The sequence below is a fragment of the Streptomyces sindenensis genome (genome assembly GCF_014649035.1).
In the GTDB taxonomy this organism is placed as follows: Bacteria; Actinomycetota; Actinomycetes; order Streptomycetales; family Streptomycetaceae; genus Streptomyces; species Streptomyces sindenensis.
Map to the genome: position 1 here is coordinate 1 of NZ_BMSG01000033.1, position 83,315 is coordinate 83,315.

Genomic DNA, 83,315 nt, shown 5'->3' on the forward strand with positions numbered 1-83,315 from the left:
GCTACCAAGGTTCACCTCCCGTCACAGCAGCGGCTTGACATCACGATTGGGAAGTCCTTTCTGGGGGGTGGCCGCATGCGAGGGGTTGTCCGGCGTGCCCTGGCCGCGCCCGAAGCGGGTGTTCAGCGCCTCTTCGATCTGCTCGGGGTCGCGGCCCTTGGTCTCGGGCAGGTAGCGGCTGACGAAGAAGAACGCGGCCACGCAGATCGCGGCGAAGATCCAGAAGGTCTCGCCCTGGCCGAGGGCGGAGGCCACGGGGAGGAAGGCGAGGCTGACGATGAAGTTGGAGATCCAGTTGACCGCCGTGGCGACGCTGGACCCTTCCGCCCGGACGGACGGCGGGAAGATCTCGCCCAGCAGTGTCCAGAACACCGGTCCGAGGCCGCCGGCGTAGGCGGCGATGTAGATGACCATGAACAGCAGCGTCAGCACCGAGTTCATGCCGACCACGAAGGCGAGTCCGAGCATGAAGATCGAGACCGCCATGAGGGCCAGGGAGACGAGCACCATGACGCGGCGGCCGGCCCGGTCGACCAGCCGGATCGCGACGAGTGTCATGACCAGGTTGATCAGGCCGATGAACACGGAGTAGAAGATGGAGTTCGACGCGTTCAGGCCGGTCTGCTGGATGATGGTCGGCGCGTAGTAGATGATCGTGTTGATGCCGCCGAACTGCTGTACGGCGGCAAGGGTGAGGCCGACGACGAGGGCCGGGCGCAGGTCGGGCGTGAGGAGCCTTCTGGCCGTGCGGCCGGAGGACTCGGCGTTCCGCTTCTGCTGCTCGCGGTCCTCGGCGACCCGGTGTCGGGCCCGTGCGACCAGTTCGTCCGCCGTGGCCTCGTCGGAGACCGATGCAATTCCCTTGCGCGCCCTCTCCGCTTGGCCGTGCGTGATGAGCCACTGTGGTGACTCGGGAAGGAACCACAGGGTCGCCGCCACCATGAGGGCGGCCGGGACCGCGCCGACGGCGAACATGGCCCGCCACATCTCGCTGCTGGAGAAGGCGAGGTTGACCAGGTAGGCGATCAGGATGCCGAGGGTGATCATCAGCTGGTTCATCGTGAGCAGCCGGCCACGGATTTTCGTCGGTGAGATCTCGGAGAGGTAGACCGGCACCGTCGCCGATGCCGCACCGACCGCGAGGCCGAGGATGATACGGCCCACCATGAGGACGGGGTATCCGTTCGCGGTGCTCGCGATCGCCGTGCCGATGATGAACACCACGCCGATCAGGCCGAGCGCTTTCCTCCGGCCGAGGCCGTCGGAGAGCCGGCCGGCCGAGGTGGCGCCGATCACCGCGCCGATGAGCAGGACACTGAGCGCCGATGAGCAGGACACTGACCACGCTGCCCTGCTCGAAGGAGTTCAGGTCGAAGTCCTGCTTGATGTACAGCAGGGCTCCGGACACAACCCCGGTGTCGAAGCCGAAGAGGAAGCCGCCCAGAGCGATCGCGGCTGCTCAGCGGGTGATCTTCCGTTGCCCTTCGGGGGGAATGTTGGTCAGCGGCCCGTGGGTGCCCGGTTCCTTGGAAAAGCCCTGGACCATGTCGCTGTCCTCCGTCGTGAGCGTGCTCGACCTGGCCACATCACCACCTTTCCGGACAAAAAGATGGCGGTGCGAAGCAATCGGGTGGCTTGAAGGCACAAGAACTGGACACTCTGGCGGCCGCGGCGGGCCGGCGCTCGCCCGCAATGGCTGCTTTGGCAGGTGGTAGTGCTCCGTCCGGCCGGGCGGCCGAGGATGGCGCTGGTGCGGCCGTCGCGCAGTTTCCGGGCCGGATCAGCCGTTGAGGACGCCCCAGCCGCCCGCGTACGACTCGCCCGGGGCTAGCCGGATCAGGCCGGTACCGCTGCCCAGGGCATTCGGCGGTCCCGTCATCGGCTCGACGCCGATGCCCCGGCGGTGCGAGGCGGGCGGCACCTGGTCCGCCGTGTAGATCTCCAGCCATGGCTGGGACTCGTCCAGCCAGAATCGGGTGGCGCGCCGCGAGCCTTCCAGGCGGACCCAGGCGCGCCCGTCGGCGTCGCGGTCGAGACCGGTGAAGGCGACGTCGATGGCCTGCGTCCCGATACGGCGCGGGGTGGTGAAGTCGTACTCCGTGCCCGAGACGTCGACCGTCGGGCCGGAGGGGAGCATCCGCGCGTCGACCGGCTGGTAGCGGTGGCCGGGCAGGGTCAGCACGCAGTCGTCGAGCGGTTCGCCGGCCGTCAGGTAGGGGTGGGTGCCGTGAGCGTACGGGGCGGGGCGCGTGCCGGCGTTGCGGGTCACGAGCCGGACGGTGAGGCCCGTACCGGCGTCCAGGGTGTAGGTGACCTCCAGGTCGAGACGGAAGGGGTAGCCCGTCGACCCGTGCAGGCTGTAGACGAGGGTGACGGCGTGCGGTTCCTGCCGGACCGGCCGCCAGGTCGTCCACCGGACGAGTCCGTGGATCGCGCAGTCCAGCCCGGGTTCGGAGACGTCGAGCTGGTACTGCGTGCCGTCGAAGGTGTAGCGGCCGCGGTCGACCCGGTTGGGCCAGGGCACCAGCAGTTGGCCGAAGGCCGCCGGGGCCGGTTCGTCGGGGCTGTACGGGAGCAGGAGCGGTTCGCCCCGGTGGCTCAGCTCGCGCAGGCCCGCCCCCGTCTCGGTGACGGTCGCCGCGTAGTCGCCGGCCGTCAGGCGGTACTGCTCACCCGTGGTGTTCTCGCTCATGGACGGATGGCTGTCCCCCGGGGGGCGGAGTGCTACCGGTCGGGTCCCGGTGTCGGCCGATCGGGCGGGTTTCCTGCTCCGTACGGCTCCGTTCCGGTATCGGCCCGGAAGTCTCTCAGCCTGTCTCCTCGTGGCCTGGCCTCCGCCGGCGGGACGCGGGTGTCTCACGGGTGATGACCAGGCGGTCGTCGCCGCGAATCCCGCCTCGATCTCGACCACTACCTGGAAGCCCTGATCCGCAAGCCCGGCGCCTTGCCCGGCGGCAGTCCTGGACCAGGCCGGGGCTGCCGGCCGGTTCACCCCGGTCCACGAGGCTTGGTGGGACGCCGCGGTCAAAGCACACGGCGAACGCGACGGCCCCCGAGCCCTGATCGAAGTCCTCCTGCTCAGCTGCCACCTGCCCCGCGAACAACTCGTGGCGGGTCTCGCAGCGGCCTTGAAGAGCGGTGCCCTGACCGCGGACGCCGTCGCCCTGGAAGCACGCAAGGCGGCAGACGCCGACAACGAGCCCAGCAGGCTCCGCCGTCACCAGGGCCCGGCAGCCAGACCGGCAGGGCCCCACTGCCGGCAGCCGTCAGGGCCCATCTGCCGCCGGACAAGCGGCCTCTCCCGTCTGTCGCCCACGATGTCCAGCTTCTACGACTCCGCCCACCCGACTGCCCCCCGTCATGGAGGAGATCACCGTGTCCCTTCCCCGCCGGCGAGGGCTCACCGCGCACGCCGCCACCACCGGTGTCGACCGGGCATGCCGCATGCTCCGCCTGCCTGCCATCCGGTCCCCGTTCTCCGAGGTGGCCGAGACCGCTGAACGCGAGCAGATGTCCTGTCTCGGCTTCCTCGCCGAGTTCCTCCTGGCCGAGTGCGACGATTGGGCCCGCCGCCGCTCGGAGCGCCGTATCAAGGCCGCCGGGTTCCCCCGGGTGCTGACTCTCACTTCCCCGCCGTAGGAGATTCTCATTCCAATGTCATTTGAGATGGCGCAATTTAGAAGTCATCTCATTTGGATGACTCGGTAAAGTGTTGGCCATGGTGGGGATCGTTGAGCGGTTGGTGCCGGACGAGTTGTGGGAGTTGTTCCAGCGGGTGGTGCCGGAGGCGCCGTCGCGGCCGCAGGGTGGTGGTCGGCGTCGGCATGGCGACCGGGAGGTGCTGGCCGCGATCGTGTTCGTGGCCACGTCCGGTTGTACCTGGCAGCAGCTGCCGTCGGCGTCGTTCGGCCCGTCCGGAGCAACTGCCCACCGACGGTTCTCGGAGTGGTCGAAGGCCAGGGTGTGGGCCAAGCTCCACCGCCTGGTCCTCGACGAACTCGGTGCCCGCGGCGAGCTGGACTGGTCGCGGTGCGCGATCGACTCGGTGAACATGCGGGCCCTGAAAAGGGGGACCTGACAGGTCCGAATCCTGTCGACCGGGGCAAGTACGGCTCGAAGATCCACCTGATCACGGAGCGGTCGGGTCTGCCCATATCCGTCGGTATTTCCGGGGCCAACCTGCACGACAGCCAGGCCCTCATCCCGCTCGTGAAGGGCATCCCGCCGATCCGCTCGCGCCGCGGCCGGCGACGGCGCAAGCCCGGCAAACTCCACGCCGACAAGGGCTACGACTACACCCACCTGCGGCGATGGTTACGCGGACGCGGCATCACCCACCGCATCGCCCGCAAGGGAGTCGAGTCCTCGCAACGACTGGGCCGCCACCGATGGACCGTCGAACGCACCATGGCCTGGCTCGCCGGCTGCCGCCGCCTCCACCGACGCTACGAACGCAAGGCCGACCACTTCCTCGCCTTCACCAGCATCGCCTGCACCCTCATCTGCTACCGCAGACTCGCCAAATGAGATGACTTCTTAGCTACCAGCGCAGGGGAGATGTCAGGTCGCGGCAGACATGCCGTGAGAACTGTTGATGCAGGTGCATGAGAATCGCCTGTTCGTTCCGCTGAGAGTTGCAATACGAAGACGTCCTTGACCTGCCACTTTGTGCTGAGGTGGCCTCTCCTCGGCTTGATCCCGCAGGAAGTCCGGGTAACTCCCGCTCGTGCGGGCTGCATCGGTAGGTTGGTGGGGTATCGGTGGGCGAGGCCGGGGCACTCCCGCTCACGCGGGCTGCATACCCGTCGCAGGGCGGGTGGGGCCCTTTCGATCGAGTCACCCCCGCTCGCGCGGGCTCCACCTCGAAGCCTCCGCCCCAGGCGTGGGATGTGTCGGTTCACCCCCGCGCGCGGGCTCTACGTGGCCAGGCCCGGGATCGACCGCTTCAGGTCCGGCTCATTCCCGCTCGCGCAGGCTCTACCTGATCTGGGAGGCCGACACTGGCACGGGCACCGGGTCACTTCCGTTCGCACGGTATCCAACTTCTCCCCCGATCAAGCGACGTGCTCCCACCCGGTCACCCCTACTTGCGCGGGCTCTGGCGTGCCCGGACTTTGGTCCACGATTTGCTGGCCGAGCCATTCGCGCTCGGGCGGGCACACTCCGAGGCTATCGTCGTGGACAGGGGCAGGGTCGGATCACTTCCGCTCTCGCGGACTCTATGCGAGCCCGGTGTGCGCTGGGGTGCGGGCCCTACGCGGACGGGGTCTTCCTGGCCACGTACGCTGCCGAGCTGCTCTCGCTGGCGTGAGCTCTGCTACGCCCCTGGACCGCGAGTTGCTGGCCGAGTTATTCCTCCTCGTGCGGGTTCTACCGCTTGGTCGTCGGCCTCAGCGCACCGGACCACGGGTCACTCATGCTCGCGCGGGCTCTGCTACGCGGCGGTCACCGTCCTGGACAGGAAGTCTGGGGCACTCCCGCTTGTGCGGGCTGCAGCCAACGAGGCCGAAGCGATGGGTGTGGAAGAGCGCGTCATTCCCGCTCGCGCGGGCTCTACAGCTGCACCCCGCTTCACGCGTAGTCCGACGGCGGGTCATTCCCGCTCGCGCGGGCTTTACGGCGGCGGCTGCGGTGCGGATGCTCTTGAGTCCGGTTCACTCCCGCGCGGGCGCTGCCTGCACCCCGACTCCGAGGTCTGGCTCACCGGCGGGTCACTCCCGCTCGGGCGGGCTCTACTTGAACAGGTGCATCACGTCAGGGATTGCCCGCGGTCCACTCCCGCTCGCGCGGGCTCTACGGCTCGGTGGAGATCCACAGAGGGCGACCGCTCGAGTCAGCCCCGCTCGCGCGGGCTCCGCACCGCGCCCCCTTCGCCCAGTGCCGTCGGGGGGATGGTTCACTACCGCTCAGGCGGGCTCTACGACCGGAACAACGTCACGGCCCCCAGCGGCTACGAGAAACCCTCGCTCACGCCTGCTCCACGGGGCGCAGGGTTTTGACCGCGACGGTGACGGCGAGTCATTCCCGTTTGAGCGGGCCGTACCGGTAGATCACCGGTCATAGCCCGAATGCGCGCGGGTCTCTCCCGGTGCAGCAGGCACGTGTTGAGGACGAGGGCCGAGACAGTCCCGCTCGCGCGGGCTCTACGCGGCGCCGTCCAGCAGGAAGATCTCATTGGCCGGATCATTCCCGCTCGCGCGGGCTCTACGACCGGCGGTACACCGGCCATGAACACCGGCGGGACACCTCCACTCGCGCGGACCCTACGGCGCCGGGATGGGTGACCACCGGGCCGGCGGGTCACTCCCGCTCGCGCGGGCTCTACGTCCACCACAACCCCCACAACGCCCGCCAGATCGAGTGACTCCCGTTCGTGCGGGCTCTGCTACGCCCCTGGACCACGAGCCGCTGGCCGAGTCATTTCCCGCTCGCGCGGGCTCTTCCCGACCGGATACAGTCCCGTGAACACCGCGTGCGGGTCACTCCCGCTCGCGCGGGCCCTACCGTGGTCGACACCCTCCATCCGCTCGGGGCGGTGAGTCACTCCTGCTCACGCGGGCCGCATGCTCCGGTGATGTCTCCTCCGGTGTCGCCGTCCGAGCCGCTCCCGCTTGCGCGGCTCTACTTCCTCTGATGGAACAACTCCTCGCTCAGATCCGGGTCAGCCCCGCTCGCGCGGGCTCTACGTCTGGCCCTGGCCGAGCTGTTTGGTGATGGTCGGTTCAATCTTGCTCGCGTAGGCGCTCCACCTTCCACAGCCGAACCCTGGACGCGATTGGCGGAGCACTCCCGCTCGCGCAGGCTTTACTTTCACAGGTGCATCACGTCAGGGAGTGTCCGCGGGCCGTTCCGCTCGCGCGGGCTCCACTGGCAGAGGTCGGCCAGCCAGTAGCCGGGAGTCGGGTCACTCCCGCTTGCGCGGGTTGTTCCTCTCCTGAATGTCTCTGCTGTCATCCCTGCCAAGTCCATCGTCTCTACGAGCCCGCCCCTGTCGTCGAGTTGAACTTCGAGTACATCGCCGAGGCACTGCCGCTCGCGCAGGCACGTGTTAACGGCGAGGGCCGAGTCAGTCCCACTCGCGCAGGCCCTACACCGCGCCGGTCGGCACAACCGACGACGGACGCGAGTCAGCCCCGCTCGCGCGGGCTCTACGTCGGGGTGCTTTCTCCCACTCTGCCAGGCCGAGCCGGCTCAACTTGAGCGAGCATTACACAGCGGCACCGTTGCGCGCGAGGTTCAGGCCCGGGTCACTCCCGCTCGTGCAGGCTCAACTGGGACGACCGGCACACTGACATGGCGGTGATCGAATTAGCCCCGCTCGCGCGGGCTCTACCTCCCCGCCCTGTTCGCCGCGACGTTCGTCTCCGGCGTCGTTTACGACGCGCCTCGCCCCGTGGAATCATCTCCGCTCGCGCGGGCTCAACGCGGCCGGTACGTCCGGGCAGAGCTGCCCGGCCGAGTCAGCCCCGCTCGCGCGGGCTCTGCATCACGTCGAGCTTGAGCTTCGCGGTTCCGTCCGAGTCACCCCCGCTCGCGCGGACTCCGGCATACCTCCCCATCCGCAAAGCGATTATCGGGCGGACGGTGTCGTTTCTGTTCGCGCAGGTTCTACGACAGGATCAAAGCGCGACGGATGTACGAGAACGAGGCACTCCCGCTCGCGCGGGCTCTACTGGGACGACCGGCACACCGACATGGCGGTGATTGAATCAGCTCCGCTCGCGCGGGCTCTACTGGGGTGTGGCGAGGAGCGCGGCGGCGGCGATCGAGTCATTCCCGCTCGCACGGGCTCCACTGGGAGAGGTTGGCCAACCAGCAGCCGGGGGTCGAGTCACTCACGCTCGCGCAGGCTTTGCTGCGCCCCGACTCCGAGGTCTGGCTCACCGGCGGGGCACTCTCTCGAAAGGGCTCTACCTCGAGACAATTGTCGTCGACCGGGGCAAGATCGAGTCATTCCCGCTCGCGCGGGCTCAGTAGGAGATGCCTCCTGGAAGTCGAGGTGGCGGGGTTCACCTCCCACTTGATTCGGCGCTAGACCCGTGCCCATGGCTCAAATCTCCGCGGCTACACCCGCTCGCGCGGGCTCCACATGCAGTCCTCGTATCGAGGAGCCCCCGCTCGCGCGGGCTCTAGCCCACGCTGGACAACAAGACCTACTCACAGCGCGCGGCACCCCCGCTCGCGCGGGCTCTATGTCTCCCATAGGCGGCGCTCGGTGCGCCGGTTCGAATCAGTCCCGCTCGCGCAGGCTTTCACGCGGTCAGCAAGGACATCGTCCGCTACCGGGTCGCGTCATTCCCGCTCGCCTGAGCTTGACTCGACGCAGGGTAGGCAGCTCGCTGGCACTCTCTGATTGTGCGGGCTCTACGACGAGGAGACGTAGTCCCGCCTGCCCATCACCGAGCACTCCTGCTCGTGCTCGCGCGGGCTCCACGGCAGCAGCCATGTCGGGGGTGCGGATGCCGACGGGGCATCCCCGCTCGCGCAGGCTTTACAGGCGCCAGTCGGCACAACCAACGAAGGACGCGAGTCAGTCCCGCTCGCACGGGCTCTACGTGATCTCGCGCGCCCAGTAGTGGGTACCGTTCGAGTCAGCCCCGCTCGCGCGGGCTCTACCTTTTGACCTGGGCTTTCTGAAGTGTTTTGCCAATCACTCGCTCGTGCTGGCTGGTTGAATGATGCCACACGGGCTGGCCGCCAGGCTGGGTTCTCCGTTCTTTCGACGGTCGTGATCTGGGGAGGCTGGCGGGGTGGCAGCGTGGAGGGATGGGAGTTCTCGAGGATGTCCGGTACGAGGGTGTTGATCTTCGTCCGTGGGGGAAGTTCGATCGTGCGACGCGGATGGTGTATTCGCTGCTGTTCCACTTGATCGATGTGGGTGCGGTGGCTGGGGTGCTGTGGGACCGGTTCCTGACTCCGAGCCAGCGCGAGGTCATCAGCACAGGACTCAGCATGTCGCAGGAACGGGCGCGTTCGCTGGTGCTGTTTCTGGCTGCCATGCATGACATCGGAAAGCTGATCCCGTACTTCCAGTCTCTCGAACCTGCGGCGCAGATGCGGCTGGGGGAGGACCTGCTGGCGGACACGGGCCGTCTGGTTGAGGTTCCGCACGCTCGCGCGTCAATGCATGCGGGGCTGCATCTGCTGGGCGAGCTGGGATTCGAGCTCGGTGGCAACGACAGCCCCGCCGTACGCGCTGCTCAGTGTCTGGGCGGCCACCACGGCCGGTTTCTGCAGCTCGACGTGGACGGAGCAGCCTCCGCCCACCGGGTCCAGGCCATCTTGGGCGGGCCCGTGTGGCAGGATCTGCGCCGCCGCTACACCCGCCTGCTCTGGCACCTGTTCGGAGTCGGTGAGGCCCCGGGACGGGTGTCGGTCGAGGCTGCGGTGCTGATCACGGGGCTGACGATGGTCGCTGACCGGGTCGCGAGCCAGCGCCGGTACTGGGTGCCCAATGCGCACACTCCGTCTTTCGGCGCCGCCGAGCACCACAGTCACGCCCGCTGGCAGGCGGAGGAGGAAGTCGAGCGGATCGGCCTTGCCCGCTTCCCGCTGGACCGCGTCCCGTTCAATGCCGCCCACCCGGGTCTCGTGGAACCGAACGCTCTGCAGGCTTCCGTGATGGAGGAGCTGCCGCACCTGGTCGCCGGGCGGGGGAGTGGCATCGCTGTGGTCACCGACGCGATGGGGGCGGGCAAGAGTGTGACCGCCCTGGAGATGGTGCGGATCTTCAACGAGCACTGCGGTACCCAGGGGGTGATGTGGCTGCTGCCGTCCACGGCTGCCGCCGACCAGGTCTACGAGGTCCTGGACCAGTACGTGCGCGCACACCGGCCCGAGTACGCACCGGTGACACTGGTGCACCACCACAGCGACCTCAACGAGGCCTACACCCACCGGCGTCTGTCCCCGGAGGACGCATCCGTCCTGGACGGGCCGCCCGACGGCCCGTTCGCCGACGATCAGGACGGCCTGTTCGCCGGCGACGAGAGGGAGTGCGGTCCGGGGGCCGCAGGCCCGGACCGGTGGCTGCGCGGACGGGACAACGCGCTCCTGGCCCAGTACACCGTCTCCACCACCGACCAGGCGCAGATGGCCGCCCTCCCCGTCCGCCACAGCGCGTTGCGCATGCTGGCCCTCTCGGGCAAGACCGTCGTGGTCGACGAAGCCCACGCACTCGACCCGTTCAGCCAGCTCCAGCTGCTGCGCCTGCTGAACTGGCTGGGAGCCCTGAACAGCCCGGTCGTCCTGCTGTCGGCGACGATGCCCGCCTCCACGACCACCGAGCTGGTGCGGGCCTACCTGTCCGGTGCCGGCCGGACCGGACTCCACAGTGTTTCGTTCGCCCCCGGCTATCCCGGGTGGCTGTTCGCGGACGCGGCCACTGCCACCGCACACCGCATGCCCGAGCCGGCCCAGGACCGGCAGCGGGCCGCTCAGCGCAGGACCGCCCGCATCCGCATCCGGCCCATCACCTACCGGCGCCTCGGACAGGCCGACCGCAACATCGAGGCGGGGGAGCGCCTGGCCGTGATCGCCGACACCCTCCAGCCGGTGATCCGCGACGGCGGATGCGCCGCGGTGGTCTGCGCGACCGTCGCCGACACGCAGGACACCTACGCGTACCTGCACCGCATATGGACCGGCCCGCCCCACGACCTGGTCCTCGTCCATTCCAGGGTGGGGGAGCGGCGGCGGCATGACGCTCTGGGAGAGCTTCGCCGCGAACTGGGGCCTACCGGTCCGCGCCCGGCCCGACGCGTCTTCGTCACCACCAGCCTCCTCGACACGAGCCTGGACATCGACGTCGACCTGATGGTCAGCGATCTCGCTTCCCTGGCACGGCTGCTGCAGCGTTTGGGCCGTCTGGCTCGCTTCGCCAGCCGGTGGACCGGGACGGACCGCCGGCCAGCCTGGTGGGACCGTGACAACAGCCCGACACTGACAGTGCTGCACCCGGTCAACTCCCGCGGCGAGACCGCCCTGCCGCCCGGGTGGGGCACGGTCGAGCCCCCTGTCACCCTCCACGAGACCGCCCGGCTCCTCCCGGACCTGGAGAAGGAACCTCTCGTCGTGCCCGACGATGTACAGGCTCTCGTCGAACAGGTCCACGGCGTCACTTCCGGATTCGCGGCGGAGACAGCGCGCCTGCGGCAGATGGCCGCCGCACACCAGAACCGCACCAGCCGTCAGCAGCAGCTCAGCGCACTGCATCTGGTGCCACCGCCGAAACGCATCTCTTCTTTGGCCGACCTGCACCGCCAGCACCTCACCACCGCCCAGGCGGCAACCAGGCCCGGTGTCCTGCCCCGCCGCCTACTGCCCTGCTACCGCGGCCGCGACGGCACTTTGACCCTCGACGCAGCAGGTCTCCTCCCACTCCCGGACCAGGAACACCTCAGCACCCGCCACCTGCGCAGCATCCTGGAACACACCCTGCCTGTCCCGGCCGCCTGGGTCACCCGCGCTTCCGCCCGGCACCAGCCGCCCGCCAGCTGGAAGCAGCACCCTCTTCTCGCCGACACCCTGCTGCTACCCACCGATTCCACCACCCGTGAGAGTGAACAGTGTTTCGGCCAGCACCGGCTCCGCATGGACGAACAGCTCGGCCTTCTACACCGCAAGCAGCAGTGATCACCATGAGTGAAGACCACTATCGAAAGTATTACGCCACTACTTGATCGTCGTACTTTCTCACCGGTCGGGAGATGGTGCGGCGGCATGATTCGCTGTGCTGGCGCACCACCGAACACTTGGGCGCACATCGCACACCATGACGCCTCACAAAGGCACGGCGATGCCCCCTGCGCAGCACCGATCAAGCCTGCCTCCTTGGCCACCACGCTGCCGCACCGCAGCGAACCACTTCAGACCACGCCTTAGCCCCCCCGGCTGTCTACCGCCCGGGGCCGGGCCGCCGCACGCTCCCGCCCTCTCCGAAAAGACACGCTCTTGCCCGCGTTACCCCAACCCGACGTCACGTTCAGCGCAGCCGACCATCCGTGGATCAACGTCCGCACCGGCCCCCAGTACGACCAAGTGGGCCTGCGGGACCTGTTCCTGGACGCCCACACCATCGACGACCTCGCCCTGCCTCACCCTCCGGCAGCCTCAGCGCTCTTGCGGATCGCGGTCGCGATCACGGCCCGGATCACCGGCCTGGACGATCCCGAACTCACCGCCTCCCAGTGGAACGCCCTGCGCCGTACCTGCCTGAAGCAGGGCCGGTTCACCCCGGACGCCGTCCACGCCTACTTCGACCGTCACGCCTGGGACGTCTTCGACTTGGTGCGGCCCTGGCTGCAGGAGCCCGCGCTGCGTACCCAGTGCGACCACAGCAGCGGTATCAACGCCTTCGTGCCCGGGCGCCCGGCCGGGAACAACTTGGCGTGGTTCAGCCCGCACGGCCATCACACCGCCGAGCCCGTGCCCACCGCCGAGGCACTGCAGATCCTGCTCATTCACCACTACTACGGCCGCTCAGGCCAGTGCACCCCCCGCACCGTGGACGGGGTCACCACCGGAAGCCAGAACAGCGGGCCCCTGCGCTCCACCGTTTCCTTCCACCCTCTGGGCCGCACCCTGCACGAAACGCTTCTGGCCGGTGTGCCGGCCTTCACCGGCGACGAACAACTCCCAGGCGCCGACGCCTGCCCCTGGGAAGAGACAGCCCCCAGCACGCAGAACCCGTCAACTCTGGTGACCTGGCCCGGCCGGCTACTGACCGGACAGAGCCAGCACGCGATCCTCCTCGTGCCCGGCCCCGGCGGGAGCACCGTCACCGACGCCTACCTCACCTGGGCCACAAAAGAGCCCGAGGAAGCCGAGGAGCCCAAAGAGCCCGAGATCAGCACTGATCCCTACCTCTCCTACCGATTCATCACCGAACGCAAGAGCGTCACCCGGCGCCGCACCAAGAACCGCGCTGATGCGTCCCGGGCGTGGTGGCGGGAACTGGACACACTGGTCCTGGCCCCAGACGAACACGGCACATACGTCCGGCCGGCCGTCTTCGACACCCTCAACGACCTTCCTGAGGACCTGCGGCGCAGTCTGCGGATCCGCGTCCACGGATTCGATCAGGACGGCAAGGTCATCGACCGCCAGTGGTACACCGCGATCACCCCGCCGCTGCTGAACTGGACCCAGGAACACGACCCGGCCAAAGCCCAGCGCATCGCCGAATGCTGCCGGGAAGCCCAACAGACCGCCCAACGGCTTGCGACCGTCGCAAAGAAGGCCTGGAAGACCGCCACCCACAGCGGAGCCTCCAAGACCACGTGGGCGAACAAGGCCCTGGCCCGGTACTGGCCGAAGGCCGAGACAGTGTTCTGGCGGCTGCTGGACGAGCCCGAGACCAACGCACCCGCCGCTTTCGCGGCCGCGGCCGCGGCCGCTCTGCGGGAAGTCACCGAAGCCGCCCGGATCCGCCACAACTCCGCAGCCCACGCCGTCGCCCATGCCGTCAAGGGCCTCCACCGCCGGCGGCGGCCCTCAGCACCCCGAAAGACCGCATGATGCCCACCACCGCCGAACACCGCGCCTCCTGCGACGAGTTCGTCGCCCACATCCACGACCTGTGCGCCGAACCCGGTACCCGCGTCCGCCTCAGCCGGGGGAGAGGCAGACCTGTAGAGGAATGTGCTCCCATGGACCGCTATCTGGCCCGACGTACCGCGCGCCGGGCCGGGCGTCGCGCCTACTACACCGTCGCCAGCCTCATCGCGACAGCAGGCCCCCAGACCCACACCCCAGGGGTGCGCCCCGAACCTGAAGACCCTGCCGCCCTCATGACCACAGGAGAAGACGCCACCGGCACCCTGGGCGGCCCTCTCGTGGCCCCCACGAAACCAGCCCCCGCTCCGTCGGCGCCCGACCCCGCAGCATGGTTCGCCCGGCCGAACCTCGGCGCCACCCTCGCCGTAGCAGTCCGCACAGCCGGGCACAGCGCCGGGCGCACCGAAGACACCCTGAGTGTCCTCACCCGTCTCAGCGACGACCAACTGCACCGCCGCCTGCCCTCCACCGTCACACGCCTCCTGAAGGACAACGTCACCCCCGACTGGGGGGTCCTCCTCTACGACCTGGTGCAGCGCCCCTACCAACGTGACCAGGTCGGACTGCGCTGGCGCGACGCCTTCTACCTCGCCACCCCCGAACCCCGGCGCTCCTGAACCTCCCGGCCGCGAGCAGCCCCGCTGCTGCCTGCCGGTACTCACCGGCCAGACACCCCTGGCACAGGCCACCGGGCGGTTCACGCTCCCGACGTCCGTCCGCCCCCGGGCCACCTCCGCCCAAGCTCACCACCTTCGCCCAGGCCCACCCACAGCACCGACAGGCCTCGACCCCTTCCTGCAGCCCACGACTCCGTACTCCGCGGAGCGTCCCCGCGGCATGCCCGCCACCTCACCGAAAGAGCTCTCCATGCACGAGCCGGCCCGCTTTCTCGACCTGCACATCCTGCACCCCGTGACCGCGGCGAACCTCAACCGAGACGCCGACAACGACCCCAAAACCCTCTCCTACGGGAACGCGACGAGGGCCCTCGTCTCCCCTCAGGCGTGGAAGCGCCCCATCCGTCTCAACGTCGAGCAGGAACTGGGGGAGCACGCCGTTCGCACCCGCATGGTGCCGCCCCTCGTTGCCCGGAAGCTGCGAGAAGCCCAGTGGCCCGAGGACCTTGCCGCGTTCGCCTCCGCGCAGATCGTCCACTCCGCCAAGGACGGAGGTCTCAAGCACAACGCCAAGGACGGCAACCGCACCCAGGCCATGCTCTACCTCCCCGCCGGCGTCATCGACGACCTCGTCGCCCTGTGCGAAAAGCACCGCACGGAACTGGAGGAAGCTCTCGCCGCCCAAAACCCCAAAGACGACATCAGCCCGGTCCTGCCCACCAAAGACCTCGCCGCGCACCTGACCAGCCGCACCGCGAGCATCAACCTCTTCGGACGGATGCTCGCCGAACTGCCCGCCGGCCACGTCGAAGCGGCCGTCCAGATGGCCCCCGCCTTCTCCGTCCACCGCAGCGACCCGCAACCGGACTTCTTCACCGCCGTCGAGGACCTGCCCATGGGAGGCGACAGGGGCAGCGCCCATCTGGAGACCGCGTTCCTCACCACCAGCCTCTTCTACCGATTCGCGACCATCAACATCACCGACCTCCACCACAACCTCGGACCAAGCACCTCCACCGACACCGTCACCAGCCTTGTCGAGCTCTTCGTCCGCCACTTCATCCTCAGCATGCCCGGCGGCAAGAAGACCTCCACCGCCCCCCACACCCTCCCCGACCTCGTCCACTACACCGTCCGCGACCGCCGCTCCGTTTCCTACGGCGCCGCCTTCGAACAGCCCGTCAAAGCCGCCCCCCAGGGCGGCTACACCATCCCCGCCCGCCAGGCGCTCACCGACTACGCCACCACCGTCAGCCGCCTGCTCGGCACCCGCCACCTCATCGCCCACGGCCACACCAGCACCACCAACAAGCCCATCAAGACCCTCGGCACCCAGCACACCTCCTTCGACGACCTCGCCGCCGCCTGCGCCACCGCAGCAACCACCACCCCTGCGGGTCGGCCGTGACCGGGCTCATCCTGCGCCTGGCCGGCCTGCTCCAGTCCTCCGGCGAACGCGGCGTCTTCCACTACCGCGACACCTGCGCCTTCCCCACCCGCTCCCAGCTCATCGGCATGTTCGCCGCCGCCCAGGGCCGCCGTCGCGAACACGCCCTCGACCCCTACCCCCACCTGCAGTCACCCGGTGACACCACCGCCCCCAGCCACCGCGACCTCACCATCACCATCCGCATCGACCAGCCCGGCACCCTCTACCGCGACTTCCACACCGTCGGCGGCGGCTATCCCCGCGAAGAAGGCATCCTCACCGGCAACGGAAAGCGCCGCAAACAATCCACCGCCACTCTGGTGTCCCACCGCGACTACCTCACCGGCGCCGTCTTCACCATCGCCGTCCAAGGACCCGCCGCGCTCACCGACCACATCGCCGACACCCTCCAGCGCCCCCGCTTCGGACTGTTCCTCGGCCGCCGCGCCTGCCTCCCCGACGAACCCCTGGTCCTCAACCCCCAAAGCCCCGACCCCATCACCGAACTTCTCACCCGCACCCCCCTCACCCGCACCCAGGCACCACCACCCACCGCCACACACCTCCCCACCACCTTCGTCTGGGAACACCCGCCCCCGGGCGCCGACCCCACCACCCCGCCCGACCGGGAAAGCAACAGCGAACCCGTCAACCTCACCAGCCACGCACAGCGCCACCTGCCCCGCCGCTTGTGGATGACCACCGAACACCTCCCCGCCCACCTCCACGCCGGACCCCGGCCGCTCGACACCCTCACCGCGTACATGCACGGAGAACCCGCATGACCAGCCTCACCCGCATCGCCCTCAACCCGCACAACCGGGCAGTCAGAGCCGACCTCGCCGACGTCGACAGCCTCCACAAGACCCTCATGCGCCTGGCCCCCGACCACAACAGCCCCACCCCCCGTGCCGCCGCAGGCCTGCTGTTCCGCACCGAGTCCGGGCCGGACCCCAACCTCCTCGTCCAGACGGCCCACACGCCCGACCTCAGCGCCCTGCCCGCCGACTACGGCACCGCCCGTACCGTCGACCTGACCCCCCTGCTGAACTCCCTCACCCCAGGGCGCACCGTCCGCTACCGCATCACCGCCGCCCCCACCGTCGCCCGCTCCGCCGGCAACCCCCACCGCCACCCCGTCACCGGGAAACGCCGCGGCAAGATCACCCACCTCACCGGAGACGACGCCATCACCTGGTGGCAGACCCGTGCCCAAGCCGTCGGAATAGAGCCCGTCACTGTCTCCGGCCTCCCCAGGCCCTTCCCCCGCACCCGCCCCACCCGCACCTCCCCCCACTTCGTCCTCACCCAGTTCGACGGCATCGCCCGCATCACCGACACCACCCTGCTCACCCACGCCCTGACAACCGGCATCGGCAGAGCCAAAAGCTACGGAGCCGGCCTCCTCTCCCTCGCCCTCACCTGACCCCAGCCAGAAACCACGCCCAGTCATGCCACCTACCCCTGACCTCAACTCCCTGCGCGCGGCCGCCATCCACCGCCTCTACACCCTTGAGCAGTCAGAACAGCTCACCCGCACCCGGATCATCGGCGTCGCCGACGCCTTCGGCGTCGACCCCCGCACCGTCGACCGCTGGCTCACCAACGTCCGCGCCAACAACGGCACCTACCAACCTCCAGGCCGCACCAGCTTCACCCTCACCCCGCACATGCTCGACGCGATCGCCCGCTGGCGCGGCAACGCCACCGCCGCGTGGAAGGAACTACGTGCCGAAAACCACCCCGTCCCCTCCCTGCCCACCTTCCACCGCGCCACGAACAGAGCCCTCACCCCCGGCATGCGCGCCGGCCTCCGCGGCGGCGAGAAAGCACGGCGACGCTTCGACGTCGCCGGCGAACGCGACCGCCACCACCGCAACTACGCCTGGGAAACCGACCACGTCGAAGCCAGCGTCAAAATCCGCGTCGAAGGCCACATCCGCAAACCCTGGATCACCTTCTTCATCGACTGCGCGACCTCAGCCATCTGCGGCCTCGCCATCACACCGCAACGCCCCAGCCGCGAAGCCGTCCTCGTCGCCATCCGCGACGCCGTCCTCATCGACGAACACCACGGACCCTTCGGCGGCATCCCCACCTACCTGCGCGTCGACGGCGGCAAAGAATTCCTCTGCGCCACCGTCAAGGAAGCCCTCGGCGCCCTGGGCACCGAAATCATCGAACTGCCCCCCTTCACCCCCGAAGGCAAACCCAACGTCGAAGCCGTCAACGGCGCCATCAAGAAAACCCTGTTCGCTGGCATGCCCGGCTACACCCACGCCCCCACCCTCCGCGGCGGCAAACCCGTCGACCCCGACCAACCCCTGCTCCCCTTCGAAGAGTTCGTCCGCCTGGTCCTCGAATGGGTCCAGCGCTGGAACCACGAGAACACCCTCAGAGGCCTGAACGGCCAGACCCCCCGGGAAGCATGGGACGCCGACCCCACGCTCATCGACACCGTCACCACCGAAGCTCTCCACACCTACACCCTGGAGCGCCACGGCCGACCCCTGACCATCAACAACGGCGGGGTCCGCTGGCGCAAACGCAACTACATCGCCGACTGGATGCACGGCCGCGTCGGCGAAAAGGTCCACCTGCGCTACCTCCCGCACCACGACCACCGCATCGAGCTCTACGACCCCCAGACAGGCCGCCACCTCGGCCACGCCGTCATGGCCCAGCAAGCCACCCCCGAGCAGGGCCTCAGCCTCAAGCGCGCCCGAGCCCGCCAAGCCGACCGCCTGCGCACCCAGCTCCAGAAAGCCGAGAAGAACCGCAACACTCGCTACGCAGCCGCAACCCGCCCCGGGCCCCCCACACCTCTGGACGCCATGCCCGAAGAAGAAGCACTCGAACACCTGCGGAACCTCGACGGATTCGACCCCGCCGCAGAAGCACTCCCCGACCTCATCCAGCTCCCCGAACCCGATGCCGGCCTGACCCTGCCCATCAACCCCAACACCCCGCCACCGACCGACCCCAAGGACCAACCGTGAGTACACCCGCCACCCCACCCCGCCCCACCCAGCTACCCCCACCCAGCCAGGACCACTTCGCCGGACTCACCGGAGCCAACGCCATGGCCACCCGAGGCATGGCCGAGACCGAAACCCGCATCCTCAAAGCCATCAAACACAACGCCATCGTCTGCATCCACGGACACGTCGGCCTCGGCAAAACCTTCGCCGTCCACACGATCCTGCGCCGCCGCGCACCCGAAACCACCATCCGGCTGCGCTACAACACCGGCGCAAACATGAACGAAATCCGCACCCACCTCTGGAGCCGCCTCGGCCTACCAGGAGAACCACCGCAGGCCGTCGGCCCCTGCGACCAGCAGATCCGCGACGCACTCGAAGCAGAACCCCGCATCCTCCTCATCGACGAAGCACAAGGACTCGGAACAAAACCACTGGAGTACTTCCGCAGCCTCTGGGGCGACGACGCCCGCCGCGCCGCCATCATCCTCGTCGGCAGCGGCAACACCCGCCAGAAGATCCTCAACAACCCCGCCCTGCACTCCCGGATCCTCGACTGGTACCAGTTCAGCCCACTCACACCGACCGAGGTCCAGGCCACCATCCCCGCATACCAGAAGATCTGGTCCGCTGCACCATCCGAACTGATCCTGTACGCCGACGACATGGTGGGCCACGGATCATTCCGGAACTGGGCAAGGATCACGCTGCACCTCCACGACGCCCTGGAGGAAAACCCGAAACTCTCCCTCAACAAGGACCTCATCCGCTGGGTACTGAGCCGCATCGACCCCACCACCCGCCATACGCAACAACGCAACTGACCGCGTCAGCGCCCGCAGAGTGACCATGCCGCAGCTGCACCCAATCAAGTCTGTCGACCGGGATACGGCGAGCCGTTGCCACCCGGACGTACAGTATTGATTCGAAACGGTTCGGGTTCTGGGTCGTTGTGGTGCTGTGAGCGATCTGGTGGGGGACGCGCGGCATCTGTCGCCGTCGGCGCAGGAGGCCCTGCGGCTGCGGGCGGTGGCCGCGTTGGTGGCGGGGCGGGACCGTGAGGACGTGGCGGCGGTGTTTGGGGTGTCGCTGAAGGCGGTCGACATCTGGTGGGCGAAGTGGCGGGCCGGTGGACGGGATGCGCTGGTCATGTAGCCGCGGGGCAAGCCGGTCGGGGTACACCAGGTCCTCGGCGAGGCCGAGCAGGCCGCCGTGCGGCAGGCCGTCCTCGACCACCGGCCCTGTGACGTGGGCTTGGGCGGGCAGTTGTGGACGCGGCGGATGGTGGGCGAGCTGATCGCGAAGCTGTACCGGGTGCGACTGACCGAGCCCGGGGTGGGCAAGTACCTGAGGCGTTGGGGGCTGTCCTTCCAGCGTCCGGACAAGCGGGCCGTGGAACAGGACCCGCAGGCCGTGCGCCGCTGGCACGAGGAGACCTGGTCCGCGATCCGGACGAAGGCGTAGAAGGACGGCGGCGAGATCCTCTTCGCCGACCAGGTCGGCATCCGCTCCGACCAGGTCACCGGCCGCACCTGGGGCGAGAAGGGGAAGACACCCGTGGTGCGGCGGAGCGGGAACCGGTTCTCCGTGAACGCCATGTCTGCGATCAGCACCAAGGGCCGGATGCACTTCATGGTCTTCACCGAGAGCTTCACCGCCGAGGTGATGTGCCGCTTCCTGGACCGGCTCGCCGGCCACTTCGACCACAAGATCCATCTCGTGGTCGACGGGCACTCCGCCCACCGCTCCAAGAAGGTCCGCGACTGGCTCACCGCCCACCCCGACGACGTCGAGCTGCACTTCCTGCCCCCGTACTCGCCCGAGCTCAACCCTGACGAGCTGGTCAACGCCGACCTCAAGCACAGCCTGCCCAAACAGCACCGAGCCCGCGATCAGACCGAACTCGCCGCGGAGACCCGCCGCTTCTTCCGCAGACGCCAGCGCCAGCCGCACGTCGTCCGCGGCTACTTCGGCGGCCCGCACGTCCGCTACGTCCTGGCCGAGAACCCCATGAGTTTCTGATCAATGAGCCCTTTCCAATCTGATGGCGGCGCCATCGAGGGGCTGTTGTACAACACGAAGAAGCTCCTGGTAGACGGGTTCTCGACCAAGATCACCCGTGTCCGCCAGGAGCTTCGCGTGCTTGTCTACCCGTCGTCGATCGATCTGTCCAGCCACACCCTGCGCTATCTGACGGGACAGCTCCGTGCCCGGCAGCGCGAGATCGGAACGCGATGGCGACGGCTGCCGGTAGGCCGGCAGGCCCTGCTCGCTCTGGCGCACTTGAGATGCGGTGACACCTACGCCCAGCTCGCGGCCGGGTTCCGTATCGGTGTCGCGACGGCCTACCGCTACATACGCGAGGCCGTCGACGTCCTGGCCGCCCTCGCCCCGACCCTGGCCGAAGCGATGAAGACCGTGCGGACGAAGGCGTTCGTGATCCTGGACGGCACCCTGCTGCCAATCGACCGGATCGCCGCCGACAGCCCGTACTACTCGGGGAAGCACAAACGCCACGGCATGAACGTCCAGGTCCTCACCGACCCGTTCGGACGCCTGCTGTGGGCCTCGCCCGCACTACCGGGTTCGACCCACGACCTGACCGCCGCACGGGCTCACGGCATCATCGATGCCCTCGCCGACGAGGACGTGAAGTGCTGGGCGGACAAGGCATACCAAGGCGCCGGCCGACCGGTCCGAGTCCCGTTCCGAGGCCGACGGCTCAAGCGGTGGAAGCGACGGCACAACAGCACCCACGCCAGGATCCGCTGCCTCGGTGAGCAAGCCATGGCCACCCTGAAGGGCTGGCGCCTCCTGCGGAAACTCCGCTGCAGCACCAACCGGATCACCGACATCGTGAAGGCCATCGTCGCCCTTCACCACGCCTCAACCTGAGGTTGGAAAAAGCTCACTCACCCGAAGTTCAGCCGCGTCCTCCATGACGGCTCACCCCGACCTCCGCAAGGCAGCCTGAGCCGCAGCGAGCCGAGGGGGCACGGAGGCTGTTGTGAGCGTGTTCGGCGAGAAGCCTGGACACATGAAGCCCTACTTCATGCTTCAGCCGCTTTCGAGCGAACCGCAGGGTACTGCTCACAGCCCCCAGAAACACGATCGCTACGCTCGTGATCAACACCGGATCCACCCTTGCGCTCCCGCCTCTTCGAGCATGGGCGGCGCCCGGGCGGGCACCACGTTAACTAGTGCTGGCGGCCGGTTGTCGGCGTACTCGCCTATGTGCAGAGCCGCGTACGGATGAACGTGCAGAGCAAGGAGACCTGTGAAGCGCGGGCATCGTGGTTCGAGATGATGGAGCGGTGTCTCTTCGCTATTTCAATCAGACTGGCTGGACCGCGATCTTCAATGGCACCGACACCGAGGTCGGCCGCATGGTGCGTGTGGAGGGCTGGGACCAGGCGACCGGGACGGCCCTGGTCGTCGATCCCAAGCGTGGTGCCCTGCGTGCGGTGACTGACTACGAGGACTTCTCCCACTTGGAGCGAGCCGACCAAGTCGTGGCCGCGGTGCCTGGCGGAGGGTGGCGGGTGCACTGGAAGGACGAGGGCCCGGGTGGAACGCCGCTGACGGAACAGGTGCTGGCCTGGCTCATCACGTCGCAGGGGCGGGCGACGGCCATCACGGTCGATGCCCAGGGGCATGTCGAGGATGCCGATGGCGCCGACGTCTTCATCCCGCCGGGCCAGGACCTGGGGTCCTGATCGCAGCTGGTCAGGCCACGTCGTTCTCTCGCTCGATGGCCTGGAGGCGGTTCTTCAGCCGGTAGCTGGGGCCGTTGATGGAGATCACTTCGCAGTGGTGGAGGAGCCGGTCGAGGATCGCGGTGGCCAGGACCTCGTCGCCGAACACTTGGCCCCATTCGCTGAAGGTCTTGTTCGAGGTCAGGATGATCGAGCCCTTCTCGTAGCGCTTGGAGATGACCTGGAAGACCAGATTCGCTTCCGCTCGTTCGAGGGGCTGGTAGCCGACCTCGTCGACCACGAGGACGCCGGGCCGCAGGTAGGTGCCGAGCTTGTTCGTCAGGCGCCCGGTGGTCTCGGCGGCTTTGAGGTTGCGGACCATGTCGTCGAGGCTGGTGAAGTAGATCGAGTAGCCGGCCCGGCAGGCCGCGACCGCCAGGGCGACGGCGATGTGTGTCTTTCCGACCCCGGGCGGCCCGAGCAGGGCGGCGTTCGCCTTGCCCTCGACGAAGGAGAGGGTGGCGAGGTCCTTGACCTTCCGCGGATCGAGCTCGGGCTGGAAGGAGAAGTCGTACTCGTCGAGCGTCTTGTGGTGCGGCAGCTTCGAGAGCCGCAGGCCCTGGCGAAAGCGGCGGTCGTCGCGGACAGCCAGTTCCTCGGACAGGACCAGGTCGAGGAAGTCGAGGTAGCCCATCTTCCCCTCGTCGGCCCGACGGGTGTACTCCCTGATGGTTTCGGCGAGGTGGGGCAGGCCGAGCTTGCCGGCCGTGTTGCGGATGCGGGTGGAGACCAGCTCGCTCAAGACGTTTCCCTCGTGCTCGGGTGGGTGGTGAAGGGGCGGGTGCCGGTCAGCTCGTCATAGACCGACAGCGGACGGCGTCCGACCTCGATATGGGTGGCCGCGGCCCGGTTCAGCAGAGCCCGCAAAGGCCCTGATTCCTCGCCCCGAGGACGCTCACGACGGGGCTGCGGCAGGACATCTCCGGTGATGGTCCGGCGTCCCTTGCCCGTGGGCAGTCCGTCCCAGTGGGCTTCCTCGACGACACGGACCCCGCGGCCGATCGCCCGCGGGTGGGTCGCCAGTAGTGTCTCGCCGCTGGAGTCGGCCATGGTCGAATGCAGCATGATCTGCGACTTCGTGGCCCGGATCTCCACCAGCTGCCGGGGACGGACCCTGCGGGCGGGCACCGAGTAGAGGTTGCCGCCGAAGGCGACCAGGCAGTCCTTGCCAACCGGCCGCAGATGCCGCTCGGCAACCAGATACGGAGTCTCCGGCAGAGGCCGGAGAGCCACGTGATCACGTGCCGCCCGTTCCCCGATGATCTGCTGGTGAGTCCGGTGAGCCTGGGCCCGTCGCTGCGGGACCCAGGTAATGAAGGCGGCGTCCATCTCCTCGACGGAGGAGAACGACCGGCCGGACAGGACGTGGTCGCGGACGATCAGAACCTGGCGCTCGACACGTCCCTTGCCTGTGGGCCGGTAGGCGGCCAGGACGTCGATGTCGAAGTCGTAATGGCCGGAGAACCCGACCGCTTCCGGGTGCAGCGGAACCGCCTCGCCCGGGGCGACGTGGCGGCGGACGACGGTCTTCGTGCGGTCGTAGACGATCGTCATCGGCACCCCGCCGAAGTGCGCGAACGCGCGGCGGTGGCAGTCGAAAAACGTCTGCAGGTCCTGGCTGGTGGTGAAGCAGCAGAACGGGTCGCGTGAGTACGACAGCGTCATGTGGAAGGAGTAGACCTTCGGGATTCCCATGTGGGCGAGGATCTTGCCCTCGTCGCCCCAGTCCACCTGGGCCTGGGCGCCGGGGATCACCTCGAACCGGCGGTGCATGCCCGCCAGTTCATTGGGCGTGATGCCGAGTTCCTCGGCGATCCGGGGCCGGGCTTCCTGGACGTAGAGCTTGGTCCGCTGGTAGTTGCCGGTGAACCCGTACTCCGCCGCAAGGCGCTCGTGGACCACGGCGGCCTTCATCAGGATCTCGGCCCTCAGCATCGAGTCGACCAGCGGCGCGAACTCGTCGATCACCCTCGCCTTCGACTGACCGTTCGGCGACCGGCGCGGAGGTGCGGCGGGTCCGTCGGCTGCCAGGTATTTGCTGACCGTCCGCCAGTTCAGGCCCGTTTCCTTGGCGACCTCGGTCAGGGTCATCGCTCCGGACTCGACCAGACCACGAAAACGCCGTAGTTCCAGCCAGCGCTGCGGATCCAGGACCACGGCCACCCCATCTCTGCGACCTCGACCAACAGGCAGCAGAGTGCCGAATCCTCAACCTCAGCGCATCAGGAACCCTGCACGTTCATCCGTACGCGGTCCTGCACGTTCACGTGTACGCCGACACCGGTCGTGCTGTGACATCCAGGGCTGTGATTTCTCAGCGGTCCGGCCAGAACCCGAGCCCCGGCCGGACTCAGGCAGGAAAGGAAGTCCGCGGAGCAGAGTCCGGGGATAGGCCGTGCAGGCAAGCGGTGCTGGAAGGAGTGGAGCCAAGGCCGTCTGCTGGCCGAGCGGAAGACTGTGGGGATCACTCTGCACCAGGGTCTTCAGCCGGGCCGGTACGTCAGGTCACACGGTCGGACTCAAGGCCTGAGAAGCTGCCGGTGAGGTGGGTGCGCCCGGCGAGCTCCCAGTGCAGGTCTTCGGGGACAGCGCCGTGCGCCCAGGAGCGCAGGAAACGCGTGGCGACGAGCATGTCGAGCAAGGGGGTGAGCTCCTGGAGCGGGAGGCCGCACATGCGCGCGAGGACTTCCTGCTCGGCTGCTGGCGTGCCTGTTTCGTCCGGGAGGTGCGCGGCAAGCGCCAGTGCCAGCAGACGCGGGGTTGCTCCTAGTTGGCGAATCTCGCTCATCTGGCAGACGCGCAGGATCCAGTTGCCCGCCCGGGCACGGTCTGCGCGAGCCGGCGCCTGCATCCGCACCGCGGTGTCCAGGAGTTCCACCGAGATGCCTGCCTGCGCCGGACCGGTGGGGGAGCGCAGCCAGCAGGCAGCCTCCAGTTCGGTGAACGCAGACGGCTCCGAAGCAATCCGCATACCGCGGATCAACCCGGCGGGGATGTTCACCTTCCCGGCGGTGGTGGAACGCAGGGCGCACTGCAGGGCCAGCAGGCGAGCAGCCGCACTGGTCCGGGCAGGAAGAGCAGCAGCCAGATAGCTGAGCATCTCCCGCACGCGCACCTGCTCCGAGGGACCGTGCGGAACTCTCCTGCGCTGCCGTTGCCGGATCCGATTCACCGACGCTGCCGGAGAGGCCGTGCCGAGGACGGTATCGGGCACGACCGCGGCATGATCAGTGGCTGCCGCGCAGGCGGCGCAGGTGTCGGCGAGCCGCCAGAGCCGGCCGCCGCGCTCGCGGGTGAGGACGAGCAGGACGGGCCCGGAGCAACCGCGGTGGCGTGAGTGCCACCGACAGCCGTGTGAGTGGCACTGGCAGGTCCGAAGGTGCCTGGGCAGGAAGTCACGGCGGGCGTGAGCGGCCAGGTGGGTCAGTGCCTGAGACGGCGCCGTCCGCATGGTCGGAGCGGACGGCGAGCACTGCAAGCAGCTCAGCATGGTCCCTCCGTGTTCAGGGCGCAGCTCCACGGTCCAGATGCGTCGCACCACCGGGTGCGTCGTGCAGAGCCTCATCTGATCGGTCTTTCTCCTGGTCCTCGGCGAGCTTCATCTGCTGATGCAGTGGGCTGGGGGAGTGGGGCGGCAGCACACCGTAGTGCAGACCTCTGCCCTGCGCGGAGGTGCGGCGACCTGCGGAAATAGGGCAGAGGTCTGCACTGACAGGGCAGGTGTCTGCACCTTCGGATGGTGGGGTGACGATCTTCCCGCCCGACCCGAACCTCACCGCCCTCCGCCTGGAGCTGGCACGGCTGAGGAGCGAACACGGCTGGACCTACGATGAGCTCGCCCATCGAACCGGCCTGGCCAGGCGCACCCTCATCGAAATCGAGCAGGGCCGCACCATCGGATCACTCAAGACCTGGCACGCGATCGCCCACGCCCTCGACGTCCCCGTCGACCACCTCTTCGCCCGCCTCTGCGAAGGCCACGAACCCCCGGCCGAACCCGCCCCCTGACCGCCCGACGCGGCGGCCTGAGAGATCACCCGATCCAGTCACCAAAAGGCACTCCTGCGCGAGAGATCGCACACAGGTTCCCTTCCGTTGGGCCGTCCGCAGGACACACCGGCACGCTCCCCGCAGTACCGGCGTGTCACCTGCCACCTTCACCGCCATGTGCTCCGCCAACGCCTCATCCCCTCGCCGGTGGGACGGCACCCCTGCCCGTACCCCACGCTCACGGTCCCTGCGTGTCGCCCCCGACAGCCCCACCCGCCTCGTCCGCACCGCGCAGCAGGGCCGTTGCCCTGACTGCGGCAACCGCGTCGACTGGCACCCCCGCACGGACGCCGACGACCGAGCCGTGGGGCTCCACCCTCAAGAACTCCCCGCCGCCGCTGTGCCTGCCGTCAGCCGCTGGCACGTCAGTTCCGGCATCGCCCACCCCGCCTACGACGGCACCCTGTGGTGCCGCATCCCGCACACCGCCCTGTGCCCCGCACGCAGCGCTCCCGCAGCCCTCACCCCACAGCTCACCGCGCTGCGCCGCCACCTCGCCCTGCACACCCGCCGACTGATCAACAACGGCACCCTCACCGCACGGGCCACCCCACCTGCACCCGAGGCCACCGAATCCTGCAGACCGGCCCGGCCCATCGCTCAGCTTCTCAGCGTCCGCTACATCGCCAGCCACCCCATCGACGCCATCCAATGCGTAGCCCAGACCCGCCAGCGGCACCGCTGCACACGCTCCGTCCTCGACGACCACGCCCCGCCCGGCACCTGGAGCCTGCTCCCCACCACCCACCTCCGCCGCCGGCCCCCTTCTCTCTCCGTGGGCAGGATGGCCGTCTACGACCTGACGCATTTGCCCTATACCGAGCAGTTGCGATGGCGTCACCAGCACTGCTCCGGCCACGCCACCTCCTCAGCCGCCGACCTCGCCGTCACCGAGTGGGAACCCTTCGACCCGCGGCTCCACCACCAGCACATCCACCCACGCCTCCCCGGCAGCACGCGCACGCAGCACCACGGGACATAACGCCCGGCCCGTCACACGTCCCCGGCAACGCCCGCCACCCCACCAGCCCCGGCGCACCCGCCCCAACCCACGGAGACCCCCGGTGCCCACCCCGACCGACGAACAGACCGCCGCCGCCGACGGCTTCCACGCCGGCGACCACCTCGCCCTCCAAGCAGGAGCGGGCACAGGCAAGACCAGCACCCTCGCGCTCCTTGCCCACGGCACCAGACGCCGCGGCCGCTACATCGCCTACAACAAAGCGATCGCCCAAGACGCCGCAGCACGTTTCCCCTCCACCGTCACCTGCAAGACGGCACACGCCCTCGCCTACGCCACAGTCGGCCACCGCTACCGCGCCCGCCTCAACAGCCCCCGCCAGCCCAGCTGGAAAACCGGCCACCACCTCGGCATCACCAAGGCCATCCGCATCGGCGACCGAGACCTCTCACCCCGCGCCCTGTCCTACGCGACCCTGCGCACCGTCACCCGCTTCTGCCACTCCGCAGACCCCGCCATCGCCGACCACCACGTCCCCCGACTGCGCAACCTCGAAGACGCCGGCCACCACCGCGAACTCACCGCACTAGTCATGCCCTTCGCCCGCACAGCATGGGCCGACCTGCAAAACCCCGACGCCGGCGTCGTCCGCTTCGACCATGACCACTACCTCAAGATCTGGGCGCTGACCAAACCGAACATCCCTGCGGACTTCCTCCTCCTCGACGAAGCCCAGGACACCAACCCCGTCGTCGAGCAGGTCTTCAACGCCCAGCGCGATCATGCCCAGCTCGTCATGGTCGGGGACTCCGCCCAGGCCATCTACCAGTGGCGCGGCGCCCGCGACATCATGACCGTCTTTCGCGGCACGGCCCTGACCCTGTCCCAGTCCTTCCGCTTCGGCCCCGACCTCGCCACCGAAGCCAACCGCTGGCTCTCCATCGCCGCCGCACCCCTGCGCCTCACGGGCACCCACACGATCTCCACCACCCTCGGCTCCGTCGACCAGCCTGACGCCATCCTGTGCCGCACCAACGTCGGCGCCATGCACGAAGTCATGCAACTCCTCGATACAGGCCATCGCGTAGCTCTCACCGGGGGAGGGGAATCCCTGCGAGCACTCGCCCGCGCTGCCGACGACCTCAAAGCCGGCCGACGTACCTCCCACCCAGAACTGCTTCTCTTCCCCGCCTGGGGTGACCTGCAGGACTACGCCGCGAACGACCCCGCGGGGCGAGATCTCCAGCCGCTTGTCGACCTCGTCGACACTCACGGAACCGACGCCATCCTCAACGCTGTTCACCGTCTAGACCTCGAGAGCACCGCCCATGTCACCGTCTCGACTGCCCACAAGTCCAAGGGGCGCGAATGGGCATGCGTCAAAATCGCCGACGACTTCACCCCACCCCGCGACACCGACAAGAAAGACGCCAACGGGCGCCCTGTCCCCGGTCCTGTCGACGAAGCGGAAGCACGCCTTGCCTACGTCGCTGTTACCCGCGCCCGCCACAGGCTTGACCTGGGTGGCCTGTCATGGATCAACGATCACCCCGATGGCATTCCCACGGCGTAGCCCCTTCGGCGCTGCGGTGTTACCAGATGCCGTGTTCCAGCTCTTCCAGTGAGAGGTTCCACTGGGAGTCCTCCTCGGCGAAGGGCGTGGGGTCGAAGGCGCCGACGGTTTCCTTGAAGCGAGCCGAAAGCTCTTCGGGGTCCACGTCGTTGTCGTGGTCGACCTCGAGCTTCCGGAACTCGACGAGTGCGTAGACCAGGGACTCGACGTCGCGGTGGAGCGGGATGTAGCTGTCCGATCCCTCGGGGAACGCGTAGACCTTCCCCGACGTGGGGTCGAGGGCGATGAGCGAGGTGAAGAGGTAGCCGAGCATCCACCAGGACCGGCTCTCCGCCGGGCATGGCATGCCGTAGTGGTCGAAGCGGCTGCCGAGCGTGATCGCATCGAGGTCCGCCGGGTAGGGGTCCTCGACGTCTTCCCTGGAGGTGAACACCTCAGAGTGCGGAAGGCCCACGAAGCTCAGGAAGCCGGCGGAACGCGCGTCGAATCCGGCAGCAGTGCTTTGCGGGAAATAAATGATGTTGTCCAGGCCATAGGCCTGTACCAATTCGTTCGGAGTGATGGAGAAGTTCACGCGTATCATCCTACCCTGCTGCGAATCTACTTGCCGTGGAGATTTTTGACGTGGTTGAGATATTTAGTGTGCTCGGTATTACTTGTCTTGCCTTCCGGTGTGTAGTAGTCGGCGACGTGTGTCACCTTCAGGTCCTGCTTGAAGTAGAAGTCCAGCCAGCGTGCACATTCGGGGTTCTTTCTGCAGGGTTCTCGTTCGGTGAATATCTCGGTGAGATTTCCCTCCTTTCCGTTGTGTAGGAGTGGGCGTCCGATCATGCGTTCTGAGTGCCCGTTCTTGTTGCTGTAGCCGACGAGGATGGATTCCTTCCCGCCGGGCTCGATGTACCGGCCGGCAGCGTAGTTGGTTCCCTTGTAGTCGCCCCGGGCGGCCCTGGCGGCTTGTGTTGCCTGGACCAGGTCGTCCTGACTGCCGAAGCCGATCTTCCTTGAGGGAGCCCGGCCCGGATGCTTGGAGTCGGCGTAGAATTCGCTCTTCTCCTTCGGAGTGCTGGGGATCCATGCTTTCCCGTTGTTCAGCACAACGCCGTTGAGCCGGCTCCTGTCCTCAGTGTCGAGAGAGCTCGTTCTGCCGCTTTCGTCGAGGCGCTGCACCGATCCGTCCGCATTGAGCAGGTAGGTGCGGACGTCGTCATCCCCGTCGACCTTGCACTTCTCGAACTCCTTCTTGCGCCGCTCGTCCTCTTCTCTCTGCTCGCGCTTGCTCTTGTCGATCTTCCCGCCGTGATCTTCAAGAGTCTTCACCATCTCGTGAGCTTTTTCTTCGACGGTATCCTCGGCCTTGTCCATGACGGTGGCGAGCTTGTGGAAACGGCTGTCTTTCTTGACGGATGTTTTGCGCTGCAGCCCCCCGTTCTTGAAGGCGCCCTTCTTCTTGTCGAAGTTGGTGGCCGTCTTCTGGTAGTCGCTGGCGGAGCGTTCGAACTCGTCGAACTCGATGACCAGATCCTGGGCCATAGCGCTGCTGCCCGAGGCCATCACGTCATAGGTGCTGCCGCCGCTGAGCCGGTCCGTGAACAGCTTCTCGAGTTCCCCGAGGATCTTGCCCTCGATCTTGTCCGTGACGATCGACGTGATCCGTTCCACGGCGGTATCGATGAGCTCCTGAATGATCAGGCGTGCTGCTGCGATCGCTGCGGCGGACAGCAGGCCGCTGGCCCCGAAAGTGAAGAACATGCCGACCACACCGGCACCGGCCGTGGCCGCGGTGGCACTGAGCTTCGCGATGATCGCGATCTTGCATCCGAGAACGAGATCGGCACAGTCGTCCAGAGCATCGGCGAGTGTGTCGCATCCCTTGGCGAACGTCGACAGATCTCGTGTGGTCAGCTTGCCCCAGCGCCGGTCGATCGCTGTGACGGTTTCACCCTTGCTCTTGCCCGCAACGATGTGCGAGCAGGCGTTGTTGCCCTCTTTGACGGCATCACGAATGCCGTCGGCCAGATTCCGGTAGTCCTTGGCCGAAGCCTTGACCTCGTCCTCATCGATCTGTGGCCAGTCGATTCCGATGAGGCTCAGAACCTCCACCAGATCATCGGGCAGCTGCTTCCCCACGTGTCCCCCCCCGTCGTCCCCCGGTCGTGCTTACCCTCCGGGTACAGCTGATCAGCCGTCAACCCTGAACAGATGCAGACCCTGCGCAGGAACTACGGTCTCCTCTGCACACCATCCGGCGTCTGCTGTTCACGAGACCCTGGCGCAAGACAGACCAGATACTCGTCCATCCCCACCAGGAGTCGGCCATCCGGCGCGAGAGCGACAGCCCGGACCGGCGGCCCGGGTCTGAACGTCCGCCGCGCACCGGTATCCACCCCGATCCATTCCACCACCCCGTCTCCCCAAGCCACCGCCAGAGCCGGACCGTTCTGCGTCATAGCCGCATCGATGGAGATCACCGCAGAGTCCCGCTCGGCCAGGGCCGCAGCCATCGGAGCATGCCCCGGGCTCCAGGCCCGCACCGTGCCGTCCGCACCACCGCTGTAAACGAGGGGTACCACCCTTTGGCTGTCCACCGGGACACCCAGGGCCGCGAGAGCGTTCACCTGGCCCCGGTGCAGCACCGCAGCACCTTCCCAGTCCCCGAACGTCCGCACCTCTCCCGCGGCGTCGCCGACCGCCACGATCCCGAGGTCCGGACCCGCCGCACACGCGATCGCCGTGCCGACGTGATCCCCCAGCACCGTCAGCAACACCTCCCGGCCGGTGGGACCCTCATCGAGCAGCCGCGCGATCCCTGATCCCGTCGGCCGCGCGACCCAGCTGCCATCCGCGTGAACACGACCGGCCTCATCCAGCACCAGCACCGTGCCGTCCGCCATCACCGATACCGAGTGCGGGTGAAAGCCGCCCAGAGCAATCCGCCCCCGCGCACCGCCATCAATCATCCGCACCACGCGGACCGACCCGCTGGGCCCAGTTACCAACACGGCGCCCGCCAGGGGCCCTTCCCCTACGGCCAGAGCACTGACAGGGCCCGGCCACGGCGGTACCAGGTCACCACTGACTCGACTCCACCCCCAGCGCCACGCAGAAGCCGCAGCCGCCTCCGACAAAGCGGAAGCGAGGCTGGGGTCCGCACCGTCCCCCAGAGCGGCGAGAAGGGTCAGCGCACGAGAAGCTGACTCCTGGTCTCGGCACAGCGACTGCCCGGCCCTCAACCACGCCTCCCGCAGCCCTCCGCACTCGCCCCTCCGCGCCCTTTCGTAACCAGCGGTGACCGTCGACGCGTCAGCCCGGCAGACGGCGACCGGATCGCACAGATCCACGACAGGGCCGGACCTCGACGTCCCAGCCACCACAGGCTGCGAGGGCTGAGAGGCCCGCCACTGGGCGAAGTGCCGCTCATCACGCCACTGTTCCAGGTCCAAATCCAGCTCCGCGCAGCCGGACCCGGACAGAAGACGATGCGCAGGACTACCCGACCGGGACTCGACCACCAACCGGATGCCCGGCACGCCGACCAGGGCCAGCACCAGCTCCGCAACCGCTTCACCGCGAACATCCGGCAGCACGATCACGGTGCGACGGCCATCCGCCGCCAATATCGGGACAAGCTCCCAAGGGGCGCGGGCCACCACGCCGAGTTGGTCAGCGATCGACCACACCGTAGCCAGGACACTCTCGTCGGGAGAAGGAGGAACGACGGCGTGAACCGTCCGTTCCGCCAAGCCACCTGGCCGGCTGCCGTGATGGACGAGCCAGGCCAGCAGAGCCGACTTGCCGCATCCCTCAGAGCCGGAGACCAGGCACAGGCGCGGGGCCTGTGCATCGGCCAGCCACCCCAGCAGAGCAGCAGCCGCAGGCTCCCTTCCCCCGGCTGGACGATCCCAGCGCATCATCCACGCCGTCGCGTCTCGGCGTCATGAAGGATCAACTGCTTCAAGCCCTCTTCCCGGGACTCCGCAGTCTCCCCATAGTCGAAACTGTGCGTGAACTCCGCTTGAGGGAAAGCCTGCTGCATCCAGGCGGAGCAGTAGTGACCCGGCATGAGACAGGGCTCCAACTCGCAGTGGACCCGCCGCACCTGACCGGGCTCCACACCCTCAGAGGACAGACGCCGCCACAGTGCCTCCTCCGGATGCGGCCTGCCGACCCCCGCAACCTCGGTGGCCACCTGCTTGGCACCAGAGCTGCCGACGTACTCGAACGCCGCAGAGAACGGGAAATTCAGCGTGTGCCGGATGTCGTCGAGCACACGCGGCCACCACGATTCCCGCTCAACGAACGCAGAAGCATCAATACGCCGCAGTTCAGCCGCGAGCCCCTGGAACACAGCAGCCCCTTCTGCCAGACTGGAAACCCCGAACATCGCCGTCTGAGCCCGGTCCAAAGCCAGAAGCGAAGCGTTCAGCGCAACCACATCGGTGCTGACGAACATGTCCTCCACAGCTTCCGAGAGCACCACGGCCTGAACCGCGCCATCCGGACGTACACACAGATGTGCCAGACCATCGGAACCGATCCGCAGCCAAGCCGCCATGGGCGCAGACGGCTGCAACCCACCCATGCGCGCGGCGACCGCTCCAAGCGTCACCGGATCCTCAGCACCGGTTGCGAGGAAGTAGGGGCCAACGCCTCGCGGCACCCCGGCCTCCTGCAGGAGATTCCGTACTTCCGCAGGCAGGCTCACTCCCAGCAAACCCTGCCGGAACACGCGCAGTCCCTCTGAACCGAAATGCTGCACCAGTTCGGCAGAGGAATCAGGAGAGGGCATAGGTACCTCACGGAAAAGGGTCCGGCCGATGAACACAGCCGACCCTAGCCGAGCCCCACCACGTGAGCTCGATGGCATCCCAGCCAACCCGTCGCCGCGCACCGGCTCGATTCTCCCTCCGCACCACGGTCGGCCGACGACCGGATCACGGCTCGGGAACTTCCTGGCAAAGTTCAACGGCCCATTGCGCAGGCAGGCCGCAGGATTTCGGCCTCCAGCCGGGCCTGCTGGGCATCACGCGCAGCCGGGATGGACAGCCCCTGGCCCGAGCCGGTCAGCAACGGGACCAGAGCCTGGTGGTACCCGCCGGTGCTTTCCCGCCGGTCGGCGGTGCGATGGAGAGTGGCCGCAGGGTTCACGAGTTCTTCTTCCGTGCGGAACCGGCCCCGGGCGGTACGCGCTGTGAAGGAAAGGGCGGGTACGGCAGATGATGCGGTGATGCTTCTGGCCGCTCCTCTGGCGACGGATGCAGCGGGCGTTGCCCGCTGCGCGGCCGAGCGTCAGGGCCCGGACGCCATAGAAACCGCCCGGCCGTGCTGTCGCCAACCCGGCGCGCCGAGGCGCGGTAGTTGTCACCGACCGCACCGCACAGGCTGCGCAGGAGCCAGGTCCGGAGCAGCCGGACTGCCAACGGAGAGGCGCTGCACTTGTCACCTGCAGCCGATCGTCGGCCTTCCCGTCACCTGGTCGTAGTATGACTCGCGACGACCTCATCGCCATCCTCCGCGACCAGGCCCCGGCGTGCGGCCCTGCACGCGACGCCTTGATCGCCGCGGCTGGCTTCGTTGTCTGAGACGGCCTGGTCCCGGCGAACCGCCACGCGGGCGTCTTCCAGGGCCGGATCACCACTCCTTGAGGCGCGGTTACACAATCGATCGCCTGGCCAGCAGCATCGACATCCTCGTGCAGAACGGGGAAGAACCCCTTCGTACCGAATCCATCGACGAGGTGGACGAGGCGTCGTGGTTCACGATCTTCCTGAAACTCCACGGCGACAGCAGTGGTCGCCTGCTGCGGCGGACGCCGACCCGCCATCATGGAGTCGGCCGACATCCCCGAGCCCGACCCTCGGCCACGCAAGTGACAACGAGCCTGCCTCCGTGACAACCACCGTGCTCCGGTTGTCACGGCGCGCGGACGCGCCGGGTTATCACCCCTGTCTACAGCCTGAACTGGAGGTCGAGGATGTCGGTGAGTTCGACTTCCAGGCCGTGCGCGCGGCGGCCGTTGTCGCGGAAGTAGGTCTCGCCGAGGGCTTCGGCGGTGAGCTGGAGCAGCTGGTCCTCGTCGGCTCCTGCGGCCTGGGCGTCAAGGAGGCGGGCGGCGTGGTGGGGTGGGAGGGCGAGGGTGAGGTGGCGGATGCGGGACTGGTCGGTGGATCCGGCGGCGGCGGTGTAGCCGAACCGGGCCTGGACGTCGATCATGATGCCGTCGGTGGTGGCTGCTTTCTGCCGGGCCCGGGCTCTGACCTGCGGCTGCCACCGCGTGCGGACCTCCTCTTCCAGCCGGGCAGCCAGCTGCGGGCGGGGGTGCTTGATCCGGCCCTTCACATACCGCTCCACCGTGCGTCGGCTGATGCCGAGCAGCTCGGCGACCTGCTGGGTGCTGCCCCGGTGCCGGCGCACCAGGTAACGCATCTGGGCCCCGGCGGACTTGGGCACCGGGCGCGTGAACGCCCCCTGTACGGCCCGGCCGAGCTCTTCCTCAACAGTGACCATCCGTCCGTACGCTTCCTATTCTCCGGTGTCCCGGGCGGTGACCTCACCGCTCTTGATGTACCGGGCCAGGTTGGCGACCTTGCCCTCCGCAGCGAGCTGCTCCAGTACCCCGACACCCCACAGGACGTCCTGGGTGCCTTCGTGCTTGACCATGCCGGGGGAGACGCCGAGGCGGAAGCTGCCGGGCACGGTCTTGCCGTCCTGGTCGTAGGGCAGGACGTCCAGGGGGCTGGGGCCGTCGGCGGTGTAGACGGCGCAGTCGGAGAGGACCGCGACCGGGTAGCGGCCGGTGGCCGCGGCGAGGGCGACCATCTTGCGGTGCATGTTGATCCGGGCCCGGGAGATGACGGCGGCCCGGATGTCGGGGCGCCATGTCGGCCGGGCCAGCGCGGGCCACGCCTGCCCCGGCACCCACCCGCCGCCCCGAGCCTTCTCCTGCAGCTTGCCGATGCCGCCCTTGACGGTCATCTTCACCGCGTCCACCACGATCCCCAGCTCAGGATCCCGCCCCTTGTAACCGTCCATCGCCTTCAGGAACTCACCGGGGGGCAGCTTCTCCGCCACGCCCAGGTCGGCCATGGTGGCGACGTAGGCGTCGCGCAGCCGCTTGTACCAGCCGTCCAGGAACCGCCCGCTCCTTGGCCGCAACCACGCCTCGAGGGGGGTGACGTCGTAGCCGAGCTCGACGGCGTACGCCACGGTCGGCGTCGCATACCAGGCCGGCCCCTCAGGACGCTCTCCGGTCGGGGTGAACGGGCTGGGCAGCAGACCCCCCTGGAGGTCGCGCCACTGCTTGGCGACCTTCACCCTGCTGAGGTCGACATGGGAGAGGTCCACCAGCCACGAGCCGGGCACCGCCGGGTTGAAGACCGGGTGGGTGACGTGCTCCGGGGGTGAGTCGAGGCCGACGACGGCGCCGTTGGCGGCCGCGCCGAACGCCAGGTTCACGTCGATGCCGACCAGATGGGGCTGCATGCACTCCGCGTCGGTGAGGTCCCGCGCCCAGTCGTAGGCCTCCTCGAACAGCCGCTCCTGGGGCCCGCGGATGTGGAAGCGGGGCAGGTGGGCCAGGACGGGGTGCCCGTCGATCGCCTCGCACGGCGCGGGATCGACCGGCTCCTTGCCCAGGGAGCCGGGCCGGTGCTCGGAGTGCCGCTTGCCGTCCTGATCCGGCTCGCTGGCGCGAGTGGGCGGGTTGAGCGCGGTCATCAGCTCCAGTCCGCTCACCGCGGTGGACCCGACCGGTGTCATCACCCGCTGCGCGTACACCCCCAGCACCCGGGCCAGCTCCGCCGGCTCCAGCGTGGCGGCGTGGCCCCAGGAGCGGTCGTCCAGGGCATTCCAGGAGGGGATGCACAGCTGAACACACTGGCGCCGCCCACCGGTGACGGGGCGGTAGATCCGAGCCCACGGGCCCAGCCCGCGCCGGGTCAGCTTCCACCCCGCCCGCTCCAGCAGCTTGATGACCTTGTGGCCCTCCGGGAGCCGCCCGGCCGACCGCTCTTCGTCCGACAAGGCAGCGGGCAGGCCGTAGCGCTCGCACGCCGCTGCGGTCAGGACCAGCAGCGGGTCGGCGTCCTTACCTGACGCGTGCAGCTTCTCCGCCCCCACCCGCGCCTCGGACAGCGCCCATTCGACCAGGGAAGGCAGGGACCCCGCGGGCACGTCCAGGAGCAGGCCGCCGGTGCCGTACCCGGTCACCTGCCGCTCGTCATCGGCGTCCAGGACGAGCAGCGGACCATGCCCGTACGTGCCGGATCCTGCGGGAGCAGGGGAGCCAGCGATGGTGGCCCGGGGTGCTCCGGGGCGGCGTGAGCCGCGTGCCGGGCGCGGGGCGGCAGTCGGCGACGGCGGTGGGGCTGCAGGGGCCGGGGCGGGAGAGGCCGGTACGGGGGCGGCCACCGCCGCCACAGGCGCGGGAGGTGCTACCTCGACGACGGCGGAGGGTACGGCGGGTGCCGTGGCAGCCGGGGTGGCGGGCGGTGTGCCGCCCTCGGTGGCCGTGGGGGAGGGGTAGAGGCGGGCGAGCTGCTTCAGCAGGTGGGCGTAGGGCTCCCGCTGGGGCGGGCGGGGTTCGGTCTTGCCCGACTCCCACGCGCCGACGGTGGCCCGCCGCACGTCCAGGGTGGTCGCCACCTCTTCGAGGGTGAGCCCGTGGGCCTGCCGCAGGCGCTTGCGCTCGGCGGGCGGCGGCAGCGGCGACCGGGACGCGACGAGCGCGTCAATGGCATCGAACAACTCGGACATGGTGAACCTCCGCCACCCACTGTACCCCCGAACCGCACACTAGCCGCACAACTAGCGTTGGAATCGCGCATATTTACCGTACATAGGGGAGCGGTGGTGGTAGCGTGAAGTCGTTGGGGCCCTTGAAATGGCCTGCCGTGACGCCCGGCGGGGCGGTCGCCGCCCCGCCGCCGCCCGCACCGCCCTCAGGAGTGCTGTATGACCGTGGTTGCCGCCACCCCCGGCCTGCAGGGGAAGCGAGCGCTGTTCCCCGACCAGGCGGAAGCGGTGAACCGGCTGGCGCGGCATCTGCGGCGCCCCGGGACGCGAGGGCTGTACGTCGCGGCAACCGGAACGGGCAAAACCCTGGTCTCGATCCGCGTGGCCGACGAACTCCAGGCGCGCCTGGTCCTGTTCGTCGTGCCCACCCTCGACCTGGCCGCCCAGACCGCACTGGCATGGCGGCGCGAGGATCACACCGAGCACATGGTCATCGTCTCCTCCATGGACGCCGCCGGCCGCGACGCCCTGGTCTCCGCCCGCGTCATGTCCAGCAGCGACCCCGTCACCCTGGCCGCCCTCATGTCGGTCGTGGGGGAGAGGGAGGACCAGATCCCGGCCCTGACACTGATCTGCACCTACGACTCACTCGACAAGATCCAGGAGACCCGCAACACCGCATACGCGGTGCCGCCGTTCGACCTGGCCATCATGGACGAGGCGCACCGCATCGCCGGCCGCCCGGACAAGAAGTGGGCCGCCGTCCACGACAACCAGCGCATCCGGGCCGACCGCCGCCTCTACATGACCGCCACCCCCCGCATCTTCGCCGCCCCCGACCTGGCCGAGTCCGCCGACACCACCCGCCCCCGCCGCCGCATCCCCAACCTCCCGGGCCCGGCAGCCGACCTGTTCGCCAACTCCATGGACAACGAACAGGTCTACGGCAAAAAGATCTTCGAGTATCCGCTGGCGCAGGCGATCGAGGACGGCCGGGCACCGGACTACCGCATCGTGGTGCCCACTCTCACCGACGAGGACCTGCGCCGCCGTATCAACCTCCCCGCTCCCGACCCCGACGGTGAGGGCGAGGGACCGGACCAGGCCCTGCGTACCACCGCCCTGCACCTGGCCGTTTTGCGCGCCATGGCCGACCACGGCCTGAAGAAGGTGCTGGTCTACTTCAACCTGACCTCCGACGCCCGTCTCTTCGCCCGCGAGCTGCCCCACACCCTGCGCCAGCTCGCGGCCACCGCACCCCACTTGGTCCCCGCGACCTTGCCGGAGACGCTGTTCGTCCACGGCGAGGACACCCCCCAGCGGCGCGAGGAGACCTTCACGCGCTTCGCCCAGGCCGCCACCGCGATCCTGACCAACGCACGCCTGGTCGCCGAAGGCGTCGACATCCCCAGCGTGGATGCCGTCGTCTTCGCCGACCCCACCCGCAGCGTCGTCCGCTGCGTCCAGGCCCTGGGCCGCGCCCTGCGCCTGGACGTATCCGGCAAGACCGCCTCCCTGATCGTCCCCGTCTGCCTCCCGCCCGGCGCCAGCCCCGAAGACATCCTCGGCACCGCCTACGAGCCGGTGTGGGCGATCGCCTCCGCCCTGGCCAGCCACGACCACCGCATCCTGGAACGCCTGCCCGACAAGGCCAACCGCCTGCCCAAGGAGACCAGCGACGTCATCGAACGCCGCTGGCACTTCGACTTCACCGTCCACCCCGAACGCATCGCCCAGGCCATGGACCTGGTCTCCTTCGACCCCCGCGACCCGGCCACATCCCGCTCCCGCCGCCTCGGCCTCGCCGCCGCCCAGGCCTACCACGACCAGTACGGCCACCTCGACGTCCCCGCCGACTACACCGACCCCACCGGCCACACCCTGGGCACCTTCATCACCACCATGCGCGACGCCCGCAAAGCCGGCCGCCTGGAGGCGGACTGGATCGCCGAACTCGACGCCCTGGACATGATCTGGGACAAACACGAAGCCGCCTGGCGCTCCCACCTCGCCGCGGCCGCCGACCACCACCGCACCCACGGCCACCTCGCCGCCCCCGCCACCACCCCACTCGGCGCCTGGCTCGCCGAACAACGACACCTTGCCGCCACCGACCAGCTCACCCCAACCCGGACCGACGCCCTCACCGCCATCGACCCGAACTGGCGACTGCCTCACGGGGCGGACTGGCACCGCAAGTACCACCTCCTGCGCACCCACCTGGAGGCGGGCAACGACCCCGCCGCCCTCACGCCCGACACCCGCATCGCCGGGGTCAATATCCCCTCCTGGCTCACCCGCCAGCTCACCCGCTGGGCCACTCTCCACCCCGGCCAACGCGACCTGCTCACCGCACTCGGCCTCACCCCCGCCACCAGCCCCCTCACCCCCGCCCGCCGCACCCGCCGCACCTTCGCCCAGACCGTGCAGCTCCTGGAACTCTTCCTCCACCGCCACGGCCGCGCCCCCACCGCCCGCGAAACCCTCCGCGTCGACGGCGACACCGTCCAGATCGGCCCCTGGTTCGCCAAGACCCGCACCAAGCACCGCGAAGGCCAGCTCCCCGCCGACCACCAAGCCCTCGTCGCCGCCCTCTTCGACGGAGACTGGTGCGCCCCCGACCCCGTCCCGGCCGCCGTGGCGTAGGCCCCTGTTCTCCGCAAGCCGGCTCACCGGCCTGCGGCTGCCTCCCGGTGCTTGAGGATCGTGCAGTCGGGCCGGTTGCAGACCGTCTTGTCGCGCTTGACCGCCCACCCTCACTCACGCATCGGTTATGCACCAACACACGTATGTCACCACCCAGGGCGCCGGGCGGCACCAAGATCAAGGCGGGCGGGGCTGGGCAGAGCTGTTTCTGCAGCTCGACCCCGGCCCGATGCGCGGCGGCGTGCGGATGTACGGCAGCATGCGCATGTGACCGATCAGGAAGCCACGGAGAAGGCCAGACGGCTGGCCATGGAGCGGGCCGCCCGGTTCGGGAGGTGCGCTGCTGAGCTGGCTGCGCACCTCCCCGCCCAGCGGGCAGCCCACGACCATGCCCCAGATCCTGCTGCAAGGAATCCATTCGACCCGGCGCCTGACCCCGGAGATCTGTTCGGCGGGGGTCTGGTCGGCAGCGACGGTCTCTACGCGGAGGGGCTGAACAGCGCACTGGCCGCGATCGTCGCCCACGAGTGGCCCGGCGAGGAAACCAAACGCAGCGGGCACGTACTGGGCCCGGGTGAGCTGCTGGCCTTGATCGAGACCAAGGCGCAGGACCCGGCCGTGGAGCGGGTGGTGATGGAGAACGGCGCGGTACTGATCCTCGACCAGCATCCCGCAGCCGAACTTCCGCGGGGGCCCGCGAACACCATCTTCGACGTCGAGCGCCCCAGCGCTTCCCGCGGCACCCACATCGACATAGGAACTCTTCAAGAGGGCAACAGGCAGGCTGCGATGTCCCGTCACGGCAGAGGCACGGGGATCCTGACCCTTGCCCATGTCACGGCGCTGCTGGCCCTTGACGGGCACGACAGCCTCCACGCGATCGGTGAGCAGCAGGCCGACCGGGTTCGTGACGGCGCGCTGCGTGCGGACGCCGCCGCCCGCGAGACGGCGGCCGCGTTCCTGGACCGGATCGGCGAGGAGGAGGCCGAGCGTCGCGCCGAAACCGCGAAACCCCGTGAGGACTTGGGCTACTCGCTGGAGGAGTGCCCTGTCTGTTTCCACGAGGCCTTCCAGATCGACGGCCTTGCCCCGATCTGGGGGCGCGTGGGTTACGGCCAGTGCGTCGTGTGCTCATACATCCGGTCCCCGGACATCGCCGACGAAGAGGGGTTCGCCGCGCACCTGGCCTGGCTCGGCTTCTGACCCCGGTGCGCTCCCGCCCCAGGGCGGTCAGACCCGGGGTGCCGGGGCTGCTGGCTTGCGCGCTGTGGCCAGGTGATGCCCTGACGATGGCGGCTCTTCCCGGGCGGAGCGTCCAGGCAACGTTCCCGGTCCTCGGCAGCCGCTCGTCCGCCGCCAGGCGGCTTACGGCGAAGCCGAGGACAGGGCGGGGGAGTGCCCAGCCCGTAGGAGGACCGTCGAGGTCAGATTGGGCGCGAGAACATCTGCTCGCCGGGGAGCGGCGAGGCACCCACGTCGCGGTACCGGGAACCCCCGGGGAGGATGACCGGCTCACCTGGAGCATGGATGGTGAAGCCGTGGCGCCGGTAGAACCGGGCCAGGGCGGTGTCTTCGGCGGTGAACTGCCCGTACATGAAGAACGCGCGGTGCTCACGGTGGATTGCCATGGCCCTGGTGATCAAGGCGGAGGCGATGCCCTGACGCCGGTAGTCGTCTGCGACGGCCAGGGCCCGGAGCTTGGCGTAAGCCATCGCGGTGGCTCCCAGGGTCACGGGGTCTGCCCCGTCCCGTTCCATGCCTCCGAGGACGGACAGGGGCGGGATGCTGGAGGAGACGCCGACGATGCGCGCGGTGGGCGTGTGTTCGGCGACCAGGAAGACGAAACGCCCGGTGCCGAACTGGGTGGTGAAGGGCCCTTCTGCGTCGATGGCTTCGCACATGGGTTCGCGGTCGTCGAAGTCGCCGTGTCCTTCCATGGCGAGTGCGGCGAGCTCGGTGAACGCCTGGCCCTCCCCGCGCCGGGTTTCTCTGATCTGGATGTTGTCCGGCAGCTTGTCGGGGCGGCGGCGGCGGGGCTTGCCAGCTTTGCTGCGTCCCACGAGCGTCCTTTCTGACTGAAGTAGGCCGTGCGGCCTCGCCCAGCCGGACACGTATCTGTGAGGGCCGGCGCGGCAACACGGCTACCAGTAGGCCAAGAGGTCGCTCAGCGATGAGGGCAAAAGCGATCATCCCGCCGCTGAGGGCGAGAACGATGGCGCATTCCTTTCGCCCCACGGGCATTTGAGGCTGCCCTGGCCCCTCGTCTTGCGTGCGACGCTGCGGAGTCTTCGTGGCCCGGGTGTTGGTCAGGTTGCCGGGCGGGGCTCTCGGCCGAGCCGGTGCAAGGTGCGGCAGTGCAGGTCGCTCTCGACCCCGATGCCCAGGCTGCCGAAGAGCGGCAGGTCCTGCTTCTGCAGCGCGACCGCGGCGCGAGCGGCATCTTCCTTGTCGGGATAGATCCACAGACTGACCCGCCCGGCATCCGCGTCCTGTGCCACTTTCACGAAGAAACGCCGCTCCCGGGCTGTCTCGAGCGTGAAACGGACCGCCAGTTCGAAGGGCTTGGGTGTCCTGCCGTGAAGCAGGAGCAGAACATGACGGTGATCAGGCGCGACCTTCCACCGGGCATCGATGGTGGTGCCGGTGGACTGGATGCCTGAGGTGAAGTCCAGGCACGCCTCCGTGTAGGCCTCGTCCAGCCCTTCGACAGCGTGCCGGCTCACTGGCTGCATCAGCATCAACTCCGGCCCCACAGCGACGGTGAGGGGGAATGCCTCGGCCTCGATCACGGTCTGAACGCTCATAGACAGATCGTAGGCCGCGGCCGGAGGCATGCCCGTCTACCGACAACCGCTCAGCTGCCGCCACCTGCGGCGGGGTTCGACGGAAGGGAGGGCCCAGGCGACCGCCTGATCTGGGCCGATCCGACGAGCTCGCCGTAGACGGTCCACCGGTCGACATACGGCGAGGCTAACCCAGCACGGTTCCCGCCCGCGGCCCGTCCACCCCTCTGCAGCCTGTGCCCGGGGTTTCGTGCCCGGCCGATTCCCGGGAGGGGCACCCTGCCCGCCCCGGCCGCGGCGACACTGGGCGTACGGAGGGGTGTCAGGGCAGGGGGGCTGATGGGGTACACCGCTGTGCATCCGGTCTGGGGCCGACTGGACGTGTCGCTGGGCGACTTGGGGTGCGGGCACACCTGGGGGGAGATCCACCGGGTGAAAGGGGTGCGGCTGGCATGCCCGGAGTGCGGCGGAAGAGTCTTCGCCCGATCCTCCCGCTACGGCCTGCGCCACTTCTACCACCAGGTACGGCCGCCGGACTGCGAGCTGGCGAACGAGTCGCCGGAGCATCACTTCCTGAAACTGGAGCTGGCCATGGCGGCCCGGTCGGCCGGGTGGCGCGCGGAACTGGAGGTCAGCAGCGAAGCCGGGGACTGGCGGGCCGACGTCCTGGTCTTCGACGACCGGGACCTGCCCTTCATGGCACTGGAGGCGCAGTTGTCGCCGATGACACCGACCGAGGCCAGGATGCGTACCGACCGCTACGCGCGCGACGGGGTGGCGGTGTGCTGGGTCGCCCTGCAGGACCGCCCCTGGGCGCGCACCGTACCCACGCTCAGAGCCAGCGCCCCCGCCGAAGGAGGAAAGTCCTGGACGGTGCGGCACGGGCTGGCCCGCTACACCTGGACCCCCCGCACCCTGAAGGCGAAGGCCACGTGGGAGCACATCACCTGCCCGCTCGGCGACGCCCTCGCATGGATCCTCCAGGGGACGGTGCGCGTGCACACGGCGGTGAACGGGACGGTGTGGTGGACAGCGCCCGCCTACGAGGAACGGGCCCTGGAGCGTGCACGCCTGGAGGCGGAGGCTGAAGCCGCCGAGCGGGAGGCCGCCGCGGAGCGCCGCCGTGAACAGGCCGCGGCCGCCGACCGGCGCCGCCGGGCCGCCGAGCAGCGGGCCCTGGACCGCCAGGCCGAACTTGAGGAACGGCACAACGAGATGCAGCGGCTGGCGGGGTTCTTCCGGCGCACCGGGTTCGACCCCGCGGCCTGGGACGCCTTCACCCGGCTGGTCCGCACGGCCTCCGGCAAGGCGATCCTTTACGGGGAGCAGAGCCCCCGCTACGGCAACGGCCTGCTGGTCCACGCCCGGCACCGGGACACCGACGGCGGATACACCCTGGCCGCCGTCGTCTGCCCCGACCCGCACGCCCTCACCCACTGGCCGGAGAAGCTCGACATCCTCGTCCCCGACCACACCTGGCTCGCCCGCATCCGGGCCGCCGCCAGGGTCCCGCTACGGGTCGCCGTACTGGACCCCCGCACCGGACGCCGTACCTTCGAACGCATCCCCCCACCGTCGGTTCACCGCCCGGGGCCAGACCGCCCCGGATGAGCCCACCACAGGAGCCCGCACGCTGTTAGATTTCCTGGTCATGAGCCGCTTACCCGATCCGCCCGCGCCCGCCGTGACCTGGGAGCCCGAGGTACTGGACGCCGCCCGGGCCACCCCCGCCCCGCTGTACGCGCTGGCGCTCCCGGACACCGCCGGCCACGGCTGGAAAATCAGCCTCCTCGACGGCAGCGGCGAGGTCCGCGACGCCTTCACCGCCACCGACCTGGAGGAGGCCGACCGCGGACTCCAGCAGCGCGGGTACCTGTCCATGGCAGCGGCGATGGGCCGCGACTGGGAACGGCTGACACCCAACCGCCATGACAGCCGGCACGGCACGCCGGTCTTCCGCGACCCCGGAGAACCCCTCTGACAGCCGGCCGCCGGGCGAACGTACGCCCAGGGGCGGTTACTCGGGCGGCCGGCCGGAGACGCCGACGTACCAGTCGTCGGCCTCCGTCATCCCGTCCATGCTCGGCTGGTAGGGCTTGACGACGTCATCCGCGTCCTTGAAGTACACCGTGACGCACAACGGGTACTCCTTCCCGGTAGGCGCCGTGACCGTCTCCCGGGGGGCCACCCACACGAACTTCCCCGGCTGCTCCCACTTCTTGCGGGCGAAGGTCAAGGTGGGGTCCGCCGTTCCCCGCCGCAACAGGTCCGACCAGCTCATATCTGTCACCCCGTGAGCGTAGAGCGCGAACTCCATCGCTCGGTAGCGCGGTTGACAGACCCGGTCACTGCACACTCGCCCGTCGACCCGCCACCGCGTCGCCCTTGGCCGCGGTGCTCCCCAGACCTACAGGCCCTCTGAACCGGCTTACACACGCGCCGGCTCGCACCGGACACGCGAGTCTGCAGCCGGGCAGCTGCAGCGGGCCGTGTGGGCCAGGGCAGCCCATCCCCGCGCGGTGCGCGGCACGAGCGTGCCGTCGGCCCCTGCTGAGCAGGGTGTTCGCCGAACGGGCCCGCCGCGCCCCGGTCATGAGAGAGGATGCTCCTGTGATCATCGGGGATCTCTCAGCACGGCTGGCCGAAGCGCGCGGCCGCCTCATCATCGAGCTCAGCCGCGCGGTGACCGACTGGGGCGGGCAGGTGCCCGAAGACCCCGGGGTGGCCGAGCTGGCCGTCCTGCTGGAGGACGCTGCAGCGAACTTCCACCACGTCACCTCCCCCTCCACCCGGAGCGAACTGGCCGGTGCGGTGGGCCACCTGAGGGCTGCGGACCGCCTCGGCGGGCTCCTTCCGGCCGTGACGCTGTGGCACCTGGGCCAGGCGCTCCAACGGGCGGCCACCCTCCCGGACGCCCAAGAGCCCACCACCGTTCCCGGTGAACCTGCGACGCAGACCTGCTGAGCCGGCAGCAACGTCTCCAGCCGTCCGGATCAGGCGTACCCGAGCGGTTGCGGGCGGGCGGAGTGCTGAAGCGTTCCTGCGGTGAACCGTGTCCCCCAGGCGGGTGAGCACGCGGAACCGGCTTCACCGGGAGCGGATCACGGCCGGTAGAACGCCATGGTGATCCAGAAACTCGTGCGCGGGCTCAGCGCACTCTCCTTCGCCCTCACCGCCCTTCTCTCCGCTCCCGCCGCCCAGGCCGCCCCGACGGCCGAGGTGACCACCCTGGCCGACGCGGTCGGCCTGGTGCAGGCGGCGCAGGAGAACCGCGCCGGGTACACGCGCAGCTCCTTCAAGCACTGGAACGTGGGCGAGGACACGTCCGACGGGTGCAACACCCGTAAGGAGGTCCTCATCGCCGAGGCGGTCATCGCACCGACGGTGGAGACCGGCTGCCAGCTGACCGGCGGCACGTGGATCTCCTACTACGACCGCCAGGAAGTCACCAGCGCCGGGGCCCTGGACATCGACCACATGGTGCCGCTAGCCGAGGCCTGGGACTCCGGCGCCTCCGCCTGGACCGCGGCACGCCGCGAGGCCTACGCCAACGACCAGGAGGCGCACACCTCCCTCGTCGCGGTCACCGCACGCACCAACCGGCAGAAGGCGGACCAGGACCCGACGGACTGGATGCCACCGTCCCCCGAGGCGCAATGCCGGTACGTGGGGGAGTGGGTGGCCACCAAGCTCCGCTGGCAGCTCACCGCGGACGACCGCGAACTGGAGACGCTGAAAACGTACGCCGACGGGCCGTGCGAGGACACCATGGTCCGCTACACCCCGGCCGCCTGAACCCTCCCCGCCGCTCGGGGACCGGGCCGTCCGACCGTGCCGCGTGCAGAGTTCACCGAAACCGCAGGACAGGCAGGGTGCTGCCGTACCGCACATGACGTACGCGAGGGCATCTGCCCGCCCGGGAGGCACAGAAACCGAAGAACCGCGCACCCCCGGGTTCCCCGAAAACACCGATCCTGAAAAATCCGGGGAGGACGACCGGCCCACTTTTCAGCCCGTGGCGCACGCGAAAAATCCGATGCCTGAAAAAGTTCGCAAAAGTGGAATCAGTGAACCGGCAATCTGGCCCGTACGGCGAATGTGCAGAGCTGAATACTCGCGAAAATACAAGTTCGGGTTTTTTGGCCGGGCGGCAGATCAAGATTTCGCGGAAAATTTGGATGGCTGAGAACGAAAAACGGCTCTTCGGAGTGGATTCATCCACTCCGAAGAGCCTAGAATGACTGTGCCGGTGAATCACAGATTCACCGGCACAGTCTCGGACGTGATTCACGCGCCGGGAGTCATCGGGCGTTCGCAACCTCTGGCTCCCGGAGCTCTCCGAGACGGCCGCGAGGTTTGGACCATGGGCGTGGTCTTGGCCTCGCGGCCGCCCTAGAGGTGCTGCTGCAGCAGCAGAACCACGTGTTCATGTACGTACGGCCACAGGCGGATCGAGATCGTGACTCCGCGGTAGAGAACCCTCAGCCCCCGGCGTGCGGGATCTGCGACCCACGGCTTTCGGTGTGGGCTTGGAAGCGGGGTGCCGGACGTAGCTCTCGGGGTTCCCTGATCCGGCACCTCGGATGGCGCTGCTTCATTTGGGGTCATGCCCGTGCGATCCTTTCTTGAGTGGCTGAATTCTCCTTTCTTTCAGTACATCCTCAGTGGGGTGCTGGAGTCAAACCCGTTCTCGGGTGAGCGCGCTGATTTTCTGTGCGGCTTCCTGTGGAGGGGGATTTGCCCCCTTATCCTCGATCGCGTGAGCGAATTATTGGCTGCTGGAAATCTTTTATCCGGAGGCCTGTCACGACCGCCGCTGTGTGGCACGACGCAGCGGCCGACCCGGGCAAGGACTCCAGCCGCCCACCGACCACCCGCCCGAAACAGAGGCGACCACGAGCGGACAGCGCCCCGGTGTCAGCGCCCCTCCCTACCCTTGAGCCCAAGGCAAGTTGCGGCCCGGGCCCGGGCCTCTGCACGAGAGCGGGACGCACATGACCTCGATCTACCTCTCCTCCGACAACCCCCGCTGGGTACCGCGGACCGAGGACGACCTCCAAGCCGCGATCGACGGCGGCCTGTTCGAGGAGAACCACCACCTCGACCTCAAGAAGGCCCCGGACACCAAGAGAGACAACAGGGAACTGGCCCGGGACCTGGCCTCGTTCGCCATCGACGGCGGCACCCTGGTCATCGGCGTCCAGGAGAACAAGGAGAGCCGGACCTTCGAGCTTGCAGCCCAGCCGCTCAACGGGCTCCCGGAGAAGATCGAGTCGGTCGCCCGCACGATCCCCGACCCCCCGCTCACCGTCATCACCGAGGAGATCACCTCCAAGGCCGCGGACGGCACCGGATACCTCATCGTGCACATCCCGGCCAGCCCCGTCGCCCCGCACATGGTCGACAACAAGTACTACGGACGCGGCGACAAGACGAAGTACCAACTGGGTGACGCCGACGTCGTCTCCCTCCACGCCCGGCGGCGCAGCGCCGAAGCCGACACCCTGACCCTGCTGCGCACGGAGATGGACAACGACCCGCTGCGCAACGTCGACGACCAGTCCCACCTCTTCCTCGTGGCCCGCCCCGCAGCCGCGCGCCGCGACGTGTGCCTGCCCATCACCGGCGCCCCCGACTGGCAGACGCGCCTCACCGGTTTGGTCACCAAGGCCCGCACCAGCGAGTCCCTGCCCACCGCGCTCACGAGGTTCCACCCCGACCTCGACTACGCACACCAGCCGCAGCGCCGGGCCAGGGGAGTGGCGCTGGCCTCCAGGGGACTCAACTCCGACCGCACGTACGCCAACGAGCATCCGGAGTGGGGCGACAACAGCGTGATCGAGGTCCAGCTCTTCGAGGACGGCGGCCTGCGCCTGTACACGTCCCGCCTCTCCACCGGCGTCTCCAGCCGTTACCAGCCGGAGAAGGGCGAGGAGCAGATGCTGTTCGACGGTGCCGCCGTGCTTCTCACCTGGCGCGTACTGGAACTGATGCGGCTGGTCTCCGAAGAGGTCGGCTACCACGGCAACTGGGTGATCGGCGCCGGCGCGAACCGATTGCACGGCCGCCGACGGTACGGCGGAGAGTCGGGCTTTCCCACCAACGACCGCTACAGCGACGACACCTACGAGGAGACCACCGGCACCACCCTGGCCGAACTCCGCGACCAACCGGGCACCGTCACCCGCCGGCTCCTGGGCCCGCTGCTGCGCTCCCTGGGCTCGGAAGCCCTCTTCGCAGAGGCACTGGATGACCAGCCCTGACGGCAAACCCGGCCCCACCGGCCACCGACTCCGGGCCGGTGGCATGAGGCTCACCGACCTCCGGCCGCTGATGGCCCGCCGCCGGGACGGCGCTCTCAGCTTCGACCGCTTCCGCACCGATCCGACGGTGGCCGCCCTGCGGTGGCCCGACGACGTCCTGGAGCAGTTCCTCTTCGACCACGGCGACAACCCCGCCTTCGTCGACGACTACAACACCATCGACCTGCACACCATCACCTGGCAGCTGGAGACCCTCCCCGCCGCCCGCTTCACCGCCATGCCCACCGGAGCCTCCGACGAGGGCTGCATCGAGAACTACGCCGAGAACCCGGTGCACTGGGTCACCGTCCGGCCCCCGCAGGTCGCCCGGTGCTGGGAGAAGCGGGGGACGTGGCTGCGCCCGCCGCTCCTGATCGAGCGGCGTCTCCTTAACCCGGACACCGGCGGGCTGCAGGTCCTGGAGGGCCGGACACGCGTCGGGGTCCTGCGCGGCCGCCTGCGCGAGCACCTCCACGTCGCCCCCGACCACCGGGCCTGGGTCGGCCGCCCATGACCAGACGGGCCTCGTTTCCATGCTTACGCTGCGCTTGTCCGGCCGTTTTCACAGAGAGATACGGATGATGGAGAACCCCTCTGTACCCGGCCAGCGCCGGGACATGGCGATGCACAACGACTGGTTCGTCTCGGGCTGGGACCACGTCCTGCCGCGCCAAGCCCTCGCCCTGACCACGCTGATGGGTACCGCGGCCCAGTCCGGCTTCACCGGCTCCCTGGACGACCTTCTGCAGGAGATCTGCGGTGGCCACTGGGACATGATCGGCGGCGACCTCGACGGCGCCCTCACCTTCACCTGGCACGCTGAGGAGTGGGACTACGAGGAAGCCCCCGAAGGCCGGGAGGCATGCGAAGCGGAACGGTGGGAGAAGTTCGGCGCCATGCTCACGGCTGCCGGCTACCCGGTGCCCACCACGGTGCGTGACCTTGCCGAGCTCTACCTGACCTGGGGCCTGGCCCGCCGCCACGAAACACCCCAGGGAACCCGCTGGTCGATGCCGGCCGTCCTGCCGCTTCCCGGCGACCTGCTGCCGCTGGGCACCGAACTCACCCGGCACCTCGACAAGATCCGCTGGATCATGCGCACCGGCCCCCTCGTCGACGTCCTCGTCAACCACCTGATCGACGAACTGGGTGAACCGCAGGAAATTCTCACCTCCCTGGACCGCCTGGCCGGCGCCACCGGCCAGGACGTCAACGATGTGCGCCTGGCCGTCGCGGAACTCGTCCAGTGCGACGACGCCAAGATCCTGCGCGGACAGGAATCGGCCGACCCCGAACGCCTGGAACCGCACCACCGCTTCCGCATGATCATGGACTGGGCCCACTTCCACGACACCCGGATCGAGCTCAGCCTCGCCCCCGACGAATCATGACGCCCCGGGGGCCCAACTGCCCGCCGCGTACTGCCTCTGCCGGCGCCACCGTGGCCAGACCGGAGGACCGCAGCAGCGAGCCCGAACCGGGTCAGGCCGGGCCTTGGGCGCGTACGAGGAGCGTGCCCAGACCTTCCCCGCCCGGTGCGGGCAGGATGCGGGCGTCGACGTCGGTGAAGCCGTGGCGCTTGAGGAGGTCCGCCCACGTCTGCGGTGTGTACTGCCAGCGCAGCACGGTCAGTTCACTCTCCCTGCCCTCAAGCCACTTGCCGTGCATCGGCTGCGGTCCGTAGACGCCGGGGGAGGGCTCAGCCTGGCTGAAGGCGAAGATCCCGCCAGGTGTGAGGTTCCGGGCGACGAGCGGGAAGAGGAGCTCGGGGTCGGTGAACCACACCGCGCCCCACACGGAGTACACCGCGTCGAACGGCGTCGTGCTGGAGGTGAGGTAGTCGCCGGCCTCGGCGTGGACGAACTTGAGGCCGGGGGTGTCCTTCCACCACCGGCTAGCGCGGTCGACCTGGGCGGCGGAGAGGTCCACACCGGTCGTCGCGACACCCTGGCGGGCCAGGAACACCGCTTCCCTGCCCTCCGCAGGCCCCAGGTCCAGGGCCCGGCGCGGGTGCCCCAGCACCTCGGCTCCGGGCCCGTGGCCGGGGTACTGGGTCCACTCGAACCGGCCAACCACCGGGGCGCGCTGCTCGCCCGCTCCCCGGTAGGGCTTGTAGGTGTCCCAGTACTGGGACAGGGTGCGGGGCTCGGGTGGCATGACGTTCCTCTGGGGGCGGGGGCGGCCTTCGAGCTGGCCACCGTACCCGCGCCGCTCCACTGCCCACCGGCGAACGCCCCCGCCTCACCCCCAGGAGTGCACATGCCGGGGCCCGGCGACGCTGTGCGCGTCGCCGGGCCCCGGCCGGCCGTTGCGGCTCAGTGGCAGTTCTCCCCGGGCCGGCAGGGGCCGCACTTGCCGTAGTCCGCCTCCCACAGCTTCCAGTCGACCTCGAAACCGTTGTCGGCGATGATCTGCGCCGTCCGCTCGACGCTGCCGTCGTACTTGAAGTCGATCTCCGGAATGTGTTCCAGGAACCTGCCGTCGAAGTGCCGGTGGCAGAACTCGCGGTAGTTCCGCGTGTCCAGGATGAAGGTGTGCACCGCGATGTCGACGGTGCGGCCGCAGCACATCTCCAGGCCCTGGCCCCACTTGTCGATGGCCGTGATCAGGTAGGAGACGGCGGCGTGGAAGAGACGCGTCGCCATCACCTCGTCGAAGGGGTAGTCGCGCATGAGGAGCTGGACCTCCCGGGCCCAGACCTCGGGGTCCACGTAGTCCCGAGGGTCACGGACCCTGGGTTTGGCGGCTGTCGCCATACTGTCCTCCCGTGTGTGAGAGGCCCCGCCTCACACACGGGGCCACACCCCCAGCAAAGCGACCACCCACCCCACGCGGTGGTCAACATGCGTCCGGTGCACACCGTTTGCAGACCTTGCACACGCCATAGGCACCCCGCCCCTACGGCCTCTACCGTGGACAGGCAGACCTGTCGGCTCCTGGCGAGTGGGAGGCCCCTGTGCGCACCGATTCCCTCTGGACCTCCAGCAGGGTCACCACCGCCGTCGCCCGCCAGGACCCCGGCGCCCTCATCCGGATCGCACGCCAGCACCGGGGCTGGCGGCAGACCGACCTCGCCACACGCATCGGCTGCTCCACCTCCACCGTCTCCCGCCTGGAAACACACCACGGCTACGCCGACCTGACGCTCCTTCGGCGCGCCGCCCGCGAGGCGGGCGTCCCGACGGGTGTCCTCGCGGCGTCACTCGGGTTAGCCGGGCCACCAGCCGCTACAGTCGTCGCGGACGGGCCACGCCGTGACGAGGAGGACCCCATGCGTCGCCGTACCCTGCTCGCTGCCGCCGGCCTCACGGCCCCCACCGCCCTGCTGACCGGCGTCCAGGACGCACTCGCCAGCACCCCGGCCCCCACCGGCTCGACCATCCCGCTGGACAGACGCATCACCGCCGCACGCGGCTACTTCGACGCCGGCCAGCACAGCCACCTCCTCAAGGCCCTGCCCGGCCTCCTGGCCGACACCCGCGAAGCCGCCCGGAGCCGCCAGGACCTCGACTTCGCCCGCCTCTCCGCGTGCTACAGCCTCACCGCCCAAGTCCTGACGAAAATCGGCAGATACGACCAGTCAAGGCTCAGCGCCGACCGCGCCACCATCTACGCCGAACTCTCCGGCTCACCCCTCGCCGCCGCCGCGGCGGCCAGGGACCTGAGCATCGTCCTCCGCCACCAGAACCAGCCGGCCGCCGCCCAACGCCACATCCTCGACGCCGTCACCCGCGTGGAGAAGACCGGACTTCGAACCCCGGCCCAGGCCTCGGCCTACGCCCAGATGCTGTGCACCACCTCCTACACCGCAGCCCGCGCCGGCGACCGGGACCAGGCACTCACCATGATCCGCGACGCCACCCGCGCGGCCCGCGACCTCCCGCACGACCCGCCCCAGGGCAGGCTTTTCCCCCTCACCCCGGCCGCCGTCGACCTGTACGCCGTCGGCGTGCACTGGGCGCTCGGCGACGCCGGTGCCGCTCTCGAAGCCGGACGCAGCCTGCACGAGGGCCAGTTCACCACCCCGGAGCGCAAGGCCCGCATGCACACCGACCTCGCCCGCGCGTGGTGGCAGTGGGGCAAACCCGAGCAGACGGCCGCCGAACTGCTCAGCGCCCTGCGGGCATCACCGGGCGAGGTCCGCGACCGCCCCGCCATCCGCACCATCGTCACCGACCTGCGCACACGGCACGCCCAGACAGCCGGGGTTCGGGAACTGGCCGCGTCCCTCAGTACCAGAGCCGCCTGAGGACGCGGCAAGGAGCCCTTCGGCACACGAAAGGCGGAACTGCGCCGCACGAGGGGGCGAAGATTCGGGAGGGGGAGACGCTGACCGGGTGCGAAGGCTGTGGGGGCCGGTGATGGGGCCGGCTGGCGGGCTGCGCTCTTGGCCCTCGACATTGCCTGGACGCCCGGTTGGGCCGTAACCACCCCCGCGCCGACCAGGGAGGCTGCTGCTCTTCGGTGCTGGTGGCCCGGATCCGGCCCCATCGCCAGGATCCAAGGAGACGCCTCTTACAGTCTCACGGCATCTTGAAGGAGAGGCGAAGCCTCCCCCTGCGAGCACCCGCCTCCTGCCCGCATCTCTCCGGGCATCGGGCCTCACGGGGGCAGGGGGGAGGCTACGGTGGGCTGGTGATGACCGCTCTCGCTGTTGACCGTGCCCCGCTGCCCGCGGATCCCTCTCTGATCAGCCTCACCTACCAGCACGAACACCCGCTCCAGGCGTACGAGTTCGATGACACGCTGGAACGCTGGACGGTGACCGCGAGGATCGACGGGAACATCCTGGCCGAAGACATGGCAGCGCGCGGTGATGCCGACCAAGAGACCCTGGACGCGATCGAGGATGTGCCGGTCGGCCGCATGTCGTTCCTGAGGGTGCGCATGTTCGGCCCCGACAACCCCTTCTACGCCATGGACTCCTACACCGGGGACGTCTCGCGCATCGGCGAGCGCGTGCTGGACGTCGCCCGCGGCGAGTTCGCCCGCGACTTCGAGGAAGCGCTCGCTCACCCCGTCGGCGACCTGCTCGTCATGGACCGCGTCATCCTTGAGCCCGCATGGCGCGGCTTCGGCCTGGGCCCCGTCCTGGCGGGCGCGGCCATCCGCCGCCTCTCACCAGACTGCACCGCCGTGCTGTGCGAGCCGGGCTCGGCCGACGGACGCACAATGACCGAGGAACAGCACCGCGAGGCAGCGGCCAAGCTCGCACGCGTGTGGTCCACGGTCGGCTTCGAACCTTTCCAGCACGGCGTCCACTTCCTCGACTGCCACCTCCAGCGCCCCCTCGACCTCCTGGCCGAGCGCCAGCAGGAGTTCACCGCCCTGTGCCGCTCCTGGAGCGCCCAGCACGGACCCCGGTGAGCCGCAGGTAACTGAAGTGAACGAGCAGCTCGCGGAGTCTTCCTCCGCTGGGACACCGTCGGTGGTGGGGCAGCGCCTGCACGACTTTCTGGATGCGGAGCGAGTAGCGGACGACCTGCGCCGCTACCTCGCAATCGGCCGGCCCCCGCCCCCGCTTCTCCGTACGCATCGGCATGTCGGAGGAAGTCGACGAGGCTCCGTACGACGGCCGCCGTGGCGCGGTCGACGGCGATCGGCCGGCCACCACTGCGGTGCTGTCCGTTCTCGTGAACATCGGAGGTGGGCGGGTGCCTCCCGAACTGCTGTCGAAACGCTGCTCTACGACGTGAACAGAACCAGTCGTTTCCGCCTCGGCGTCTACAGGCCGATGCCCTCGGTGGCGGTGTCCTCCCAGAGCGTCTTCGCGTCCAGCGTCGCGGTGGTCTTGAGGTCCTGGACGTCGAGCAGGACTACCAGGGTGTAGAAGACGCCGCCCGCGGTCAGGACGGCTGCCGCGAAGGCGAAGGTCAGAGCACGCCCGACCTTTGACAAGCGCAGTTCCCGGTCGTTCGGGTCCGGTCCGGGCCGACGGTTCGGTGTCATAGGAGTGGAGACACGGCCTTCAGACCTGCGGTTGCAGCGGTCGGGAGCGCGCGGACCGATTGCGCCCTCCGTCGTCGAATGGATTGATCGACGAGCGACTCCGGTGGCGGGGCTCGCCTTGCCACGTATACCGCCCACCTCCTCCGGCCGCCGGCGCGGCGAACCGTGCGCTCCGGCGGGGAGCGTGATCAGCGAATGGCCTGTGACGCAGGTCACATCATAGATTTCCTCACGATCGGAGCGCTCGTCGCGTCCTTTTGGCACGGGCACCAAGGGGGGCACGGCCGTGACAGGGGGGCCAGGTGACCGGTAAAGATCACCGACCAATTCGCGAAGGAACCTCAGTGACGAAGTCAACCCGTGGGGACTCGGTGCCTCATCAGCGACGCTTCCGGGTTCTTGGTGGCCGCGCAGCCGAAGCCGAGCTGCCGCCGGAGTCCAGGAAGCAGTGGTGCTGGATCTGTGACCAGGAGATCAGGCTCCTTAGGCACACGGCGAGCCTCGTAGGGGAGGACAACGAAGGCGTCGTCTTCAACCTGGCGCGCGAGGCCATCTTCAATCAGTTGAAGAAGGGCCGGGTACGCACCATCAGTGGTTTCGCGCGGCAGGTCATCCTGAACAAGGCGCGTGATCACTGGCGCCGCACTGCCACGCGCTACCAGTACGAGTTCGCGGCCGGGGACACGGCCAACCTGGAGGCCGCGCTCCCGGTCGACCTCGGTGCTGCGGACCGTGCCGCGGAGATGAAGGACTACGCTGCCGCGCTGCTGTCCTGCCTGAGCAGCTCGGAGCTGACTGCGTTCGTGCTGATCGAGCTCGACGACCTCTCCTCGGACGAGGCTGCCCGTGCCATCAACGAGATGAATGGCCTGAAGGAGGAAGACGTTCTCCAGGCCCTTGCGGCTGCCAAGGAGGCGAAGAAGCGCGGTGAGCGCATCACCGTTCTCAAGGACGCCCAGGGGCGCCGGGTCATGACCGCGGAGAACGCCCGTCAGACCGTGCACCGCGCCCGGACCAAACTCAAGGAGCGCGCCGAGCGGATGCCGATGGGCATCCCGGCCACCGACTAGGACGGTACAGGAGCAGCAGCTGTTCTCTCGGGTGCAGCGGCCCCTTGGCCAGGGCCGCTGCACACCGGGAGTGGGCTGCAATCGCAACCCGCTACTGGAAAGGGGAAGAGCTACATGGAAACGCTGTCTTTCATCGTGGCGACCCGCGCTCTCCGGGTACGACGTGCCTGCGTTCGGGTGTGGGATGAGCTTTTGATCATGCTGGTGCCTCTTCTGCGTGTGCTCACGTGTGGAGGCGCTCTGCGGCCGCTTGGTCGTCGTGGAGCATCGAGGTCTCTCGCCGTCGTAGGGCCTGCCCGACTTCTGGGCTCCAAGAGGGAGTTGGTGAACGACGATGACGCGTGCATCACGAGGCCCTAGCGCCTCAGCCTCTAAATGACGCGGGCCGGAGACCTCACATTGGGTCTCCGGCTCGCGTCTCTTTGGTGCCGCGCGAGAGTAGCCCGGCACCACCCGCTCGGACGGCTGGACACCACGACGAGCGGCTGGGACCTGCCAGCCAAGGACAGCCCCATGACGATGAGGATCCCCCAGCCCAGCGCCGGAGGCCAGAACCTTCCTCCGTACGATGCGCTGATTGCGGCCTCCGAACGCGAGATTGCGCGCCGCAAGCGCGAGCTGAAGGAACTCCGACGCCAGCGTCGTCGCGCCCGGCGCGCCGATGCGGCCCAGTTCGTGCACACCCACAGCCGCGCCGGCGTCTTCTGGATCGGCACGACGGCCTTCACCTCGTCGATGGTGTGCTTCGCGGTGGGCGAGACGCAGATGGGCGCCGACCTGCTGATGTTGGCCGTCCAGGTCTGGCTGATGCTCCTGGGCCTGCCCCGGCGCTAGCTGTCCCCGTAACGCCGCACGAGGGCGAGCCCGACCACCGGGCCCGCCCTCGGCTGTTTCAGCGCCCGGTCAGCGTCCGAGCTTGGGTCCGGAGCGGCTCGGTGCGGGCGGCTGGTACCGGCGGTTCTGCTGCTCGATCCGGGCGGTCTGCGCCTCCTGGGCCTGCTGGACTTCGGCGCGTGCCCGGGTTTCTGCGCGGTGGAGCTCCGGGTGCTGCTGGGCGATCCGCTGCCGGAGCTGCTTCTCGGTACGGGCGTCGTCGGCGACGGCCCGGTACATCGAGGCGGCCTCCCGCGCCTTGTTCGCCGTGGCGGTGACGCGGGCGATGCGCCTCTGGTCGCCGGCGTCCTTCTGCTGGGCGCGGGCGGGCACCCGGGTCTGGCGCATCTCGGTGAGCCGGGCCGCGAGGGTGTCGGCGTCCGGCACCCGGTGCTCGGTGATACCGAGTACCGAGGTGTACGGGCTGTCCCGCAGGGTCTTCCAGGCGTCCGTGGCTGCCCGTCCGGCGGCCATCCGAGCTTCGGCGGCCTCGCGGTGCCCGGCGGCCCGGTCGATCTCGGCCTGCTTCTTGAGCTGGGTGTGCTCTTTGCGGGAGGTGCCCGCCATCCGCAGGGCCAGGCGGCTCTTCTCGTCGGACAGAGACAGGTGGCGCAGGTGCTCGTCGGCGGTCGCGGCGACCTTGGCGGCCTCCGTCTCCCGGGCCTCCTCGGCGCGGGCGAGGGCCAGGTGCTCGTCGGCCTGGTCCAGCAGCACGTAGATCGGCGCGACCTCGATCTGCCCGAGGGTGGTTCCGCCGGCGGCGGCGTCCTGGATCTCCTGCACCAGTGCGGCCGCGGCCTCGTCGGCGGCGTCCGCGTCCCGGTCCTCCAGACGGGCGTCGACGGGCATGGTGGCGATGAGCCGGATCAGCTCCTGGTCGGTGTGGCCGCCGTACGGGCGCTGGTTCCAGGCCCGCGTCCCCGCCAGCTCCCGCTCCTCCCGCATGTCCTCCAGGCACTGCCGCTGCTCCTTGGTGAGTTGGTACTCGCGCGGCGCGGTGGCTTCTTCCCCCCGCTGCTGGACGTGCCATGGTGAGCGGGCGCGTGCTGCCGCGGCGCTGACGGCCCTGCTGTTCGTCGGCGACGGCACCACGACGGTCGGGGCCGGGGCGGGCGGCTCTCGGAACAGGTCACTCACCATGCTGTCGGGCCGCGACTGCCCGAGGAACCGGGCGTACGCGTCGACGGCGTGCTCCAGGCGCTCTCGCTCCGTACGGGCCGCACCGAGCCGCGCCCGGGTCTCCTCCGACTCGATCACCGCGAGCGGCAGCCAGAGGTGGTTCTCCTTCTTCCCCCGCGTCAGCCCGGGGTACGCGGCGAACGCGTTCGCACCGTGCCCGTACATGAGCGAGGTGTCGCACGTCATGCCCTGCGAGGCGGCGATCGTCATCGCGTACCCCAGCGACAGGGCCCCGCCCGCGATCTGCTCCGGCGTCAGCCACGCGGACACGTACGCGTCGTCCTTCCCGCGCTCGCGGGTACGCCACGTCACCTCGACCCGCCCGTCCTCGGCGATCTCGGAGACGACGGCCCGGTACCCGTTCAGCAGGTCCGGCCCCTGCCCGCGCCTCGACCTGTAGTCGTTGGCGCGGACGCGTACGGCGTCGCCCTCGGCGAGGGTGAGCCGGTCCCCGCCGGGCAGCGCGTAGGTGCGCTCGGTGCCGAGTTCGCCGGCGGCCCGGCGGATCTGCTGCGCCCCCGCGTTGAGCGCGTCGACGTCCGCGTTCCTCGCGGCGAGGACGACCAGCTCGTCCAGGAGGTCGTGGGTGTTGGGCCAGCGGTCGCGGCGCAGCTCGTCCCAGACGGTGAGGATCTGCGAGCGGGCCTCGTCCGCCGATTCGGTGGGGTGGACGCGGCCCCGCTCGGCGAGGAGCCGCAGCGCCTGCTCGTGATCGCCGGTCCGCCACACCTCCAAGGCGTGCCGCTCGGCGGCGTCCTCCTGGGGCCGGTTCTCGCGAAGCGTGAGCCCGCCGACCAGCCGGTGGACCTCGCGGAACCAGCCGCCGGCGGCGACGGCCTGGAGCTGGAGAGGGTCGCCGATGCCGATGAGCTTGGTGCTGGTGCGGGCCGCCTCGCGCATGAGGACCTCGGCCGCCCGGTCGTCCACCATGGTGGCCTCGTCGACGACCAGGACGTCGACGCCGCTGAGTCCGGTCCCGGTGCGGATCTGCTGGAGCCAGGAGGCCACCGTGCGGGCCGGGATGCCGGACGCCTGGGTGAGCTGCTGGGCGGCCACCGCGCTCAGGCAGGCGCCCGCGTACGTGGTGCCGGTGGCGTCCCACCCGATCCGGCACCCCTCCATCAGCGTGCTCTTGCCCGCCCCGGCGACGCCGACGACGGTGTCGATGCCGTGCCCGCCGGTCAGCAGCCGCGTGACCGCCGCCCGCTGCTCCTCGGACAGCTCGAAGCCGACCGCCACCTGGAAGACACTGATGGCGGCCGCGGCCTGGTCGCCGGTCAGCGAGGCGGCCTCCTCGCAGTGCCGGGTGAGCGCCTGGTCCCGTACGTACGCCTCGGCATCCAGGATGTCCTGGGTGGTGTACCGGGCGGTCGACGTCATCACGCTGGACCCGTAGTCCGGCGCCCGGACCGCGTACCCGGCCACGTCCAGCACGTCGTCGGCGAGCTGGTCCAGGCGGCCGACGTCGTCGGCGTCCAGCCCGTACGGCAGCGCGTTGCCGACCACCGCGAGCAGCTGCGCGCGCGAACACATCTTCTCGTTCGCGGTGAGCCCGTTGGCCGGGTCGAAGATGAGGGTGGCCACGTCGGACGGCGGGGGAATCCGCGGTCCGCCGGGTCCGTCGAGTGCGGGGCCGGCCCCCGGGTCGGGCGGTCCGGGTGCGGCGGCCGCGACCATCGCGTCGACGTCGACCCCGGCCTCCTCGGCCCGCTGCCGCCAGCTCGCCCGCATCCCGGCCGCGTCGGCCGCGTGCTTGGCTCGCAGGCTCTCGGCTGCCGCACGGTCTCGCTCCTGGCGCCCGGACTCGTCCCCCGCCATCTCCACGATCCGCCCGTGCCGCCGCGAGTACAACTCGCGCACCGCCTCCGGTACGCCCTCGACCTCCCACGCGCCGGTCCGCTCGGCCCGCTCCCGCCGTACGCCGAACCGCTCGTACGTCAGCGCCCGCACCCGGGCCTTGAAGTGGGCGTCGGCGGCGGCCGCGTGCCGGTGCAGGTCCTGCCCGCTGTTGCCGATGGAGCGCCACTCGCCGTCCTCGCACAACGCCATGTTGGCGATCGTGATGTGGAGGTGGAGATGTGGGTCGCCGGGCTGCCCGTCACCCATCGGCCGGGCCGACTGGTGCTCGACCGACCATGCGAGCAGACCGCCGGTCGCGATCCGGACCGGCCGCCCGTCCTCGGAGCCGACCGCGTACCCGACCCACCGCTCGACCTCCCGGATGGTCTCGGTCTTCGCCCGGTGGACCAGGTCGCGGTACTCCTGGCTGTCGGCGTCGGGCAGCAGCCCGGCGAGCGCGCTGTCGCTCTTGGGCATGTCCAGCATCAGGTCCCAGCCGCGCACCCGGTCGTCCACCCGGGCGTCGGCGTGCTCGCGCGCGTCAGCCAGCTCCTGCTCGCCGTAGACGTCGTCCAGCAAGAGGCCGGCGGCGCGGGCGAGCTTGTGCAGGGTGCCCACCTGCATCCGGTGCCGGTCGCCCTGGCGGTGGACCATCCGCTGCTGCTGCGCGAGCACCTTCTGCTGCTTCGGCTTGCCCTCCAGCAGATCCGCGGCCGCGATCCCGCGCTCCTCGGCGGCGGCCTCGATCGCCTCGACCAGACGGGCCGTCGTGAGCTTGGCGAGCGGGTGCGCACGGGCCGACGTCCGCGTACGGATGAGCCCTGCCCCGGTCTCCGGGTGTCACCCCGCCATCAGCCTGCGGGCCGCCTCCTTGCCCTCCTCGTCCAGCACCGCACCCTCGGTCAGCCCGACCGCGGCGAGACTGCTGCCCATCCACACCAGCGCGGCGTCGCCCTCCTCCCGGAGCCGGTACTCCAACGCCCGGTCGGCCTGCTCCTGGACGACGTCCTCGGACGCCACGACCGAGCACCCGGCCTGCTCCCGCAGCCGGTACTCGACCTGCTCGTCGTCGCGGATCGCCGTCACCCACGCCATGCCCGTGTCCCCCGTTGTGTTTCTGTGTCCCGCACTGTGTCCCCGCTTGTGCGGTTGTGCATTTCCCGGCTTGCCGGGGTTCCCCCACAGGGGAACCCCCCTTCGTGCTTCCCCTATTTTTGATCATCATCATCAACGAAACAGGTGAAGGCACACACGTCGATGGCCGGAGCCGGTGCCCCGTTCCGCGGGGCACCGGCTCCGGCCATCGACGTGTGTGCTCAGGTCGTCGTGAAGATCACCATGGCAGCCGCACCGCCCCAGGCGGCGGCGGCGAGCCCGACAAGCTGCAGGGCGACCGACAGTCCACCGAGAAGGAGGAGAACTCCGGCGGCGACGAAGGCGATCGCACCGATCGCGGCGAGCGTCATACCCGCAGCCCTCCCGGCCCGCACACGAAGCGGCTGCTGGCGACGGAGCTGGCGACGACGAGCACGAGCGTCACGCCGACGGAGGCGAAGCTCGTGCTCAATCTCGGCCAGCAGCTCCTCGATCGTACGGTCCACGTACGGCGAGGCCGAGAGATTCTCGTTGCGGTCGCCATGATTGGGCGTGGTGGTCACGGCCATTCCCTCACTGAGTACCTGCCGCCGCCGGAGTCAGCTGGGCGGGGCGCCGGGTGTTTTCACCTCGGTGCAAAGCAAAAGACCAACCGGGCCCCCACTGTGAGCGGAGACCCGGCCTATTTCGTCGATGCCAGATTCTAGTCCTAGTTCGCTTTTGTCCTTTTTCGGAGCTTTCATGGCGTATGATCCATATTCTGTTGTTGTTGAGTTTTCGGGGTTCAGATCACCCGTCGGTGGCCACGCGAGTGGAGCTTCGCCGTAGCTGCAGATGGGAGGTGCGGGCCCACCGGCCCGGGCGGCCGCCCGGCCGGCCGGGCAACAAGAGCAGGAGGTCCTCGAAACGACCCCGTAGCCAGGTGGAGGCGGCCAAGACCATGGTGATCACCACCACCACGGTTCGACGGACAAGCTGAGAAAATGCGTGCACAGAGACTCCTTTGGTAGTGGGCGAGGCACTGGTAGAAGTGATCCACAGAGCACCTCGCCTACCGGTCCGAGCTTGGCCCGGTCTTCCTTTCGAGGGCGACGAACCCTCGAAGACGATCTTTTATCCAACGCTCCCTTCGCTTCGTTCTTGGAAGTGGCCGATCCGTCATGGACTGGCTAGCCACCACTCGGTGCCGCGGACCGCTCCGTCGTCGTTGCGGACGGCCCGTGCTCACCTGGAAGTGGGTAGTCAGTCGCCGGCCAGGGCCAGCCCGTCGCGCTTTCGTCGAGCGTGGCGCAGGGCATCGCGTACCGAGCCCTTCGTGGTGCCCAGGAGGTCGGCGATCATGGGCGCCTTCAGCTCGTACGCTTCCGCCAGAACGAACGCCGCCAGCTGCAGCTCGCTCATCTCGGCCTTGAGGATCTTCATGGCCGGCGCGAGATCGGCAAGACTCTGAGTCTCCGCACTGGGGTGCGCTTCCTCCTCCAGCAGGTAGACGTGATCGCCGACGAAATGCTCCGCGCGCTTGGCGAGCTCGGCGAGATGGGCTCGGACCTTCTGCCGAACTACCGCGTAGACGTACGACTCCACGCCTGAACCAAGCAAGGGGAGGCTGGGGTTCTTCTGCTCGATCGGCCCGCCGTTCTGCAATCGAAGGAAGATCGCGAACCAGACCTGGGCATCGATCTCGTCAACCACCGTGGCCTGGGCGCCGCCAGTCAGTCGGTATACGAGCCGTCGCACGGACGGCGCCATTTTCCTGAGAGCCTCCCACTGATGCTCAGCTTCAGGCGATAGCCCCTTCCCGCGTGGTCGCGGGATCCTCCTGTTCTCCTCGCTAGCACTGCTCACGGGGCCGCCCCTCTCAACTCGTACGCCCGCGAACGCCGCGTCCACGGGATCTTCTGGAAAGCAGAACCCCGGAGCTGCAGGAGTGTGAGACGAGATTCAGAAGTTTTTCGGCAGACCCCCAACTGATGTCGACAGCAACCAGAGAACGCGCGGTCCCGACAACCGCGAGTTGTCGTCCGGCGACGCGGAGGCTCGCCGCGCCCCCACCGCGGCACACCTCTGCTAGGTAGAGGCCGGAGTCGGGCCGTACGCTCGCACGAAAGCGCCCCCGGCCTATCCGGCCGAGGGCGCTTGAAGTCTGATGCGGACGGTCTGTCAGCTTTCCTCGAATCGCTTGATGGAGCAGGGCGGACAGAGCGGGATCTGACGGTGGTCGGACTCCTCGGGATAGAGCGAGGTCAAGAACGGGTCGGCGATGACCTCCACATCCGGGCGGCGCTGCATGCACTCCTCGCAGACCGGAAGCAGGGGACCGAGCAGCGCGAGCGCCTGGTCGATGCGCTCGCCGGTGCTGTCCTGTGCGTACGCCTGCGCCTCGTCGAGCAGCTCCACCACGCGGTCGATGCCGTCATGGTCGACGTCGGTGACGGAGACGGTGATCGTGCCGATGACGTCGGCGACGGCCGCCAGGACGCCGTTCTCCGGGTTGCCCGGGTCACGCAGCGCCTGGAGCGCGGCCGCGTGCGGGCCGACCAGCTCGGTACGGGTGGCGATGTCCCGGATCCGGTCGAGGCCGATCCGGACGATCGCGGCGGCCGCCGTCAGCTCCTGTTCCACGGAAGCTCATGGTGCAGACCCTTGCCGCCGCCGGCGAACTTCAGCGCGACCTTCAGAGCGAGTTGGCCTTCGACGGACTGCGCGTCGCCGAGGCCAAGGGCAACAAGGGCGGGCGCCGCCCTGCCGTCCCGGCCGACAGGGCTGGCCACGTACGCACCGCGTACCTTGGAAGGACGCTTCATCGCTGTCCTCGTTCGCGAGCATCGGGTCAGCCGCGGAACTGCCGGTCAGCCTCGACATACTCGGCAAGGTCGCCGACCACCTCCGCACTACAGAGCTGGAGCCCGTCGAGCGCGCCGCGCTCGACCAGGGGAGGGTCGTACGGCGCGGCCAGGGCTGCACCCTGCGCATTAGCGCCGTTCCTGGCGTGCTGTAGGGCGGGGGCTCGCACGCTATGCGCTGGTCCCGCTGGTCCCTGCACAGGGTCTCCAGGCCTGCTGCGGCCCCGACGACTCGTTGCCACAAGTCAGAAGACCTCTGCCGGTCAGCACCCTGCCCCACGCTGGCGCGGGGCAGGACGGAGCTCAGCCGACGGGGTTGCTGAGGCGTCGTTCGAGGTGGATCTCGGTGAAGACGGCGACCTTGGCGCGCAGTGCCCAGGGGTCGAAGGGCTTGCTGATGTAGTCGACCGCGCCGGCCGCGTACCCGCGGGCGGTGTGTTCGGGGTCGATGCCCATCGCGGTGAGGAAGATGATCGGCACGTCCCGGTTGCGGGGGCGGCGCTTGATGTGGGCGGCGGTCTCGTAGCCGTCCATTCCGGGCATCTGCACGTCCATGATGATGACGGCGAAGTCGTCGTGGTGGAGCAGTGCCTTCAGGGCGTCACGCCCGGAGGAGACGGTGACGAGTTCCTGATCCAGTGTCTCCAGCACGGCGGTCATGGCGAGCAGGTTGTCGGGCTGGTCGTCCACTACGAGGACCTTGGGCATGGGCTGCGGTTGCGGTAGTGGCAGCGGGGCCGGGTGCTCGACGGCTTCGAGCTGGCGCTCCAGCAGATCGCAGCGTGCCTCCGCACCTGCCCGCTGCTCTCGCGCCTCCTGGAGCTCGTTGCCCAGCCGGGCGACTTCCTGGCGCAGGACGTCGCGCTCGTCCAGGAGTTCGGAGACGTCAGGGTGGGCGGCTGCCAGCTGGCCGGCGCGTTCACGCTCGGCGGTGAGCGTGGCCTCCATCTGGTTGAGGCGCACCTCCAGGTCGGCGATGCGGTGCTTGCGGTCCAGCAGCGCGTCGCCCAGGACGTCGCCGCGGACGCTGGAGCGCCGCGAGACGTGGTCCGCGTCGGCCAGCTGCTGCTCGATGATCTGCGCTGCGTGCTTGGGAGAGGAGTTGGCGTCGAACGCCGACTCGTAGAGGCCGCGGACGTACTCGATGATTTCGGGGGTGACGGTGGTGCCGCGGTGCTCGGCGAGATCCGTCAGCATGTCCATGATTGCCGACCAGGGGGGCATCCGGGTGCCGTTGAGGTAGCGGGAGAACGTTCCCGGGTCGCGCTGGCGCCGTGCTGCGTACCGGCGCACCGAGACCCCGAGTCCCTCGAACAGCTCGCGCAGTACCTCGGCGAGCGCCCTCGATTCCTTCGTCAGGTCCTGTCCCAGGGGACGCAGTTCACCCATGGTTGTGTGCCTTCCCGCATGCCTCGTCGGCTCCCGGCGTGATCAGGCGGTCGAAGAACGCAGTCGCCAGGCCGGTGACGGCGAAGCCGGCGAGCACGCCGCGGGCGGCGCCTTCCCCCGCCAGCCAGGACAGTCCTCCTGCCGCAACGCTGCTGAGCGCGGCGAGCAGGAAGACCAGGGCCGATCTCAGCGGCAGTAAAGGTCGGTCCACGCGATTCCCTATTCGTCTGCCCCGCGTCGTGGAGGCGCGGAGGGAGCTCCCGCCCGGCAGGCCGCCAAGTGGGTGACAAACAGCATGGGGCGTCACGGGGGTGTTGCCGTACGTGATCGAGGCAAGAGGCAACGAAACCGCTGTTGCGCCGGGCCCACCCCACCCCGGGCCGGACGGTTCGGGCAGCTCAGGCCGCTGACCCAGCGGTGCGTTGCCAAAGGGAGTTGTGCAACGTTGGCAACACGGAAGCCGGAGCGGAGCCAACACGGGCTCAGTGTCCGCCGAACGCTCGTGCCATCAGGCTCGTCCCGCTGTGGCGGAAGGAGTCCTACAGGCAGGCTCCGGCGGCGCGTTGCGCGGAAGCGTTCCGCGGTGAACCCTCTCGCCCGTGTGGGTGACCGCAGGTCGATGGGCTTCGCCGGGTGCGAGGTTGATGGAACTCCTTGGTGATCAAGAACCTCGCGCGCGGCCTCGGCGCGCTCTCCCTTGCCCTCGTTCCCCTTTCTCTCTGCCCCTGCTGAACAGGCCGCCCCGACGGCGGAGGTGACCATCTTGGCCGACGCGGTCGGCCTGGTGGAGGTGGCCGAGGAGAACCGCACCGGTTACACGCGCTCGTCGTTCAAGCACTGGAACTCCGGCGCCGACGTGACCGACGTGTGCAACACCCGCAACGAGGTCCTCCTCGCCGAGGCGGTCGTCGCACCGACCGTGGGGGCCGGCTGCAAGCTCACCGGCGGCACCTGGACGAGCTATTACGGCGGCCAAGAGATCACCAGCGCCGGTGCACTCGACATCGACCACATGGTCCCGCTCGCCGAGGCCTGGGACTCCGGAGCCTTCGCCTGGACCGCGGCGTGGCGGGAGGCCTACGCGAACGACCAGGGAGCGCACGTCTCTCTCGTCGCGGTCACGGCCCGAAGCAACCGACAGAAGAGCGACCAGGACCCGTCCGACTCGTTGCCGCCGCGCCTCATCCACGGGGTGAGGGAGGCCCGGGAAATCCCGGTGGCCTCAGCAGCCAGAGAGGTGGCGGCACCCACGACGCAGGCTCTGATGATGGCGCCGACGCGGTTCGGGGTGAGGCGGTTGGTGTTCCTATACCGACGGGACCGTACGGGCCGGGGCCGCTACCGTCGTGGCCAGCGTGCAGGCTGGCGTGGGCTCGATCGCCGCGTCGAGCCCAGGTTAGGTCCCAGTTCCCTGTAGGTCAGGCAGCAGCTCTACCGCCGAGCCTTCTCTGAAGCAGAGATCCCCAGCTTCACAATTCACTCGTTCCTGGCCAGGACGGTCGCCTAGAGTTCGACCGCTGTACCTGGAGTCAGGAGTCGAGATGGATGTTCAGCCAGCAGTTCTCAGTGCGATGAACAGCGGAGTCGACTCCTGCGAACCACCGCGCAAGGTCGGGCGGGCCCTACGCACCGGCTACTTGAACACGACCCCGGGCAACGAGGAGCATGAGCACTTCGCGGCCCTGTGGGCGGCCATGGAGTTCCGGCTGCAGGACGGCACCTGGGGTGCCGCCCTCGGGCCGTTCCGCACCACCGACGAGAACGGTGACCTGGTTCCGAGAGCCGTGAGAGATATGGCGCCCGCGTTCTTCGATACCTGGGCCGCCTACGCCCCCGAGACGGCGCACCCCTTGGCCCGGGCCCGGCTTCACCACCTGCTCTGGGACGCCCGGCACGGAACACGGCCTATCGAGCACCTCCGCTGCGCGGTGCACAGCTACCGGGCTGGTGCCCGCACGCTGCTGACTAGGGCCGAGGAACAACAGGAGTCACCCGCCAACCCGCCCGAGCCGGGCGGGGCGGCCACCTTCGAAGCCGGGTTGGCCCGGCTTCGTGCAGCGGACGCCCTGGTGCTCGCTCACGAACTGGCTGCTACCACGCGGCGGCCGGAGTGTACGGACATCGTCTGCGAGATGATCGCCCTGGGCCATGCCGCGCTCGACTGGACGCCCCCGGTGCCGGACGTGCTCACCCGCATGACCGCCCCACTCGTGGCCAGCAAAGACAACTGGTCCGCTCTGCACGCCCTGCTGGAACGTGCCGCCGACGAGTACTGCGGAGAAGGCCGGTTCCACTACCGGGTGGAGTTCCTCGAAGAGCTCCGCCGCGTGGTGCGCACCGACGATGAGCGGCGAGACGTGAACGAAAGGATCCACCGCGCCCGTATGGAACTGGCCGACAGCAGCACCGGATTGCGGAAACTCCTCGCCCTGGAAGACGCTGCCCGACATGCTCGCGACAGCGGGCTGAGCGACGCCCTGAACGAGGTACGCCGCACACAGCAGAAGATCGGGCGGGACGAAATGCCCATGGACACCATCCGCACCCCGGTCCCCCTGCCGCCGGGCTACCTGGAGGCCGCGAGCGCGGCCATCGACGCCGCTGGCAGCATGGAGGACGCACTTCACTCCATCGCCACCACTCCCGCCACGATGAGTGACTCCGCGACCCTGCCGTCTGGGCTGCTGTCCCTGCCGACGGTGTACATCAACCCCAACGGCCCCGTCGTGACGCGCACCGTCGAGAGCGACAGCACCAGAGGAGACGGATTCCTCTCGCGGCAGCACGTCGTCGCCCTCGAAGTACACGGCCTGGCCGTCGAAGCCCAACTGGACCGAGTCCGCGACCGGTTCCGCCCAACGGCGGAGGACCTCACACCCTTCCTCGCCCGGTCCCAGCACGCTGTGGAGACTCGGATGCGCGGTCTCGCCCGCGCCTTCGAGGCCTTCTGGGAGGGCGATGTCGACACTGCCCTGTCCCTGGCGCTCCCGCGCCTTGAAGGCATCCTGCGCCGCCGACTCAAGGCAGCCGACATCGGCGTGATCACGCACGCGAAAGGGGAGACCATCGGGCAGGTCCAGCAGCTCGGCTCCCTCCTCGACAAGCTGGACGAACTCGGCTTCCCCGAGCCGTGGCCCCTCATCCTGCGGACAGTGCTGGGCAACGCCGAAGGGCAGATGAACCTCCGCAACAACGTCCTGCACGACCTGGTCGACACGCCCTCCCGGCACCGGACAGCGCTCGTGCTCCAGATCGCCCTGGCCGTGATCTTCCTCGGGGAGCAGCCACCGGCCCGGACGACGCCTGCCGGCAGCAGCCTCCGGACGCCGTTGCCGTGGAACGCCGCCGCCGATCAGCACCTGCCGTTCCCCGTGCCCGACCCCCGGGCCCACCACTTCGTCACTCAGTACGCCGACATGCACGACGTCGTCGCCGGGCTGACGGTGCCCTCAGGTATTCCGCAGTCCGCGGCAACGGTGCTGCACACCGCCCGCGAGCTCCTGCGCCACTCCTACTTCTGCTACGAGTTCTCCACCGTGGCCCTTTTGCACGCCCTGATCGCGATGGAGATCGTCCTCCGAGCCAAGATCCCCGACTCCGGCACAAAGCCGCTCAACACTCTGATCAGGCAGGGCAACGAGAGTGGCCTCCTGACCGAGAGGCAGACGGAGTTCCTCCACGACGGGCGCAAGCTCCGCAACCGCATCGCCCACGGCCAGAGGGCTCATTCCGTCATGCCCCCGCACTGGGGGGCCGGGATGCTCACTACTTCCTTCGCCTTGATCAGCGAGGTATGGGCGGCCCAGCCGACTCCACCGGCCACGACTGGCACAGATGAGGGCACAGGTATTTGAGATGGCTGACCTTGTCGTGAAGCCTGATCCCTTCACCGGGGAACCGTCCGCGGTGGGGCAGCGCCTGCACGCCGTTCTGGACGGGGACCGGGTCGTAGGCGACCTGCGCCGCTACTTCGGCATTGGCCTGCCCCCGGGTGCCGGCGTGTTCACGGGAGGCAGGTTCGAACGCCTCGCGGGCGGTGGCGACCGTCGGCGGGTCGCGAACAGGTTCACCGCGGAGGATCTGATAGCGGTGCAGACCCTGTCGGTGACCGTGCCCGCACCCGTCGCCCTTGACCTGCTGGAAGGCTCGCTGGGCACCCAACTGTGCGAACTGCTGCGAGGTATCCCGGCCGACGTCGATCTGTCCGACGCCGATGCCTCGGTCGTCGCGGACGGCTCGCCGGCGCACCAGGCCTGGTCGTTGCTGGAGAGCCAGTACAAGGTTGGATGGGTGATCGCGGGGAAACTTCTGGCCCGCAAGCGACCCCGGTTGCTGCCGGTCTATGACCGGGTCGTGCGCTGTGCGCTCGGCCGTCCGCCGTCGTTCTGGACCGAACTGCGCACCGCCCTCCGCGAGGACGACGCTGCCCTGCACCACCGGCTCCTCGGTCTCCGGCAGAGCGCGGGCCTGCCCGAGACGGTCAGCGCGCTACGGGTCGCTGACGTCGCGGTATGGATGGCCCATCCCGCCCCCGGCCACCGCTGCTCCTGAGGACCTACCGCCGCAATGGTGGGGTGCTGGAGTTCGGAGGCGGGGTCGCTCGCGGCTGGCCCCGCCCTCGCGAGCGCACCCGCCTAATGACGCCTCTTCCTGCGTATGCGGGAGCCCGTATCCTCATCTCGGGTCAGCGAGGTTCGGGGAAGCCGGGCAGTCCAAGCGGCACGGGGGCCTGTTCGGCGCTGGTTGCGGCGTTCTGCAGCAACATCCGGAATCGTTCCTCGTCCGCGGGCCGTACGGTGACCTTGCACCCGTCACCGCGACCGGCATCGAGAGCGGCCAGAGCCCGTTGTCCGTCCTTCTGCTCGGTGGCGACACGGGGATGGAAGACGAGCACAGATCCCAGTCGCAGACGCCGTCCGGCGAGCGTGACGGCGAACTCCTCGGTACTGCACCGCACGGACTGCTGATCTCCGCTGAGCAGGGCGCGCAGCCCAGGGGAGTCCTCACCGGTCAGCGTGAAGCTCAGGCGGGGCAGGAACGGGGAGATCACACACTGCCCGTCCACCAGAAGACGCGCCACGCGCAGAGCGATCCGGTCGGTCGGGGACAGCTCAGTGGGAACGGGGAAGTACTGCTCGCAGTGACGCTGCACGACCTCCAGGTCCTCGACATAGCGGCGCAGCTCCGCCACCTTCTGGTGCGTCGCCCCGGACTCCGCTGGCAGATTGCCGCCACCGACCGTCCCCATGCTCGTGCGGACCTCGAAGGCACCGCCGTTCATGATGCGCTGGCGCATCCGGAGCAGACGCAGCGCAGCAGCAGGCTCCAGCCGCTCCAGCGAGAACGTGAAACGCATCGACGCCGGCATCCCGGTCCCGCGGGGAACCAGCAGTTCCAGCTTCCCGCCCGGCAGCTCCACATGGACCGAGCGGCCGATACTGCCACTGCCCAGATGCCCCAGCGTTCCCGGGTAGGAGGCGGTGACCTGTTCCCCGTCGAGGAAGACCACATCCACCCCCCTCTCGCCCGGTGGGACGGCAACCACCGGCCGCCACCGCACCTCGATGTCCCGGTGCTCCCCGGACAGCCACTCGGGGCCGCGCACCGTCAGGCTCTGCACCGCCTCACGCGGCAGCACCACTTCTTCCGGCACACCGAACCCCAGGCTGCGCCGTACCGCTGCGGTCAGCTCCGGGGCCCAGGGACCGTTCCCTGTGACGGTGAACTCCACGGGGGAGATCTCATGCGCTCGCGGGTGCTTGCCCCGCAGCGTCTGCACCACGGTCTCGCCCTGCCGGGCGAAGTCCACCGTCCAGTGGTTATCCAGCCCGTCGACCTGCCGCCCCAGCCCCGCCACCCGCGCGTGAACATCGGGCAGGCCGCCCATCAGCATCGCCTGCTCCTGCCCGAAGACCTTCGCCGCGTCGTAGAGCTGGTTCCGGGTGAAAGATGCCTCCAGATCCGCATGTGTGGCCATCAGCCCGTCCAGCTTCGCCCGGTCCCACACCCGCACCCGCACACCCTGCCCGGCCGCCAAGGAAGCCGCGAACTCCCGCTCGGGAGTAGTCAGCGTGCAGGGCACCACAAGAACCCACTCCCACGGGCTGTGCGCCATGGCCCGGGAGAAGGACTCCTTGACAGAGCTGCGCCGCCCTTTGTACGACCCGGCGGGAAACCCGTCCGGGTAGTACTTCAGCTGGAAGATCCGCACCCGTGACCCGCTGGTCACCTTGATATCGATCCCAGCGTCCCCGCCACGCCCGTTGACCGCTTCCACACTCGCAGCGGCGTCGTACATCCGGTGCACCAGCGCTTCGACGATCCGGTCGAAACCCGGCTGCCCGATCCGATCCCACTCGATAGCCACAGGCCCCCCCGGCTCCACGCTGGTCTCGCTGGGCCCATCCTCCCACCCGGTACAGACAGCACCTGCGGCTCGCTGTCCGGCCGCCCGTACCGCCGCTGACCGCAGCTTCGTGCGGGTGGGGTCCTCCACCCGCACCCGCCCGCCAGACGCGGGCGCCTCGCCATCTCCCCCGTCCCTGCCCGCACTCCGCAAGTCCGTGACCTGATCGGATACCGAAGTGGCGGAAATCCTGGTGAAGAAGGTTCCCGCCGTGACCGGTCCCCGTACAGAAGAGAGGTTTACGGCCATGTCCCATGCCCGCGTACCGCACGGTGATTGCACCCCCGCGCGAAAACACCGTCCCTCCGCCTCTCCGTCCCGGCCTCCGTCAACGGCTGCCGCTCGCTCCGATGCTCCCTGCGCCGAGCATGGCGCGACGGATCAGCGCTGCCGCGCCGTTCTCCACCAGCGGACTCTGCTCGTCGCCTGCTGCCGCTCTCCTTGCCGCTTTCCGGAACTCCCAGGGCTACGCCCCGGCGCCGACCAGCGGGTCAGCACCGTCCCGTCGGGCGCCTCGCAGCGCAGCATCGCGCTGGGCGGCATGCCACGCACCAGCTTCAGGAGCGCCGCGCCGCCCCCGCGCCCCCTGGGGGATTGCAACGCTGCGGTTCCGGTGTACGTCTCGCCGCCCCTGCGAGTTCGTCAGGACTCGCCGGTGGGGACGCTGCGCAGCCCGCCGGTGAAGTCGCCCGGCTCCTGCTGATCGTTCCTGATGATCCGCAGAACGCTGTTGGCGAGCTGCTGCGGGTGGGCGGTCTTGGGGCTGACGCTCAGGGTCTCGTGGGTGTCGTAGGCCGTGGAGCCGTCGCCAAGGTCGCGGCCGTCCGAGCCGCAGCAACTCCCAGCGGGCCGGCTGCGGCCGCCTGCGATGCAGCGGCTTCGTCCCTGGTCACGGGGTACCGCCGGTGTCAGGAGGCTGGGGCTGCGAGGAGGGCGGCGGGGCGGACGCTGTGGGGGGCGTGGTGGGGGCTGGCGGTCTGGGGTGAGGGCGAGAATGCGGCGGGTCGGACTGTGGTCGGCGTGTGCGCCAAGCCCAGGTGGCTGAGGAGCTCCGTGGCCGCGCTGTGCCCGTCGAGGAGGGTACGCAGCGTGTGCAGGGTGAGGTAACGGTAGCTCTGCGGGGGGTGGAAGCCGCCGGTGTGGCGCAGGTGGGCGAGCGGCACAGTGTCGGTGAGCGGCTGGGGGGAGTCCAGGAGGAGCGCGGAAGCTTGGGTGGCGCCCTCCATATAAGTCATGTATTCGGCTTTTCTGATGCCGCAGTTACTGCGGTGGCGGCGCCAGATCTGGGCGGGAGCGGCGGCGTCCACGCCGGTGAGGCGGGCGGTGCCGGTCAGTGCCATGGTGGGTGACGTGGCGTAGATGATGACGGGGGTGCCGGGTGGGACGGCGACGCGCTGGCGCCGTAGTTCGACGGTCTTTTCGCCGTTGAGAATGGCTGTGGCGAACCGCGGGTGGAGCGAGAGCAGCAGGGCTCGTTCTGGCGTGTTCACCGCAGTTGGTGGCCTTCCTTGTACAGGTCACGGAACAGGTCGGGAGAGATCTTGAGGACCGACTGTACGTTGATGTTCTGTCCGTTCCGAGCGCCGAGCTCCACAAGTCGCCTGTAGCTGACGGGAGATGGAAAGAGCCCAGTGTCGGAGAAGCGCAGGGCCATCGCCCGACCGCGCTCGTCGCAGGCGGAGCGGACGTGCTCGCGTTTGTAGACCCCGAGGTGCTTGAACTGCCGGTACAGACGTTCTCCGTCATCAGTTACGCACTGGTCCAGGCGGGAGCAGCCGATCACTGCGGACACGCTGGCGCTCTTGTCGGTGCTGGCGTACCAGAGGATGCGGGCGGGGGCGGTCTCGCCCCGGGGGCGCGGGGAACGGTAGTACACATGCTCGCGGCTGAGCCCCAGCTGGTCGTCGCGTGACAGGAGCCCTTCGGGATAGCCGAACAGCTCGTAGGCCCAGGCCGGGCGGACAGGCACGAGGAAGACGGGCAGTTGCGCGTCGGTGATCTTCACGGGCCACCAGGCATGTTCGACCGCTGATGCCGCCGCTGCGGGCAGGGAGGCGGTCAATGCCGGCAGCTCGATGCCGAGCCGCCCGCTGATCGAAGCCACCCGGTCATCGAGCGCAGCACTGTCGCTGATCTGGTCGAGGACCAGGGCAACGAGCCCGGTGCCGGTCGGCCGGAAGGCGTCCTCCTCAGCGGCTGCCCGAACGGCGCGCTGCGAGTGGGGGTCGGTCAGCCGAAGAACCTCGAGGCTTTCGGCACGGCACCGCTGGCGCAGCAGGAACAGCAGCTGCCGGGCGAGGGTGGCGCCGAGGGGATGCTGCTCGTTCACACGCAGCAGCGGCACGCGCAGTTCGCCGTCGCGAGTTTCGTGACAGTAGGTGGCCAGCAACTGGCCGTCTTTGTCGACGATCTGCTGCCGGATCCACTGGTCGGGCCGGGCTGCGAAGTCACGCAGCCGGGCCTTGAACGCCTTTTGCCTCTCCCCACCGGGCTTGTTGAGGAAGACCAACTGTTGCTGCTCCTGCCCGGAGGGCACGGCTGTGGTTGTCAGTGCGGTGCCGAGAAGACTGCCGGGCTGGTAGGCCTGTGTGCGCTTCAGCTCGTCGATGGCCACCACACTGTCGGCTGGCCGCAGGATCCGCACACCGCACACCTTCTCCGCCACCGGGCTGAGCTCCAACAAGCCGGCATCACGCGTGATCAGCAGCTGTAGGCCCGCCGCGTGGGCCTGGATGACGTAGGCAAGGTCTCCACGGTCGTTGACGGTGCGGGGCAGCTCCAGACCGAGATCTTCCCAGGCCGTCTCGGTCAGGGTCCGGAGCATCCGGTCCTGATCGAGCTGCTCGAGCGGGGGCTGGCGGTAGTGGGAGAGCGCGTTGATCTGAATTCTGCGCTCAGCGGCGTCCCGGACGGCGTGGATCTCCTGGACAAGCTGGGGCAGGACAACCAGTTCGAGCAGGTCCACCAGCCACTGCGCGGACAGAGCCTTGGTCTCCTCCGCCCCGTTGCGCTCATAGCTGCTGTGCAGGTCGGCAAAGACATTGCAGTCCATCGCCGCAGTCGCCAGCGCGGGGGATTCCAGATGGGTGAACAGATCGGGGTGGCCGTGGCTGCGCCACCACACCACGAGCGGTTCGCGCGCTCCGCCGCGGCCATCGACCTCGGTGCGCGCCTGGAAGCCCAGCCGCGTCCACATCTTCTCGAGACCGTAGTCCTTGCGGCACTTGAGCAGGATGCCAAGCCGGTCGGCATGCCGTTCGGAGATGGCCTCGACCAGACGTCTGTTGATGCCCTGGCCTCGGTGGGTGTCGTCGACGCACAGATGCGTCAGGCGCACACGGTCACCTGGGAGGCCGTACAGGGCGTAGCCGACGAGTCGCGTGTCCTCGACGGCGGCCAGAAGAGTGCCCCCCTCGGCGGCCTGGTGGAACGCCGCATGCGGCAGGAACCCCAGGGTCCTACGGTTGCGGTTGCCCAGGTCGATGACAGCCGCCAGTAACTCCCCTTCGTTGGGACCCACTGCCTTGATCTGCACCAGCATCCCCGGCCCCCGTCTGATGATCCGTTAGGCACAGAGTGTGGTCGTCTTGGTCATCTTTGTCAGCCGAAAGTGCCGCACTTCCCTCACTAGAGGCTCAAACAGGCCGGAAAACGGGGGGTCTTGGGGGTGACAGCCGCCTGCGCAGGCGGCTGTCACCCCCAAGACCCCCCGGTGCGGTGCGGGGTCAGCCGATGATGGCGTGGAAGAACATCACGCCGGCTCCGAAGCCGGCGCCCGCGGCGAGGGCGGCGCCGGGCAGCGAGCGCTGGGCGAGGTAGGCCAGCACGCCGGCACCGGTGCCGGTGAGGACGCCGAGCAGGAGCACGATGGCGCTGCGCAGGCCGAGCAGCGGCTGACCAGCGGGCTGCTGGGTGTCGTGGGTCATGGTGAAGTCCGTTTCTCTTCGCGGCGTTACGCCCCTGTTGGGACGTGTAGTCGTGAATGCTCTAGCCGCTGGCCGCCGCCTTTCCCTCGCTCATGGGGCTGTGATGTGAGTCACATTATTTTTCTGTGGTTTGGACGAGGGGAGGTGCGCAGCTGGTGCCTATGACCTCTGCGACAGGCTCCAAAACGGGGCCCGTAGGGGCGGCAGAGTGCAAGGGAGCGAGCGTGCCGGATGAGATGTGCCTGGGGGGCGCCCCTCAGGGCCTCTTGCGGGAGGACCAAGAGCTCGAGGAGCTCAGCACCGCAAGCCTGTCGAGCCTGGAGCACACGCTCGTCGGGAACCATTCGGACGAATCCGTTTCTGTTGCGCGCCGTACCGCCGATGCCCACATCGTCGACATCCTGCGCGCCGACAACTTCCAGGGCCCGCGCTACGAGAAGACCACCACCCGGCTGATGGAGTACGGGTGGCTGACCATCAACAAGTGGACGGGGACCGGTGAGATCTTCGCCCAGTCCCGGCGAGCCGGCCGGCCCGTCCCGCTCCGCATGACCGCACCTGACTGGGACGCCGACGCGCGCTCCGAGGTCGCCACCGAGACCGTCGTCGCCGGCCTGGACCTGTTCCTCGAGCACGGCCTCATCCGCGGAAAGTGGAACCCGTACGGCGGCGCCAGCCTGGCCACCTACTTCGTCGGTGCCTCCATCCGCTCCTTTCGCACCGTCTATACCCGCTGGTTCCGCGGTGTACAGATGGGGCAGGCTGAGCTGGACCTGCCCCCAAGTGACCCGGACGGAGCGTCCAGCGACCGGGACATCCCCGATCAGCGCGCGACTGACCCCTTCTACGCCGCAGCCACCCACGACGAAATCAAGCGCATCCTCCCGTACATCACCGACACCAAGGTCCGTAGAGGCCTCGCCCTACGCGCGTTGGGCCACACCCAGCAGCAGGCTGCCGCCGAGGTCGGGCTGACCGAGAAGGCGCTGGAGGGCCGCATCGGCCGGCTCCGCGCCCGCATCCTCACCGACCTGGCCGAGAAGTCTGACCTCGGGGAAGAGGGAGCACGATGACCGTCCGGAAGGGCGAACCTATGGACCACCTCGCTGCGACTGATGAAGAATTCGACGCGCTGCTCGACGCCTCCAGTCTGGGAGCCCCGCACGTCGTCTCCGCCTCCGGCGACATTCCCGCCACCGCTCGGCGCTGTATGGCACACGCTGCCAGCCAGCCGCAGAGGTGGCCCGGCATGCCCGACAACACCTCACACCCACAGCAGAACGACGAAGCCGACAGCCGCCCTGCCGCGCCCACGGATACGGAACGGGCAGTGCAAGAAGTCCAGCCGATTCCCCGTGGGGCCCTGCTCGGGGCAGCAAGCAACGGCAAGAGCGCGATCTTGGCTGCCCTCTTCGCCTATCGGTGGCACAGCCTCGGCAGCAGTCGTCAACCGCTCCCGCTACAGCCCTGGTCGGAGCACGCCACATCCGGCCTACTCCGCAGCACACTGTGGCCGACGGGCGGACTCGACGAAGCCGTCAGGGCAAGCAGAGTGCAACGCGGCACCTCCCGCGGCGACGGGACGTTGATCTTCTACAGGCGCCAGGAAACGCAGCCGTGGCCCAACGTGTTGGTCTCTGCGCTGCGCAACCCAAGCGGCGAAACACGGGCGATCCTTCCCTTCACCGGCGTCTGCCGGAAGGTAATGCAGCAACTGCTCGCGCCTGACATCCAAATGCACACATCCCTTCCCCCCCACACCCTCGGCTGGACGTGGACGGAGCGGAAACAGCAGAGACTACGAAACCTGCGGCATGCGATCGAGCCATGGGTGCACCCTGTGCAACCCTTGTTCAGTACTACGCCAGCAGGTCTTCTCGTGCGTCCCGCACCAGTCGCACGCCTGCACATCGCGCGCTTCACCACTGACGCCTACATGGCGGTCGGCGGCGGACTGCTGGTCCCGAAGACAAATGGTGCGCCTCAGTACCGTCCCTGCGCCCGAGACAGCAGCAGAAGAGGTCGTGACCGGAAGCAACTCGTTGGCGCAGGCAGCATGACACTGCGGCAGACGTTGGTTGACGGGGCATACGAACTGTCCGCAGAACTACCTATGTTGTTGCACCTCGAACCACGTGAGTCACTGACGTTGACCTCAAGCTTGCACACCCGGCTGACATATCGCGTATCTGATCCCTACGCAGTGGAAGCGTGCTTTCGGGCAGACGACCAAAGCGAAACAGTGTGGATCTTTGCCCGGGACTTGCTGAGAGAGGGACTGGAAGGCAGAAACGGGCTCGGCGATGTCTCTGTCTGGCCCGACGCTGCGAAGGGAGCACGAACAAGAGTTTTTGTCCGGCTCTCCTCTCCGGAGGGATCCGCGCTGCTGTCCGCTGCGTACGCCGACATGCGAGCGTTCCTCGAAGCTGGCAGCAGCCTGGTCGCCTACGGCGCAGAGCATTCGCATCTCTTGCCAGCGCTCAACGCATTGGAGGCGACGCTAGGAGAGCTGGCACGGCCTGGCCTGTGCGACTAGACAGTTCAGTGGCACCTATCGTGCGGTCGACTCGACAGTGTGCCGAAGCACGACAGGTGTCACCAGCGCGGTCCGCTGACCTCTGGCTGAAGCCACTACGAAGCAGCGTGACTGTCACCAACGAGGCCGTGTTGTTGTCATCGACGCCGGATTGGCACGCGTGTTGTCACTACCTGCGGCGGAGCCCTGCCCCTGCGATGGACTCGAGTGGAGACCGCCCTGGTCGCGTGCCGGAGGAGCCCGAGGTCAGTCGGGAGGGGGTTGGGTGGGCGGTGGCCCGATCGAAGTCTGCTCGTGGCCCCCTGCCCATTGGCTGACCTGTTCGGTGCCCACTTCTTCAATGGCGGCGAGCAACAGGGCCCGCGCTTGGTCGTCCCGCTCGCCCACTGAGAGCAGCCGGTAGCGGTTGACCCCACGGCGCAGGGACTCCCGGGCCTGTGCCGCCAACACCCAGCGTGGACCAGGGGCGAAGACCTGGCGGAACCCGGTACAGAACAGGGCGACCCCGGCAGCAATCGTCGTCACCCACGCTGGGGCGTGTAGGCCAGCTGCTACCACCGTCGCGGAAGCGCTGGTCAGCGCACCGAGTTCGATCGCGCGGTGCGCGCGCCGCGCGGCATCTCGCCTGCGCTGGTAGAACGCCAACTCCTGCTCGGCCAGTGCAAGCAGTGGGTCGGAGGCGGAGGTCCAGGCATCAGGGTCCGGAGTCGGTCTGCGCATGCCAGCATCATCATCACCGGCGCGGGTCGGTGTCAGCCGATTCGTCAACACGCAAGCTCATCAGCCCCAAGGCCGATCTTGGTGCCAGCAAGCCTGCCTCTGTGACTCCTATCGCGCTTCGGCACAGACAGGTAGGTGCCGGGCCTGCGGCTGGTGTCCGGTCAGTAGTCGAGGTCGAGGTCGAGGTAGTCGATGTCGTTGAGAGTGACATCGGAGAGACCTGCCGCTCGGTGTCCGCCGTCCTGGAAGTAGATCTCTTTAACCGGGCCCGGGTCTCCACCATCATGATCCCACCGGATGCGGCGGCCTGCTTCTGCCGACGTTTGCGGACCATGTGCTGCCAGCGCTGCCGTACGGCGTCGTCGATCTTCGCGGCGACGTCGGCGCGGGCGTGCTTGCGGGCGCCGCGCCGGTAGCGGTTGACGGAGCCGGCGGTGACGGACTACCTCTGCTGCTGGTACTGCCCGGCCTTGCGGCTTCTGCGCGAGGGATTCCTGGTTGCCGACCGGCCCAGCAGGAGCTGGCCCTTCGTCGCCGCCGACGGGTTCCGCTACACCACGGACGGCAGGATCCCGGTCTGCGTGCATCCGGGCCGGGTAGGGTTTCAGCCGGAACGGACAGCCCCTCCGCCCGCCTCCGCGCTGGCGTCTGATCCGGGCCTGGACCCGGCGCAGACTCCGGCTGGGCACCGCCGCTGGTGGTGGCGGAAGCGGATGCGCCCTCGACGACGTGTACGGCACCAAGTCGGCGGATCTGCTGGCCGAGTACGGCGGCCGCCGAGTCCTGGTCGAGGTGAAGTCGGCGAACAACCGAGCAGCGCAGAGCCTGCCCGACAAGCTGCTCAAGCACCTGAACACCTGGCCCGGTCTGACCGGGACCGAGCCTGTTGACGGCGGCGTCCTGGTGGTGAACCACCAGATCAAGCTCCCACCCGCGCAGCGGGACGCTGAGGTCTACACCGACCGCGTGTTCGCCGACGCGCTGACCGTGCCGGTGATCGGCAGCGCCCGTCTGTTCGACTGGTGGCGCCGCGAAGACTGGGATGCCGTGCGACACGCCGTCTTCGGCGACACCGGCGGCGCGCAGCCTTCCGAGCTCGTCGTGCCGGATGCCGATCCGAAGGCGTCCGGGCGGACCGACCTGCTCTCGCGCCTACGCCGGTAGCCGGCAAATGCCTGAGCACGAGGGGCCACAACGTCTACCGCCAACGAGCACTACTCTGCTGGCGGTTCTGAATCATTCGGGCGGAGCGTGCGTCCGAGCGGATTGCGGGTGAGGGGCGTTCTCAAAGGTCGTGCAGGGTGGCTTCAAGCGCCTCCACGATGCCGCCGTGGGCTGCCGGTGCGACCCTGTGAGCCCGCCCTACGGGGGCGGGGGCCTGGTCCGCGATGCGGTCCAGTACGCGCACGAAGTTCTTGTCTGCGGTGAGGAAGGCCTCGCAGTCCGGCAGGTAGGCGGCGTGCTGGACGTCGATGGGGTTTCCGTTGGTGATTTTCATGTCCGCCTGCACGGTGTCGGCAGCCCATCGGAGCCAGGTGCGCGGCATGTGCGTTGCTTCCACCTCGTACAACCAGAACCGGTTGAAGGCCTCCCGTGAGGCGCACATGGCGTGGAGGTCCACCCGTGCGCCTACCCAGTCGGCGTAGGTGGTGTCTTCATGCGTGAGAGCGGCCCGACGGCCCTTCCAGAAGGCAAGCCAGTACACCTCCTGGCTGTAGGGCCGCCATGCCGCGATCTTCTCGCCGGGCACCCATCCGGCCTGCTGCTCCGCTGTCGTCTCCTCACTCGGTGACAACGTGATCATAGAGAGGTCACGCAGATTGAACTTGCCTTCCCGCCAGACCTCTTGCTGCTCCTTTTGATTTTCGACGAGGAGCTGCACCGTGCGTGCGGTTCGCCGGGCCGGCTCCGCGACGCGCAATCGTTCGTGCTGCTCCAGAGCCTCCCGCCAGACTCTCTTGGTCCAGTACGTGCGCCATGTCGCCTCGCGTCCGGTGTCGGGAACTGCCCGCAGCCATTCCGGGTGCAGCCGCCGCACCTCTGAGATGACCTCGGCGCCCTCCCGGTCGGCCTCGCTGCGCAACCGCTCGTCCGTCGCCGTCATCATGGCCTCGATGATGGCCGCCCGTATATCCGAACGGGGATGCTGGAGCACCTCGAGCAGGACGCTCGGAGCAGTCACCACCCGGTGCCCAAGGGAATGGGTAAGCGCCCTGAACTGCTTCCCCGCCCTCGCATCCCCCAGGTAGGACCAGATGTTGTTGTCGAGCATGATTCTCACGCCGCCGCCCTTTCCTTCGGACTCCTACCTGCACTCGCCGCCTCCGGGGGGCTGTAGAAGCTTCTCATCTTGGCAGTTCAGCCACTGCCTTCGTCCCTCACCGAGGAACCCTCGGTTTCGACGTTGACGACCAACTGACAGCTGGACCTCACCGGTTCCGGGCCGGGAAGGAAGCGGCTCGTGGCCCGGCGTCGCTTCTCGGGACCGTCCCTACTGCATCGCCGCGTAGTCGTTCGGGGCCTTGCGGAGGATCTCGATCATCTGGGCCTCGGGCAGCTTCCGGAATGCCACCGCGGACGAGTGCGCGATCTTCCGGAAGAGGATGTCAGAAGGGATCGGCGGAAGGCCGGCGAAGAGGGGGTGACGTTCCGGTCCGGCGCCTCGCTGAACTCACGGTGCAGCAGCCACACCGTCTCGGCGAACAGGGGGCACGCGGTCTCGTGCTTGCTCCACAGGCACCGCAGCGCGTCGCCGCCGGAGTCCCGGTTGATGAAGCCCCAGACGTACGACATCTCGGCCGTCTTATCCGGGAGCTTGTCATCGTTCAGGTAGCGGACCCACTCATTCAGGATGTCCTAGCGCAGTGCGCTGCGATCAGGCTCGTCGGTGCTTTGCTCGGTCGTAAGCTGGAGAAGGGCTCATCATCAAAGGTCATCCGCCGACGGTAGCGAGAGAGCACCGCCACGCCACAGCGCCCGCGCGTCAGCACGAACGAGCGCCTCCGCGACGCTTCCCTTGGCGCTACTCTGGCTGTCCGAGCGTGACCGCAGGAGGGGCAGATGGCGCACGAGGACTGGACCGTGGACCTGCTGCACGTTGGCCTGCCCCACTCGGCGTCCCGGCAGCAGCTGCTCCAGGACGTCAACCTCACCTCGATCGAGGACCTGCCCGCAGTCCTCGACGGCTGGGCTTCGGCCGCCGAGCAGCTCGAAGCAGCCCGCCCCCGCATCGAGGCCGCCCGCGCCCACATGAAGACGCGCGGCGCTCTCCCTGACGACCTGGAGACCAGGGACGTCACCGCCGACGTGCTCAGGGACGCCGAGCCGCGCCAGGGTAACCAGGGCGACCGCAGCCGGGGAGCGGTGTGACCTACCGGCTCAACTTCCCCACCGACGTCTTCGACACCTACAAGCAACTCCCCGAGCTCGCCCGGCGGGACCTCGCACTCGCCCTGATCGACGCCCAGCAGGACCCGCTCGCGTAGTCGCCGTACGGGCAGGACGACGGCATCATCCGTACCGTCGCTCAGGGCCACGTCACCGCGGTGATCCTCCTCGGCCACGACACGGCCACGTCACCGCGGTGATCCTCCTCGGCCACGACACGGCCACGATGACCGTCCTCACGATCGCGTATGCCAGCACGGCCAACGCGTAGCCCGAGACCACCTGAACCCATCAGCTCAACACAGATCAGTACCTGGATAGTTGTCCAACGAAGCCGAACCGACATCATCCGGAACCTCTCACCCGCACTCCTCCAGAATCTCCATCGCCAGAGGCACCACCCCGAAATCCGGATTCCCCGAAAGTTCTCCCTTAAGGAAGCACCCGAGCCCTCACCCTCGCAGCTAGCCCCGCGAAGCGGGTAAGGGTCAGGGAGCGCAGCGGACGGACCCTCAAGGTTCCGGGAACCGGAACCGCCTGAGGCTGCGTCAGCAGCCTCGTTTCCCTGGAGCAACGCGGAAGGGAAACCAGTCGAACTCGAAGCGCAGCGCAGAGTTCGACAGCCGCTGCTTCGCAGCGGCTGTCACTTGGTCAGACCGAGCGCAACGCGCGAGGTCCCCCTTGGAGCCTGCGCAGCAGGCTCTTACCCGCTCCGCGGG

At 68.8% G+C, this 83,315-nt stretch carries 66 protein-coding genes and 4 pseudogenes; 38 read left to right on the forward strand and 32 right to left on the reverse strand.

All coding sequences use genetic code 11. From position 1 onward, the window contains the following. Positions 1-21 precede the first annotated feature (21 nt). Positions 22-1,546 (reverse strand): annotated as a pseudogene (locus tag IE145_RS27375) (sugar porter family MFS transporter). A gap of 234 nt (positions 1,547-1,780) precedes the next feature. Next, a complete protein-coding gene (locus IE145_RS27380; protein WP_189528133.1) occupies positions 1,781-2,692 on the reverse strand; it encodes an aldose 1-epimerase family protein in 912 nt (303 codons plus the stop codon). 683 nt (positions 2,693-3,375) lie between these two features. On the opposite strand from IE145_RS27380, the pseudogene IE145_RS27385 reads away from it, so the two are divergent. From IE145_RS27385 to IE145_RS27445, 15 genes and pseudogenes are all read left to right on the forward strand, one after another. Further along, positions 3,376-3,612: pseudogene (locus tag IE145_RS27385) on the forward strand (IS21-like element helper ATPase IstB); the annotation flags it as partial. Positions 3,613-3,718: 106 nt separating this feature from the next. Next, a protein-coding gene (locus IE145_RS27390) for an IS5 family transposase (protein WP_189528134.1) occupies positions 3,719-4,527 on the forward strand; the annotation gives its coding sequence in 2 pieces (ribosomal slippage) (positions 3,719-4,067 and positions 4,067-4,527; 810 coding nt in all). Positions 4,528-8,766: 4,239 nt separating this feature from the next. After that, on the forward strand, positions 8,767-11,634 hold the full coding sequence (locus IE145_RS27395) for a CRISPR-associated endonuclease Cas3'' (protein WP_189528135.1): 2,868 nt from the start codon (positions 8,767-8,769) through the stop codon (positions 11,632-11,634). 318 nt (positions 11,635-11,952) lie between these two features. Then, positions 11,953-13,518 (forward strand): type I-E CRISPR-associated protein Cse1/CasA, encoded by a 1,566-nt coding sequence (gene casA / locus IE145_RS27400; RefSeq protein ID WP_229825857.1) that lies wholly within the window; start codon positions 11,953-11,955, stop codon positions 13,516-13,518. Beyond that, positions 13,515-14,174: a type I-E CRISPR-associated protein Cse2/CasB gene (casB, locus tag IE145_RS27405; RefSeq protein WP_189528136.1), complete on the forward strand. Its 660-nt coding sequence runs from the start codon at positions 13,515-13,517 to the stop codon at positions 14,172-14,174. The genes casA and casB overlap by 4 nt, the downstream gene beginning before the upstream one ends. Positions 14,175-14,424: 250 nt before the next feature. Next, positions 14,425-15,582 carry a type I-E CRISPR-associated protein Cas7/Cse4/CasC gene (gene cas7e, locus IE145_RS27410; protein ID WP_189528137.1) on the forward strand — a complete coding sequence of 386 codons (1,158 nt, stop codon included), beginning with the start codon at positions 14,425-14,427 and terminating at the stop codon, positions 15,580-15,582. Further along, the gene (gene cas5e, locus IE145_RS27415) at positions 15,579-16,388 is read left to right on the forward strand and encodes a type I-E CRISPR-associated protein Cas5/CasD (RefSeq protein WP_189528138.1); all 810 of its coding nucleotides are present in this window, start codon (positions 15,579-15,581) and stop codon (positions 16,386-16,388) included. The genes cas7e and cas5e overlap by 4 nt, the downstream gene beginning before the upstream one ends. Continuing rightward, complete coding sequence (gene cas6e, locus IE145_RS27420) at positions 16,385-17,029, forward strand: type I-E CRISPR-associated protein Cas6/Cse3/CasE (protein ID WP_189528139.1); 645 nt, start codon at positions 16,385-16,387, stop codon at positions 17,027-17,029. The genes cas5e and cas6e overlap by 4 nt, the downstream gene beginning before the upstream one ends. Positions 17,030-17,054: 25 nt before the next feature. Continuing rightward, positions 17,055-18,602, forward strand: a complete 1,548-nt coding sequence (locus tag IE145_RS27425; RefSeq protein WP_189528140.1) for a TnsB C-terminal domain-containing protein — start codon at positions 17,055-17,057, stop codon at positions 18,600-18,602. After that, positions 18,599-19,408 carry an AAA family ATPase gene (locus IE145_RS27430; protein WP_189528141.1) on the forward strand — a complete coding sequence of 270 codons (810 nt, stop codon included), beginning with the start codon at positions 18,599-18,601 and terminating at the stop codon, positions 19,406-19,408. The genes IE145_RS27425 and IE145_RS27430 overlap by 4 nt, the downstream gene beginning before the upstream one ends. 136 nt (positions 19,409-19,544) lie before the next feature. Further along, positions 19,545-19,739, forward strand: a complete 195-nt coding sequence (locus IE145_RS34030; RefSeq protein ID WP_229825859.1) for a helix-turn-helix domain-containing protein — start codon at positions 19,545-19,547, stop codon at positions 19,737-19,739. Between the two features lie 57 nt (positions 19,740-19,796). After that, on the forward strand, positions 19,797-20,048 hold the full coding sequence (locus IE145_RS34035; protein ID WP_229825860.1) for a helix-turn-helix domain-containing protein: 252 nt from the start codon (positions 19,797-19,799) through the stop codon (positions 20,046-20,048). A 15-nt stretch (positions 20,049-20,063) separates the two neighbouring features. After that, positions 20,064-20,606 (forward strand): IS630 family transposase, encoded by a 543-nt coding sequence (locus IE145_RS34040; protein ID WP_415742702.1) that lies wholly within the window; start codon positions 20,064-20,066, stop codon positions 20,604-20,606. Between the two features lie 117 nt (positions 20,607-20,723). Beyond that, entirely contained in the window at positions 20,724-21,479 is a 756-nt protein-coding gene (locus tag IE145_RS27440) for a transposase family protein (protein ID WP_189528142.1), read from the forward strand. Between the two features lie 419 nt (positions 21,480-21,898). Next, positions 21,899-22,300 carry a hypothetical protein gene (locus IE145_RS27445; protein ID WP_229825862.1) on the forward strand — a complete coding sequence of 134 codons (402 nt, stop codon included), beginning with the start codon at positions 21,899-21,901 and terminating at the stop codon, positions 22,298-22,300. A 10-nt stretch (positions 22,301-22,310) separates the two neighbouring features. Here the strand turns inward: IE145_RS27445 and istB are convergent, their stop codons facing one another. The 3 genes from istB to IE145_RS27460 form a co-directional block, all read right to left on the reverse strand. After that, positions 22,311-23,081, reverse strand: coding sequence for an IS21-like element helper ATPase IstB (gene istB / locus IE145_RS27450; protein ID WP_189528144.1), 771 nt, complete (start codon positions 23,079-23,081; stop codon positions 22,311-22,313). After that, positions 23,078-24,502 (reverse strand): IS21 family transposase, encoded by a 1,425-nt coding sequence (gene istA, locus IE145_RS27455; protein ID WP_444545682.1) that lies wholly within the window; start codon positions 24,500-24,502, stop codon positions 23,078-23,080. The genes istB and istA overlap by 4 nt, the downstream gene beginning before the upstream one ends. A gap of 337 nt (positions 24,503-24,839) precedes the next feature. Further along, on the reverse strand, positions 24,840-25,553 hold the full coding sequence (locus IE145_RS27460; RefSeq protein ID WP_229825863.1) for a hypothetical protein: 714 nt from the start codon (positions 25,551-25,553) through the stop codon (positions 24,840-24,842). A gap of 530 nt (positions 25,554-26,083) precedes the next feature. On the opposite strand from IE145_RS27460, the gene IE145_RS27465 reads away from it, so the two are divergent. From IE145_RS27465 to IE145_RS27475, 3 genes are all read left to right on the forward strand, one after another. Beyond that, the gene (locus tag IE145_RS27465) at positions 26,084-26,347 is read left to right on the forward strand and encodes a helix-turn-helix transcriptional regulator (RefSeq protein WP_012377433.1); all 264 of its coding nucleotides are present in this window, start codon (positions 26,084-26,086) and stop codon (positions 26,345-26,347) included. 133 nt (positions 26,348-26,480) lie between these two features. Beyond that, a complete protein-coding gene (locus tag IE145_RS27470; protein ID WP_229825865.1) occupies positions 26,481-27,371 on the forward strand; it encodes a DUF6083 domain-containing protein in 891 nt (296 codons plus the stop codon). An 82-nt stretch (positions 27,372-27,453) separates the two neighbouring features. Beyond that, positions 27,454-28,923: a UvrD-helicase domain-containing protein gene (locus IE145_RS27475; protein WP_189528146.1), complete on the forward strand. Its 1,470-nt coding sequence runs from the start codon at positions 27,454-27,456 to the stop codon at positions 28,921-28,923. A 19-nt stretch (positions 28,924-28,942) separates the two neighbouring features. On the opposite strand, the gene IE145_RS27480 is transcribed toward IE145_RS27475, so the two are convergent. The 6 genes from IE145_RS27480 to tap all read right to left on the reverse strand — a co-directional run bounded on the left by IE145_RS27480 (position 28,943) and on the right by tap (position 37,674). After that, positions 28,943-29,506: an SUKH-4 family immunity protein gene (locus IE145_RS27480; protein WP_189528147.1), complete on the reverse strand. Its 564-nt coding sequence runs from the start codon at positions 29,504-29,506 to the stop codon at positions 28,943-28,945. Positions 29,507-29,523: 17 nt separating this feature from the next. Then, a complete protein-coding gene (locus IE145_RS27485; RefSeq protein ID WP_189528148.1) occupies positions 29,524-31,050 on the reverse strand; it encodes a WXG100-like domain-containing protein in 1,527 nt (508 codons plus the stop codon). A 92-nt stretch (positions 31,051-31,142) separates the two neighbouring features. Continuing rightward, positions 31,143-31,889, reverse strand: a complete 747-nt coding sequence (locus IE145_RS33510; protein ID WP_229825867.1) for a WD40 repeat domain-containing protein — start codon at positions 31,887-31,889, stop codon at positions 31,143-31,145. Positions 31,890-32,830: 941 nt separating this feature from the next. Further along, the gene (locus tag IE145_RS27495) at positions 32,831-33,709 is read right to left on the reverse strand and encodes a nucleic acid/nucleotide deaminase domain-containing protein (protein ID WP_189528150.1); all 879 of its coding nucleotides are present in this window, start codon (positions 33,707-33,709) and stop codon (positions 32,831-32,833) included. Between the two features lie 1,160 nt (positions 33,710-34,869). Further along, positions 34,870-35,427, reverse strand: coding sequence for a telomere-protecting terminal protein Tpg (gene tpg, locus IE145_RS27500; RefSeq protein WP_189528151.1), 558 nt, complete (start codon positions 35,425-35,427; stop codon positions 34,870-34,872). Between the two features lie 15 nt (positions 35,428-35,442). Further along, complete coding sequence (tap, locus tag IE145_RS27505; RefSeq protein WP_189528152.1) at positions 35,443-37,674, reverse strand: telomere-associated protein Tap; 2,232 nt, start codon at positions 37,672-37,674, stop codon at positions 35,443-35,445. 198 nt (positions 37,675-37,872) lie between these two features. Between tap and IE145_RS27510 the strand changes: the two genes are divergently transcribed. Both IE145_RS27510 and IE145_RS33515 read left to right on the forward strand, forming a co-directional pair. Beyond that, positions 37,873-40,299 (forward strand): DEAD/DEAH box helicase, encoded by a 2,427-nt coding sequence (locus tag IE145_RS27510; RefSeq protein WP_189528153.1) that lies wholly within the window; start codon positions 37,873-37,875, stop codon positions 40,297-40,299. Positions 40,300-40,566: 267 nt separating this feature from the next. Then, positions 40,567-41,502 (forward strand): hypothetical protein, encoded by a 936-nt coding sequence (locus IE145_RS33515; RefSeq protein WP_229825870.1) that lies wholly within the window; start codon positions 40,567-40,569, stop codon positions 41,500-41,502. A gap of 221 nt (positions 41,503-41,723) precedes the next feature. On the opposite strand, the gene IE145_RS27520 is transcribed toward IE145_RS33515, so the two are convergent. Together IE145_RS27520 and IE145_RS27525 are read right to left on the reverse strand one after the other, a co-directional pair. Further along, positions 41,724-42,359 (reverse strand): GNAT family N-acetyltransferase, encoded by a 636-nt coding sequence (locus tag IE145_RS27520; RefSeq protein WP_189528154.1) that lies wholly within the window; start codon positions 42,357-42,359, stop codon positions 41,724-41,726. A gap of 246 nt (positions 42,360-42,605) precedes the next feature. After that, entirely contained in the window at positions 42,606-43,103 is a 498-nt protein-coding gene (locus tag IE145_RS27525; RefSeq protein ID WP_189528155.1) for a hypothetical protein, read from the reverse strand. A gap of 318 nt (positions 43,104-43,421) precedes the next feature. Between IE145_RS27525 and IE145_RS27530 the strand changes: the two genes are divergently transcribed. Both IE145_RS27530 and IE145_RS27535 read left to right on the forward strand, forming a co-directional pair. Further along, a complete protein-coding gene (locus IE145_RS27530) occupies positions 43,422-44,693 on the forward strand; it encodes a competence protein CoiA (protein WP_189528156.1) in 1,272 nt (423 codons plus the stop codon). Between the two features lie 40 nt (positions 44,694-44,733). Next, complete coding sequence (locus IE145_RS27535) at positions 44,734-45,063, forward strand: hypothetical protein (protein ID WP_229825871.1); 330 nt, start codon at positions 44,734-44,736, stop codon at positions 45,061-45,063. Positions 45,064-45,099: 36 nt separating this feature from the next. Here IE145_RS27535 and IE145_RS27540 read toward each other — a convergent pair whose 3' ends face one another. Continuing rightward, positions 45,100-45,363: a Thoeris anti-defense Tad2 family protein gene (locus IE145_RS27540; RefSeq protein ID WP_189528187.1), complete on the reverse strand. Its 264-nt coding sequence runs from the start codon at positions 45,361-45,363 to the stop codon at positions 45,100-45,102. Positions 45,364-45,692: 329 nt separating this feature from the next. Between IE145_RS27540 and IE145_RS27545 the strand changes: the two genes are divergently transcribed. The 5 genes from IE145_RS27545 to IE145_RS27565 all read left to right on the forward strand — a co-directional run bounded on the left by IE145_RS27545 (position 45,693) and on the right by IE145_RS27565 (position 50,775). Continuing rightward, positions 45,693-46,046, forward strand: coding sequence for a hypothetical protein (locus tag IE145_RS27545; RefSeq protein ID WP_189528157.1), 354 nt, complete (start codon positions 45,693-45,695; stop codon positions 46,044-46,046). A 156-nt stretch (positions 46,047-46,202) separates the two neighbouring features. After that, entirely contained in the window at positions 46,203-46,877 is a 675-nt protein-coding gene (locus IE145_RS27550; RefSeq protein ID WP_189528158.1) for an HNH endonuclease family protein, read from the forward strand. Positions 46,878-48,076: 1,199 nt separating this feature from the next. Next, positions 48,077-49,345: an AlbA family DNA-binding domain-containing protein gene (locus tag IE145_RS27555; protein ID WP_189528159.1), complete on the forward strand. Its 1,269-nt coding sequence runs from the start codon at positions 48,077-48,079 to the stop codon at positions 49,343-49,345. Continuing rightward, complete coding sequence (locus tag IE145_RS27560; protein WP_229825872.1) at positions 49,332-49,898, forward strand: hypothetical protein; 567 nt, start codon at positions 49,332-49,334, stop codon at positions 49,896-49,898. The genes IE145_RS27555 and IE145_RS27560 overlap by 14 nt, the downstream gene beginning before the upstream one ends. Before the next feature lie 64 nt (positions 49,899-49,962). After that, a complete protein-coding gene (locus tag IE145_RS27565) occupies positions 49,963-50,775 on the forward strand; it encodes a DUF6042 family protein (RefSeq protein ID WP_189528160.1) in 813 nt (270 codons plus the stop codon). Positions 50,776-50,866: 91 nt separating this feature from the next. On the opposite strand, the gene IE145_RS27570 is transcribed toward IE145_RS27565, so the two are convergent. Next, positions 50,867-51,541, reverse strand: a complete 675-nt coding sequence (locus IE145_RS27570) for a class I SAM-dependent DNA methyltransferase (protein WP_189528161.1) — start codon at positions 51,539-51,541, stop codon at positions 50,867-50,869. Between the two features lie 158 nt (positions 51,542-51,699). After that, a complete protein-coding gene (locus IE145_RS27575) occupies positions 51,700-52,140 on the reverse strand; it encodes a UCP032817 domain-containing protein (protein ID WP_189528162.1) in 441 nt (146 codons plus the stop codon). Between the two features lie 200 nt (positions 52,141-52,340). Between IE145_RS27575 and IE145_RS27580 the strand changes: the two genes are divergently transcribed. Continuing rightward, positions 52,341-53,633 carry a helix-turn-helix domain-containing protein gene (locus IE145_RS27580; protein ID WP_189528163.1) on the forward strand — a complete coding sequence of 431 codons (1,293 nt, stop codon included), beginning with the start codon at positions 52,341-52,343 and terminating at the stop codon, positions 53,631-53,633. A gap of 386 nt (positions 53,634-54,019) precedes the next feature. After that, complete coding sequence (locus IE145_RS33520) at positions 54,020-54,751, forward strand: hypothetical protein (protein WP_229825874.1); 732 nt, start codon at positions 54,020-54,022, stop codon at positions 54,749-54,751. A 357-nt stretch (positions 54,752-55,108) separates the two neighbouring features. Here IE145_RS33520 and IE145_RS27590 read toward each other — a convergent pair whose 3' ends face one another. Beyond that, positions 55,109-55,282, reverse strand: a complete 174-nt coding sequence (locus IE145_RS27590; protein ID WP_189528164.1) for a hypothetical protein — start codon at positions 55,280-55,282, stop codon at positions 55,109-55,111. 395 nt (positions 55,283-55,677) lie between these two features. Between IE145_RS27590 and IE145_RS27595 the strand changes: the two genes are divergently transcribed. Both IE145_RS27595 and IE145_RS27600 read left to right on the forward strand, forming a co-directional pair. After that, the gene (locus IE145_RS27595; RefSeq protein ID WP_189528165.1) at positions 55,678-56,403 is read left to right on the forward strand and encodes a hypothetical protein; all 726 of its coding nucleotides are present in this window, start codon (positions 55,678-55,680) and stop codon (positions 56,401-56,403) included. 513 nt (positions 56,404-56,916) lie between these two features. After that, complete coding sequence (locus IE145_RS27600; RefSeq protein WP_189528166.1) at positions 56,917-57,237, forward strand: hypothetical protein; 321 nt, start codon at positions 56,917-56,919, stop codon at positions 57,235-57,237. 69 nt (positions 57,238-57,306) lie between these two features. Here IE145_RS27600 and mobF read toward each other — a convergent pair whose 3' ends face one another. The 8 genes from mobF to IE145_RS27635 all read right to left on the reverse strand — a co-directional run bounded on the left by mobF (position 57,307) and on the right by IE145_RS27635 (position 65,832). After that, positions 57,307-60,969 (reverse strand): MobF family relaxase, encoded by a 3,663-nt coding sequence (mobF, locus tag IE145_RS27605; protein ID WP_229825876.1) that lies wholly within the window; start codon positions 60,967-60,969, stop codon positions 57,307-57,309. Between the two features lie 165 nt (positions 60,970-61,134). Beyond that, positions 61,135-61,389 (reverse strand): hypothetical protein, encoded by a 255-nt coding sequence (locus IE145_RS33525; protein ID WP_229825878.1) that lies wholly within the window; start codon positions 61,387-61,389, stop codon positions 61,135-61,137. 221 nt (positions 61,390-61,610) lie between these two features. Further along, a complete protein-coding gene (locus IE145_RS27610) occupies positions 61,611-61,952 on the reverse strand; it encodes a hypothetical protein (RefSeq protein WP_189528167.1) in 342 nt (113 codons plus the stop codon). 679 nt (positions 61,953-62,631) lie between these two features. Further along, positions 62,632-63,081 carry an RNA polymerase sigma factor gene (locus tag IE145_RS27615; RefSeq protein ID WP_189528168.1) on the reverse strand — a complete coding sequence of 150 codons (450 nt, stop codon included), beginning with the start codon at positions 63,079-63,081 and terminating at the stop codon, positions 62,632-62,634. 468 nt (positions 63,082-63,549) lie between these two features. Continuing rightward, entirely contained in the window at positions 63,550-64,011 is a 462-nt protein-coding gene (locus IE145_RS27620) for a hypothetical protein (RefSeq protein ID WP_189528169.1), read from the reverse strand. Beyond that, positions 63,996-64,193 (reverse strand): hypothetical protein, encoded by a 198-nt coding sequence (locus tag IE145_RS27625; protein ID WP_189528170.1) that lies wholly within the window; start codon positions 64,191-64,193, stop codon positions 63,996-63,998. Before IE145_RS27625 ends, IE145_RS27620 begins: the two co-directional genes overlap by 16 nt. Before the next feature lie 342 nt (positions 64,194-64,535). Beyond that, on the reverse strand, positions 64,536-65,621 hold the full coding sequence (locus IE145_RS27630; RefSeq protein ID WP_189528171.1) for a response regulator: 1,086 nt from the start codon (positions 65,619-65,621) through the stop codon (positions 64,536-64,538). Continuing rightward, a complete protein-coding gene (locus IE145_RS27635) occupies positions 65,614-65,832 on the reverse strand; it encodes a hypothetical protein (RefSeq protein WP_189528172.1) in 219 nt (72 codons plus the stop codon). Before IE145_RS27635 ends, IE145_RS27630 begins: the two co-directional genes overlap by 8 nt. A 446-nt stretch (positions 65,833-66,278) precedes the next feature. Here IE145_RS27635 and IE145_RS33530 point away from each other — a divergent pair. The 3 genes and pseudogenes from IE145_RS33530 to IE145_RS27650 form a co-directional block, all read left to right on the forward strand. Beyond that, a pseudogene (locus tag IE145_RS33530) lies at positions 66,279-66,798 on the forward strand (GmrSD restriction endonuclease domain-containing protein); the annotation flags it as partial. Between the two features lie 460 nt (positions 66,799-67,258). Next, the gene (locus IE145_RS33535; RefSeq protein ID WP_229825879.1) at positions 67,259-69,475 is read left to right on the forward strand and encodes a hypothetical protein; all 2,217 of its coding nucleotides are present in this window, start codon (positions 67,259-67,261) and stop codon (positions 69,473-69,475) included. Between the two features lies 1 nt (position 69,476). Further along, on the forward strand, positions 69,477-70,172 hold the full coding sequence (locus IE145_RS27650; RefSeq protein WP_189528174.1) for a DUF6308 family protein: 696 nt from the start codon (positions 69,477-69,479) through the stop codon (positions 70,170-70,172). 133 nt (positions 70,173-70,305) lie between these two features. On the opposite strand, the gene IE145_RS27655 is transcribed toward IE145_RS27650, so the two are convergent. The 4 genes from IE145_RS27655 to IE145_RS27670 form a co-directional block, all read right to left on the reverse strand. After that, positions 70,306-71,988: a hypothetical protein gene (locus IE145_RS27655; RefSeq protein ID WP_189528175.1), complete on the reverse strand. Its 1,683-nt coding sequence runs from the start codon at positions 71,986-71,988 to the stop codon at positions 70,306-70,308. 947 nt (positions 71,989-72,935) lie between these two features. Beyond that, positions 72,936-73,517, reverse strand: coding sequence for an ASCH domain-containing protein (locus tag IE145_RS27660; protein ID WP_189528176.1), 582 nt, complete (start codon positions 73,515-73,517; stop codon positions 72,936-72,938). Further along, complete coding sequence (locus tag IE145_RS27665; RefSeq protein ID WP_229825880.1) at positions 73,514-75,568, reverse strand: GNAT family N-acetyltransferase; 2,055 nt, start codon at positions 75,566-75,568, stop codon at positions 73,514-73,516. Before IE145_RS27665 ends, IE145_RS27660 begins: the two co-directional genes overlap by 4 nt. Before the next feature lie 184 nt (positions 75,569-75,752). Further along, a complete protein-coding gene (locus IE145_RS27670) occupies positions 75,753-75,953 on the reverse strand; it encodes a hypothetical protein (protein WP_189528177.1) in 201 nt (66 codons plus the stop codon). 224 nt (positions 75,954-76,177) lie between these two features. On the opposite strand from IE145_RS27670, the gene IE145_RS27675 reads away from it, so the two are divergent. Both IE145_RS27675 and IE145_RS27680 read left to right on the forward strand, forming a co-directional pair. Further along, positions 76,178-77,026: a hypothetical protein gene (locus IE145_RS27675; protein WP_229825882.1), complete on the forward strand. Its 849-nt coding sequence runs from the start codon at positions 76,178-76,180 to the stop codon at positions 77,024-77,026. Positions 77,027-77,202: 176 nt separating this feature from the next. Beyond that, positions 77,203-78,489, forward strand: coding sequence for an SsgA family sporulation/cell division regulator (locus IE145_RS27680; protein ID WP_189528178.1), 1,287 nt, complete (start codon positions 77,203-77,205; stop codon positions 78,487-78,489). A gap of 246 nt (positions 78,490-78,735) precedes the next feature. Here IE145_RS27680 and IE145_RS27685 read toward each other — a convergent pair whose 3' ends face one another. Next, on the reverse strand, positions 78,736-79,209 hold the full coding sequence (locus tag IE145_RS27685; protein ID WP_189528179.1) for a DUF4231 domain-containing protein: 474 nt from the start codon (positions 79,207-79,209) through the stop codon (positions 78,736-78,738). A gap of 161 nt (positions 79,210-79,370) precedes the next feature. After that, positions 79,371-79,648, reverse strand: a pseudogene (locus IE145_RS33540) (telomere-protecting terminal protein Tpg); the annotation flags it as partial. Between the two features lie 290 nt (positions 79,649-79,938). On the opposite strand from IE145_RS33540, the gene IE145_RS27690 reads away from it, so the two are divergent. Continuing rightward, on the forward strand, positions 79,939-80,373 hold the full coding sequence (locus IE145_RS27690; protein WP_229825883.1) for a hypothetical protein: 435 nt from the start codon (positions 79,939-79,941) through the stop codon (positions 80,371-80,373). 121 nt (positions 80,374-80,494) lie between these two features. Here IE145_RS27690 and IE145_RS27695 read toward each other — a convergent pair whose 3' ends face one another. After that, complete coding sequence (locus tag IE145_RS27695; RefSeq protein WP_189528180.1) at positions 80,495-81,490, reverse strand: hypothetical protein; 996 nt, start codon at positions 81,488-81,490, stop codon at positions 80,495-80,497. Between the two features lie 779 nt (positions 81,491-82,269). Between IE145_RS27695 and IE145_RS27700 the strand changes: the two genes are divergently transcribed. After that, positions 82,270-82,578 carry a hypothetical protein gene (locus IE145_RS27700; RefSeq protein ID WP_189528181.1) on the forward strand — a complete coding sequence of 103 codons (309 nt, stop codon included), beginning with the start codon at positions 82,270-82,272 and terminating at the stop codon, positions 82,576-82,578. The last annotated feature ends 737 nt before the right edge of the window (positions 82,579-83,315 follow it).

Coding starts and splice junctions, on each gene's coding strand:
- IE145_RS27650 (WP_189528174.1), top strand. CDS start 69,477: ATGGCTGACCTTGTCGTGAAGCCTGATCCCTTCACCGGGGAACCGTCC.
- IE145_RS27560 (WP_229825872.1), top strand. CDS start 49,332: ATGACCAGCCCTGACGGCAAACCCGGCCCCACCGGCCACCGACTCCGG.
- IE145_RS27550 (WP_189528158.1), top strand. CDS start 46,203: ATGGTGATCCAGAAACTCGTGCGCGGGCTCAGCGCACTCTCCTTCGCC.
- IE145_RS27380 (WP_189528133.1), bottom strand. CDS start 2,692: ATGAGCGAGAACACCACGGGTGAGCAGTACCGCCTGACGGCCGGCGAC.
- IE145_RS27480 (WP_189528147.1), bottom strand. CDS start 29,506: ATGATACGCGTGAACTTCTCCATCACTCCGAACGAATTGGTACAGGCC.
- IE145_RS27425 (WP_189528140.1), top strand. CDS start 17,055: ATGCCACCTACCCCTGACCTCAACTCCCTGCGCGCGGCCGCCATCCAC.
- IE145_RS27495 (WP_189528150.1), bottom strand. CDS start 33,709: ATGCCCTCTCCTGATTCCTCTGCCGAACTGGTGCAGCATTTCGGTTCA.
- IE145_RS27530 (WP_189528156.1), top strand. CDS start 43,422: ATGGGGTACACCGCTGTGCATCCGGTCTGGGGCCGACTGGACGTGTCG.
- IE145_RS27565 (WP_189528160.1), top strand. CDS start 49,963: ATGATGGAGAACCCCTCTGTACCCGGCCAGCGCCGGGACATGGCGATG.
- IE145_RS27535 (WP_229825871.1), top strand. CDS start 44,734: ATGAGCCGCTTACCCGATCCGCCCGCGCCCGCCGTGACCTGGGAGCCC.
- IE145_RS27570 (WP_189528161.1), bottom strand. CDS start 51,541: ATGCCACCCGAGCCCCGCACCCTGTCCCAGTACTGGGACACCTACAAG.
- IE145_RS27540 (WP_189528187.1), bottom strand. CDS start 45,363: ATGAGCTGGTCGGACCTGTTGCGGCGGGGAACGGCGGACCCCACCTTG.
- IE145_RS27575 (WP_189528162.1), bottom strand. CDS start 52,140: ATGGCGACAGCCGCCAAACCCAGGGTCCGTGACCCTCGGGACTACGTG.
- IE145_RS27600 (WP_189528166.1), top strand. CDS start 56,917: ATGACGATGAGGATCCCCCAGCCCAGCGCCGGAGGCCAGAACCTTCCT.
- tpg (WP_189528151.1), bottom strand. CDS start 35,427: ATGGTCACTGTTGAGGAAGAGCTCGGCCGGGCCGTACAGGGGGCGTTC.
- cas6e (WP_189528139.1), top strand. CDS start 16,385: ATGACCAGCCTCACCCGCATCGCCCTCAACCCGCACAACCGGGCAGTC.
- IE145_RS27670 (WP_189528177.1), bottom strand. CDS start 75,953: ATGACCCACGACACCCAGCAGCCCGCTGGTCAGCCGCTGCTCGGCCTG.
- cas7e (WP_189528137.1), top strand. CDS start 14,425: ATGCACGAGCCGGCCCGCTTTCTCGACCTGCACATCCTGCACCCCGTG.
- tap (WP_189528152.1), bottom strand. CDS start 37,674: ATGTCCGAGTTGTTCGATGCCATTGACGCGCTCGTCGCGTCCCGGTCG.
- IE145_RS27525 (WP_189528155.1), bottom strand. CDS start 43,103: ATGAGCGTTCAGACCGTGATCGAGGCCGAGGCATTCCCCCTCACCGTC.
- IE145_RS27665 (WP_229825880.1), bottom strand. CDS start 75,568: ATGCTGGTGCAGATCAAGGCAGTGGGTCCCAACGAAGGGGAGTTACTG.
- IE145_RS27625 (WP_189528170.1), bottom strand. CDS start 64,193: ATGAAGCGTCCTTCCAAGGTACGCGGTGCGTACGTGGCCAGCCCTGTC.
- IE145_RS27510 (WP_189528153.1), top strand. CDS start 37,873: ATGACCGTGGTTGCCGCCACCCCCGGCCTGCAGGGGAAGCGAGCGCTG.
- IE145_RS27555 (WP_189528159.1), top strand. CDS start 48,077: ATGACCTCGATCTACCTCTCCTCCGACAACCCCCGCTGGGTACCGCGG.
- IE145_RS27700 (WP_189528181.1), top strand. CDS start 82,270: ATGGCGCACGAGGACTGGACCGTGGACCTGCTGCACGTTGGCCTGCCC.
- IE145_RS27395 (WP_189528135.1), top strand. CDS start 8,767: ATGGGAGTTCTCGAGGATGTCCGGTACGAGGGTGTTGATCTTCGTCCG.
- IE145_RS27680 (WP_189528178.1), top strand. CDS start 77,203: ATGCCCGACAACACCTCACACCCACAGCAGAACGACGAAGCCGACAGC.
- IE145_RS27630 (WP_189528171.1), bottom strand. CDS start 65,621: ATGGGTGAACTGCGTCCCCTGGGACAGGACCTGACGAAGGAATCGAGG.
- casB (WP_189528136.1), top strand. CDS start 13,515: ATGATGCCCACCACCGCCGAACACCGCGCCTCCTGCGACGAGTTCGTC.
- IE145_RS33525 (WP_229825878.1), bottom strand. CDS start 61,389: ATGGCGTGGGTGACGGCGATCCGCGACGACGAGCAGGTCGAGTACCGG.
- IE145_RS27685 (WP_189528179.1), bottom strand. CDS start 79,209: ATGCGCAGACCGACTCCGGACCCTGATGCCTGGACCTCCGCCTCCGAC.